Genomic DNA, 109,595 nt, shown 5'->3' with positions numbered 1-109,595 from the left:
GACGTCGATGATGATGTGCGTGCGGGCATGGAAGGCGCTGGCGATGCCAAGGAAGACCATCCAGGCGAAGAGCAGCAGGATGAGCTCCTCCGACCAGGTCAGCGGATCGCTCAGCACATAGCGGAAGACCACGGCGGCGCAGACCAGCGTCGCGATGGAGGCGTGGAGCACCACCAGGGCAGCGTCCTCGACGCGGCTCGACCAGTCGTCGAGCCGCCGGATCAAAGTGAGGCCGGTCATCGGGCCGGATTAGCGCTTGCGCTGCGTTTCGATCGCCGCGAGCACGCGGTCGAGATGCGCCTTGCCCCAGCGCCCTTCCATCGCGGTGGCGACGACCTTGGACTTGGCGGCGAAGGCATCGCGATCGACATCCTCGACGATCTTGGAGCGACCGGACTTGCGGATGTCCTCCAGCATCGAGGCCTCGCGCTTCTGCTGGAGATAGGTGTTCATCGCCGAGGCGCGGGCGGCCTCCGCGAACAGCACCTCGCGATGCTCGGGCTTGAGCTTGGCGAGGCTGTCCTTGTTGATGACGATCATGTTGTTCTGGAGCATGTGCTTGGTCATCGCGACATAGCCCTGCACTTCGTAGAACTTGCGCGAGAAGATCGTCGGGATCGGATTCTCCTGCCCGTCGACGGTCTTCTGCTGGAGCGCGGTGTAGACCTCGCCGAAGGGGACCGGCGTCGGCGCCGCGCCATAGGCCTTGATCATCTCGACCCAGACCGGACTCTCCGGCACGCGGATCTTCAGCCCTTGCAGGTCTTCAGGCTTCTTCACGGCGCGGTCGAGCGTCGTCATGTTGCGCCAGCCCCAGTACCAGATGCGGGTCACCGGCACGATGTTGTGCTTGTCGCGCAACTCGTCGAACACGGGATCGAAGGCGTCGGAGCGGATGATCGCTTCGGCCTCGCTCCAGTCCTTCCAGAGGAAGGGCCCGCTGGGGATTTCCAGCGCCGGCACCAGCGAGGAGGCTGCCGCCATCGACGGCGCGGACAGGTCGAGCGCGCCCTCCTTGACCTGCTTGAAGAGATCGACCTCCTTGCCGAGCTGTTCGGCCGGGAAGACCCGGATGGTGACGGCGCCGCCGGTACCCTTGTTCACCCGCTCGGCGAACTCCTGGAAGAGTTCGCCGGCGATCTCGGCGGTGGTGTTGGCGTGGCCGAAGCGCAGGGTCTGCGCCTGCGCCGCGCCGGCGATCAAGCTGCCGGCGATCAAGGCCGCGGCGGCGATGCGTCTCAGGATCATGCGTGTCCTCCCTGGTGTTGAACCGGGCCGTTTTCGGCCTCGGGGCGTTGCGGCTATTTGATCAATCGCTCGTAGGATCCTTCGAGATGCAGGCGCATGGCCTGCGCTGCCGCATCGGGATCGCCGGCTTCGAGCGCGTCGACGATGCGGAAGTGTTCCTGATGGGTCAGGCCGACATCCTGCTCGCGCGTCAGGTAAAGCCGCGAGATGTGCAGGTGAAAACGCAGGTCGTCATGGCTCTTGAGCGCGACCTGGTTGCCGGCGGCCTGCAGGATGATGCGGTGGAAGCGGTCGTCCGCCTCGGTGAAGCCGCGATGGCTGCGATATTCGCGCGACGGCTCGCCCGCCATCATGGCCGCGACCTCATCGCGCAGCGCCGCGATGACGTCCGGCCCAGGCCTGCTCCGCGCCGCCTGCGCTGCGGCCCAAGGCTCGATCACGCCGCGGAAGCTGTAGACGTCCTCGTAATAGCGGCGGTCAGGCAGCGGGGCCGTGGCAAAGCCGATGAAGGGCTCGGCCTTGACCAGCCCCTCCGCCACGAGCCGGGCCAGCGCCTCGCGGATCGGTGTCGAGGAGACCTGAAGCTCGCGTGCCAGCCCGTCGACATTGAGCTTTTCGCCCGGCGCATAGGCCTGGTCGAGGATGCGCTCCTTGATCGCCTCGTAGACCTGGTCGCCGAGCACGACCCGCTCGATCTTGCGTGCGCCGTTCAAAATTCTGCATCCTGCATCTTGGATCGTGCATGATTTTGAAATGAACTCTCAGGGGAGTCAATCCGTTCGGTGACGGACAGCACGGCGCCTGACCGATCGCTCGCCCGAGCCTCTGAGCTGACCTGGTCGCACGATTCGGGTCAGCTCAAGCCTCGCCGCTTATCCGTCGTCACGGATGCGCAGACACATGACAAAACGCAGCATTCACAGCAGCCATCAGCCTTTTCAGGCAGTGGAGGGCCGCACCGGTGCTCATGCGGCACGACGAGCCCCCACAACGCTCGCCCCGCCGCCCCCAGCTTCGCGCTCCCGCGCAGAAACCATGGTAATCCATTGATAATAAATGAATTTTTTGACTTCTCTCAGAATCTGGCGAGACGGTCCCTCAGGAAAGCGCCCCAAGGATTTACCTCTCGTTAACCATTCGATTCCTACATCTGGGGAACCGAAAATTTACCAAGATGACCGCCGTGTTAACCCAACCCCGGCCGATCCGCCTCAAGGGGCGCTCCTATCTCGCGTTGACGCTGACACCCGAGCTGCCTTTCGAGGACTGGCTGGTGCGGCTCGACGATCTCGCCGGCCGCTCCGCCGGCTTCTTCCTGCGGCGGCCGGTCGTGCTGGACGTCGAAGGGCTGGAGATCGACCGTGCCCAGCTGCGCGACCTCGTCGGCAAGCTCGGCACCCGCAATGTGCGGATCATGGGCATCGAGGGCGCACGTCCCTCGATGCTCGGGGCCGACCTGCCGCCGGCCATGTCGGGCGGCAAGGCGACCGGCGACATCGAGGAGCCTATTGCCGCGCCGGTCAAAGAACCCCCTGCTCCCGCTGCGGTCGAGAGCGTGGCGGAGATGCCCGCCGCGCCGCTGCCGACCACGGGCGCGCCCGCCTCGCTCGTCGTGACCCAGCCGGTGCGCTCGGGACAGTCACTCTTCTCCGAGGGCGACATCACCATCATCGGCTCGGTCGCTTCCGGCGCCGAGGTCATCGCCGGCGGCTCGATCCACATCTACGGCACGCTGCGCGGCCGGGCGATGGCCGGCACGCTCGGCAACGCCGCCGCGCGCATCTTCTGCCGCAAGCTGGAGGCCGAGATGGTCGCCATCGACGGTTTCTACAAGACGGCGGAGGACCTCGAGTCCACTCTGCGCGGCAAGCCCGTCCAGTTCTGGCTTGAAGGCGAGACCTTCACGGCCGGGTCACTGACCTGAAACGACAGCACGTCCACCGGAACTAGGAGAGGTCAATGGGCAAGGTCATCGTGGTCACATCGGGCAAGGGCGGCGTCGGCAAGACGACGTCCTCCGCCGCCCTGGGCGCAGCCTTGGCGCAGAACGGCGACAAGGTCGTGGTCGTCGACTTCGATGTCGGCCTGCGCAATCTCGACCTGATCATGGGTGCCGAACGGCGGGTGGTCTACGACCTCGTCAATGTGATCCAGGGCGAAGCCAAGCTGACGCAGGCGCTGATCCGCGACAAACGGGTCGAGACGCTCTATCTGCTGCCGGCCTCGCAGACGCGCGACAAGGACAACCTCACCACCGAAGGCGTCGAAAAGGTCATCGGAGCGCTCAGGACGCATTTCGACTGGGTGATCTGCGACAGCCCGGCCGGCATCGAACGCGGTGCCACCCTCGCCATGCGCCACGCCGACATCGCGATCGTCGTGACCAATCCGGAAGTCTCTTCGGTGCGCGATTCCGACCGGATCATCGGCCTGCTCGATTCGAAGACGGTGAAGGCCGAGAATGGCGAGCGCATGGAGAAGCACCTGCTGCTCACCCGCTACGACCCCGCCCGGGCCGAGCGCGGCGACATGCTGAAGGTCGACGACGTCCTCGAGATCCTGTCGATCCCGCTGCTCGGCATCATCCCAGAGAGCATGGACGTGCTGCGCGCCTCCAATATCGGCTCGCCCGTCACCCTGGCGGACGAGCGCAGCGCCCCGGCGCTGGCCTATTTCGACGCAGTGCGCCGGCTCAAGGGCGAGAGCCTCCCCGTCACCATCCCCGGCGAGAAGCGCGGCTTCTTCGGCAAGATCTTCGGAAGGAAAGCGGCATGAACCTGCGTCGTCTCTTCTTCCGCACCCAGTCGGCCCCGGCCGCGCGCGAGCGCCTTCAGGTCCTGCTGGCCCATGAGCGCCTCTCGGCAGATGGCGCCGACCTCGTGACCAAGCTGCGCGACGAGATCCTGCAGGTGATCGCCAAGCATGTGCAGCTCGACAGCGACAAGGTCAGCGTCCGCATGGAGCGCGGCGCCCAGGTCTCGACGCTGGCCGTCGACATCGAGATCCCGTTCGACGCGGGCAAGAAGGCGGCCTGAGGGCCGCCTTTTCCTTTGATATCGCAGGCCTTTGCCGGCCTCACATCACCGCCGGGCCACGGCCGTCATATTCGGCATCGGTGACCTTCTCCAGCCAGTCGACGACCTTGCCCTCCTTGGCCTCCTGCACGGCGATATGCGTCATCGCCGTCTCCGGCCCGGCGCCGTGCCAGTGCTTCTCGCCCGGCGGGAACCAGACGACATCGCCGGGCCTGACCTCCTCGACCGGCCCGCCCCAGCGCTGCACGCGGCCGAAGCCGGCGGTGACGACCAGTGTCTGGCCGAGCGGGTGGGTGTGCCAGGCCGTGCGCGCGCCGGGCTCGAAGGTGACGCTGGCGCCCTGCACGCGCTCGGGTGCATGCGGATTGAACAGCGGATCGATGCGGACGGTGCCGCTGAACCAGTCGCCAGGGCCTTTCGCCGATGGCCGGGTTCCGGCGCGGATGATGTCCATGGGCTGTCTCCTTGGGCCTGCGGTCGTCCTGAAAGCTGAAACGGTAATCTAGTCACGTCCGTGCCCGGATTGAATGGGCCGGCGCCTTCAATGGAAATCGCGGGATTTCGGCAGGATGCGGACATTGCGGGGATGGCGACCCCGCGGGATCTGCGGATGCTTGAACTCGTCGGCGCGGGTCAGCACGATCTCGGCGCGGTGCGTGTCGGAGAGGCCGAGCAGCTCGGCCGAGCGGTCGAAGACGCGCTTGGCCATCAGATGGGTCACGCCCTCCGGGCTCTTCTGTACCCTGCCCTCGACCAGGAGCAGCCGCGCCGCCATGACCTCACGGCGGAAGCGCTCGAAATCGCGGGCCCAGAGCACGACATTGGCGATGCCGGTCTCGTCCTCCAGCGTGATGAAGATGGCATTGCCCTTTCCGGGTCGCTGGCGCACCAGCACGACGCCGGCGACGCTGGCCCAGGCACCATCGCGCATTGCTGACATCTGCCCGCAACTCGCGATGCGCTCGCTGGCGAAGCGGGCGCGCAGAAGACCCATCGGATGGCCCTTCAGCGAGAGCCGCGCCGTCTGGTAATCGGCGACGACGTGCTCGGCGAGCGGCATCAGCGGCAGCGCCATGGTGCGTTCCGCTCCGAGCTCGCGCGCCTGCGCCGCCTCGAACAGCGGCAGGGCCTCGTCGTCCGGCAGGCGGCGCACTGCCCAGAGCGCCTCGCGCCGGTCGAGTCCTAGCGAGCGGAAGGCGTCGGCATCGGCGAGCAGGCGCATGGCACGGGCCGGCAGGTGCGCCCGGCGGGCGAGTTCCTCGACATCGCGATAGGGCTCGGTCCGGGCTTCGACGAGGCGCTCCGCCCAATCCTCCCTGAAGCCGTCGAGCTGGCGCAGGCCGAGGCGCAGCGCCCAGGGGCTTTTCCAGCCCGGCCCTCCCGGCTCCAGCAGATTGTCCCAGGCGCTGGAATTGACGTCGATCGGCCGCGGCTCGACACCGCCATTCTCCTGCGCCTCGCGGACGATCTGCGCCGGGGCGTAGAAGCCCATGGGCTGCGAATTCAGCAGCGCCGCGGCAAAGATCGCGGGATGATGGCGTTTCAGCCAGGACGAGACATAGACGAGCTTGGCGAAGGATGCGGCGTGGCTCTCGGGGAAACCGTAGCTGCCGAAGCCCTTGATCTGCTCGAAGCAGCGCTGGGCGAAATCGCGCTCATAGCCGCGTTCGACCATGCGCTCGACCATCAGCGCCTCGAAATGGCCGATGGTGCCGACATTGCGGAACGTCGCCATCGCCTTGCGCAAGCCGTTGGCTTCGGGGTCGGTGAACTTCGCCGCCGTCATCGCGAGCTGCATCGCCTGCTCCTGAAAGAGCGGCACGCCGAGGGTGCGCTTGAGAACCTGGCGGAGTTCGTCCGGATGATGGGGGGGCGCCGGCGAAGGGTAGTCGACCTGCTCGATGCCCGCCCGCCGCTTCAGATAAGGATGGACCATGTTGCCCTGGATTGGGCCGGGGCGGACGATCGCGACCTGGATGACGAGATCGTAGAGTTCGCGCGGCTTCAGGCGCGGCAGCATGTTCATCTGCGCCCGGCTCTCGACCTGGAAGACACCGAGCGACTTGCCTTCGCAGAGCATGTCGTATGTGGCCTCATCACCGCCTTTGATGTCGGCCAAGGCGTAGCTTTTGCCCTCCTTCTGCGCGATCAGTTCGAAGGCCTTTCGAATGCAGGTCAGCATGCCCAAGGCGAGCACATCGACCTTCATTAGCCCCAACGCGTCGATGTCGTCGCGATCCCATTCGATGAAGGTGCGGTCCGCCATCGCGGCCTTGCCGATCGGCACGGTCTCGTCGAGGCGGCCGCGCATCAGCACGAAGCCGCCGACATGCTGCGAGAGATGACGCGGGAAGCCGAGCAGGCGCACGGCGAAGTGCACCGCCCGCGCGATCACCGGATTGTCGGGGTCGAGCCCGGCCTGGCGGATCTGGGTGCGGGTGATGTCGGAGCCCCAGCTGCCCCATTGCGTCGAGGCGAGGCGGGCGGTGACGTCCTCGGTCAGCCCCAGCGCCTTGCCGGCCTCGCGCATGGCGCTGCGGGGCCGATAATGGATCACCGTCGCGGCGATGCCGGCGCGCTCGCGGCCATAGGTCTTGTAGATCCACTGGATCACCTCCTCGCGGCGCTCATGTTCGAAATCGACGTCGATATCGGGCGGCTCGCTTCTTTGCTCGGAGATGAAGCGGGCAAAGAGCAACTGGTATTCGTTCGGATCAACGGAGGTGATGCCGAGCGCGTAGCAGACTGCGGAATTCGCAGCCGAGCCTCGTCCCTGACAGAGAATGCCTTCGCTTTCGGCGAATTCGACGATCTGGCGGATGGTCAGGAAGTAGCGGGCGTAGTCGAGCTTGCCGATCAGGACGAGCTCGTCATCGACCTGGCTTTGCACCTTCTCCGGAATGCCGGCTGGATAGCGCATCGGCAGGCGCCGGCGCACCAGTTCCTCCAGCCAACCCTGCGGCGTCCAGCCGGGCGGGACCGGCTCGTCCGGATACTCGTATTTCAGCTCCTCAAGATCGAAGTCGATGCGGCCGAAGAGGTGCTGCGTCTCCTCGATCGCCTCCGGCGCCTCTTTGAAGAGCCTCGCCATCTCCTGTGGCGGCTTGAGATGGCGCTCCGCATTGACCTCGAGCAGGCGGCCGGCCTTGTCGATCGTCGTGCCCTCGCGGATGCAGGTCATGAGGTCCTGCAGGTCGCGCTGCTCGGGAGCGTCGTAGAGCACGTCATTGGTGGCGATCAGCGGGGTGCGGGTCGGGGCCGCGATGCTGCGGAGACGGGCGAGGCGGCGGCGGTCGTCGCCGCGGCGCGCCATGGTCGCGGCAAGCCAGACCGCCCCGGGGGCGGCTGCATCGAGCCGGGCGAGGACCTCCGCGAGCCCGTCCAGCCGGCGCTCCGGCATGACGATCAGCAGGAGGTCGCGGGCATCGTGCAGCAGGTCGTCGAGGGAAAGGATGCACTCGCCTTTGGCGCCGCGCAGATTGCCTGTAGTGAGCAGGCGGCAGAGCCTGCCCCAGCCGGCGCGGTTGGCGGGATAGACGACGATGTCCGGCGTGCCGTCGGCGAAGACGAGGCGGCTGCCGGTGGCGATCTTGAAGGCCTTCGCCATCGCCTGGAGCTGCGGCAAGGTGAAAGGCAGATCGTCGAAGGCCGGGTTCTCGACCCAGATATATTCGCCCGGGCTGCCGCCCTCGCGGATCTTCTCGGGGGCCAGCACGCCGTCCTCGCGCAGGTCGCGCAGCGCGGCCCAGGCCCGCACCACGCCGGCGACCGTATTGCGGTCGGCGATGCCGAGGCCCGCCTGTCCGAGCAAGAGCGCGGTCATCACCAGATTCGGCCCGGGCGAGGCGCCGCGCAGGAAGGAGAAGTTCGTCGCAGCGACGGGCTCAGCATAGATGGTCATGCGAACAGCCCGTGCAGATACCAGCGCGGCGCGGTCGTCTCGCGACCATAGAGGCCGGCGCGGTAGAGCCAGAAGCGACGCCCTTGCGCATCCTCGACGCGATAATAGTCGCGCGTGTGCTCACCCGGCCCATCGCGCCACCAGTCCGGCGCGATCCGCTCCGGCCCCTCGGCCCGGGCGATCTCATGCAGCACGCGCCGCCAGCGGAAACGCAAAGGCGGGCCATCGGGCACCTCGGCCAGGGTCTCGACCGGCTGGGGCGGCTCGAAGAGCTGGAGCGGGCGGGCCGGCGGCTCGTCTGGCTGGGCAACGGGCCAAGGCAGCGCCTCGTTCGACTTAGCTGCGGCTGGGACAAGCGCAGCCTCCTGCTCAGGCTGATGGCTGTCCCGCGCGACGAAGCGCAAGACGCGCTCGCGGCCGAAGCGAGTAACAAGACGATCGACGAGATCGGCGACCGCCTCCTCCTCGACGGCGCGCCCGTCGAGGCTCGCCTGCGGCGTGCCGAGGGGCTCGCAGACCGGCACAGCGAGCCTGATCGCGTCATAGCCGAAGCCGGGGTCGAGCGGGTCGGCCAGGCTGTCGATACGCTCGCGATAGAGCCGCAGGATCGCGGCGACGTCGCGCGAGGGCCGGCCGGTCTCCAGCTGAAGCCGGCGCACGGCGCCGTCGCTGCGGAAGAAACTGACCTCGAAGGCGCGGCCGCCCTCGCCGCGGGCCTCGAGCAGGCGACCGGCCTCGCCGAGCAGGTGGGCGACGATCTCCTCAAGCCCGTCGGTATCCTGCAAAGGATCGGGGAAATGGCGCTCGACCACGCAATCGGGCGGCGGACGCAGGGGCGTGATCCGGGCATCCTCATGGCCGAGAACGCGGCGCAGCTTCGTGACGAGCGCCTCGCCGAAGCGGGCGGCGAGCGTGTGCGAAGGGCGGCCGGCGAGATCTCCCAGCGTCTTCAGCCCGGCACGCGACAAGGCGATCACCGTCTCGGACGAAGCCTCCAACGCGGAGACCGATAGCGGCAGCGTGCGCTGCTCATCCTCGCCCGGCAGCGAGATGGCGCAGCGACCGAAGCGGGAGAGGGCGCGCGCCGCCTGCGGCGTGCCGGCGATGCTGGCGAAGACAGTGAGACCGAGCCAATCCATGCTGCGGCCGACGCGCTGGCGCAGCGCCGCCTCGCCGCCGAAGAGATGGGCGCAGCCAGTGATGTCGAGCACGAGCCCATGCGGCGGATCGAGCGCGACGAGCGGGGTGAAGCGATCGCATAGTGCGGCAAGCCATTCGATCAGGCGCCGGTCGGCAGCCGGATCAGCCTCGACCACTGTCAACTCGGGGATACGGGCGCGGGCATCGGCCAGGGTCAGGCCGCGGGTCAGGCCAAGCTTGAAGGCGCGCTGGTCGCAATCGGCGAGACGCAGCGCACCGCGATCCTTCTCGACCAGGACGAGCGGACGCTCATCCGGCCCGGCGGAGCCCCGGCGGCGCAGGCGCTCGCTCGCCAGATAGGGAAACCAGAGGGCGAGATAGCGGCGCTGCATATCCCGCTCCATTCTTGCTGCCTCCCTCGCTCCCGATCCTGTCCCGGAAACATCGCTCGTCACGGTTCCACTCCACACGCCACTCACGCTCACCCAGGCCGCCGCGATGGCGCAGCAGCCGCAATCCGAAGGCGGGATCGCCCGGCGCCTCCGCCTCCCGCGCCCGCGACGGCAAGGGGCGCACCTGCCAGCGCGTGCTGGCGGCGCTGGGCTGCGGCTCTGCCGCCACCCGCAGCAGCAAGGTCAGGACGCCGGACGCCTCCGCCGCCAGCGCGAGGCGCCGACTGGCGGTCAGGTCGAACTGGCGCGGCGCGCCCCAGGGCTCGATCAGGGTCGCCCCGAGCGCGGCGCAACGTGCCGCTTCCGCGCCGGCCCGCAGCGCGCCCTCGCCATCCCGGACCCGGACCAGCAGGATCTGCGCGGGATCGAGCCCGAGCTCGGCCAGGCCCGGCGGATGCAGCTGTCCGGCCTCGGCATCGAGGAAATCCTGCCGGACCCAGAGCACTGGCCGCGAGCCGGCAGCGCGCAAAGCCAGCGCCGCGGCGAAGCCCGTGGCGGCGGGCAGGTCGGCCCCGGCCGCGGCGTAGACCTCATGCAAGGCGGCGCGCGCGATCCCTCCCCCCAGCGGCTCGTCCAGCGAGGGCGATCCGAACGCGACCCGCTCCACCGGCGAAAGCTCGCGCGCCAGCCCCGCCAGAGCGAGGCTCTGCCGTAAGGCTGTCAGGGATCGGGTGGAGGCGTCTGCCATAGGGTCACATGTTCACTTTTTGTTCCAGTCATAAAGCGACTCCAAAACGCGCCGGAGTCAAGTCCGCATCCGCTTCCGCTTGCCTGCGAGCGGCTCGCTGCTGTCATATCGGGGCAAATCGGATCACCTATCCGCTGTGCGCCGCAAGCCCGCGGCCTCGCCTGGAGACCGCCATGAGTTCGGGACTGTTCGCCCTTCTCGACGACGTCGCAGCCCTGGCCAAGGTCGCCGCGGCCGCGCTCGACGATGCCGCCGCGCAAGCGACCAAGGCCGGCGCCAAGGCAGCCGGTATCGTCATCGACGACGCAGCGGTGACCCCGCGCTACGCGGTCGGCTTCGCGGCGGAGCGCGAATTGCCGATCATCGGCAAGATCGCGCTCGGCTCGCTGAAGAATAAGCTCATCTTCCTGCTGCCGGCGGCGCTGGTGCTCAGCCTCGTCGCGCCCTGGGCGATAACGCCGCTCTTGATGGCGGGCGGCGCCTATCTCTGCTTCGAAGGCTTCGAGAAGGTCTACGAGCTCGTCGTACCGCACGCGCATCACGACGAGGCCGCCGGCGAGGGCGGCACCGATATCCTCGACGCAAAGCAGCTCGAAGACCAGAAGATCGCTGGCGCGATCAAGACCGACTTCATCCTCTCGGCCGAGATCATGGCGATCACGCTCTCCGGCGTTACCGACTCGTCCTTCTGGATGCAGGCGCTGGTGCTGGCCGTGGTCGGCCTCGGCATGACCGTGCTGGTCTATGGCGTCGTCGCCCTGATCGTGAAGGCGGACGATGCCGGCGTCGCGCTGGCGCGCAGCAGTATCCTCCCGATCCGGCTCCTCGGGCGCGGCCTCGTCACCGGCATGCCGCCCTTCCTCAAGGTGCTGAGCGCGGTCGGCACGGCGGCGATGCTCTGGGTCGGCGGCGGCATCATCATCCATGGCCTCGCCGGCTATGGGCTCGCCGGGATCGAGCATGCCATCCATGCCGTCGCCGTCGCGGTCGGAGGCGCCTGGCCGGCGCTCAAGGGTGCGCTCGAATGGCTGACCACGGCGGCCGCCTCCGCGGTTTTCGGACTCGTCATCGGCGGGCTCTGCCTCGTCGGCATGCATTTCGTCGTCGAGCCGGTGCTGAAGGCGCGGCGTGGCAGCGGCACGAAGACTGCCGCCGCCGAGGCGAAGCGGCATTGAGCGCCGCCCAAGCGCAGGCCCCATGCGTCTGCGGCAGCCGCGCGCCTTGCTGAAATCTGCTAGCGCGATTGGACAAGCCCGTCGCGCGGGCAACCGGTCCGTTCATGCTGCAATTCCTCGCCACCAGTACGCCCTTCTTCGCGGTGATCGCGCTCGGCGCCTTCACCGCCTGGCGCAGCCTGTTCGCGGCCGACACAGTCAGGGTGTTCAACACATTCGCCTTCATGGTGGCGACGCCGGCGATGGTCCTGCGGGTGATGTCGCGCCAGCCGATCGCGGAATTGTGGAACGGCGTCTTCTTCGCCGCTCTCGCCCTGATCGGCGTCGCGGTGCTGGCGCTCGCGATCCTGCTGCAACGGCGCCTGCTCGGCCTGCCCTTCCCCAACGCGGTGTCACGCGGCCAGGCACTGGTCGGCGGCAATTTCGCCTTCCTCGGCATCCCGCTGATGCTCGCCTTCCTCGGCGACAGCGCCGCGGCGCCGATTGCGATCGGACTGATCTGCGACACCGCCCTGATCGTGCCGCTCTCGATCGGGCTGATCGAGGCCGGACGCGGCCAGGGCTCGCCACTTGCGATCGCGGCCAGGCTCGTCCGCGGTACGATCGTCAACCCGTTCATGCTCTCGATCATGGCCGGGATCGCACTGTCGCTGAGCGGGGCCGCGCTGCCTGAGCCGGTCGACCGGTTCCTGCTCTTCCTCGGCGCCTCGGCCGCGCCGGTCGGCGTCTTCGCGCTGGGGATCGCTGCCTTCCAGTGGAGCCGGCAGGGCAGGCTGCCCTTGCGCGGCGTGCTGCCGCTGGTCGCCGGCAAGCTCATCCTGCACCCCCTGCTGACCTGGGTCGTGCTGGCGCTGGTCCTGAAGCTCGATCCGTTCTGGGTCCAGGCCGGCGTGCTCTATGCGGCGCTGCCGATCGCGGCCAATGTCTTCGTCATTGCCGAACGCTTCGACACCGGCAGCCGCCCGATCGCGGCTGCGATCGTGATCTCGACCGCCGCAGCCGCCCTCACCTTCCCCCTCGCAATCTGGCTGATCTCGCCCTGAACGCCAGCCCGGAGACATCCATGCCAAGCCAGCTCTTCCAGCCCTTCGACCTCGGCGGCCTGCACCTGTCGAATCGGATCGTGATCGCGCCGATGTGCCAGTATTCGGCCGAGGAGGGCTCGGCGACCGACTGGCACCTGATCCATCTCGGCAACCTCGCCCTGTCGGGCGCCGGGCTGCTGATCATCGAGGCGACCGCGGTCGAGCCCGAGGGGCGGATCAGTCCGGACGATCTCGGCTTATGGAGCGATGCGAACGAGGCGGCGCTGGCGCGCGTGCTTGAGGGTATCCGGCGCCATTCCGAGATGCCGATCGGCATCCAGCTCGGCCATGCCGGCCGCAAGGCCTCGGTCCATTCGCCCTGGACCGGTGGCGGGCAACGCCCGCTCGAGGATCGCGGCTGGCAGACGCTCGCACCCTCGGCCTTGCCGATGCAGGCCAAGGACCGGCCGCCGCTGCCGCTCGACGCCGCCGGGCTGAAGCGGATCCGCGAAGCCTTCGTCGCGACGGCGCGCCGGGCCGTGCGGCTCGGCCTGCAGGCGATCGAACTGCATTGCGCCCATGGCTATCTCTTGCACCAGTTCCTGTCGCCGCTCGCCAACCAGCGTGACGATGCCTATGGCGGCTCGCTGGAGAACCGCATGCGTTTCCCGCTCGAGGTCTTCGATGCGGTGCGCGAGGCGGTGCCGGCCGCGATCCCGCTCGGCGTGCGCGTCTCCGGGACCGACTGGGTCGAGGGCGGCTGGGACATCGGCCAGACCGTCGCCTTCTCGGAGGCGCTGAAGGCGCGCGGCGTCAGCTTCATCCACGTCTCCAGCGGCGGCGTCTCGGCCGCGCAGACAATCGCGCTGTCGCCGGGCTATCAGGTGCCGCTGGCCCGGGCGGTGAAGGCGGCGACGGGCGTGCCGACCATCGCGGTCGGGTTGATCACCGATTACGAGCATGCCGAGGCAGTGGTCGCCGGCGGCGATGCCGACATGGTCGCACTCGCCCGCGGCATCCTCTACGATCCGCGCTGGCCCTGGCATGCCGCCGCCCATCTCGGCGCCAGCGTCAAGGCGCCGAAGCAGTATCTGCGCTCGCAGCCGAGCCGCTTCCGGACGCTGTTCGAGAGTTGAAACGTCGCCCTGCCAACACAAAGGCAGTCATCCCGGACAAGCGGCGAAGCCGCGCCGATCCGGGATCCTTCCGGAGCCTTTCCGATAGAGGTTCCGGAATGGGTCCCTGGCCTCCCTCCGGTCGCCCGGAACGACTAGAGGGTTTGAATGCGCGGACCGGACTCAATCGCCCGGCTGCGCGCCCTCATAGCCCTCGATGATGACGAGATCGACCGGGCCGACCTTGGCGAGATGCTGCACCGCCGCCTGGTATTCCGGCGAATCGTAGCAGGCGCGTGCCGTCTCGATGTCCTTGAACTCGATGACGACGTTGTGCTTGCGGCCCTCGCCGCGGGCGAGCTTGTACTCGCCGCCGCGGACGACGAACTTGCCGCCGTATTTGGCGAAGGCGATGGCGTTGAGCGAGCGGTAGGTGGCGTATTCCGACTCGTTCTGCACGTCGACGCGGGCGATCCAGTAGCCTTTCGCCATGGTCACGCCCCCTCGACCGCGATCAGGTCGATCTCGCCGGCGCCCTCGCGCAGCTTGCGCGCCTCGCCATATTCGACCGAAAACAGATAGGCCTTGGCCGCCGCGTAATCGGGAAATTCGAGGACGACGTTGCGAGCCCGGCCCTCGCCCTCGCCGACCGACATCTGGCCGCCGCGGACCAGAGGCGTGCCGCCATACTGCTTGATCACCTCGGAGGCTTTCGCGGCATAGACCGCCCATTGCGTCGCATTGGTCACCTTGGCGCGACCGATCACATATCCCTTGGGCATTGCCGTATCCGTATCCGATGGAAAGGAGGCGGGAGATTATGCGGCGCCGGCGATCTCGTCCATGACCGCAGCCGCCGCTGCACGCGGGTCTGCCGCGCGGATGATGGGACGCCCGACGACGAGGTGGTCGGCGCCGGCGCGGATCGCCTCGGCCGGGGTGAGCGTGCGCTTCTGGTCGCCGGCGGCGCTGCCGGCCGGCCGGATGCCGGGGGTGACGATCGCCATGTCGGGGCCGATGACGTCGCGGACGATCTCGGTCTCGGCGGCGGAGCAGACGATGCCGTCGACGCCGGCGGTGCGGGCCTGCTGGGCGCGCAGGCGCACGAGATCGCGCACCGCGAGCCCATAGCCGGCATCCCTGAGGTCGCCATCGTCATAGGAGGTCAAAGCGGTGACGGCGAGCAGCTTCAGCGCCGCCTCGCCGCGGCCCTCGACCGCGCCGCGCATGGTCTGCGGATAGGCGTGCACGGTCAGGAAGGTGACGCCGAGCTTGGTCAGCGATTCCACGCCCTCGGTCACCGTGTTGCCGATGTCGTGCAGCTTGAGATCGAGGAAGACCTTCTTGCCTTCGGTCACGAGCTGGCGGGCAAGGTCGAGCCCGCCAGCGAAGGCGAGCCGATAGCCGATCTTGTAGAAGCTCGCGCCGTCGCCGAGCGTCGAGACGATGCGATAGGCGTCCCAGACCGTCGGCACGTCGAGCGCGACGATCATGCGGTCCCGGAGATCGTTGATCTTCTGCGTCATCGCTCTGCCCTCCGCCTGCTACCGGGTGAAAGGCACGATTCGAGTGCTAGCGCAAGGATTTCTCATTTTTGAGACGGATCTTTTTTTCGACCCGGCGGCTAAGATCACTCCGGAACGCGTCAATCATCCTCGTCATGAGGCTTCGCCGCCAGCACCTGCGCAAACACCTGCGTCCAGACCTCCGGCGGCTGCGCGCCCGACACCGCGAGCTTGCCGTCAACAATGAAGAAGGGCACGCCGGTGACGCCGACCTTCTGGGCATGGGCTTCCAGCCCGATAATGGTCTCGCGCAATTCGTCATTGGCGAGCTCGTCGCGCGCCGCCTGCTCGTCGAAGCCCTGCTCGCCGGCGATCGCGACCAGCGTCTCGAGGTCGCCGATATCGCGCCCATCCTGCCAATAGGCCTTGAACAGCGCCGCGGTCATCTCGCCGCCGCGCTGCACGGTCGCTGCGGCGGCGACGAGCATATGCGCCATGCGGGTGTTGACGCTCTTCGTCACCTTGGCCCAGTTGAAGGTGACGCCGCTCTCCAGCGCCGCCTCGGACAGGCGCAGTTCGATCTCGCGGCGCTTGCCGGGGCCGAACTTGCCGTCGAGATAGGCGGTGCGGTCCATGCCACCAGCCGCCATCTCCGGATTGAGCTCATAGGGCAGCCAGGTGATGGCAACCCGCTCGGTCAGATTATGGTTGGCGAGCGCGGTCTCGAGCCGGGCCTTGCCGATGAAGCACCAGGGGCAGGCGATGTCGGAAACGATCGCGAGCGGCAGCTTGTCGGGCGCGGAGGGGGTCAGCATGGTCTTCGATCCTTCGCGGAGCGCCGCGGCGGGGCTTGCGTCAGACCGGCGGATAGGCATGGAGCTCGCCATGGCGATCCTCCGCGAAGCCGTGCGCGCCGGGCGTCTCGCAGCCCGAAAGGAAGGCGGGTCCGACCGGGATCTTGCCGGCCCCGCCTGGGATGTCGAGGATATAGGTCGGCTGGCACAGGCCGGAAAGGTTGCCGCGCAGGCTTTTGACGAGCGCCTGCCCTTCCGCCAGCGAGAGCCGGAAATGCGAGGTCCCCGGCGCGAGATCAGGATGGTGCAGGTAATACGGTTTGACCCGGTTCTCGACGAAGGCCCGCATCAGCGCCGACAGCGTCTCGATATCGGCGTTGACGCCCTTGAGCAGCACGCTCTGGCTGATCAGGACATGGCCGGCATCGGCGAGGCGCGCCAGCGCTGCCTTCGAGTCCGCGGTGAACTCGCGCGGGTGGTTGGCGTGGACGGCGATGTAGCTCGCCTTGCCGGAAATGCGCAGCGCGCGGGCATAATCCTCGGTGATGCGCTCGGGCTGGACCATCGGCACGCGCGTATGCCAGCGCGCCACCTTGATATGCGGGATCGCGGCAAGACGCCTGGCCACCTCGCGCACACGGCGGGCGGAGAGGATCAACGGGTCGCCGCCGGTCATGATCACCTCCCAGATCTCCGGACAGGAGGCGAGATAGGCGAGCGCGGCGTCGAGCTTGTCGCCGGTCAAGGCATCGCCGCCGGGGCCGACCATCTCGCGGCGGAAGCAGAAGCGGCAATAGACCGGGCAGGCATGGACCAGCTTGAGCAAAGCCCGGTCCGGATAACGATGGACCACGCCCTCGACCGGCGAATGCGCCTCGTCGCCGATCGGGTCGGCCCGTTCTTCCGGTAAGGTCGTCAGCTCGGCCGAAGCAGGGATGAACTGGCGGGCGATCGGATCGGCTTCGTCGGCCGGATCGATCAGCGCCGCGATCGCCGGCGTCACCGAGACGGCGTAGTGCTTGGCCACCTCGGCCAGGGCCGCGCGCCGCTCAGGCGCGACGAGGCCGCGCTCGACGAGGGCGTCGAGCGTCTTCAGCGGCTGGCCGGGCGGCTGATGGATCGTCATCGCCCTCCCCTGCCCGGTTCCGCGACCGGCGTCCAGAGCACATCCTCGATCCGGCGCGCGCCGGTGGCGAGCATGACCAGCCGGTCGAACCCAAGCGCGATGCCCGACGCCTGCGGCATCACCGCAAGCGCCGCAAGGAAGTCCTCGTCGACCGGATAGCGCTCGCCATAGATGCGCTGCTTCTCGTCCATATCAGCCTCGAAGCGCCGGCGCTGCTCGGCCGGGTCCGTCAGCTCGCCGAAGGCATTGGCAAGTTCGACCCCGCAGGCATAAAGCTCGAAGCGCTCGGCGACGCGCGGATCGCCGGGCTTCGGCCGGGCCAGCGCCGCTTCCGAGATCGGGTATTCGCACAGGATGGTGGCGCGGCCGCGACCGAGCTCGGGCTCGATCCTCTCGGAGAGGATGCGGCTGAAGATGTCGGACCAGTTGTCGTCCTCGGCAACCCGGATGCCGGCTTCAGCGGCATCGGCCGCCAGCGCCGGGCGGTCGAGATAAAGGTCGGCCGCGATCGTGCGCTTGAGATCGATGCCGGCATGACGGCGAAAGGCATCCTGCACGGTCAGCCGCTCCGGCGCCGCGAACGGGTCGACCTCGGCGCCGCGCCAGCGCAGCATGCTCGCCCCGGCCGCGCGGGCCGCCTCGGCCAGCAGCGCCGCGCAATCCTCCATCAACGTCTCGTAATCCTCCCCGGCGCGATACCACTCCAGCATGGTGAACTCCGGATGGTGGAGCGCCGAGCGCTCGCGATTGCGGAAGACGCGCGCGAAATCGAAGAGGCGCGGCTCGCCGGCCGCCAACAGCTTCTTGGCGGCGAATTCGGGCGAGGTGTGCAGGTAGTAGGGGTGGCCGGCGCCGGCATCGTCGATCAGCGAGGTCGAAAAGCCGTGCAGATGCGTCTCGTTGCCGGGCGAGAGCTGCAGGATCGCGGCCTCGACCTCGATGAAGTCGCGCGCCTCGAACCAGCGCCGCAGCGCAGCCTTGATCCGCCCGCGCGCCAGCAGCGCGGGGCGCCGGTCGGCATGGATGTCCGGCCGCCAGAAGGGCGGATAGCTCTGGCTCATCACATCTCTCTATAGCGAAAGCCATGCAAACCGGCCTGCGCGCTTCCGTTTGCGCCTCGAATGCGGTAGTGGCGCGGCACAGGACTTCGCATAGCGCGCGGATGAAGCCCGCGCCAGCCAAGGAAATCACACGTGGTCAAGGTCATCGCCTCCTCCGTCCGCAAGGGCAACGTCCTCGAGCTCGACGGACATCTCTGCACGGTCATCTCGGCCGAGAGCTTCTTCCCGGGCAAGGGTACGCCGACGACGCAGATCGACATGCGCCGCATCTCCGATGGCGTGAAGATGACCCAGCGCTACAAGACGACCGAGCAGGTCGAGCGCGCCTATGTCGAGGATCGCGACTTCACCTATCTCTATCAGGACGGCGAGCAGTACGTTTTTATGAACCCCGAGACCTACGACCAGATCCCGGTCGATGGCGATGTCGTGGGCGACATGGCTCCCTATCTCCAGGAAGGCATGAAGGTCTCGCTCTCGGTGTTCGAGGACCGGGCGGTGGCGATCGAGCTGCCGCAGCGCGTCACGGTCGAGGTCGCCGAGACCGAGCCGGTGACCAAGGGCCAGACGGCCTCCTCCTCCTACAAGCCGGCGATCCTGACCAATGGCGTGCGCACCGCCGTGCCGCCGCATATCGGAGCGGGCACCCGCATCGTGGTGATGACCGCCGACGGCTCCTATGTCGAGCGCGCCAAGGACTGACGCCGTACGCCGCTGACAGCGGCGGCGAAGCCTTATATCGGTGATGACAGCGGGCCCTTTCCGGGCCCGTTTTCGTTGGTGAGGACTTCTCGATGCCGCTTTCCGCCTATGACGCCGTCTTCCCCGGTTTCATCCAGACCCTGAAGGCGCTCGACGCCATCCTCGACAAGGCGACGGCGGAGGCCTCCCAACGCAAGATCCAGCCGGAGGTGCTGCTGTCGAGCCGGCTCGCCCCGGACATGCTGTCCTTCACCCGGCAGGTCCAGCTCATGTCCGATTTCGCCAAGAACGCGGCAGCGCGGGTGAGCGGGGCGGAGAACCCGCGCTTTCCCGACGAGGAGAAGAGCTTCGAGGAGCTGAAGGCGCGGATCGCGAAAACGCTCGACTTCATCGCCTCGGTCGACAAGGCGGCGCTCGATGCCGGGCTCGACAAGGATGTGACCTTCCCGCGCGGCCCCTCGGCGACCGTCACGATGAAGGGCGCCGACTATCTCACGCGCTTTGCCCTGCCGAACTTCTATTTCCACGCTACGACGGCCTACGACATCCTGCGCGAGAACGGCTTCCAGATCGGCAAGCAGGACTTCCTGAAGGGCGTGTTCGACGCCTGAGGCTTGGCGCCGTCAACATCCGGGATCCATGCCTGAACCCCTATCGGAAAGGTTCCGGAATGGGTCCCGGGTCTCCCTTCGGTCGCCCGGGACGACACGCGCTTTCTGACGAAGGCGACACCAGCCCTCACAAATAGGGCGAGCAGAGCCAGAGCATCCGGTCGAGCAGACGCAAGGGGAAGGGCCGCGCGCGCAGTTCCTTCAGCGTGACTGGATGCGCTCCTGAAATCGCGGCATCGATGCGCTGTTCGATCCCGCGGGCGAAGCCTTGGTCGAGCACTTCGAGATCGATCTCGAAATTCAGCCTGAGCGAGCGCGCATCGAGGTTGGACGAGCCGACATAGGCCCAGGTGCCGTCGATCGCGAGCAGCTTGGAATGGTCGAAGGAGCCGGTGGCGCGCCAGATCCGGCAACCATCCTTCAGCACTTGGTCGAACTGCGCCCGCATGGCGCGATCGACCAGGACGAGGTTGTTGACGTCAGGCACGACGATGTCGATGGCGACGCCGCGACGCGCCGCGGTCACCAGCGCGCTGATCAATTCCCGGTCCGGCAGGAAATAGGGCGACATGATCCGGATCGACTCGCGCGCCACCGAGAAGGCGCCGATCAGCAGCTTGTGATTGGTCTCTAGGCTGGCGTCGGGGCCGGAAGCCACCGCGCGCATCAGCACCGTCGGACCTTGCCGAGCCGCCTCCGGCGTGACCGTCCAGATATCGCCAGTCAGTTCCTCGCCCGAAGCGAAGCGCCAATCCTCGGCCGCGACGCCGAACAGGTCCTCGACGACCGGTCCCTCGATCCGGAAATGCGTATCGTGCCCGGCCGCCTCGCCGGCAAACTCGGTCGTGAAGCCCCGGCGGATGTTCATGCCGCCGGCGAAGGCGATCCGCCCATCGGCGATCAGCAGCTTGCGGTGCGTGCGCAGGTTCGCATAGGGCAATCTCAGGCCGATGATGATATTGCCGTTGAAGACGTCGACCGGCACGCCGCCCTTCTGCAGGTAGCCGACGATGCTCGGCACCGAATAGCGCGCGCCGACGGCGTCGATCAGCACACGCACCGCGACGCCGCGCTCATGGGCCGCGATCAGCGCGTCGGCGACGCGCAGGCCGAGCGGATCGCGGTCGAAGATGTAGGTTTCGAGAATGACCGAGCGCTCGGCCGCCGCAATCGCCGCGATCATCGCGGCATAGGCCTCGTCACCGGTCCGGAGCACCGCGATGGCGTTGCCGGTCTTGAGATGCCGGCGCGTCGCCTTGTCGCCGAGCGCCTTCAGCGCGGCGAAGCGGCGCCCGACATCGCCGGCGACCTCCGCGTCGGAGACTTCGAATGTCTGAGCCAGTGGATAAGCGAGCGTCTGCCGGCGCTGCGAGGCGATCGAGGCGCGGCGGATGCGGTTGATGCCGCCGACCGCATAGACCAGCGACCCGATGATCGGCGAGAGCACGATGACGCCGACCCAGCCGATGGCGGCGCGGACATCGTCCTTGGTCATCGCGGCATGGCTGGCGGCGACCACCGTCAGCGCCAGCGAGACGAAGCCAAGAATATGAGGCCAGTAGGCGGAGAGAATATCCCACATCGCCCGACTATCGCATGGGCAGCGAAACCGGCAACGCGGTCAGGCGCCTGAACGCGTGGCCCACTGTCATGGACCTGCCCCTTGCAATGATGGGATCACAGTCCCATATCGGGATCACGGCAATGTCGAGGGCGTTCCACCGCCCTCCGTTCCGTTGAAGACGGCCATGAACCCGAAGCCAGCGACGCCGGATGTACGCGCGCTCTTCCGGACATGGCCGTTAGCGTTTCTGGGTCATCACCTTTCCCATCATGGTCGGGCTTGTCCCGACTATCCACGTCTTTGCATCAATGATCGCGCGCAGTGTTCAAGACGTGGATGCTCGCCACAAGGGCGAGCATGACAGCGGTGGCCTACTGCGAATTCCCCTGCAGGAACGGATTGGTCTTGCGCTCCTCGCCGAGCGTGCTCGCCTGACCATGGCCTGGCAGGAACTGGACGTCGTCGCCGAGCGGCAGCAGCTTGCCCTTGATGCCACCGATCAGGTCCTTGTGGTTGCCGTAGGGGAAATCCGTACGGCCGACCGAGCCTGCGAAGATCGTGTCGCCGGCGAGCAGGAAGCGCAGATCCTTCTGGAACAGCGTGACATGGCCGGGTGTATGCCCCGGCACATGCAGCACGGAGAAATCGATATCGCCGACCGAGACGGTGTCGCCTTCGGCGAGCCAGCGCGTCGGCGTCACCGCCTGTACGCCGCGCATCTCGAACATCAGCCCCTGCTGCGGCAGGGCGTCGAGCAGGAACTTGTCGGCCTCGTGCGGGCCGATGATCGGCAGGTTCAAGACGCCGGCGAGCTCGGTCGCACCGCCGGCATGATCGATATGGCCATGGGTCAGCCAGATCGCGACCGGCGTGACGCCGAGCTCCGTCAGCGCGCCGCGGACGCGCTCGACATCGCCACCGGGATCGACGATCGCGGCCTCCTTGGTGCGTGTGCACCAGACGATCGAGCAGTTCTGCTGGAACGGCGTCACCGGCACGACGGCGATGCCGAGCGGGCTTTCTGTCTGGTCGGTCATCGCAGGCCTTTCGTCAGGGGAGCCGGAACTGTCTATCGGCGCCCGCAGCGGTTGGCGAGCAGCACGCGATAGTCGGCGAGCGACTGGTCCATCTGCGCGACGTTCTCCTCGCGCTGCCGGCCGGTCTGGCAGGTCGCGAAGACCGAACGCGCCTTCTGCATGAAGGTCACGTGGTCGCGCCAGGCGGCGCATTGCGTCGCCTGGTCGGCCGTGGCGACCTGCTGCATCTTGTACTGGCGCTGGCGCATCGCCGCCTCGTTCTGGAACAGGTCACGCGAGCACGTCGCCGGAACGGGACGCGGCTGCGCCGATGCGACAGCGGGAGCCAGGGCCAGCAGGACGGCGACGGCAGCGCGGGCGATCATCCGAGGTTCAGCTCCTTGAAGAAGTCGTTGCCCTTGTCGTCGATGACGATGAAGGCGGGGAAATCCTCGACCTCGATGCGCCAGACCGCCTCCATGCCGAGCTCGGGATATTCGAGCACCTCGACCTTGCGGATGCAGTCCTGGGCGAGCCGCGCCGCCGGGCCGCCGATCGAGCCGAGATAGAAACCACCGTGGGCCTTGCAGGCCTCGCGGACCTGGGCCGAGCGGTTGCCCTTGGCCAGCATCACCATCGAGCCGCCGAAGGACTGGAACTGGTCGACGAAGGAGTCCATCCGGCCGGCCGTGGTCGGGCCGAAGGAGCCGGAGGCGAAGCCCTCCGGCGTCTTGGCCGGGCCGGCATAGTAAACCGGGTGGTTCTTCAGATAGTCCGGCATGCCCTGGCCGTTCTCCAGGCGCTCGCGGATCTTGGCATGGGCCGAGTCGCGCGCGACGATGATCGTTCCGGTCAGCGAGAGCCGGGTCTTTACCGGGTATTGCGTCAATGTGGCGAGAATCTCAGCCATCGGCCGGTTAAGATCGACCTTGACGACGTCGCCGCCGAGCTTGGCCTCGTCGATCTCCGGCAGGTACTTCGACGGATCGGTCTCCAGCGCCTCCAGGAAGATGCCGTCCCTGGTTATCTTGCCCTTGGCCTGGCGGTCGGCCGAGCAGGAGACGCCGAGCCCGATCGGCAGCGAGGCGCCGTGGCGCGGCAGGCGGATGACGCGCACGTCATGGCAGAAATACTTGCCGCCGAACTGGGCGCCGACGCCGAGCGCCTGCGTCAGCTTGTGGACCTCCTCCTCCATCTCAAGGTCGCGGAAGGCATGGCCGGAGGGAGAGCCCTTGGTCGGCAGAGCGTCGAGGTACTTGGTCGAGGCCAGCTTGACCGTCTTCAGGTTCTGCTCGGCCGAAGTGCCGCCGATGACGATGGCGAGGTGATAGGGCGGGCAGGCGGCGGTGCCGAGCGTCAGGATCTTCTCCTTCAGGAACGCCATCATCCGGTCCCTGGTCAGGAGCGAGGGCGTCGCCTGGAAGAGGAAGGTCTTGTTGGCCGAGCCGCCGCCCTTGGCAACGAAGAGGAATTTGTAGGCATCCTCACCCTCGGCATAAATGTCGATCTGCGCCGGCAGGTTGGTCGCGGTGTTCTTCTCCTCGAACATGGAGAGCGGAGCGACCTGCGAATAGCGCAGATTGCGCTTGAGATAGGCGTCGTAGACGCCCTCGCCGAGCGCCGCCTCGTCGTCGCCGTCCGTCCAGACCTTGCGGCCCTTCTTGCCCATGATGATTGCGGTGCCGGTGTCCTGGCACATCGGCAGCACGCCGCCGGCAGCGATGCCCGCGTTCTTGAGCAGGTCATAGGCGACGAAGCGGTCGTTTCCAGTCGCCTCGGGATCGTCGAGGATCTTGGCGAGCTGGGCGAGATGGCCCGGGCGCAGCAGGTGGTTGATGTCGATGAAAGCCTGCTCGGAGAGCCGCTTGATCGCCTCGCGCGAGACGCTCAGGACCTCGCGGCCAGCGACCGTCTCGACCGTGACGCCGTCGCTGCCGAGCGAGCGATAGGGCGTCTTGTCCTCGCCGAGGGGGAAGAGATCGACATGGGTGTAGGCCATCGCGGCACTCCGGCGGTTCAATGGCGCCGCGCACGGCGCCTCACAGCTTCGGCCGCGTCATAGCCGCTCGGGGCAAGGCCTCCAAGCCCAGACTGTCATCATTCAAAGGAAGAAGCCGCCTCATGCGGCCTGCCGTCAGGCCGCCTTGGCGGCGGTCTCCGCAAGGATGGCGTAAATGGCGGCCGGGTCATGCGCGTGGCGCACCTGCTCCAGCACCGCCTGGTTGCGCAGCACGCGGGCGACGCGGGCCAGGGCCTTGAGATGATCGGCCCCCGCCCCTTCCGGCGCGATCAGCACGAAGATGATGTCGACCGGCTGGCCGTCCAGCGCCTCGAAATCGATCGCCTTCTCAGCGCGGGCGAACAGACCGACAAGACGGTCGATGCCGGCCATGCGCCCATGCGGGATCGCGATGCCGTCGCCGATGCCGGTCGAACCCAGACGCTCGCGCTGGAGCAGGGCCTCGAACAGCTCGCGCTCTGGCAGGCCGGTGAGCAGGGCGGCGTGCTGCGCCAGCTCCTGCAGGGCCTGCTTCTTGCTGTTGGCGCGCAACGGCGAGATCACCGCATCGGGCCGGAGAAGATCGGTCAGCGTCATAGGCCAATCCATGCATGTCCCGTGCCGGAACGCGGGCGCCACCGGCATCCCGGCCGGCACCCGAATTCCATCAGCGGCGGGACTTCAAGAAAGAGAAGCCGGCGGATCGATCCAGCCGATATTGCCGTCGCGGCGGCGGTATACGACGTTCATGCGCCCATTGCCAGCATGGCGGAAGATAACCACAGGCGCGCCGGTCAGATCGAGCTCGGCGACCGCGTCGCTTACCGTCATCTGGTGCAGGGACTTGGTCGATTCGGCCACGATCACCGGGTTCTCACCGGCGTAATCGGCCTCGTGTTCCTCGATATCCTCGTCGGGAGCGGCAATCACATAGCTGGGGATTTCCACGGCCGCCTCCCGCCCATTGGCGGCAGCGGCGCGATCCTTCAGCCGTCGCTTGTAGCGGCGCAGCCGCTTCTCGATGCGCTCGGCCATCTTGTCGAGGCTGGCATAAGGATCATGCGCAGTGGCCGACGCTTCGAGGGTGATGCCGGAAGACAGATGCAGAACACCGTCGGTCTTGAAGGCGGTGCCATCCTTGCCGACGGTGACGTGGCCCTGATAGCCGCCCTCATAGTATTTGCCCAACGCTGCGGCGACCCTGGCCTCGGCCTGGCCACGGAGGGCCTCGCCGACATCGAGATTCTTGCCGGAGATTCGCAAGCTCATGGAGTGCTTCCCCTTCTTGTCGCCATGGTCAGTAGCCGACCATCCTCAGGAGGTAAGGACGGCCTCATGGGGTTGTCAATGCGCGGTCTCGCGCAGTTGCTCTGGCGGCAGGGCAAGCCTGCGAGCATCTCATGGAACAGAAGACGATTTGTGCTGCGCCGCACGCCGGGCGTGGAAGAGTTCGCCCTTCAGCGTCCGGCCAGCGCCATCGCCGCCTTCTCGCGGCGGCGCTCCATGGAGGAGGGAATGCGCAGCGATTCCCGATACTTCGCCACGGTACGGCGAGCGATATCGATGCCGCTCTCCTTCAGCCTGGAGACGATGGCGTCATCTGAAAGCACGTCCCGCGGCGGCTCCTCGTCGATCATCTGCTTGATGCGGTGCCGTACGGCCTCGGCCGAATGCGCCTCGCCATAACCCGTCGCCGCGATCGCGGCGGAAAAGAAGTATTTCATCTCGAAGACCCCGCGCGGGCAGGCGAGGTACTTGTTCGAGGTGACGCGCGAGACCGTCGATTCGTGCATGCCGATCGCGTCGGCGACGGTCTTGAGGTTGAGCGGGCGCAGATGCTCGACGCCATGGGCGAAGAAGCCATCCTGCTGGCGCACGATCTCGCTGGCGACCTTCAGGATGGTGCGGGCGCGCTGCTCGAGCGAGCGGGTCAGCCAGTTCGCCGTCTGCAGGCATTCGGCGATGAAGGCCTTGTCCACATCGCTACGGGCCGCCTTCGTGACGCGGGCATGATAGGTCTGGTTGACCAGCACGCGCGGCAAGGTGTCTGGGTTGAGATCGACAAGCCAGGAACCGTCCGGCGCAGCACGGATGAAGACATCCGGCACCACCGTCTCCGCCGCCGAGCCGCCGAAGGCGCGCCCAGGCTTGGGGTCGAGCCGCCGGATCTCGGCGACCATGTCGGCGATGTCCTCGTCATCGACGCCGCAGATGCGCTTCAGGGTGGCAAAGTCGCGCTTGGCGAGGAGCGGCAGGTTGGCGATGAGGGCCTGCATGGCCGGGTCGTAGCGGTCGCGGTCACGCAGCTGGATCGCCAGGCACTCGCCGAGATCGCGGGCGGCGACACCGCTGGGATCGAAGCCCTGGACGATGGCGAGTACCCGCTCGACCCTGGCAAGATCGACGCCGAGGCGTTCGGCTATGTCGGCAAGCGGCTCGGTCAGATAGCCGGCATCATCAACGCCATCGATGATGTGGCGGCCGATCAGGCGCTCGGCCGGCGCAGTCAAGGCCAGGTCGAGCTGGGCGCTGAGATGCTCGTGCAGCGAAAGCTCGCTTGTCAGCCCGCTTTCGAAGCCCTCGGGCCGCTCCTCGAACGAGCCGCCGGAGCCGCCATAGGTGCCGCCGATGATCGGCAGGCTGTCGGCTCCTTGTGTCTCCAGCCGCGCCGCCTTGGGCTGCTCGTTCTGGAAGACATTGTCGAGCCCGGTGCCGAGGCGACCCTCGATGCCCTCCTGGGTGTTGAGGCTCTCGGCGCGGGCATAGGCTTCGGCATCGGCGGCGAGCGGGCTTTCGCCGGCGCCCTTGAGCGAGCCGGCATCGGGAGCCTCGTCGCCGCGCTCGAGCAGCGGATTGCGCTCGAGCTCGCCCTCGACGAAGCTCTGGAGTTCGAGATGGGAGAGCTGGAGCAGCTTGATCGCCTGCAATAGCTGCGGCGTCATCACCAGGGACTGGCCCTGGCGCAGCTCCATGCGTGGCATCATCGCCATCGCGATCCCGACTCCTTAGCCTGCGGCAATTCGGCACGGTTCTTGCCTGTGGAACAGACTAACCGCCGGCCGCGGCCACGTCAAAGCCTTGGACAGGCTTTTGCGTCGGGAAGTTAATGCACCGCAACATAGCCGGTGGGGCGACCGCGGGCCGGACGCCTCAGAGCCGGAAATCCTCGCCGAGATAGACACGCCGGACATCGGCATTGGCGATGATCTCGGCCGGTGAGCCCTCGGTCAGCACCCGGCCGGAATGGATGATGTAGGCGCGATCGACCAACCCGAGCGTCTCGCGGACATTGTGGTCGGTGATCAGCACGCCGATGCCGCGATCGGTCAATTGCCGGACCAGCTCCTGGATGTCGCCGACCGCGATCGGGTCGATGCCGGCGAAGGGCTCGTCGAGCAGGATGAAGGAGGGCCGCCCGGCGAGTGCGCGGGCGATCTCGCAGCGGCGGCGCTCGCCGCCCGAGAGCGCGATCGAAGGCGCCTTGCGCAGGCGGCTGATGTTGAATTCGTCGAGCAGCTTGTCGAGCTCACGCTCGCGCTTCTTGCGGTTCGGCTCAACCACCTCGAGCACGGCCCGGATATTGTCCTCGACCGAGAGGCCGCGGAAGATTGAGGCTTCCTGCGGCAGATAACCGATGCCGAGCCGGGCGCGCTGGTACATCGGCAGGTTGGTGATGTCGTTCCCTTCGAGCGAAATCACACCCATATCGGCGCTGACCAGACCGGTGATCATGTAGAAGATCGTGGTCTTGCCGGCGCCGTTCGGGCCGAGCAGGCCGACCGCCTCGCCATTGCGGACATAGAGCGAGGCCTCGCTCACGACATTGCGGGCGCCATAGGTCTTGCGCAGGCCGCTGACGGCGAGGATGCCGGCACCGCCGACCGGGCTCGCGACCGGGCCAGGCTGCTCGTCGTCTTCGACAGCCTGCTTGTCCTTGCCCCGGCCGAAGAGTCGCCCGAACAGCCCCGGCGTCGCCGGCGCCTTGGCCGGCCGCGCCGGGCTTGGCTGCGCCTGCTGGCCAGCATCGGAAGGCGGAGACGTGGATATCGTCACAGGAGGAAATTCAAGCTGCTGGCGTTCGACATGGGTCCGCTCTGGTATGCGAGGCGCGCCGAACTGGCAACGCCTTCCTGCAGCCGCCCCTGCCGCAAAGGAATATCAATTGGTTGGCTTGGCGCCGGCCTTGTTGTCCTTGCCGTCCTTGTTGTCACCCGAGTTCGGCACGAAGAAGCCCTGGACACGCCCGCTCGACGTCACGTTGGCGATGCCGGTCTGCGTATTATAGACCAGCTTGTCGCCGCGGGTGATGTTCGGGCCATCGTTCAGCGCGACATTGCCGGTCATGATCACCTGATTATTGGCGCGGTCGAAGACGGCATTGTCCGAGGTCGCGGCCTGGGTCTTCGAGACGACGGTGACCGGCCCGCTGCATTCGATGCGCTTGATCGCGCCGTCATTGGCGCCCTGGCCTTGCGCGGCAGGCTGTGCCGGCCTCGGCGTCCCACCCTGGCCCCGGCCCTCATAGAACACCGTCATCACCGAGCAGCGCACGGTCGTCTCGCCCTGCACGGCGACGACATTGCCCGAGAAGACCGCCTTGTTGTCCTTGTCGAGCACGTCGAGCTTGTTCGCGTCGATCTTGATCGGTTCCTTGCTGTCGCCGCCCATGCCGCCGAAAGGCGAGCCCGGAGCGCCACCGCGCGCCTTGGCCGGCTTGGCGGCCGGCTGCTGAGCGAATGCAGCTGTCGACAGCGCCGGAGCGACCAGAACAGCGAGAGCGAGAGCGAGAGCTTTCATCGGTGACCTGTAGCTGAACTGCATGGCTGGATGCGATGATCTCACGGCTTGCCGGCCGGGCGAAGAGCTTCGAGATTGGGCGTGCTGCCTTCGCGCTCCGGGCCGGCCAGGCTGCGGGCCGGCGCGTTCTCGATCAGCACATGCACGCGCCCCTCGAAGGTGATGAGCGCGCCATTGTCCTTCACGTCAAGCGTATCGGCGTCAACCGTCGTCGTGCCGAGATTGACCTTCACCGGCTCGCGCGAGTTGACGGTTCCGGCCTTGAAATCGACGTCGGCGGTGTGCATGCGGACATCATAGCCCGAATCGGTGCGGATCTTCACGTCGTCGATCAGCTTCAGCTTCTCTTTCGTCTGGTCGAAAAGGCCGCTGCGGGCATTGATGTTGATCCAGCCTTCGGACTTCATCAGCACCCGCGCGACCATCTGCACGAGCTCGATCTGCGTGGGATTGCGGACGTCCTGCAGAGCCGATTCCGCCGTGACCTCGTAAGGACTGTTGTCCTTGCGATAGCCGGCGAGCTTCGGCGTTTCCATCACCACCTTGCCGCCCGACAGGCTGATCCCACCCAGCGAGAAATTGCCGGCATGGCGCAGCGGGTTGAGGAAGGGAACGATGATCAACCCCACCACCGCGACGATCGCCCCGATCGGAATCAGGCGCCGGAGCAGGCGCACGAGCGCGGAATGCCGGCGCGCGGCCCGGAAGGCGCTCTGCCGCATCTGCGCCCGAATCGCCGCCGGGCTGCGTGTCTCAGGAGTTGTGATAGCCAAGCTCATGCCCGCCCATTGCCAGCCACCGGCGGCTTTTTCATGTCGAACCGGCGCACGCCGACAATCAGCAGCGCCCGGTCCGGCAACCGCCAGACGGATGACCCTAGCTCAGATACATCAACTTTACGTATGCGCGAAGATGTCGACCTCTGGCCAACCGGCGAGATCAAGCTCGGCGCGCGCCGGCAGGAAGCCGAAGCAGGCCTTGGCGAGATGGCCGCGGCTCTCGCGCTCCAGCATCACATCGAGCTTCGCCTTCAGGGCATGCAGATGCAGCACGTCCGAGGCGGCATAGCCGAGCTGCGCTTCGGTCAGCGTATCGGCGCCCCAGTCCGAGGATTGCTGCTGTTTCGACAATTCGACCCCGAGGAGCTCGCGGACGAGGTCCTTCAGCCCGTGCCGATCCGTATAGGTGCGCACCAGCTTGGAGGCGATCTTGGTGCAATAGACCGGCGTGGTGACGACGCCGAACGCCTTCTCCAGCGCGGCGATGTCGAAGCGGGCGAAGTGGAACAGCTTCAGCACGCCGGGATCGGCGAGGATGCGGCAGAGATTGGCCGGCGCCGGGGCGCCCTTCGGGATCTGGACGACGTCGGCAGTGCCGTCGCCACGCGAAAGCTGCACCACGCAGAGCCGGTCGCGCTGCGGATTGAGGCCGAGCGTCTCGGTGTCGATCGCCAGGATCGGGCCCGGCTCGAACTCATCGGGAAGATCGCCGCGGTGCAGACGAATGGTCATGCCCAAAACCTCGCTCGGCGGCGCCGCGCGCCGCTCAGTCAACCTGCCATTCGCCCATCCGGCCGAATGGTTCGCTCTAGAAATCCGGAGAACGTTTCGCAGCTAGCGGCGCGCCCGGCAGCATTCAAGCTTTTTCTCTGCAGGCATTTTCTCTGGCGGCACAACTGGTTCGGAGGCATTAACCTTTTATTCACCATGTGCTTCATTCGGGCGCCCCGGCGTGCGAGGGTATCGGATCGGAGCTTGACACATGTCCGCAATCCGCCTGTTCACCGACCTCGATGGCCGCATCGGCCTGCGCCAGTTCTGGCTCGGCAGCATCGCGCTCGCCCTCTGCCTGCTGGCGGTCCAGTGGGCTGCGCCGCAGGTCGCGGACAAATATGCCGCCGCCAAGATCGTGGCCTTCGCCAATGCCTTCGCTCTGTTCCCCTGGGCGGCGCTGGCAGCCAAGCGCGCCACCGACCGGGGCGGCTCGTCGCTGTTCGGCATCCTGCTGGTCTGCGCCATCGTGCTGCCGCGGGAAGTCCAGCCGCTGCTCGGCTATGCCTGGGCGCCCTCGCTGATCGCGATCTCGACGATGGCCTGGCTGGTCGCGCTGATCGACCTCGGCCTGATGCCGGGCGTCGGCCGCGACGCCCCGCTTGCGGAGCAAAGCGGGGCTGCCAGAGGCTAGCCAGGGTCACTGCTAGCCTCTAGACCGGCTCGATGAGCCAGCACACACCCACCTTACTCGAGTTTGACGCCACCGATCCGGTCGCCCTCACCCAGGCCCTGGTGCGCTGCGCCTCGGTGACACCGGCCGACGGCGGCGCGCTCGCGCTGCTCGATGCCGTGTTGAGCGCCGAAGGCTTCAGCGTCGAGCGACCGACTTTCTCGGAGCCTGGCATGCCGGACATCGAGAACCTCTATGCCCGCATCGGCAACGAGGGCCCGGTCTTCGTCATTGCCGGCCATACCGATGTCGTCCCGCCCGGCGACCTCGCCGCCTGGACGCATGATCCCTTTGCGGCGGACATCGAAGGCGGCGTGCTCTATGGCCGCGGCGCCTGCGACATGAAGGGCGGACTCGCCGCCATGACCTGCGCCGCGATCCGCTATCGCCGCCAGAACCCCGATGCGCCGGGCTCGATCGCCTTCCTCGTCACCGGCGACGAGGAAGGCCCCGCCGTCAACGGCACGGTCAAGCTGCTGGCCTGGGCCGACGCGCGCGGGGAGCGCTTCGACCATTGCCTCCTCGGCGAGCCGACCAATCCGGCGGCGATGAGCGATATGATCAAGATCGGCCGGCGCGGCTCACTGACCGGCAAGCTCGCCGTGCAGGGCGTGCAGGGCCATGTCGGCTATCCGCACCTCGCCCAGAATCCGATCCGCGGCATGGTCCGGCTGCTGGCGGCGCTGGACGCAAGCCCGCTCGATGCCGGCACCGAGCATTTCGACCCGAGCAATCTCGAGGTGACCACGCTCGATGTCGGCAATCCCGCGACCAACGTCATCCCGGCGCAAGCGCGGGCCGTGTTCAACATCCGCTTCAACGACCTCTGGACGCCGGAGACGCTGGCAGCCGAGATCGAGCGCCGCCTGCGCGAGGCAGCCGGCAACACCGTGCGTTACGAGGTCAGCTTCGAACCGACCAACGCAGTCGCCTTCCTGACCCAGCCGGGACCGTTCGTGGCGATGGCCGCCGAGGCCGTTGAAGCCGAGACCGGCAAGCGCCCGGCCCTGTCAACGACGGGGGGCACTTCCGACGCCCGCTTCATCAAGGACTACTGCCCCGTGGTCGAATACGGCGTCGTCGGCCAGACCATGCACCAGGTCGACGAGCGGGTCGCCATCGCCGACCTCGTCGCGCTGGAGCGGATCACGCACCGTTTACTGACGAGCTATTTCGCTGCAGCGCAGCAGGCTTGACGGAACCGACCCTGACGCCCACAGTTTAGACGAAAGTCTAATGCCGTGACGTCCGGAGGGTTGGGCCATGAGGCTTGCTGCCGACGATGTGACGCGATCGCTCGCTGCCTCCTGGCGCCTGCTGCGGGCCGACGCGAAAGCCCTGCCCGATCTCGACATGAGCCGCGACGGGTTCTGGCGCTCCTATCTCGCGCTGGTGCTGGTGGTGCCATCGATGATTCCGGCGCTGGCGGCCGAGCGCACGCTCGTCGGCCTCTCCAACAGCGGCGGGTTGTTCGATGCACCGGGCATGATCGCAGCCATCGTCACGGCGGAGATCCTGGCGATAATTGCGGTGCCGGCGCTGCTGGTCGGGCTCGCGCCCGGCCTCACCCGCAACCCCCGCTTCACCAGCTTCGTCATCGCCTGGAACTGGGCCGGCATCCTCTCCGCGGCGCTGATGGCGGTGCCGGCGACGGTGTTCGCGCTCGGCTGGTCAAACCCCGGCATCGCCGGCTTCCAGAGTCTCGCCTTCGCGGCGATCGTGCTGCGATTGCGCTATTGCGTCGCCAGGGCCACGTTCGGCGCGAAGAGCGGCGTTGCCGGCGCGATCGCCTGCGCCAGCGTGCTTGCCGACTACACGGTGTTGAAGATTTTCGGGTTGGCCGGGTTCTGAGCCGGCCTCAGTAATCCACGCCTGCCAGATAAAGCCCGCAGGGCGGCGCCAGCGCGGCGCACTGCGAGCGGTCGCGTGCCGCCAGCACCTTGCCGACCTTGTTCTCCGGCCAGCGCCCCATGCCGACCATCTTGAGGCAACCGACCATGGAGCGGATCTGGTGATGCAGGAAGGAACGGGCATGGACGTAAGCCACGATCTCGGCCCCCTCGCGCCGGCAATCGAACCGGTCGAGCGTGCGCATTGGGCCATTGGCCTGGCATTCGGCGGCGCGGAAGGTGGTGAAGTCGTGATGGCCGATCAGCGCCTTGGCGGCGCGGTCCATCGCCTCATGGTCGAGCTTGACGGGGACATGCCAGACCCGGTTCGCATCGAGGGCCGGCTGCGCCCGCCGATCGAGGATGCGGTAGATGTAGTAGCGCCGCGTCGCCGAGATGCGGGCATCGAAGGTTTCGGGCACCGCCTGCGCGCTCAGCACCGCCACCGGCAGGCGCTTCAGCCTGGCATTGCTGGCGTCACGCACGACGTCGGTGCGCCACTCCTTGTCGAGATCGACATGGGCAACCTGATGGGTGGCGTGGACGCCGGCATCGGTGCGCCCGGCGCAATGCAGGCGCACGGCATGACCGCAGAAGGCTTCGATCGCCTCCTCGACACTCTGTTGCACGGACGGCCCATTGAGCTGGCGCTGCCAGCCCGAGAAGGGCGTGCCGTCATATTCGATGACGAGCTTGTAACGGGGCATAGACTTATCCCAACGGCCAGTGACGCTGACGCGTCAGGCCGTTGATCCAATGTGAATTTCTCAAACGCAGCCTTCGGCTGTCGAAATCCACATACGGAATACCGGGAGCCATTTTCAATGCCTCCCGGTACTAGAGCTTCGCGCCCGCCGAGAGCCGCGCCCCGCGCAGGAACTCCTGGGCGCTCATCGGCCCCTTTCCGGCGCGCTGGACCTGGAGCAGCTTCACCGCCCCGACCGCGCAGGCGATGGTGCCCTCGTCGTCGAGCAGCGTGCCCGGCTCGGCCGCGCCGCCGGCGCGCGCGGTGCGCAAGAGCTTCAACCGCTCCGGTCCCTTGCCGAGATCGACCTCGACGAAGGCGCCGGGGAAGGGCGAGAGGCCGCGCACGACGTCGTGAACCTGCTGCGCCGGCCGGTTCCAGCTCAGCCTTGCCTCGTCATTGCCGATCTTGCTGGCATAGGTCACGCCCTCTTCCGCCTGCGACGTGAAGCGCAGGCCACCGCGGCTGAGCGCGGCCAGCGCCCGGACCATCAGGTCGGCGCCGAGGCCGGCGAGCCGGTCATGCATGTCGCCGGCCGTGGCGTTGCCGTCGATCGCAAGCCGCTCGACCATGGCGACCGGGCCGGTATCCAGCCCCTCCTCCATCTTCATGACGCAGACGCCGGTTTCGGCGTCGCCCGCCATGATGGCGCGCTGGATCGGCGCGGCGCCGCGCCAGCGCGGCAGCAGCGAAGCGTGCAGATTGAGGCAGCCGAGTTCCGGCGCCTCCAGGATCGCCCTGGGCAGGATCAGGCCATAGGCGACGACGACGGCGACGTCGGCCTCGTGCGAGGCCATGACCTCGGCCGCCTCGGCGGTCTTCAGCGTCATCGGCGAGAACACCGGGATGCCGAAGCGCTCAGCCGTGACCTGGACCGGCGAGGGCCGCAGTTCCATGCCGCGCCCGGCCGGCGCGGGGGCGCGGGTATAGACGGAGACGACCTCGTGGCCCTGGCCGATGATCTCGGTCAAGGTGGGCACGGCGAAATCCGGCGTGCCCATGAAGATGACGCGCAAGCTCATAATGTTTCGCCCCGGCCGGTCAGGCCGCGCTCTCCCGTTTCGCCGCCTTGGCGAAGCGCTTGTTGACCCGGTCGCGCTTCAGCCGTGACAGATAGTCGATGAAGAGCACGCCGTTGAGATGGTCGATCTCGTGCTGCAGGCAGGTGGCGAGCAGGCCGTCAGCCTCGATCTCCTGCGCCTTGCCGTCGAGATCGCGATAGCTGACCTTGACGCGCGCCGGCCGCTCGACCTCCTCGTAATATTCGGGAATCGAGAGACAGCCTTCCTCATAGGAGCTCAGCTCCTCCGAGCGCCAGGTCACCTCGGGATTGATGAAGACCAGCGGCTCGCGCTTCTGTTCCTCGCCTTCTTCCGCCTTCTTCGAAACGTCGATGGTGACCAGCCGGACCGGCTCGCCGATCTGGATCGCGGCAAGGCCGATTCCCGGCGCGTCGTACATCGTCTCCAGCATGTCGTCCGCCAGCTTGCGGATCTCCGGCTTGATGTCGTCGATCGGCGCGGAGACCTTGCGCAGCATCGAGTCGGGCAGGATGACGAGGGGGCGGATGGCCATAGGGCGCTCTGGGACGTTTTCAGGAGTTGCCGCGACATAAGCGCTTGTGACGAAACGGTCAAACTGTTCCGCTTATGTTCTAGATTTGCGGCCGGGATGGTGTAGGCTTGCGGCATGAACCAGATCGCCTTCGTCCTGCTGGAGCGTCCCGTGAGCTGGGCCGAAGCCGCCTTCGGCTTCGCCGGTCTGACGCTCCTCCTGCTTGTCCTGGCGCTGCTCTCGTCGTGGCGCGCGGCGCGCCGGCGCGAGATCGAGGCGGCGATGGCGGCCGAGCGCGCCCGTGAGATGGACGACAAGGTCGCCGAGATGAACCGGCAGCAGGCCGAACTCAGCGGCCGCATGCAGACCATGGCCGAGATCCTCTCGACCCGGCAGGGCGACCTTGCCCGGATCATGGCCGAACGGATGGACGGCCTGCGCCAGCAGGTGGGCGCCGGGCTGGAGCAGAATGTCCGTCAGACCAATGAGAGCCTCGGCAAGCTGCAGGAGCGCCTCGCCGTCATCGACAACGCTCAGAAGAACCTGACCGAGCTCACCGGCGAGGTGGTGACGCTGAAGGACGTGCTCGCCAACAAGCAGGCGCGCGGCGCCTATGGCCAGGGCCGGATGGAGGCGATCATCCGCGACGGGCTGCCGGCCGCCTTCTTCTCCTTCCAGCCGACGCTCTCGACCGGCAAGCGCCCGGACTGCCTGGTCACCCTGCCGGGCGACGGGCGCGGCCTCGTCATCGATGCCAAGTTTCCGCTGGAGAGCTTCACCATGCTGCGCGAGGCACGCGGCGAGGAGGCGAAGAAGCACGCGTCGGCACGGGTGCGCGCCGATGTCGGCCAGCACGTCAAGGACATCGCCGAGCGCTATTTCCTGCCGGGCGAGACGCAGGACATGGCGCTGCTCTTCGTGCCGTCGGAGGCGATTTACGCCGACCTGCACGAGCATTTCGACGACATCATCCAGAAGGCGCACCGGTCGCGGGTGATGATCGTCTCGCCCTCGCTGCTGGCGCTGGCGATCCAATTGATGCAGTCGCTGGTGCGCGATGCCCGCATGCGCGAGGAAGCGCAGGTGATCCAGGCCGAAGTCGGCAAGCTGCTCGACGATGTCCGCCGGCTCGGCGAACGCGTCGACAAGCTCGACAGCCATTTCCGCCAGGCGCAGGACGACGTCGCCCAGATCAGGACATCGGCCGGCAAGGTCACCGGCCGGGCCGAGCGGATTGGGGCGCTCGAATTCGACGACGCCAGCCCGAACGAGCCGCAGCTGCCCTTCGCCAAGGCGGTGAAGCTGAAGGCGGCGGAGTGACGCGGCGCGGCACCATTCGTCCCGGTCGCCATGGCGAGATCACATTCCGGCGTTGAGTTGCAGGCCTTCCCAGACTGCGCCGGAGGCCGTGACCCTTGCTCGTTCAGATCGGAACGCTCATCGCCGCGACGAGCCTCGTTCAGCTCGCCAACGGCTTCTTCAACACGTTCCTGTCGTTGCGGCTGACGAATGAGGGCTTCGGCCCAACACTCACCGGCATCGTGCTCAGCGCCTATTTCGTCGGCTTCACCATCGGCGCCGTCTGGTGCGGGCAGGTGATCCAGCGCATCGGCCATATCCGGGCTTATGCCGCCTTCGCCGGCATGGTCGTGGTCGGAACGTCGGCGATGCCGCTCTTCGTTTCGCCGGTGGGCTGGATCGCGGGCCGGATGGCGATCGGCCTGGGCTGCGTCGGCCTGTTCATCACCACCGAGAGCTGGCTCAACGCCAAGGCTCCGCCCGAGCAGCGCGGCCGCATCTTCTCGATCTATATGGTCGGCACCTTCCTGGCGCTGGCGGCGGGCCAATTGCTGATCGGCAAGCTCCCGGTCGAGACCGCCACCCCGTTCAACATCATCGTCGCGCTGTTCGCGCTGGCGCTGGTGATGGTCAGCACGACCCGCGCGGAGGCGCCGACGCTGCCAGCGGAGGCCTCGCTGCCTTATGGCGAGCTGACACGGCAGGCGCCGATCTCAGTGATCGGTTGCGTCATCGCCGGCATGATCAGCAGCGCCTTCTATGCGCTGTTCCCGGCCTGGATGGCGCGCAATGCCATCCCGCAGGAGACGATCGCGCTGTTCATGCTGGTCGCGGTGCTCGGCGGCTTCGCCTTCCAGGTCCCGGTCGGCCGCCTCTCCGATCGCGGCGACCGCCGCATCGTGCTGGCGGGACTGGCGCTCGGCTTCACAGTGGCTGCCGTGGCGCTCGATCTGGTTCCGCGCCATCTCGGCGCGGTGCTGCCGGTCGCCGCCCTGCTCGGGGGGTTCATGTCGACGCTCTATCCTGTCTGCGTCGCCCATGCGCTCGACCGCATGCCGCAGGACCGCGTCGTCGCCGTCAGCGGCCGGCTGATCCTGGTCAGCGGCATCGGCTCGGCGCTCGGCCCGCTGCTTGGCGCCCAGGTGATGGCGCGGCTCGACATCAACGGGCTACTCTATTTCATGGCGGCGATCAGCGCGCTGCTCGCAGCCCTGGCGGCGCTGCGCATCCGCCAGCGCGCCGCGCCCGAACAGATGTCGGAGCGCCCCTTCGCGATCATTGACCCGATGACGGCGCCGATTTCGCAGGAACCGGAAGCGACGGAGGCGGATGGATCGCCGCGCCCGCTGCCGGCCTGATCAGGCCCGCGCGAGATTCGCCGAGAGCTCCGGCTTCACATTGAGCGTCTGGAAGACGACGCAGTAGCGCTCGGTCAGCTTGAGCAGCGTGTCGAGCTTGTCCTGAGGCGCATCGGTTTCGACATCGAAGGACAGGCGGATCGCCTTGAAGCCGACCGCGGCGTCCTTGGCGACGCCGAGCGTGCCGCGGAAGTCGAGATCGCCCTCGGCCCGGACCGTGCCCTTCTTCAATTCGATCTCGAGCGCGGTCGCGACCGCCTTCAGCGTGACGCCGGCGCAGGCGACCAGCGCCTCGAGCAGCATGTCGCCGGAGCAGAGCTCGGCGCCGGAGCCGCCGGTGGCAGGATGGAGGCCGGCAAGCGCAATCGCCCGGCCGGTTTCGACCTTGCAGGCGATGTGCTGGTCGTCGAGTTCGCCTTTTGCTTTCAGCGTGATCACCGCCGCATCGGGCGCCTCACGATACTTGTCCTTGAGCGGAGCCTGCAGAGCGCGCAGCGCGGTGACGTCCATGATCGTGATCCCTGGCAGAAACGGTTCGCGGCCTGTCTAGCCGGTTCAGGCCGCTGCCTCCACCTCCGGCGCGGCATGCCGGACTTCCTTGTCGAGCGCCCGGCGCAATTCGCGGCGCAGGGCGACGAAGCCGACCGAACCCTCCTCGCGCGGGCGGGCGAGCAGGTTGTCGAGGCTGAAGGCGACCGGGCCCGGCTGCTGCGGCAGGACGAGGATGCGGTCGGCGAGGCGCAGGGCATCCTCGACCGAGCCGGTGGCGATGACGACGGCCGGACGCCCCTGCGTACAGAGTTCAGGCAGGAAGGCCGCGAGCCGGTTGCGCGCCTCGGTGTCGAGCGTTGCGAAGGGCTCGTCGATCAGCAGCAGGCGCGGCCTGACCAGCAGCAGGCGGGCGATGGCGAGTCGCAGCAGCTCTTCCGGCGAGAGCGTCCCGGGCCGTTGCGTCGCCTGCGCGGCAAGGCCGACGCGGACCAGCACATTGGCGATCAGGCCCTCGCGCTCGAACGGTGTGGCTTTGGGCAAGGCAAAGGCGAGGTTCTCGGCGAGATCGAGCCAGGGGAAGAAGCGCGGCCGGGCACAGAGCAGGCCGATCCCGGCAGTCGGCACCGTTCCTTCGTCAGCCCTCAGGCCGGCGAACCCACGCAGGGCCAGCGCGCGCACCTCGGGAGTGCCGAGCAGCGCGACGACCTCGCCCGCAGCGGGACGTGACAGGGCGTGATCGTGAGAACGGGGAAAATCGTGAAGATCGGCCGACACAACTGGCTCCATCCATAGACAAGGCGGAAGGAGCGCCGACGGCCTTGAGGCCGTCCCGTCGTCCCGCGCTTTAGCTGCATTTGTTTCGCGCCCGCAAGCTGAGGCTCAAATCGGCGCGTGTCCTTTCATAAGGTCTGAGCGTCCGTTTTGTCAAACGGTCGTTACCACCACATGCCGGCGCTCTCGGCCGCCTTGTGCTGGCGTGGCTCGCTGTCGGTAAGCGAGCGGTCGAGCGTGCGCAGCGCCTCGCGCTTGGTCGCCTCGAAGGCCGGCGAGAGCCGGTCGCGCGGGCGGGCCAGCGGATTGTCGAGCTCGTCGAAGATGCGGCCGGGCCTAGGCTGCATCACCACGATGCGGTCAGCCAGCGTTACGGCTTCTTCGACATCGTGGGTGACCATCACGACGGTCGGCCGGCTCTCCTCCCAGAGCGCGAGGAGATGGCCGTGCAGGCTGGCGCGCGTGGTGGCGTCAAGCGCGGAGAAGGGCTCGTCCATCAGGAGGAGCTTGGGCCGGGTGACGAGGGCGCGGGCGATGGCGACGCGCTGCTGCTGGCCGCCGGAAAGCTCGCGCGGCCAGCGTGCCTCATAGCCGGCGAGGCCGACGCGGGCGAGCGCCCCGGTGACGAGGCGGTCACGCTCCGCCGCAGGCAGATGGCTGAGGCCGAAGCCGGCATTGGCGGCGACCGAGAGCCAAGGCAGCAAGCGCGGCTCCTGGAAGATCACGCCGACATCGGCCCGCGGCTCGGTGATGGCGGCGCCGTCGAGCAGGATGCGGCCTTCGCTCGGCCGGTCGAGCCCGGCGACGAGGCGCAGCAGGGTGGTCTTGCCGCACCCTGAGCCGCCGACCAGCGCCAGGATCTCGCCGGCGGCAACGGAGATGTCGATCGCGGAGAGCGCGCGGGTGCCGTCGGCATAGGTCTTGGAGAGCTGATCGAAGGCCAGCATCGCGCCCTCAGAGCCTGTCCCTGGCAGTGTCCTGCCAGGCGAGGAAGGGCCGCGTCAGCGCGAGCAGGAGCCCATCGGCGAGCTTGCCGAGCACGGCGAAGGCGATGATGGCAGCGATGATCGTGTCGGGTCGGCCGAGCTGCTGGCCATCGACCAGGAGATAGCCGAGCCCCTCGCTCGCGCCCATGATCTCGGCGGCGACGACGAACATGAAGCCGAGGCCGAGACCGCCGCGCAACGCCGTGAACCAGTCGGGCAGGATCGCCGGCAGCAAGACACGCCGGACCATCGCGAGCCGGCCGAGGCGAAAGACGCGGCCGACCTCGACGATCTTGCGGTCGATCGAGAGAATGGCGGCGGCGACGCCGAGATAGACCGGGAAGAAGACGCCGACCGCGATCAGCGCCACCTTCGAGGCCTCGAAGATCCCGAACCACAGGATGAACAGCGGCACCCAGGCGATCGAGGGGATGGCGCGCAGGGCCTGCAAGGTCGGGTCGAGCAGGCCGCGGGCCAATGGCAGGGCACCTGTCAGCGCGCCGAGCGCGGTGCCGACGGCAGCGCCGATGCCGAAGCCGGCCGCGACGCGCCAGAGCGTCGCGGCGGCATGGGTCCAGAGCTCGCCGCTGACGGCAAGCTGCCAGAGCGTTTTGCCGACCACGCTGGGTGGCGGCATCAGCCGGCCATTGGCAAGGCCGGCCCGGACGAGGATTTCCCAGATGATCGCGAGGACGACCGGCAGCAGGAAGCCGGCGAGCCGCAGGCCAACGCGAGAAGCCGGCCGAGCAGGAGGCGCGGCCGGCTTCTCGTCGATGGCGTCTGCGATCTCGATCGAACTCATTGCGACGGGATCATGCCCGCTCAGTTGGTCGCGGCAAAGCGCTTGTCGATCAGCGCGTCGACTGTTGCCTTGACGTCGGCGGTCGCCGGCAGGACGCCAGCCTGCTGCAAAGCGAGGCCCGCGGCGAGAATGGTCTCGGCCTGCGCCGGACCGATCGTGCTGTGGGTCAATTCGGTCCGGGTGAGCTGGCGCTCGATCACCGCGTCGGAGAGCTTGGTCGCCTCGACCAGCGCCTTCCGGACCTCGGCCGGATTGACGAGTGCGATCGCGCGCGCCTCCTCATAGGCCTTGAGAACCTTGCGGACGAGCTCTGGATTCTTCTCGGCGAACTCCTCGCGGACGTTGAGCACGCCCCAGGTGTTGTCGGCAGCCTTGCGGTAGAACAGCTTGGCGCCGGCCTCGACCTCGGCGGCGGCCATCATCGGGTCGAGCCCGGCCCAGGCCTCGACATCGCCGCGCTCCAAAGCGAGCCGGCCGTCGGCATGCTGCAGCAGCACGAGCTTGACGTCCTTCTCGGTCAGGCCCGCCTCGGCGAGCGAGCGGACAAGGAAGATGTGCGGATCGGTGCCGCGGGTGACGGCGACCCGCTTGCCCTTGAGGTCGGCGACCTTGGTGATCTCGCTCTTGGCGCCGGTGACGAGCGCGGTCCATTCCGGCCGGGAATAGACATAGATCGACTTGATCGGATTGCCGTTGATCTTGCCGATCAGCGCGGCGGCGCCGGCGGTCGAGCCGAAATCGAGCGAGCCGGCATTGAGGAATTCGAGCGCCTTGTTCGAGCCGGCCGAGAGCACCCAGCGCACCTTGATGCCATCGGCCTCGAGTGCCTGCTCGAGGATGCCGCGATCCTTCAGCAGCAGGCTGACCGGGTTGTAGGTGGCGTAATCGACGCGGATCTCCTTCGGCGCCTGCGCCTGCGCACTGCCAAAGGCGAGCGAAGCAGCGGCAAGGCCGGCGAGCACGCCGCGGCGGGTCAGAGCTGAGATGGTCGACATGGCGTTTCCCTTCGGTCGATCTTGCGCGAAGGGGAGGAGGACATCAGCCTCCAGCGCCCCCGCTTTAGCTGCACTTGTTTCGCGCCCGCAAGCTGCTGGCTCAAATCGGCGCGTGTCCGATTGATAGGTTCGATCGTTCTCTATGTCAAACAAAACGTAGAATGGCGTGATATCGATAATTTCACATTATATACTTGTTTAATTATGTTTCCGCGCCCGCCCTCGTTCGTGCTAGGGATCGGCTGCCGCCGCGTTGCCGAAAGTCTCGAAGAGCCTCGTTCAGTGCCGCCCTCCCCCGACAAGCCAGCACCCCGCCTCGCCGAATTCATCGACAATCCCCTGGCTGCGGTCGGCAAGCTGGCGCGACAGTTCAACGAGGGCGATCGCGATAGCCTGCGCGGTGCGCTGGTCGATGCACTGCGCGACAATCTCGAGGAAGGTCGCCAGTCAGCCCGCGAGATTCTAGCCAAATCCCGCAACGGTCTCTCTTGTGCCAAGCGGCTCTCCAGCGTGATGGACAGCATCGTCGCCAGCCTGCATGTCGCGGCGACACGGCATTTCTACCCGGTCGAGAACCCGTCCGCCGGAGAGCGCATCGCCGTCGTCGCGGTCGGCGGCTATGGCCGCGGCACGCTGGCGCCGGGCTCGGATGTCGATCTGCTCTTCCTTTTCCCCGACAAGCAGACCGCCTGGGGCGAGAGCGTTGTCGAGGCGATGCTCTACCCGCTCTGGGACCTGAAGCTGAAGGTCGGCCATTCCGTGCGCTCGGTCGACGACTGCATCCGCGAGGGCCGGGCCGACATGACGATCCGCACCGCGCTGCTGGAGGCTCGCCTGATCTGCGGCGATGCGGCGCTGTTCGCCGATCTGCAGCGGCGCTACGGCGCCGAGATCGCCGAGGGCACGGCGCCAGCCTTCACCGAGGCCAAGCTCGCCGAGCGCGAGACCCGCGTCGCGCGCGCCGGCTCGTCGCGCTACCTGGTCGAGCCCAACGTCAAGGACGGCAAGGGCGGCCTGCGCGACCTCAACACGCTGTTCTGGATCGCCAAATATTCCTATCGCGTCGACGATCCGGCCGAGCTGGTCGAGGCCGGGCTGTTCGATGCGCGCGAATTCGCGATGTTCCAGCGCTCGGAGGAGTTCCTCTGGCGGGTGCGCTGCTGGATGCATTTCATCACCGGGCGAGCAGAGGAGCGGCTCTCCTTCGACCTGCAGCGCCAGGTCGCAGCCGCGATCGGCTATGCCGGCCGCAGCGGCCAGGCCCCGGTCGAGCGCTTCATGAAGGCCTATTTTCTTGTCGCCAAGGATGTCGGCGACCTCACCGCGATCGTCTGCGCCGCGCTGGAGGCGCGCCAGCAGAAGCCGCGCGCCAGCCTGACCAGCCTGATCGGCTCCTTCACCAAGCGCCGGCGCGTGCGCGCGCTCGGCCATCCCGACTTCACCCTGCGGGGCCAACGCCTCGCCGTGATCGACGACGACGCCTTCAAGCGCGATCCCGTCAATCTTCTGCGGCTCTACGAGATCGCCAGCCGTGACGACCTCGCCATCCATCCCGACACCAGCCGGCTGGTGACGCAGTCGCTGCGCCTCGTCACGCCGCAATTGCGGCAGGACCGCGAGGCGAACCGCATCTTCCTGGAGATCCTGACGGCGCGGCGCTCGCCCGAGCCGGTGCTGCGGCGGATGAACGAGTCCGGCCTGCTCGGCCGCTTCATCCCGGATTTCGGCCGCGTCGTCGCGATGATGCAGTTCAACATGTATCATCACTATACGGTCGACGAGCACCTGCTCCGCTCGATCGGCATCCTCGCCGAGATCGACGGCGGCAAGCTCGAAGCCGAGCACCCCCTGGCCAACTCGATCTTCGCGACGATCACCAACCGGCGCGCCCTCTACGTCGCGCTGTTCCTGCACGACATCGCCAAGGGCCGGCCGGAAGACCATTCGGTCGCCGGCGCACGCATCGCCCGCAAGCTCTGCCCGCGGCTCGGCCTGACCGATGCCCAGACCGAGACGGTGGTCTGGCTGATCGAGAACCATCTGGTGATGTCCACGATCGCCCAGAGCCGCGACCTCGGCGACCCCAAGACGATCGAGAGCTTTGCGGGAATCGTGCAGACGCTGGAGCGGCTGAAGCTGCTGCTGGTGCTGACCGTCGCCGACATCAAGGCGGTCGGCCCCGGCGTCTGGAACGGCTGGAAGGGCCAGCTCTTGCGCACGCTCTACTACGAGACCGAGGTCGTGCTCGCCGGCGGCCATTCCGGCATCGAGCGCAAGGCCAGGGTCGAGCGCAAGCAGCAGGCGCTGGAGGCGCGCCTCGCCGATTGGACCGAAGAGGAGCGGGCCGCCTATCTCGCCCGGCATTATCCGGCCTACTGGCTCAAGGTCGAGCCCGAGCGGCAGGAGCAGCATGCCCGCTTCCTGCGCGAGGCGGAGGTTGCCGGCCGCACCACGGCGACGCGGGTCGAGACCGACCAGTTCCGCGGCGTGACCGAGCTCACCGTGCTGGCGCCCGACCATCCGCGCCTGCTTGCCATCGTCACCGGGGCCTGCGCTGCGGCGGGCGGCAACATCGTCGACGCACAGATCTTCACCACCACCGACGGGCTGGTGCTCGACACCATCTTCGTCTCGCGCGCCTTCGAGCGCGACGACGACGAGCTGCGCCGGGCCGAGCGGATCGCGGCGGCAATCGAGCGCGCGCTCAAGGGCGAGATCAAGATCGCCGACCTCGTCGCCCAGCGCCGCGCACCCCCGCCACGCGGCGGCACCTTCCAGGTCGCGCCCGAGGTCATCATCGACAACGTCCTGTCGTCGCGGCACACGGTGCTGGAGGTCTCCGGCCTCGACCGGCCCGGCCTGCTCTACGACCTCACCACCGCGATCGGGAAGCTCAACCTCAACATCGCCTCGGCCCATATCGCGACCTTCGGCGAGAAGGCGGTCGACGTGTTCTACGTCACCGACCTGACCGGGGCGAAGATCACTTCGACCGGCCGGCAGCTGGTGATCCGCCAGGCGTTGCTCGCGGTGTTCACTCTGGAGCTCGACAAGCAGGCCTCCGGCAAGGCCAAGGCCATGGCTCGTGCTTGATTTCGCCCGGCCGAAGCCCGATATCGGCGACGAAGCCAGTGCGGCTCACAGCCGGCGCTGCAACGATACATGACGCTCAACGATTGGGATGATAGAATGACGCAGAACCCTGCGAAGGACGATCCGAAGCCGGAAACCGAGAATCAGGACGCAACCGAGGCCAAGGTGAACGAGGCCCAGACGCCCGACCCGGCAGCCCTGATCGAAGCCGAGCGCGACGACCTCAAGGACAAGCTGCTGCGCACCCTGGCCGAAATGGAGAATCTGCGCCGTCGCACCGAGCGCGAGATCTCCGACGCCAAGGCCTATGCGGTGACGAGCTTCGCCCGCGACCTGCTCGGCTCGGCCGACAATCTGCGCCGCGCGCTTGAGAGCGTGCCGGAGACGAGCCAGGCCGCGACCGACAATGGCCTGAAAGCCTTGGTCGAGGGCGTCGAGCTGACCGAGCGCGAACTCCTGAAGACGCTCGAGCGTCACGGCGTGCGCAAGATCGATCCGCAAGGCGAGAAGTTCGACCCGAACCTGCACCAGGCGATGTTCGAGGCGCCCGACGCCGGCATCGCCAAGGGTTTGGTGTCGAAGGTTGTGCAGACCGGCTACAAGATCGGCGAGCGGGTGCTGCGCCCGGCGCTGGTCGGCGTCTCCGCCGGCGCGCCGAAGCCTGCCGTCAACGGTTCGGAGAACCCGGCTGCCGATGCCGGCGACAAGCCGGCGAACTGACAGGTGCTCGAATCTGCGGGTGTCGTCGTCTTCGCCCTGACCGGGGCGCTGGTCGCCGCCCGCAAGCGGATGGACCCGTTCGGATTCATCCTGCTCGCCACCGTCACCGGCGTCGGTGGCGGCACCTTGCGCGACCTCCTGCTCGACCGGCGCGTCTTTTGGATCGAGGCGCCGTCCGACGTTCTGCTCTGCTCAGCCGTCGCCCTGGCGGCCTGGGCGATCGCGTATTTCAAGCCCGGGACACTCGATGGCTGGGGCGCCAAGCGCCTGCTGATCTGGGCGGACGCGGCCGGCCTTGCGCTCTTCGCCGTGATCGGCGCGCAGAAGGGCCTGGCCGCCGGCGTCCCGATCCCCTCCGCAATCGCTTTCGGCGCGATGACCGCGACCTTCGGCGGCATCATCCGCGACATCCTCGCCGGTGACCGGCCGATGGTGCTGTGGAGTCGCGACTTCTACGTCACTGCTGCCGCCGCCGGCGCCGGCGCGACGGTTGGCCTGGCGCAAATGGGCTTTGCTCCGCTGCTCGTCATGCTGGGCGGGCTCGCTGCCGGCTTCGGCCTGCGGGCCGGCTCGCTGCTGTTCGGCTGGTCCTTCCCGAAACTGCCGGGCGACGATGCGCCCAAGCCTTCAGACTGAGGGCTTCGTCACACGCCGCAGGGTCAGGTTGATCCGCCCCGGCTGCGGCAGCAGGCTCGACGAGCCCGCAAGGATGCGGTCGATGCCGTGAAAGGCGAGCCGCGCCGCGCCGCCGAAGGCGAGCGCATCGCCCGAGGCCAGCTTCAGCGAGACCGTCCTGCCACCACGGCTGGTGCCACCGATGCGGAAGACGGCGGTGTCGCCGAGCGAGAGCGACAGCACCGGCGCGTCGAACTCCTGTTCATCACGGTCCTGATGCAGGCCCATCTTCGCGGTCAGCTCGTAGAAATTGACGAGACAGGCCTCGGGCTCGTGCGGATAGCCCGCGAGCTCCTGCCAGGCGCGCAGCAACCGGGCCGGGATCGGGGGCCAGGGCGCGTCGGTCTCGGGATGCAACGGCTGGTAGCGATAGCCGCGCTCATCCGAGACCCAGCCGAGCGAACCGCAGTTCGTCATCTTGACGGAGAACGGCTTTCCGGTCTTCGGCATGCGCGGCACATAGAATGGCGCCTGCCGCGCCGCCTCGCGCAGTTCGGCGACCAGCGCCGCCTGCTCGGCCGGATCGAGATAACCCGGCCAATGTGTCACGCCAGGCGCGACGGCGAGCGCGGTCATCAGAATTTGTCGAGGCCGAGCACATCGGCCATCGAATAGAGCCCGGGCTTGCGGCCGCGGCCCCAGAGCGCCGCCTTGACCGCGCCCTGCGCGAACAGGCTGCGATCCTCGGCGACATGGGCGAGCTCGAGCCGCTCGCCGGCACCGGCGAAGATCACCTTGTGGTCGCCGACCACGGTGCCGCCGCGCAGCGCGGCAAAGCCGATCGTGCCCGGCTGGCGGGCGCCGACCTGGCCGTCGCGCACCGCGACGCGGGATTCGGCGAGTTCGACGGCGCGGCCCTCCGCCGCCGCCTCGCCGAGCAGGACGGCCGTGCCCGAGGGCGCATCGACCTTCATGCGATGGTGCATCTCGACGATCTCGATGTCCCAGTCGGTGCCGAGCGTCGCCGCGACCTTGCGCACCAGCGCCGCCAACAGGTTGACGCCGAGGCTCATATTGCCGGAGCGGATGATCGCGGCATGGCGCGAGGCAGCCTCCAGCTTAGCCAGATGCTGCGGCTCCATGCCGGTGGTGCCGGCGACATGGACGATGCGGGCCTGGGCAGCGAGGCCGGCGAAGGCGACGGTCGCCTCAGGCATGGTGAAGTCGAGCACGCCCTCGGCCGCGACGAAGGCGGCGAGCGCGTCGTCGCCGACCAGGACACCGCTGGCGGGCAGGCCGGCCAGCACCGCCGCATCCTGGCCGAGCGCGGGCGAGCCCGGCCGCTCGATCGCGGCGGAGAGCATGCAGCCAGGCGTATCGTGGATCGCTTTCACCAGCGTACGGCCCATCCGCCCGGCGGCGCCGACGACGACGAGACGCATGTCGCTCATGGTTAAACGCTCCAGATAGCCAAGGCACGCCGACTACCGGCGCTAGACTTGCCTATAGTGCGCTTCGCCCGTCGCCGAAACGAAAAACGGCCGGGCAAAGCCCGGCCGTCCAGAATTCGGGTGTCGCCGCCGGCTTACTCGACCGGCTGGATCGCCGCGACCTTCCACTCGCCGCCGCGCGAGCGCACGAAGGTCCAGTGCTCGGTGACCTCGCGCGGGATCGTGGCATGGCCCTCGACCACCTTGCCGCCATTGCGCTCGACCATGGCGGTGAGCAGGCTGAAGCGCATCGCGACGGTGGCGTACTCATAGCCGTCCTCGCGCCAGGATTCAGCGAGGTCGCCCTGCAGCAGCTTGACCTCGGCGGCCTTCTCGATGAGGCCCTTGCGGGCGTTCTCGGCGAATTCTTCCTCGAGAGCGCCGGAGATCTCGGGCGTCGTGATCTGGCGCAGGCGCGCGATGCTCTCATCGGAGATCGCAGCCTGGACCTCGGCGAGCAGGCGCTCGAAGGTGCCGTAGTCGGCGCCCTGCAGCTCGAACTCGACCGGCTTGGCGGCAGGCGCCGCCGCAGCGCCACCGCCGAGACCGCCCATGGCTGGCGCGGCCGGCTGCGGCTGATAGGCCTCGCGACTCAGCGGCCCACCGGCGCTGGCGAGCTGCGGCTCGCTGCGGCGACGGAACAGGCGCAGCGCCAGCCAGATCAGTCCGCCGATCAGCGCAACCTGGAAGAGCAGGCCAAGGAAGCCGGCGATGCCGCCGAAACCGGCGCCCGAGAGCAGGCCGAACAGGCCGGCACCCAGCAAGCCGCCGGCAACGCCCATCATCAGGCTGCGCGCCATGGACGGGCGGGCCGCCTGCGCGGCGGCACCCGCCGCAGCGCCAGCGGCCGGAGCGGCAGCCGACGGGCCGGGGGCCTGCGTCGGGCTGCGCGGGAACGACGAGCCAGGCGCGGTCGGCGTCGGCGCGACCTGCGATTGGCTGCGCGAGCCGCGACTGCCCATGCTGCGGCCGCCCGGAGCGGCCTCGGCGATGATCGGCACCAGCAGAAGAGCGCCAGCGATGAGGGCGACTGCACGTCCACGACGGGCGAGCGAAATCAGTGACATGGTTCCTCCCGGAGCCGGGATCGGCTCACTGGACCCGAAATATGGTCGGGTCGTACGACTTTCGCAAGGTGGGCCTGAGCTGAACCTTCGACGGACAAGCCCCGATCATATTGGGTTGCCGGCTTCACTATGCTACCGTTACCGCACCGTCACGCTGATCCAGCGAACGACAGGAGCGAGCCATGGTCCGATCCCCTCGGAGGCTACCGCGCTCTGGTGCAGCAACGCTGCTGTTGTCGGCGTTTTCTGCGACGATCCTGTTACTGTCGGCTTCCCCTGTCCTGGCGCAGGAGAAAGCCGTCGCGCTCGACAGGCCGCGCCTGGCACAGGCGCCCGAGCCTTACTGCTATTGCTGGAACGACGGCAAGAAGATCGCGGAAGGCAGCATGTCCTGCATCCGCACCACCATGGGGCGCCGCCTCGCCACCTGCGGACGCGTCACGAATCTGATGTCCTGGCAAGTGACGGAAAATTCCTGCCCGGAAAGCTGAGCGGCTTCATCGCCCGCCGCCGATCTGACGAGCCCCAAAGGAAAAGCGCCGCGGGGCCTCTCCCGCGACGCTCTCCAATTGGCTTATCGGTCTTTTCGACTCGAGACTGACTTCCTCGTCAGAACGCTCCGATCACGATCGCCAGAACCAGCGCGAAAGCTGCTCCCATGGCCAACCGGTCGAGACTTAGCGCGAGGTTCATGTGAACCCTCCTTGTCATTGACCTGACATGGAAGCTAGCAGAAACGGCGGCCGCCGCAAGTGGCTGCGTCGCCGCAGCGAGCGCCGCACCAGAGCAGCGTTCTTAATCAGTGGTTAAATCATTGAACTGCTTTGTGGATAGTCCCGGACAAGACCTTCCAGGCAGAAGCTTTTAGTATTGTGGAGTGCAGCATAAATCCTTTCCGCCACAATCAAGCCGAAGTTGTTGCAGTGCAATATTGTCCCATGCGGGACCAGGGCCCAGATCTCGCCTAGACATCGTCATGCCGGCATCAGGATCAGGCGCTCGAGCGCCCGCGCCACGGCGATGACGCGAGCATCGTCGCCGAAACGGCCGACGAGCTGGAAGGAGACCGGCAGGCCACGCGGGCCTCGCATCAGCGGCACGGTCAGGCAGGGCGTGCCGAGCAGCGTCCAGAGCCGGTTGAACTTGGAATCGCCGGTCGAAGCGCGCGTCTCCGGCGCCTCGCCCGGCGCGGCATAGGTTAGGACAAGATCGACCTCACCGAACCAGCGCTCAGCCGCATGCCGGCCGCGCCGGGCAGTGCCGCGGGCGACGTCATATTCGCCGGGCGTTGTGGCGCGGGCTTCGTCGAGATAGGCGCGCAGCTTCGGCGGCAGGTCTTCGCGATGATTGGCGTATTCCCAGGCGAGCGCCTGTGTCGCCTCCCAATTCTGCAGCGGGCCATGGGCATGGAAGGTCTCGGCGAGCTCGGCCGGCGTCGCGATGTCCAGCACAGTCGCACCGCCCTTGCGGGCGAAATCGGCGATCCGCTGCAGCGCCCCCTCGCAAGCCGGTTCAGGCCTGTCGATGAATTCCTGCCGGCAGAGGCCGAGCCTCAGCCCATCGAGCGTGGTTTCGGGCGCGTCGAGATCGGGCCTGCCGGTCAGCACAGCCAGCGCGAAACCGAGATCGTCGGCGCTGGCGGCCATCAGGCCGAGCGTGTCGAGCGACCAGGAGAAGGGCTTCACGCCGACCGTCGGCAGCAGCCCGTAGGACGGCTTGATCGCCGCGACCCCACAATAGGCGGCCGGGCGGATCACCGAGCCGCCGGTCTGGGTACCGATCGCAAGCGGGATCAGGCTGGCGGCGACTGCCGCGGCCGAACCGGCCGAGGAGCCGCCGGGGCTGGCCGAGGGATCATGCGGATTGCGGGTCGGGGCGGGATCGAGGAAGGCGAAGGCCGTGGTCTGCGTCTTGCCGGCCACGGTCGCCCCGGCTGCCTTGAGCGCCATCACGATCGGCGCATCGGCCCTGGGCTGGTTGCCGTCATAGATCGCAGCGCCCATGCCGGTCGGCAGATCGGCGGTGTCGATGATGTCCTTGACCCCGACGGCGATGCCGGCCAGCGGCCCCTCGCCGACCTTCAGGCTTTCGGGGCGGGCCGCAAAGGCGCGCAGGTCGCCGTCGCGCTCGTCGATTCGCCGCTCGCTGTCGGCAAGGGCAGCCTGGGCGGAAATGGCGCCATTGGCGACGCGGCGAGCGATATCGCGAACCGAAAGCATGGATCTGTTCCTGGAATTCCGCGGCGGGGCCGCCGATGCGGCCATGCTGGCACAGGCCAAGCGCCGAATGGAAGCCGGGAACGCCCCCCCGCAGACGGGGTATGCAGCCGGTGCGCCGCCGAAAGGCGCGGCTCAGTAGGTCGCGCGGCCGCCAGAGAGATCGAAGATGCCGCCGGTCGAGAAGGAGCAGTCGTCGCTGGAGAGCCAGAGCACCAGCCGCGCCACCTCCGCCACCTCGACGAAGCGCCCCATCGGGATGCGCGACATGATGTCGGCGCGCCGCTCGGCCGAAATCTCCTTCGCCATGGCGGTCTCTGCGGCCGCAGGCGTCACCGCCGTGACGATGATGCCCTCCTTGGCCGTCTCCTTGGCGACGCTCTTGGTGAGCGCGATCAAACCCGCCTTCGAGGCGGAATAGGCGGCGGCCATCGCCATGCCCTCCTTGCCCTGGATCGAGGCGATGTTGACGACATGACCGCGCAGCGGATGGCCATCCGGCGAGCGCCGGGGCTCCTGTCTCAGCATCCGGCCGACGATGGCCCGCGTCACCAGATAGGCACCGAACAGATTGACCTGCAGCACGCGCTGGAAGTTGTCTGGCGTCGTCTCCCAGATCGGCCTGACCTCGCCGAGCACGCCCGCGTTGTTGACCAGGATGTCGATGCGGCCACGGGTGGAGACAGCAGCATCGGCCGCTGCCTCGACCGCGTTGACGTCGCGGATATCGAGCTGACGCTGGCTCGCCCGGCGCCCCAGTTCGGAGACGGCCTGTGACAGGCTGTCCGCATCCTGGTCCCAGAGGGTGACGCTGGCGCCGGCCTCGATCAGCGCGTGAGCGATGCCGCGGCCGAGCCCGCCTGCACCGCCGGTGACGACCGCATGACGCCCGGAAAGATCGTAGCGCGCGCTCATCAGCCGGCGCTCCAGGCGGTCTTTGCCCGGGTGATCTGATGGCGGTAGAGGCCGAGCGAGAACGGCCCCTCGCCGCCGAGCGCCTGCAACTCCTCAGCCGACAGCGACTCGCGCGCCAGCGCGATGAATTCGGCCTCGTCGCCCCAACCCTCGAGCAGCAGCACCGAGCGCGGCACGGCATTGGCGACGCCGCGAGCCTTCTGCTCCGCGGTGGCAACGCCGCTCGCCTGGGCGTCCGCGGTCAGCAGATGGACACCGGCCACCCCACGCGTCGCAAGCAGATCCGGCACCAGCCCGCGCAGCAGGGCCGCCTTGTGAGCCGAGGCGATGTTGTCAGGCACGTCATAGCGCAAGGTCGCGATCAGCCCGCCCTGGGCCGGACCGCTGGTGTGGGACACCCGGCAGATCGCGCGCGCCACCGAGCGGAAATGCTTCACCGCCGAAAAGGTCCACGGCGTCGGCGCGTTGACCCTGGCCGTATAGTCCTGCCCCTTCAGCACCTCGACGGTCTGCGTCTCGTACAGATTAAAGAACTCGAGGTCGGCGTCGATCGCGACATAGCGGCGCCCGCGCAGGAAGCCGGGGATGCCGACCCGCTCCGGCATATGCTCCTCGCCATGCCAGGCATAGAACTCCGCCCTGCCCTCCGGCGCGATGTCGTGCCAAATCGCGACTGCTCCCTCACCTGCCAGGCTCATCGTCCCCTCCACCGGGCTCGTCCTGCGGGCGCGTTGACTCGGCCTCGCCTCGTCTCTATACGAAAATGAAATCCAAATTGGAAATGATTTCCAATTTATACAGAACGGGGCGGGAACGGGTGACGATCGCGGCGGTCGAGCGTGCATTCAAGCTGCTGGAGGCGCTGGCCGACGAAGCCGACGGCGCCGACCTGACCGTGCTTGCCGAGCGGCTCGACCTGCCGGTCAGCGCCACGCACCGATTGCTCGCCACCCTCGCCGAGCGCGGATTCGTCACGCAGGACCCCCAATCGGGCGCCTATGGGTTGACCCTGAAACTGTCGCAGCTCGCCTTCCGCAATCTCGACCTGCGCGGCCTGCCCGATGCCGGCCAGATCGTGCTCGACGGGCTTGCCCGCTCCACCCGCGAATATTGCCGCCTCGCCGTGGTCGAGGGCGAGAGCCTGACCTGGATCGCCCGCGCGCAGGGCGCGACCGCCGGCCTGCGCTACGAGCCGCCGATGGGCATGGGCATCGTCCTGCACGCCACCGCGACCGGCAAGGCCTGGCTCGCTTCCCTGCCGGAAGCGGAGGCATTGCGCATCGTCTGCGCGCGCGGCTTCGGCGGCGAGGGGCGCACCGGCCCGAACGCGCTCGGCGATGTCGATGCCTTGAGGCAGCATCTCGGCGAGACCCGCAGCCGCGGCTACGCACTGGCGGTCGAAGAGGGTGAGATCGGCACCGTCGCGATGGCGACGACCTTCCGCGCCGGGCCCGATGCCGGCGCTCCGGTCGCCGGCACGCTTAGCGTCGCCGGCCCCTTGCCACGCATGCAGGAGGCGCGCCGAAGCGAGATCGCAGCGGCGCTCGCCACAGCCGCGCGGGAGATGGCAGCGATCTGGCCACTCCGGCGGCGACAGATCGGCGCCCTCCCCGCGGTTTCGACAGAGACAGCCATACGGTTGGCGCCGACAGAGACATCAGCATGAGCAGCGACAGCGCAACCAGCCCGGCCAAGCAACTGGCCCCCAGCAAGGTCGCCGCCTGGGCCTCGGCGATCGCCTGGCCGCTGGCGAGCTTCGCCGTGCTGCTGGTCGCCTGGCAGCTCCTGGTGCCGATGGCCGGCATCCCCGAATACATCCTGCCGGTGCCGAGCGCCTTTTTCGAGCGGCTCTGGATCGACCGCGCCGACATCTTCCGCCACACGCTGGTGACGGCCAACGAGATCGTGCTCGGCTTCCTCATGGCGGCGGTGATCTCGATCCCGCTCGGCTATGTCATCGTCTCGGTAAAGCTGCTGGAGAAGGCGGTCTATCCGGTGATCGTCTTCTTCCAGCTCGTGCCGAAAATCGCGATCGCACCGCTCTTCGTGGTCTGGTTCGGCTTCGGCCTGTTCCCGAAGGTGCTGCTGACCTTCCTGCTCTGCTTCTTCCCGACGCTGGTCGCGAGCATGACGGGCTTCCGGGCGCTGGACGAACGCGTGCTCTATCTGACCCGTTCGATGGGCGCCTCCGCCTGGCAGACCTTCCGCTATGTCCGGGTGCCGGCGGCGCTGGCCTATATCTTTTCCGGTCTCAAGGTCTCGGCCGTGTTCGCGGCGACGGGCGCAATCGTCGGCGAGTTCGTCGGCGCCAATGCCGGCCTCGGCTATCTCCTGCTGCGCGGCACGAGCTTCCTCGACATGCCGCTGATTTTCGCCTGCCTGGTTGCGCTGTCGGCCGTCGGCATCCTGTTCAGCTACCTCGTCGACTGGCTCGAAGTGCTGCTGATGCCCTGGCAGCGCAAGAGCTGAGCCTACGACATCGACCATCAATCCGGGCCAACCGGAACCACAGGGAGAACGACCATGCTGAGACGGACATTGCTCACTGCCGCCGCCATGCTGGCGCTCGGCACATCAGGCGCGCTCGCCCAAGCCGGCGGCAAGCCGATGAAGATCACGCTGAACTTCCTCGCCGCCGCGCCCAATGCCGGCTTCATGATGGCCAAGCAAATGGGCCTCTATGAGAAGGCCGGGATCAACCTGACGATCGAGGAAGGCAAGGGCTCGGGCACCACCGCGCAGATGGTCGCGACGGGCCAGACCGATGTCGGCTTCGCAGATGCACCGGCCGCCATGCAATTGCGGACCAAGGGCGCGCCGGTGAAGATCGTCGCGCCCGTGCTCCAGACCAACGGCTTCGCCATCATCGCGCTGGAGGACAGCGGCATCGCCTCGCCCAAGGACCTCGTCGGCAAGAAGCTCGCGGTCCAGCCCGGCACGGCGCAGACGACGCTGCTCGACGCCATCCTTGCCAGCAACGGCATCGACAAGGGCAAGGTCGACGTCATCAACATCGACCCCGGTGCCTTCGTCGGCGCGCTGCTGGAAAAGAAGGTCGACGCCATCCTTGGCGGCGCAGACTTCCACTCGGTCCAGATCCGCGAGCGCGGCTTCAAGGTCCGCGACATCTTCTATCGCGATGTCGGCGTGCCGACCGTGGGCTTGTCGATCATCGCCCGCGACGACAAGATCAAGGCCGATGCCGAGCTCTACAAGAAATTCATCGAGGCGAGCCTGCAGGGCTGGGACGCGGCCCGGAAGAATCCGGATGCCGCCGCCGACGCGGTGGTCGCACAGTTCCCCTCGGTCAAGAAGGCGCAGGTGCTGGCGCAGTTCGACGTGGTCAACAAGCTGCTCTGCGCCCCCGGCGCGACCTCGCTCGGCAAGGTGCCGGAGAAGAACTGGAGCGTGAGCTTCGACCTGCTGACGCAGTATCTCGGCCTGCCCAAGGACAAGCCGATCAGCGACTACTACACGACCGAGCTGCTGCCGGCCTCGGCGCCGGCCTGCTCGTGAGCGCCACGGCCGCCACCTCCGCCGCCTCGATCCAGGGGCGCGGCATCGTCAAGACCTTCGGCGGCTTCACCGCCGTCGACGGTCTGACACTCGACATCAGGAGCGGCGAGTTCGTCAGCCTGATCGGCCCCTCCGGCTGCGGCAAGAGCACCTTCATGCTGATGGCGGCCGGGCTGATCCCGACCAGTGGCGGCGAGCTTCTGGTCAACGGCAAACCGCTGACGGAGCCGCTCACCGATATCGGCATCGTCTTCCAGGACCATCTGCTGCTGGAATTCCGGACGGCACTCGAAAACGTCATGCTGCAGGCGGAGATTCGCGGCCTGCCGCTGGCGCCGGCCAAGGAACGGGCGCTTGAGCTCTTCGGCAAGCTCGGCATCAGCCATGCCGCCGACCGCTATCCCAAGCAGCTCTCCGGCGGCATGCGCCAGCGCGTTTCGATCGCCCGCGCGCTGATCCACAACCCCTCCGTGCTCATGATGGACGAGCCCTTCGGCGCGCTCGACGCGATCACGCGCACGCAGATCCGGCACGATCTCGAAATGCTCTGGCTGGAGACGGCCAAGACGGTCGTCTTCATCACTCATTCGATCGAAGAGGCGATCGGCCTCTCCGACCGGGTGCTGGTGATGTCGCCGACGCCTGGCCGGGTCGTCGACGAGATCAGGATCGAGTTGCCGCGGCCGCGACCGGCCCATCTCGGCGACTATCCGAGCTTCAACACCTATGCCGACCGCATCCACGACGCGTTCCGGCGGTTCGGGGTGATCAAGTATTGAAGGGCGTCATTCTCGGGTGAAGCGCAGCGCAGACCCGAGAATCTCGTGACGAGAAGATTCTATCGGAGCCCCTTCCGGCCTGAGATGCTCGGGACAAGCCCGACCATGACGGCGCGACACTTCAGCCCGGACGCTTCGGGATCTCCAGCCCGCGCTGCACGGCCGGACGCGCGAGGCCGCGTTCCAGCCATTTCGGCACCAGCTTGAGCTTGTCGTATTCGACCAACTCGCCGGCGCCATAGAAACCAACGAGATTGCGGACCCAGCCGAGCGTTGCGATGTCGGCGATCGTGTACTCGTCGCCCATCAGCCAGTCGCCCCCGGCCAACCGCGTTTCCAAGACGCCGAGCAGACGCTTGCTCTCAGCGGCGTAGCGGTCGCGCGGGCGCTTGTCCTCGTATTCACGGCCGGCGAACTTATGGAAGAAGCCGAGCTGGCCGAACATCGGGCCGATCGCCGCCATCTGGAAGAAGACCCATTGCAGGGTCTCGTAGCGGCGGGCCGGATCGGTGGCCAGGAACTTGCCGGCCTTGTCGGCGAGATAGACCAGGATCGCGCCGGACTCGAACAGGCCGAAAGGCTTTCCGCCGGGGCCGTTTGGATCGATGATCGCCGGAATCTTGCCGTTCGGGTTGAGCGCGAGATATTCCGGGATCCAGGTCTCGTTCTTGCCGATGTCGATTAAGTGCGGCTCATAGGGGATGCCGGTCTCCTCCAGCATGATCGAGACCTTCACGCCGTTGGGCGTCGGCAACGAGTAGAGCTGCAGCCGGTCGGGATGCTGGGCCGGCCAGCGTTGCGTGATCGCGAAAGCGGAGAGATCGGACATCGAGAAACTTCCTCGGATGGCGGGCGAGGCGCCGGCCTTGCCTGGCGCGCCCTGTCGGCGGGACGCCGATGGCGCGAGGCCATGACGTTGCGGCGTAAGTTGGCGTGCGACTCTCATCGGCGCAACCGCGCGGACCTTGCGGAAACGCCAACTGGCTTACGCAGGATTCACATCTCGCTGCGATGCTCGGAACCGTTGTCCCCCGCGAGGATGTCGCGATGACGCTCGCTCCCTTGCTTGCCGCACCGGCCGTCATGCAGCTGCATGCCCTGGCGGCGCTGATCTCGTTGACGTCAGGACTCACCGTCCTCGTCATGCGCAAGGGCACGGCGCGCCATCGCCTCGTCGGCTGGGTCTTCGTGGTGGCGATGGCGGTGACGGCGCTCAGCTCGGCCTTCATCACCAGCAACGGGCACTTCAGCGCGATCCATCTGCTCAGCATCCTGACGATCGCGAGCCTGCCCCGCGCCATCATCCTGCGCCGGCGCGGCGACATCGCCGGCCATCGCGCTACGATGCTCTGGCTCTTCGCCGGGCTCGTGGTGGCTGGCGCCTTCACCCTGATGCCGGGCCGCCTGATGAACAAAGTCGCCTTCGGCCAGACCGCGGCGGCCATCCGTTAACGCCCGTCATGGCGCTTTAACTGCCGCTTAACGCCATCGGCAAAGTTAATCCGCCCGTGACTTCCAGGACGCAGCCGGTCAACAAACCGTTCACCCAACGCCTCGCATTTGATCTGTCATGCGTCGCGTTCACCTCACTCTCCTCGCGCTCGGCGTCATCGGCGCCGGCCTTGCCGGCTGCGGCAAGTTCCAGAAGCCGCAGCGCGCGCCCTGGCGTGACCAGGCCGAAGCCCAGTGCCTCGCCTCGGGCCAGGTGCAGCTCTCGGCCTATGTCAGCCTGCGCGGCAAGGCGATCGACGGGCCCGGCACCTGCGGCATGGAGAAGCCGCTCAAGGTCGCGGCCTTCGCCAATGGCAGCGTGGCACTGACCAGCAATGCGACCCTGGCCTGCCCGGTGGTTGCAACGACGGACAAATGGTTCACCGAGGTGGTGCAGCCGGCAGCGATGAACGTGCTCGGCGCGCAGGTGATCGAGATCCGCGCCGGCTCCTATTCCTGCCGTGCGATGAACAACGGCACCGGCACGAGCCGCACCTCCGAGCATGCCTTCGGCAATGCCGTCGACGTGTTTTCCTTCCGCCTGAACGACAACCGCGTCGTCACCGTCAAGGATGGCTGGCGCGGCGCGCCAGAGGAGCAGGCCTTCCTGCGCGAGATCTTCGTCGGCGCCTGCGAGCATTTCTCGACCGTGCTCGGCCCCGGCGCAGACGCCTTCCACTACGACCATTTCCACATCGACCTGGCGCGCCATTCCAAGGGCCGGCACATCTGCAAGCCGGTGATCAAATACGAGCCCAACTACAACCTGCCGCCGCCGGACCCGGCGCGGCCGGACCGGATGGCGCTGCAACAGCAGCAGCAGGATACGCGTCAGAGCCTGCCGCCGCCGATGGTGGCGAGCGGTTCAGGCGGCCTGCTGCGCCAGCCGAGCGGCGGCTTGCGTCCGCCCGGCGCGGTCAGCGGCGGCTATCCGGTCGCACATCAGCAGCATGGCGGGCTCGACGGCCAGCGGCGCTATATCGAGGAGGCGCCGCAGATGAGCCAGCGCTACCAGCCACAGCCGGCGCCGAGCGAGATGCGCGGGCCACTGCAGCTGCCGGGCTCGACGCCGCCGACCGAGGAGCTGATCGTGGGCGACGAGGAAGGCAACGGCATCGTCGACAGCGCCCAGCCGGGCGAAGAGCCGCCGATCAACCCGCGCAACGACCCCTTCGCCTATCGGCCGCAGGGGCAGCAGACAGGATCGTTGCGGCGGTAGCACGCGTCATTCTCGGGCGAAGCGAAGCGAAGCGCAGACCCGAGAATCTCGTGACGAGGAAGCGCCATCAGCAGCCCTCTCCGGCCTGGGATGCTCGGGCCAAGCCCGAGCATGACGAGCCCCTTCACCGCGCCAGCAGCACCTGCCGGCACTCGGCCGGGAGTGCGTCGAGCGACATCGGCGGCTTGGGCTTTGGCTTCGGCCCCGGTTTCGGTTTGGGCGGGTTGAAGATCGCCTGATGCTGTTTCTCGACCCAGCCCTCGAGCTCTTCGCCGCAGCCGTCGCCGAAATTGGGCGGCTCCTGCCCCTGGCAGCCCTCCATGCCGGGCGGGCAGCTCAGGCGGATATGAAAATGGTAGTTGTGCCCCCAGATCGGCCGGACCTTGTTCAGCCAGGTCTTGTCCGAGCCGGCCTCGCGGCAGAGCGCGACCTTGAGCGCGGGATTGACGAAGATGCGCTCGACCTTGGGCTCGCTCGCCGCCGCCTTGATCAGCCGGGTGTGCGCCGGCGTCCAGTTCTTCGGATTGATGTCGCGCCAGTCGGAGCGGGCCATGTTGACCGCGGACATGTTCTCGCGGTCGTCGCTGTCGAGCCGTTTCCTCGGCATCGGCGTCAGCCAGATGTCGGCATCGAGCCCGATCTGGTGCGAGGCGTGGCCGGTCAGCATCGGCCCGCCGCGCGGCTGCGAGATGTCGCCGACCAGGAGGCCGGGCCAGCCGGTGATCTTCGGCACCTCGCTGGCGAAACGCTCCAGGAAGGAGATCAGCTCGGGATGGCCCCAGTTGCGGTTGCGGGCGAGGCGCATGACCTGCCAGTTCTCGCCGTCGACCGGCAGCGCGGTTGCCCCCGCCAGGCAGCCGCGGGCATAGGAGCCGATCGCACGCGCCCTCAGGGCGGCCGGAGTGGTCTTCTGGCCGAACAAGGCACGGGCTGCATCCGGGTACGCCGCGATATTGGCAGCGCGGGTCTTCGCCTCCGCCTCGCCGGTGGACTGGGCACGCGCAGCTCCCACTGTCATGAGCAAGGGCAGGAGAATCAGGGGGGCGAAGCGACGAGGCGTTTGCATGGTGGCAGAATCGCAGGCCGCTCACGCCAAGGTCAAGCTACTGCCCGCTCAATGGGCTGGACAGGGCGCTTGCGAGCCGGCAGCGTCTTCACTGCCGAAGAACGGGCGGCAAGCCCACCGGTGACCATTCCTGGAGGAGACATCCGACGATGAGCCGCTTTTCTCTCGACCGCCGCGCCTTGCTGGGCGGCCTCGGCGCCGCGCTCGCCTTGCCGGCCGCCGGCCGCGCGCAGGGCGCCTGGCCGCAGGGACGTACGCCCAAGCTGGTCGTGCCGTTCACGCCCGGCGGCGCCACCGATATCCTCGGACGGCTGGTCGCCGACAAGGTCGGCCAGACACTCGGGGCGACCTTCGTGGTCGAGAACCGCGCCGGCGCCGGCGGCAATATCGGCGTCGAGGCGGTGGCGCGCTCCGAGCCGAACGGCGACACGCTGCTGATCGTCTCGGTCGGCCTCGTCGCCAATCCCGCGCTCTACACCAAGGTCAACTACGACCCGCTGACCGATTTCGCCCCGATCACCATGATCGCGCTGGTGCCCAACCTGCTCGTCGTTAGCCCGACGCTGAAGGTCAAGGACACCGCCGAACTGATCGCCTATGGCAAGGCCAATCCGGGCAAGCTGACCTATGCCTCCTCCGGTGTCGGCACCTCGATCCACCTTGCCGGCGAACTCTTCCAGAGGCTGACCGGCATCAAGATGGTGCATGTGCCCTATCGCGGCTCGGCGCAGGCGATGCAGGACCTGATCGGCGGGCGCGTCGACCTGATGTTCGACAACATCACCGCCGCCCTGCCCCAGGTCCGCGCCGGCACGGTGCGCGGCTTCGGCGTCACCACCGCGCAGCGCGCGCCGACCGCTTCCGAATTCGCGCCGATCAACGATCTCGTACCGGGCTTCGACGTCTCGTCCTGGTTCGCCCTGTTCGCGCCGGCGAAGACGCCGCAGACGATCATCGACCGGATGCAGGCCGAGACCAAGGCCGCGATCGCCGACCCCGTGGTGCGCGGCAAGATGGACCAGCTCGCTGCCCAACCGGTCGGCAACACGCCGGCCGAGCTCGCGGCCTTCGTCCGCGCCGAGCAGACGAAATGGGTCGGCCTGATCCGTGAAGTCGGCATCAAGGCGGAGTAGGACTGGAACCTACGGTTCGCGCCCGACGTTCTTCCAGCGCTCGCTCGCCGACGACTGACGAGGCGGGCGGACGGAAGAAGGGGCGCGAACCATGTCCACACTGCTCATCATCATTCTGCTCATCGTCCTGCTCGGCGGCGGCGGGTATTACGGCCATCGCAGCTATGGCGGAGCCGGCCTCGGCGGCGTGGTCGGCCTCGTCCTCGTCATCGTGATCGTGCTGTGGCTGCTTGGAGCGCTTGGCGGCCCGGCCGTCAGGGTCTGAGGCTGCACCGGGCTACATCCTCTGCCGACTTGTTAGACGAAGCTCCACCGCTACACTGGTCGCGGTGGAGCTTCGTTTTTGGGAAAGGTCATGCGCAGGATCGTCTTTGCGGTATCGGCGCTGGTGGGGTCGGCCTGCGGGGACGCCGCCCAGGCACAGCTCGCCGAAAGGCTGCGTGGGTACTCGCTCGATATCGAAGTCAATGCGCGACATGTGTTCGACAGAAACGCCGGCGCAATGGGCGAGACCGTCAACACCCGAACGATCAAGGTTTATGTCAGCGAAAAAGGCCGCCTGTTCGATTTTTCGGGGGCGTCCGGTACGAGCGTGCGCACGGGGCGGACCCGGATCTTGGCTGGCGGGTCCGACGTCGTCGATTGGGGGCAGGTCTGGTCGCATGGCCGGATCGGCCAAAGATGGACGACCTCGGGAGCGACGTTGGTCAGAGAGCGAATCTATCCCTGGGGATTTCAGTACATCAATATCAAGCTCAACCGAGACTTCAGTTCCTGCACGGCCTCGACCGAGCTGAAATCCACTCGCGAAGACAAGCAGTTCTTCTTCTACGGCATTCCTGACAGCAAGCTGATCCCGGTCGTCGACTACCGCCTTATTTCCCAACGCTGCACGATCATGCGCGGAAACATTTTCGCATCGACCAGTACCTAGAATGAGCCCCGTGCAGGAACAACTGCCGCGTCGAGCGTGCTCTAACCCGCCAGCTTCCAGACCAGCATGGCGGCGGCGAGGTCCTCGAGCGCGGTGCCGACTGACTTGAACAGGGTGACGTCGTCGCGCTCGGCGGCGGCGTCGTATTCGCCGCGGCAGAGGCCGGCCAGCGTGCCTGAGACCTGCTCCGCCGTATAGGCGCCCGCCTTGATCGCGACGGCAACGTCACCGCCCTCGTGCAGCGCTGCTTCCGTATCGACGAAGACATGGGCGCGCTGCAGCGCCTCATCGTCGGCCTCGCGCATCGACAGGTTGAAGGCGCCGACCAGATCAAGATGGGCGGTTCGCTTCAGCCAGCGGCCATGGATCAAGGGCTCGCGGGACAGGGTGGCGCAGGAAATCAGATCGGCCTGGCGCGCCTCGGCTTCCAGATTGTCCGCGACGCGCGCTTCGATGCCGTCTCGTGCCAGCTCGGCCACGACCTCGGCGGCGGCGTCCCGCCGGCGCGCCCAGATCGCGATGTCCTCGAAATGGCGCACGCTGCGATGCGCCTTGACCAGGAAGCTCGAAAGCGCACCGGCCCCGACCATCAGCATGCGCTTGCAATCCGGGCGCTCCAGCGCGCGCGAGGCAAGCGCCGAAGCCGCCGCGGTGCGCCACAGCGTCAGGCGCGCGCCATCCAGCGCTGCGAGCGGCGCTCCGGTCGCGCCGTCCATCAGCAGATAGGTGCCCATCACGCTCGGCAGGCTCACTGCGGCATTGCCGGGAAACACCGTGACGACCTTGGTGCCGAGGAAGGCAGGGCTCGCCTGCGGCGCCGTCCAGGCCGGCATCAGCAGGAGGGTCGCGGCCGCATCCGGACGCTCGATCTCGTGGTGATGACGCACCGGCGTGACGATGCCGCCGCGGAAGGCCTCGGCGAGCGCATCGACCAGAGCGGGGAAGTTGAGCAGGCCGTCGATCTCGGCGGCGGAAAAGAAGCGCATGATGCCTGCTTCAGACGCGGCTGGTCAGCGCAGGCAGCGCCGAATCCGGCACGGCGGCGCGCAGCGACTGCGCCTCGCCACGCAGCTTGTCGGCCTCTCGGCGATTGACCCTCGCGGCCTTGCGATGCTTGCCCTGCGCCAGCCAGGAGGCGAAGCCACCGATCAGGATGCCGACGGCAATGGCGGCGAGGACCACCGCAAAGAGCGGCAGGTCGAGGGCGAGCGCCGGCGCGTCGCGGCTGATCGGATCGAGCGAGACCCGGACCGGGGCACGGTTCGCCACCGAGAACAGCACCACGATCAGCGCTACCGGAACGAGCACCAGCGCCTTGAAGAAAGCCTTCATCCCGCTCTCCCCCGCCTGTCTCAGGCCTTGCCGTTCAGCCGCATGCGCAGCTCTTTGCCGGTCTTGAAGACCGGCACGAACTTCTGGTCGACCTTGACGGAATCGCCGGTGCGCGGGTTGCGGCCGACCCGGGCGGCACGCTCCTTGGTCGAGAAAGCCCCGAAGCCGCGCAACTCGACACGATCGCCGCGCGCGAGCGCCTTGACGACCTCGTCGAGGATCGAGCCGACGATGTTCTCGATATCGCGCTGATAGAGATGGGTGTTGCGCTCGGCGATGCGCTGGACGAGTTCTGATTTTATCATGGGTGCAATATAACCGCTTGTAACATCGTCACTTTTCGACGGCAGGCTGCCAGAGCGCCAAGGGCGCGTCAAGCCGCAGTCCAACCGGAGTTTCGGCAGCACGCGCGAGCAGGGCCGCCAGCTCCTCCAGGCCCGCGGCGCGCGCTATCGCCTCGCTTGCGCTCCAGAGCCCGTAGGAGGAGGATTCGCTGCGGCGGCGCCAGTCGCGCACGGGCAGATCCTTGCCGACGCCCTTCTCGCGCTCGAGCCAGGCGATCGCTTCCTGCTCGCTGCCGACCTCATCGATGAGCTTGAGCCTGATCGCCTGGCGCCCGGAATGGACGCGGCCGTCGGACACTGCTGCGATCTCGGGGTCGGCGAGCTTGCGGCGCTCGCCGACCAGCCGCTTGAACCAGTCGTAATTGTCGGCGATCACGCGGGCGGTCTCGGCGGCCGCCTCCGGCGACGTCGGCTCGAGGCCGCTCGGCGCGGCCTTGAGCGGGCTCGACCGCGTGATCTCGAACTTGACGCCGATGGTGTCGAGAAGCCGGGCGACATTGGGGATCTGCGCGATCACGCCGATCGAGCCGACCATCGAGGTCTGGCGTGCGACGATGCGCTCGCTGCCGAGCGCGACGATGTAGCCGCCGGAGGCGGCCATGCCATCGACCACCGCGATCACGGGCTTCTTGGCGGCAAGGCGGCGGACCGCATCGTAGACGGCCTCGGAGCCGGTCACAGTGCCGCCGGGGCTGTCGATGCTGAGCAGCACGGCGCTGGCGCGGCTATCCTCCAGCGACTTGATCAGGTCGAGCGTGCGGCGATCGCCGGAGATGAAGCCGGAAATGGTGACGCGGGCGATGTGCGCCTGGGCGGTGCTGCCCGGCAGGCGCCCGCTCGAGACGAGCGCGGCGGCGACGACCATCACGACGACGCCGGCGAGCGCGAGCAACCGCCAGAGCGAGAGCTTGCGCCGCAGGCTGCGACGATCGGCGAGCAGATCGGCATCGGACGACATGTCGGCGGCTCCGGTTGACTGGGCCTGTGATGTAGCCTCGCGGTACGGGGCGGGCAAGGCGGCAGTTGTCGCGCCGACAGTCGCGGCGGGCGCTGCACGATCGTTCAAGACATGACGACGGCAGGCACCGACCATGCCGATAACTTGATCGGAGCCCTGTCGAAATGCCTGAAAACACCTATCGCGCCATCAACTTCGCCGAGAAGCTCGGCCACATTCACGAGCAATGGCAGCCGCGGGTCATGGCCGAGCTCAACGACTATCAAATCAAGATCGTCAGGATCGAAGGCGACTTCATCTGGCACGACCATCCCGAGACCGACGAAGCCTTCCTCGTGATCGAAGGCTTGCTGCGGATCGACTTCCGCGACGGTTCGGTCACCGTCGGGCCCGGCGAGATGTTCGTGGTGCCCAAGGGCAAGGAGCACAAGCCTTTCGCCGAAAAGGAGGTCTGCATGCTGCTGATCGAGCCGCGCGGCACGCTCAACACGGGCCATGAGGGTGGCGCGCGGACGGCGCAGAACGATCTTTGGGTCTAAGCGATCTTTAGGCCGCGGCGAGGGCCCGCTGCCGGTCGAGCGCGAGCAGGGCAAGGCCGCTCGCGACGGAGCGGAAAGCGTCGCCGATATGGATGCGCTGCGGGCTGAAGCGCCGGTCGAACAAGGCGCGCACCGCCGGCACATAGGAGGTGCCGCCGGTCATGAACACCGCCTCGATCTTGTCGCCGTCGACCCCGGCGGTGGCCAGCGCCTCGTCGAGCGCGCCTTCGATCGCCGCGACATCCTCGGCGATCCAGCGATCGAACATGGTCCGCGTCACCGTCCGGTCGATGCGCACGCCCATCTGATCGAAGCTGAGCTGCGCCTCCTCCTGCGAGGAGAGCGCGATCTTGGTCGCCGAGACGGCACGGTAGAGCTCGTAGCCGAGATCGTATTCGATCACCGTCAGCAAGTCCTCGAGCCTGCCGGGCTCGACCGCGTCGCGGATCAGCGCCTTAAGCTCGGTCATCGTCTCCCTGCTCTTCATCAGCGAGAGCCGGTGCCATTGCGCGAAGGCGGCGTGGTAATGCGCCGGGATCGGCAGGCGCTTGCCGAAGGAGAGATAGTCCGAGCCCTTGCCGAGCAGAGGCGAGACCGCATGCTCGATGATGCGGTAGTCGAAAGTGTCGCCGGCGACGCCGACACCGGCATGGGATAGCGGGACGGCCTGCAAGGTGCCGCTGTCGCCGGGCTCGAAGCGCATCACCGAGAAGTCGCTGGTGCCGCCGCCGAAGTCGGCGACCAGCATGGTCTGCGGCGCCTTGAGGTCGCGCGCGTACCAATAGGCGGCGCCGAGCGGCTCATAGGCGAAGTCGACCTTAGTCATGCCGGCCTTGCCATAGGCGGCAGCCAGACGCGTCAGGGCGAGCTCCTCATCGGGCCGGTCGCCGGCGAAGACGACCGGGCGGCCGGAGAGGACGCTTCGTTCGCCGAGATCATCCAGCCCGGCGGAGAGGTCGCTCAGGAAGACTGCGATCAGGTCCTCCAGCCGGAAGAGCTTGCCGAACAGACGCGTCTCCTGGAAGGCGCGGCTCGACAGATGCGTCTTCAGCGATTGCAGGAAGCGGTGCTCGGTGGTCATGCCGAGCGCCATGTCGAGCGCATCGGGGCCACTGACATGGGTGACATGGGCGTGGGGCGGGCGGCCCTCGCGCCAGAACATCAGGGCCGAACGATAGGCGTCGACGGCGCCCTGGCGGGTGGCGAAGCTGCGGGTCGTCACCGAACCGTCCGGACGTGCGAGCGCGACCACGCTGTTCGTGGTGCCGAAATCGATCCCGATCGCTGCGTCGTTCATGCTCGCCTCCTTCAGCCGAAACAAAAGCCCGCGCGGATTTCTCCGCGCGGGCCGATGGATTGGTCAGACCGCAAGACGCGGCCTGGTGATCACTTCTTGTCGGTCGTCGCCTTCTTGAGCGCGGCGCCGAGGATGTCGCCGAGCGAAGCACCCGAGTCGGCCGAGCCGTAGGTGGCCATCGCCTCGCGCTCCTCGGCCACTTCCAGGGCCTTGATCGAGACCTGGATCTTGCGGGCCTTCTTGTCGAAGAGGATGACGCGGGCGTCGACCTTCTCGCCGGCCGCGAAGCGCTCGGGGCGCTGCTCGGCACGATCACGCGCGATTTCGGCGCGCTTGATGAAGGTCGTCATGTCCGTGCCGGAGATCTTGACGTCGAGACCACCGTCCTTGACGTCGATGATCTCGCAGGTCACGACCTGGCCCTTCTTGAACTCGCCGGCATCCACGAAGGGATCGCCGCCAAGCTGCTTCAGGCCGAGCGAGATGCGCTCCTTCTCGACGTCGACATCGAGCACGACCGCCTGGAGCATGTCGCCCTTCTTGTACTCCTCGATCACCTGCTCGCCCGGACGGTTCCAGTCCAGGTCCGACAGATGGATCATGCCGTCGATGTCGCCCTCGAGGCCGAGGAACAGACCGAACTCGGTCTTGTTCTTGACCTCGCCCTCGACGACCGAACCAGCCGGATGCTGCTCGGCGAAGACTTCCCACGGGTTGCGCAGGGTCTGCTTGAGGCCGAGCGAGATGCGGCGCTTGACCTGATCGACCTCGAGGATCGCGACGTCGACTTCCTGCGAGGTCGAGACGATCTTGCCGGGGTGAACGTTCTTCTTGGTCCAGGACATCTCGGAGACGTGGATCAGGCCTTCGATGCCCGGTTCCACCTCGACGAACGCGCCGTAGTCCGTGATGTTGGTGACGCGACCCTTCAGGCGGGTGCCGACCGGGTAGCGGGCGGCGATGCCATCCCACGGATCGGCCAGCAGCTGCTTGATGCCCAGCGAGATGCGGTGCGTCTCCTGGTTGATCTTGATGATCTTGACCTTGACCGTCTGGCCGATGGTCACGACCTCGGACGGATGGTTGACGCGGCGCCAGGCCATGTCGGTCACGTGCAGCAGGCCGTCAATGCCGCCGAGATCGACGAACGCGCCGTACTCGGTGATGTTCTTGACGACGCCGTCGATGACCTGGCCCTCTTCGAGCGAGGCGACGAGCTCGGAACGAGCCTCGGCGCGGGTCTCTTCGAGCACGGTGCGGCGCGAGACGACGATGTTGCCGCGGCGACGATCCATCTTGAGGATCTCGAAGGGCTGCGGCTGGCCCATCAGCGGGCCGACGTCGCGGATCGGGCGGATGTCCACCTGCGAACGCGGCAGGAAGGCGACGGCGCCGTCGAGATCGACGGTATAGCCACCCTTGACCGTGTTGAAGATGTTGCCCATGACCTTCTCGCGGGCCTCGAACGCCTTCTCGAGCTTGACCCAGCTCTCCTCGCGGCGAGCCTTGTCGCGCGAGATGACGGCTTCGCCGAGCGCGTTCTCGATCCGGTCGAGATAGACCTCGACCTCGTCGCCGACCTTGAGCTCCTCGTCCCGGCCCGGGCCGGTGAATTCCTTGAGGGCGACGCGACCTTCGGTCTTCAGACCGACGTCGATGATCGCCATGTCCTTCTCAATGGCAACGACCTTGCCCTTGATGACGGTCCCTTCGAGGGCCTCGTTCCGGGTGAACGATTCCTCGAGCAGGGCGGCGAAATCCTCGCGGCCCGCGCTATAGCTTTCGACAGCTGACATAAATGCTCCTGAACGCCGGCCGCGTATCCCGCGGATGTCCGGCATGGCGCCGATTGGGTTGGTGCTGCACGCCGGATCGATCCGCACGGTGCTCCGGTGTCCGGAGCGTGCCATCCCTTGGGACGGCGGCGCCTGGCCGCAGGGGCCGATCCGCATCAAAAGGCCCGTTCTCCTAACACAAAACGGGAGCCGGCCATTTCGACCGCCCCCGGCTGTGATCGATCACGGCCCTTCGGACGAGGCTGACCTAGCGATTTTCGCGTCGTTCCGCAAGCGGATTGCGGCGCGAAATGCCGGTCGCGCATGCGCCGAGCGACCTTGTGACTCGCCCAGGCGACCCCGATCTTTCATGGCGAAGCCCGGCGCCAAGCCGGAGCGATGCAAGGGAAAAGCCCAATGTTCCCGCTTTCCATCCTAGACCTCGCCTTCATCGCCGAAGGTGCGACCGCGGCGGACGCCCTCCACAACAGCCGCGACCTCGCCCGCCATGCCGAAAAGCTCGGCTACACCCGGTTCTGGCTGGCCGAGCACCACAACATGACCGGCATCGCCAGCGCCGCGACCGCCGTCGCGATCGGCTACGTCGCCGAAGGCACCGAGACGATCCGCGTCGGCGCCGGCGGGATCATGCTGCCGAACCATTCGCCTTTGGTGATCGCCGAGCAGTTCGGCACGCTGGAGACGCTTTATCCCGGCCGCATCGACCTCGGGCTCGGCCGCGCGCCCGGCACCGACCAGCGGACCTGGCGAGCGATGCGGCGCGAGGCCGACGCGTCCGAGCGCTTCCCGCAGGACGTGCTGGAATTGCAGGCGCTGCTCGGGCCGTTGCAGCCGGACCAGGTGATCCAGGCGGTGCCCGGCACCAACACCAATGTCCCGCTCTGGATCCTCGGCTCCAGCCTGTTCGGCTCGCAGCTCGCCGCCGTGCTCGGGCTACCCTATGCCTTCGCCTCGCATTTCTCCCCGGATGCGCTGATGGACGCGCTCGCCGTCTATCGCGAGCGCTTCCAGCCCTCGGCGCAGCTCGACAGGCCCTACGCCATGGTCGGCTGCAACGTCATCGCGGCCGACACCGATGCCGAGGCGCGATACCTCTTCACCTCGTTGCAGCAGCGCTTCGCCGACATGCTGCGCGGCCGGCGCGGCCTCCTGCCGAAGCCGATCGACGATATCGAGGATTACTGGTCCGGCCCGGAAAAGGCGCAGGCGCAACGCATGCTGGCCTGCTCCTTCGTCGGCTCGCGCGAGAGCGTGCGGGCGCAGCTGCAGGCCTTCATCGAGAAGACCGACGCCGACGAGCTGATCGTCGCCTCGGCGATTTTCGACCACACGGCCCGCAAGCGCTCCTACGAGATCCTGGCCGAAATCCAGCCGACACTGGGATTGGCGGCGGTCGCGGCCTGACCGAGTCGCCGCTCAGGAGCGGCGTTCATGTTCGGCTGTGTTGAGGTTTCCCCGCAGCCGAACCATGGCCTCGCGCAGATGACGCTGCTCCTCGGGAGCGAGGCCCGTCGCGCGCTGCATGCTGACCCTGACCGCCCTGCCCCGCTCGCGCAATGCGCGGCCCTGCGGTGTCAGGTTGATGCGGACCTGGCGCTCGTCCTGCGGGTCGCGCTGGCGCGTTACCACGCCCATCGCCTCCAGCCGCTTCAGCAATGGCGTCAGCGTACTCGAATCGAGGAAAAGCTTTTCGCCGAGCTGGCCGACGGTCTGGTCAGGCACCTCGTAGAGGGCGACCAGCGCAATGTACTGCGGATAGGTCAGCCCGAGCTCGTCGAGCAGCGGCTTGTAGACGCGATTGAAGGCGAGATTGGTCGAATAGACCGCAAAGCACAGGAACTCGTCGAGCCCCGGCAGCCGGTCGGCGCCGGTCTGCTCAGCCGCCTGTCCTAAATCGCTCATCGCGAACGCCTCCCGGCAAAGGATCGCTCACAGATATTTGACGCACGATTTATTTTCAAGCGATTGATTGACGTCTCGCGCTCGTTTATTTATCGAGCGATCTAATCGCTCGAAAGTAAACTGAGGGAGCAGGCCATGACCCGCACCGGCTTATCCACCGCCAAGGCACTCGCGCAGGTTCAGCCCGAGACGATTCCGGCCCCGCGCCGCCTGCTTCTGGCGGCGATGCTGGCGGCGACGACGAGCTTCGCCATGGCGTGCAGCGCCTTCACCGGCCCGCGCGCCTACGGCTCCGCCCCGGTCCTGTCTCGAACCCGCCGCCACGGCGCGGCTCAGCGCGCTCCTGACGCCCCGAGGACATGACACGATGAACTTCGCCCTCGCCTATCTCGCCGGCGTCCTGACCATCGCGAGCCCCTGCATCCTGCCGGTCCTGCCCTTCGTGCTGACGCGCGCCGGCCAGCCTTTCCGGACCAGCACCTTGCCGATGCTGTTCGGCATGGCCTTGGCGTTCGCGGGGGTCGCCAGCCTCGCCGCCGTCGCGGGCAGCTGGGCGATTGCGCTCAACAGCCATGGCCGCAATATCGCGCTCGGCTTCGTCGCGCTGTTCGGGCTCGCGCTGCTGTTCCCGGCCCTGGCCGAACGCCTCGCCGCGCCGCTGACCGCGCTCGGCGAGAGGTTGGCGCGTGTTGCGGGCACCGAAGGCCGTAACGATCTGCGGCCGGCCTCCTCCGCTTTGCTCGGCGTCGCCACAGGCCTCCTCTGGACGCCCTGCGCCGGGCCGGTGCTCGGTCTGATCCTCGCCGGCGCCGCTCTTGGCGGGCCGAGCCTCACCACCGCGCTCCTGCTCTTCGCCTATGCCGCCGGCGCCGCGACGGCGCTGGCCGCAGTGCTGCTGCTCGGCAAGCGACTGCTGGCCTGGACGCGGCGGCCTGCCGCCTCGATCGAGCCATTGCGACGCGGCCTCGGTGTCGCGGTGGTCGCGAGCAGTCTCGCGATCGCCTTCGGCTTCGACACCAGCGTCCTCACCCGCCTCTCGGCGCCGACCACCGCCGCCATCGAGCAACGCCTCCTTGATATCGCCATGCCAGCCGCTCCGAGCCTCGTCACAACCGCGCTGGCACAACCGGCATCCAAGCCGCTGTTCGGCGCGAGGCAATGGCTCGACCGCGAGCCGATCACCGCCGAGAGTGTCCGCGGCAAGGTCGTGCTGGTGAACTTCTGGACCTATTCCTGCATCAACTGCCTGCGCACGCTGCCTTATGTCCGAGCCTGGGCCGAGAAGTATCGGGATCAGGGCCTCGTCGTGGTCGGCGTGCACACGCCGGAATTCGCCTTCGAGAAGGACCCCGCCAATGTGCGCAAGGCGGTCGCCGCGCTCGGCGTGAGCTATCCGGTCGCGATCGATAACGACTATGCGGTCTGGCGCGCCTTCAGCAACCAGGCCTGGCCCGCCCGCTACTTCGTCGACGCGCAGGGCCGCATCCGCCATCACGAGTTCGGCGAGGGCGACTACGCCGCCTCCGAAAAGGTGATCCAGTCGCTGCTCGCCGAGGCCGGCAACGCGGTCGGGCACGGCGTCGTCAAGGTCTCGGGCGAAGGCGCTCAGGGAGCGCCGGACTTCGCCAATCTGCGCTCGCCCGAGACCTATCTCGGCCATGCCCGCACCAACGGCTTCGCCTCGCCGGGTGGAATCAAGGCCGATGCGCCCGCCACCTATGAAGCCGCCACCTCCCCGCGCCTCAACCAGTGGAGTCTCTCCGGCAGCTGGACCGTCGCCGGCGAGTGCGCGGTCTCGCAGCAGGCGGGCGGGCGGATCAACCATCGCTTCCATGCCCGCGACCTGCATCTGGTGATGGGCCGCCAGCCTGGCAGCCCGCCGGTCCGCTTCCGCGTCACCATCGACGGCGCGGCGCCCGGCAGTGCCCATGGCGCCGACATCGACGCCGAGGGCTACGGCACGATCAGCGATGAACGGCTCTACCAGCTGGTCCGCCAGGACGGGCCGGTGAAGCCTCGCGACTTCAGCATCGAATTCCTCGATCCGGGTGCCCGCGCCTACGCCTTCACATTCGGCTGACGCACGCGTCAGCCCGCCCTGACCTGCGAGGGCGAGCGGCCGAAGCGCTTGCGAAAACTTCGGTTGAAGTATGACAGGTCGCCGAAGCCGACCTCGAAGGCGACGCTGCTGATGGTGACAGCGGCGTCCTCGGCCGACATCAGCTTGAGCCAGGCGCGTTCGAGCCGGCGCTCCAGCACATAGTCGGAGAAGGTGCGCCCCTCGGCACCGAAGGCCTTCTGGATGGCGCGCGGCGTCACGCCGTAGAGCCCGGCGATCATGTCGATCGAGAGTTCGCGCCGCTCCAGCCTGGTCTCGATATCGGCCTTGATCGCGGCGAGCCGACCGCCGCGGCGCGGCGTCGCGGTCACCGGCGGGGCGCTGCGATCGGCCAGCATCACGCCGATCAGGTCATGGACATGACCGATGGCGAGATCGCGCAGCGGAGCCGAGTTGAGCGGGAACAGGCCGCGCAGCAATAGCGCGCCGTAATGCGCCAGCACCTGCAGACCGCGATTGCCGCGGGGGATCGCCTGCATCAGTTCATCGGGAGCGAGTTGCGCCAGCGCCGGCAAACGCGCCGGATCGAGCGCGATCAGGTCGATGCGGCCGAGCTCGACCAGAGTGAAGCGCGTCTCCCTTGCGAGATCGACGACCGCGGCATCGCGGGCCCGCAGCGAGATGCGGCGCCCCGCTTGGTCGATCACGCAGCGGCCGTCCGACGGGCGGACGAGAATATAGCGCAGCTCCTGCCCGCCCTGGCGCGCTGGCCAGACCCAGGGCGTCGCCGGCGAGAAGCAGGACATCAGCCCGATATCGGGCCGCGTCGTCAGCATGCTGTGAGCGGCGAAAGGCAAGGCGGCCTCGGCGCGGATGTCATCGCCATCAGGCACATGCCCGAAGACCCTGCGCGCCATCGCCTGGACTTCCTCGGGCGCCGCCTCGCCCGACACCAGCCAGAACGGCGCGAAGGTCTCGCCCTCGGCGGCCTTCGCCCCGGCAGACCGTTGCAGCGCTGCCACAGCCACCTCGTCGCGCATCGGAGTTCGCTTTTGTCCCATGGCGCGTTCGCGCACGTCCAAGATGATGACTTCAATATAACTTTAGAGATCGCAAGAACTCAACGCATCAAGAGAATTTTGCCGCCAAGATCTATGAATATGGCTAGTTTATTCTAGTTCTAAACTAAGATCGAAGCGGCGCCACAACTTCAGATCGAAAGACCCGAGCCGATACGCCCTCGCTCGGGAGACCGATCCGACCCGACGATGACAGGTATCTTCATGAGCAAGCGTGCTTCCCTCGCCATCAGCCTGCCGGCTCTGCTTTGCGCCTCGGCGGCGGTGGCGCAGTCGTCCCAGGCCCCATCCAATGTGATCGACCTCGACACGATCACCGTGACTGCGGCGCGCACCGAGCGCAGCACGGCCGAGACGCCGCAATCGGTCCAGGTGCTCGACCGGGCGCAGATCGAGGAACAGCTGAAATTCAGCCCGAACGTCGCGGCCGCACTCGGCAAGCTGGTGCCGGGCTATTCGATGGCGACGCAGACGGTATCGAGCGCCTCGGAGAACTATCGCGGCCGCGACCTCTTGGTGCTGATCGACGGCGTGCCGATGAACACGCCGCTGCGCGACGTCTCGCGCATCCTTTCGCTGATCGACCTCAACACGGTCGAGCGCATCGAGCTGGTCGCCGGCGCGTCCAGCCTATACGGCGCCGGCGCGACCGGCGGCACCGTCAACTTCATCACCAAGAAGGCGGCCGACGGCAGCAAGCCGCGGGTGACGGTCAATACCGCCGTGCGCGGCTTCACCCAGGCGCTCGGCCGCTCGCTGGCACCCGAAGCCTCGGTCACCGTCTCCGGCAAGATCCCTGATGGCATCGACTACCTGATCTCCGGCAGCGCCCGCGGCGCCGGCCGCACCTATGACGGCAAGGGGCGCGAGCTCCCCTCCGATGGCCTGCTCGGCCAGGGCGGTGGCGACCGTTACAAGGCCGGCAACCTGCTCGCCAAGCTCGGCTATGATTTCGACGCCAGCAAGCGCATCGAAATACAGGGTTCGCTGATCGCCTTCGACCAGGACCCGAAATACCTGACCAACTACGCCGCGCCCTTCGCCCGGCCGGACCGGACAAAGCTCTATACAGGGCAGAACGTCGTCGAGGACACCAAGTCGGTCTCACTGCGCTACAGCGACAGCGACTTCGCCCTCGGCAAGCTCAGCCTGCTGGGCTACTACAACGACATCAAGAAGCGCTTCAATTACTCGGCCTTCTCATACCCCTACAACAGCCAGGTCTACTACTCCTTCAACCCGGCCTCGCCGACGAGCCGGACAACCAGACCACACTCTATTCGCAGCGCGGCGGCGTGAACCTGACGATCGACACGCCGCTCGACCGCATCCTGCCCGGCGCCAAATTCACCTGGGGCGGCGATCTCAGCCAGGAGAAGACCTGGCAAACGCTGACCAGTGGTCAGGACGTGTTCACGCCGCTGAAGCAGACGACGAGCGCCGCCTTCGGCCAGCTTCAAATCCCGATCGGCGAGCGGATCACCCTGCGCGGCGGCCTGCGCTACGAGTATTTCTCACTGGACGTCAGCGACTATACCCGCCCGGCCGCCTATGCGGCGGTCGCCGCCAACAACGCCCAGGGCTATCAGAGCTTCGTGCTGCCGGCGCTCAACGTCACCGGCGGCAAGTTCGACTACAAGGCCTGGACCGGCAATCTCGGTGCCACGGTCAAGCTTTCCGAGAGCAGCGAAATCTTCGGCGGCTTCTCGCAGGGCTTCGCGTTGCCGGATGTCGGCGCCTTCACGAGACGGGCCGGCATCTCCACCGCCTATGCCTGCCCGGTCACCAATCCGAACTGCCTGCCGACCAACCGGCGCAGCATCAGCTATGCCTCGATCGCGCCGGAAGCGCAGATCGTCAACAATTACGAACTCGGCATCCGCGGCAGCCATGGCATCTTCAAGGGCTCGCTGACCGGCTTCATCAGCACCTCCAGCAAGGGCGTGACCTTCGACCAGGCGAGCAACACGATCTCGCAGCAGCGGGAGCGGATCTGGGGCATCGAGGCGACCGGCGACGTCGCCGTCACCGAGCAGCTCACCATCGGCACCGTGCTGGCCTATCGCGAGGGCCGCTACGACACCAATGGCGACCGCAAGCTCGACAGCGCCCTGCCGAACAACCGCATCGGCTCGCCCTATCGCAGCATGCTCTATGGCAGCTACCGCTTCACCAACGGCATGCAGCTTCGCCTCGAGGGCGAGGCCTCCTCCGACCGCGACGTCGCGACCGACCTGCGTGGTACCCGCAACCGGCTGAAGGGCGCGGCGACCATGAATGTCGCCTTCACCGCCCCGGTGCTCGAGGGAGAGGCCTATGTCGCGGTCAACAACCTGTTCGACCGCAACTACCAGAACCCGACCGCGACCTCGGTGCGCAACCTCGCCAACTATGCCTGGGGTCGCACCGTGACGCTCGGCTTCCGCAAGACCTTCTGACCATGGTCAGCCTCGACAGCGACGCCGACGGCATCGTCACCCTGCGCTTCGCGCCGCCCTATGCCGACAATGACGAGCGCGCCTATCTCGACGCGCTCGCCGAGCTCGGCCGGCGCGAGGAACCTTTCCTGCTGCTCACCATCTTCGGCGGCGGCCGCAAGCTGTCGCAGGCCGGCGAGCGCGAACAGGCGATCTGGTTCAAGCGGACGCGGGCCCAGTTCGGCGCGCTCTGCGGCGCCTGCGCCATCGTGCGCCCGGGCGCGACCGAGGCGATGGCGGACGTCTTCCGCCGGCTCTGGCCCTTCCCGATCAGCCTGGAGACCGACGAGGCGGCGGCGCGAGCCTTCCTGCTGAAGCACCGGAGAGCGGCATGAGCGCGAGCGAAGCGGCCATCGGCACTGCACCGGCCAGCAATGCCGCGCGCTACCGGCTCTTTGCCGTGCTCGGGGGCTTGTATCTCGCGCAGGCGATCCCGTCCTATCTCTTCGTCGCGGCGCTGCCGCCGATCATGCGCGAAGCCGGCGTTTCGCGCACCGCCATCGGCTATATGAGCATCCTGCTGCTGCCGCTGGTCATCAAATTCGTCTGGGCGCCGTGGATCGACCGGATCAGGCCGTTCGCGCGGGCGCACCGGGCCGGCTGGGTCTTCATCACCCAGACCGGCACGATCCTCTGCATTCTCGCGCTGATCGCGGTAGGGCCGCTCGATGTCGGCAAGATCATCGCGATCGGCTTCGTCGCCTCCCTGCTGATCTCGACGCAGGACATCGCCACCGACGGTTATGCCGCGAAATACCTGCCGGAGGCCGATCGCGCCATCGGCAACGCGATCCAGGGCGGCTCGATCGCTTTCGGCGTGGTGATCGGCGGCACGCTCGGCCTCGTTCTGCATCATCACATCGGCTGGACCGGCATGCTCCTCACCATCGCCGCGATCTCGCTCCTGCCGCTTATCGCGGCGGCGATGATGCGCGAGGGCGACCCGACCCCGGCCGAGGCCGCCAAGCGCCCCTCGATCCGCGCCTTCCTGCGCCGGCCGGAAGCGCGTCAGATCCTCTGGATCGCGCTGATCTACCGGGCAAGCGAGGGGCTGGTGAAGGCCATGGAGGGCTCCTACCTCGTCGATGCCGGCGTGCCGCTCAACCAGATCGGCTATCTCTCCGGGATATCGGCGACGACGGCGGGCCTTGCCGGCTCGGCGATCGCCGCCTGGCTGGTCAAGCGCCGGGGCATTGCCTTCGTGCTCGCGCTGCTCGGTGCGGCGCGCACGCTCTGCTTCCTGCTCTTCGCCTGCCATGCGCTCGGAGCCGTCGTCGGTGCCTGGCCGTTATTCGGCGCCGCCGGCTTCCAGACGCTGATCCGCTATATGGAGATCGTCGCGCTCTATTCGCTGTTCATGGCAGTGACGACCTCTGACCAGCCGGGCACCGACTTCACCATCCTCGCCTGCGCGCAACTACTCGTCTATCTCGCCGGCTCGATGCTGGCGGGCAAGCTCGCCGACACGCTGGGCTATGGCGCGCTGTTCTCTCTGGCGACCGCGATCTCGGCGGTCGCGGTGATCGCGACGGTCAGGATGATCGCACGCAGCAGCGTCGGAAAGCCGGCCTGACCGGCGCAAAGTGCTCGCGGCAAGGGGCGGCGCCTTCCCTAGCGTCGTCCTTCATGCAAGGTTGCCGGCGAGATCGCCTGTGCCGCAAGATCGCCTGTGCCGAAGGAGAACACCATGGGTTGGGTCGTCCTTGGACTGATCGTCGTCGTCGTGGTCTGGCTGATCATGACCTATAACGGCCTCGTCGCGATGCGCCAGCGCGTCAACCAGGCCTTCGCCGACATCGATGTGCAGCTGAAGCAGCGCCACGACCTGATCCCGAACCTGGTCGAGACCGTGAAGGGCTATGCCACTCACGAGAAGGAGACGTTCGATGCGGTGATCAAGGCGCGCAACCAGGCGCAGGCCGCGACCGGCCCGCACGATCAGGCCGTGGCGGAGCAGCAGCTCACCGGCGCCGTCGGCCGCCTGCTGGCGCTGGGCGAGGCCTATCCCGACCTGAAGGCGAGCGCGAACTTCCAGCAGCTGCAGCAGGACCTCGGCAATGTCGAGGACAAGCTGGCGGCGGCACGGCGCTTCTTCAACAATGCGGTCAGCGAGTTCAACGCGGCGATCCAGGCCTTTCCGGCGGTGTTCTTCGCGCCGCAGATGGGCTTCAGCCCACGCGAATTCTTCGATGTCGGCGAAGAGACGCGCAAGCAGATCGAAGTCGCGCCGACCGTGAAGTTCTGAGCGCTTCGACAGGCCTCACAGCGGAGCTGCGGCGATGCCGGGGGAAGCCTTCGGGCTCTACACCCATCAGCGCAACAACCGGACCCGGTCGATCGCCCTGATCATCGGGCTGTTCCTGATGGTTTACCTGACGGTCTGGGGCATCATGCTGGTCGGCTACGGCTATGCCGGCGTGCCGCGCGGGCGCACGGTGCTGAGCTTCGTCAACCAGCGCTTCTGGTCCTGGCTGCCCTTCATCACGCTTGCGACCGGCGCCTGGGTGTTCATCGGCTTCAGGATCAATGTCAGACTGATCGAGGCGGTCTCGGGCGCCGAAGGCGTGACGCGGGAGGCCCAGCCCAAGCTCTACCGGATGCTCGAGAACCTCTGCATCTCGCGCGGCATGGTGACGCCGAAGCTCGCCATCATCCAAAGCGACGCGCTCAACGCCTTCGCCAGCGGCGTCAACGACAAGCAGTTCACGGTGACGCTGACCACCGGGCTGATCGAGCAGCTCAACGACGCCGAGATCGAAGCGGTGATCGCCCATGAGCTGACCCATATCCGCAATGGCGACGTGCGGCTGATGGTGATCGCCGTGGTGATCGCCGGCATCATCTCCTTCGTCGGCGAAGTCGTGTTCCGCAATCTCGGGCGAGTCCGCATCTCCTCGGACGGCGACAAGAAGGGCAGCGGCTTTGCGATCATCCTCGGCTTCGCGGTGATCGCCGTCGCCTGGCTGCTCGCCGTGCTGATCCGGCTGTCGCTGTCGCGGGCGCGCGAATACCTCGCCGATGCCGGGGCGGTGGAGCTGACCAAGAACCCGGACGCGATGATCTCGGCGCTGCTGAAGATCTCCGGGCGCGCCGACATCGACAATGTTCCGTCGGGCGTGATGGACATGTGCTTCGAGAACGATCCCGACGATTTCGCCGACCTGTTCTCGACCCATCCGTCCGTCACCAAACGGGTACAGGCGCTCGTGCAGACAGCCGGCGGGCGCCTGCCGCCGCAAGCTCCGCCGGGTCCGCCGAAGGTCAGCGAAAGGCAGCCTTTGCCCGAGATCGCCCAGACCTCGGCGACGCACGGACCGTGGTCGCGCCCGGCGCCGCCACCTGCAGGCGGTTAGCGCCCGTCCTTCGCCCAGCTCAGCGCTTCCTCGAGCCGGTCGTCGCCCCAGAACAGTTCACCGTCGCCGGTGACGAAGGTCGGTGCGCCGAAGATCCCGAGCGATTTGGCGAGCTCGGTCTCGGCCTTGAGCCGGCCCTTGACCTCCTCGCTGCGCGAGGCGGGAAAGGCCGAGGCGGGATCGGCCCCGGCTTCGCGCAGCGCTGCGTTCAACACCGCTTCCTCGGCGATATTGCGCCCTTCGCAGAACTGGGCACGGAACAGCGCCGTGGAGAAGGCCGGCAGCCAACCGGCCTCGCGCCCGGCCAGCGCCAGCCGCGCGGCAACGAGAGAGTTCTGCGGGAAGACCTCGGGACGGACGATAGCGAGGCCGTTGCGGCCGGCACGGCGCGCCACGTCGCGCCACATGTAGCGACCCTTGTTCGGATAGAGATTGAACGGGGAGCTGGTCCAGCCCTGGGCAGCGAAGATCGGGCCGAGCAGGAACGGGCGCCAGCGCACCGCCACTCCGGCCGCCTCCGCCAGTTCCTCGATCCGCAGGGCGCTCAGGCAGGAATAAGTCGACGCGAACTCGTACCAGAAATCCAGAACAGGACGATTCGGCATCTGACCCCCAACCAGCAACGCAGCGCTCCGCCCGCATTGCGGGCGGCAACCCATCAGCAGATGACGCCAGATCGATCAGAAGGTTCCGATTGCGTCGCCCCGAACCCTGCGATAGTGCCCGGTTACGTCCGAAATGCGGCCGGCCGGGTCGCATTCTCTACTCCAGGCACAAGCCCCCGTGCCGCCACTGCAGGAAGACCAGTCCATGGCCGACAAGCGCGTGAACAAGGTCGTGCTCGCCTACTCCGGCGGGCTCGACACCTCGATCATCCTGAAATGGCTGCAGACCACCTATAATTGCGAGGTCGTGACCTTCACCGCCGATCTCGGCCAGGGCGAAGAGCTGGAACCGGCCCGTCAGAAGGCGCTGTTGCTCGGCATCAAGCCCGAGAACATCCATATCGAGGACCTGCGGGAAGAGTTCGTCCGCGACTATGTCTTCCCGATGTTCCGGGCCAATGCCGCCTATGAGGGCGTCTATCTTCTGGGAACCTCGATCGCCCGCCCGCTGATCGGCAAGAAGCTCATCGAGATCGCCGACCGCGTCGGCGCCGACGCGATTTCCCATGGCGCCACCGGCAAGGGCAACGACCAGGTCCGTTTCGAGCTGACCGCCTATGCGCTGAAGCCCGACGTCCAGGTGATCGCGCCCTGGCGCGAATGGGATCTGCGCTCGCGCGAGCAGCTGATCGCCTTCGCCGAGCAGCACCAGATCCCGATCGCCAAGGACAAGCGCGGCGAAGCGCCGTTCTCGGTCGACGCCAACCTGCTGCATGCCTCTTCCGAGGGGAAGGTGCTGGAGGACCCGGCGCAGGAAGTGCCGGACTATGTCTATTCGCGCACGATCTCGCCCGAGGAGGCGCCGGACAAGCCGACGATCATCAGCATCGACTTCGCCAAGGGCGATGCGGTGGCGATCGACGGCGTCCAGCTCTCGCCGGCCAAGCTGCTGGCCAAGCTCAACGAACTCGGCCGCGACAACGGCATCGGCCGGCTCGACCTGGTCGAGAACCGCTTCGTCGGCATGAAGAGCCGCGGCATGTACGAGACACCCGGCGGCACGATCCTGACCGTCGCGCATCGCGCCATCGAGTCGATCACGCTCGATCGCGGCGCCGCGCATCTCAAGGACCAGCTCATGCCGCAATATGCCGAGCTGATCTATAACGGCTTCTGGTTCTCGCCGGAGCGCGAGATGCTGCAGGCGCTGATCGACAAGAGCCAGGAGTTCGTCGCCGGCCAGGTGCGGCTCAAGCTCTACAAGGGCGGCGTCCACGTCATCGGCCGCTCCAGCCCGTACTCGCTGTACGATCAGGACCTCGTCACCTTCGAAGAGGGCGCCGTCGCCTACGACCACCGCGACGCGGCCGGCTTCATCAAGCTCAACGCGCTGCGCCTGCGCACGCTCGGCCAGCGCAAGCGCAAGCTGGGGCTCTGAGAGACCGGCTCTTCGACACCTCGCCGTCATTGCGAGGAACGTAGCGACGAAGCAATCCAGGGGGGCAGTACTCTACGCCCTCTGGATCGCTTCGCTACGCTCGCAATGACGAAATGGTCCTCCACCGCGGTGATCAGAGGTTCCAGACTCAACCCTGAGAGCTGCCCTGGAATGACGCGGTGACCTGATCGCGAAGATCAGATCTCGATCTCGACCCCGACCTCTACGACCTGCTTGGCCGGGATATGGAAATGCGCGGCGGAACGCTCGGCGTTCCGCTGCATGAAGGCGAAGAGCGCCTCGCGCCACATCGCCATGCCCGCGATCTCCTCGCGCGGAATGACCGTCTCGCGGCCGATGTAATACGACATCTCAGCGAGATCGACACCCCGCAGCAGGCCGCGCTCGACACCGCAGCGCAATCCGCTCGGGATGTGCGGCGTTTCCATGAAGCCGAAATGCAGGATCACACGGGTGACGCTGGGTGCGAGCTCGATCAGCTCGATCCGGTTCTCGTCGGAGACGCGCGGAATTTCCTGCAGCTTACCCGTCACCAGCAGGATGCGCTCGTGCAGGGCATGGTTGTGGCGGACGAAATGCGTGAGCGAGAGCGGCAGCCCCCGCGCGGCCGAGGCCAGGAACGCGGCCGTCCCGGGCAGGCGCAGCGGCGGGTTCGTCGCCAACATGTCCAGGAACGCCTTCTCCGGCTCGCGCTGGCGGGCGCGCGCCGCCTCCACCAGGACAAGGCCGCGTCGCCACGTCAGCATGATCATCGTCAGCACCATGGCCAGCAGCAGCGGGTACCAGCCGCCCTCGTGCAGCTTCGGCAGGTTCGCCGAGAAGAAAGCGAGATCGATCAGCAGGAAGAAGCCGTTGACCGCCACGACGAGGATCGGGTTGTAGCCCCATTTCAGCGCGATCAACGCCGCGAGCCCGGTGGTGATCGCCATCAGCAGGGAAACGGCGATGCCGTAGGCGCCGGCCAGCGCATCGGATGAGCGGAACATGAAGACCGAGGTCAGGGTCGCCAGGCAGATCAGCCAGTTGACGATCGGGATGTAGATCTGCCCCTTCTGGTCATCCGCCGTGTGCTTGATGCGGATCGCCGGGAAGAGGCCGAGCTGCACGGCCTGGCGGGTCAGCGAGAAGGCGCCGGTGATAACCGCCTGCGAGGCGATGACGGCAGCGGCCGTGGCGAAGACCACCATCGGATAATGCGCCCAGTCCGGGGCGAGCTGGTAGAACGGGTTTTCGAGCGCCTCGGGATGGCTCAGCAGCAGCCCGCCCTGGCCGAAATAGTTGAGCATCAGCGCCGGGAGCACCACCGTCAGCCAGGCGATGCGGATCGGCAGCGGGCCGAAATGGCCCATGTCCGCATACATCGCCTCACCGCCGGTCACGGCCAGGAAGGTCGCGCCGAGAACGGCGAAGCCGACGAGCGGCGCGGTGTGGGTGATGAAGTAGAGCGCGTTGAACGGGTTGATGGCGGAGAGGATCCCCGGCGCCATCAGGATGCCCCGAATGCCGAGCAGCGCGAGGGCAATGAACCAGAGCAGCATGATCGGCCCGAACAGCTTGCCGATGAAGCCCGTGCCCTTGCTTTGCACAAGGAACACGCCGATCAGGATCGCCGCGGTCAGCGGCACGATCGCCGGCGCCAGAAACGGCGCATCGACCTTCAGGCCCTCGATCGCGCTGAGCACCGAGATCGCCGGCGTGATCGCCCCATCGCCATAGAGCAGTGCGGCGCCGACGAGGCCCACTACCAGTACATAGGCCCGGGCCGTACCCGGCTTGGCGTGACGTGCCTTGAGCAGCGCCAGCATCGCCATGATGCCGCCTTCGCCGCGATTGTCAGCACGCATGATCAGCAGCGAGTATTTGAGCGAGATGATCAGGATCAACGCCCACAGGATCATCGAGACGCAGCCGACGACCGCTCCCGGCTGCAAGGTCCCGCCGGCGCTCGCGGCGCGGGCGGCCTCCTTCAGCGCATAGAGCGGGCTGGTGCCGATGTCGCCGTAGACGACTCCGAGGGCGCCGAGCGTGAGGGCAGGAACGGAGCCGTGGTGCTCGCCATGCGAGGGCGCGCTGCTCTGTGACAGAACCCCTTGGGTCATTCGCTGCCCCCCTTTCGCAGAAGTAGGGCACGCAGCGGCAGCGACAGCAAGGCTGGCGCGGCTGAATTACGCTGCGGAGCAGGAAACGCCCCGAAGATATCGGCCGGCCGGCGAGAAGAACTCGCCGGCCTCCTACCGTGGCGTCTTACTTCGAGAGCTTGCCGAAGGCGAAGAACTGGGTCTCGCCGGAGGAATCGTCGACGCCGTCATTGTCGGTGATGACGAAGAGATCGCCGGCCTTGTCGACCGCCATGCCCTCGACCTTGTCGAGCCCATAGCCGCCGAGCTTCATCAGGTTCGGCGTCAGGTCGCGCAGCAGCGTCTTCTCGACCGTCGGGATCTCCGAGGAGCCGAAAGGCGCCGGCTTCAGGCCCTTGACCGAGAAGGTCGCCAGCGTCTTCACGGCCTTGGCGCCAAACTGGTTGTCGCGCTCGATCACCGCGAAGGTCTCGTCGCCGAGATAGGTGAGTTCGGAGAGGCCCATCCAGGCGCCGGCGGCCGGAGCGGTCAGCGGGTAGTAGAGAATACCCCAGCTCTTGCTGAAGGGCTTGTAGGTCAGAATCTTGACCTTGCCCTTGGGGTCGTCCTTCCACTCGCGCTGGACCGCGATCCAGACCGTTTCGTCCTGGCCCGCGCCGGTGACGGCGACGCCCTCATAGCCCTGGTTGACCGCCTTGGCGGCAAAGTCCTCCGGCAGGGCGATCTCCTCCTCGATCTCGCCCCTGGCCGAAGCGCGCAGCAGCAGGTTCTGGGTTGGCTTCTCCTTGCGCTCCGGCGCGCCTTCCGAGACCAGCCAGAAGCCGCCGCCGGCGCGCGTCGCGATCCCCTCGAGATCATAGGAGGCCGGCTTGCCGTCCTTCGTCACGGTGACGGCGCCGGTGATCGTCGCCGGTTTCTTCGTCGCGTCGATCTCGAGGATGCGAGAGGGCGTATAGGCGTTGTCGGCGACGCTGAAGAGACGGCCCGGCAGCTCGGGATGGGCGGCGAGGCCCGAGAGCGCGCCCCAGCCGAGCGGCACGCCATCGACATCGGCCGAGACGATCGTCGGGTAGGCGGTTGGTGCCTCGCTGCGCTGATAGATGGTCACGGCCGAACGCGGCCCGTCCTTCTCGCCGAGATCGGCCTCGGAGGCGGAAACGAAGAGATTGCGCTGCGGGATCGCCAGCAGCCCTTCCGGCGCGATGCCGCCCGGCAGGGCCTGCAGATAGCGCGGAGCCTTGCCCGGCCCCTCGTCCTTGAAGACGAGCACCAGCGAGGCGCGTTCCAGCCCGACGAAGAACAGGCGCTCGCCATCATAGGTGCCGACCTCGATACCCTCCGGCTCGCTGCCCTTAGCGGCTGAGCGGCGCTCCGGATAATGGCCGAGGCGGATGGCAATGTGGTCGACCATGTTGCCGGCATCGAACTCGACCGTGCCGTCCTTGCGGAAGATGGTGAAGCCGCGCGAGCCGCCCTTCCAGTCGCCCTCATTGGCGGTGACGAAGCGGTCGTTGTCGAGCCAGCGCACCGCATCGGGCTCGCGGCGCACGCCCTTCAGCTCCTCAACCGGCTTGATCTCACCGTCTCGGGTCTTGTCGATGTTCTTGAGATCGACGGTGCCGGCCGGGAAATGCGTAACGAGCTTGCCGGTCCTGGTGTCGACCACGGCGATGTGGTTGTTCTCCTGCAGCGTGACCACGGCAAGACCGTCCTGGTTGACGTCGACGAATTCCGGCTCCGGATCGGTCGGCTCGACCGCGGCGATGCCGGTGAGGTCGACGATCTGCCTGGAGGCGCAATCGGCCTCGCCGCCCGTGATGCCGATCAAAGTGAGATTGCCGGCGGGAAGCTGCGGCAGGTCGCCCTTGTTCAGCTTCTCGTCGCGCTCGTTCTCGATGACGATGGCGAGCTTGCCCTTGTCTTTGGTCAGGGCGATCGAATCGGGCTGGCCGCCTAGCTCGCATTTGGCTGTGACCTGCTTCGTTCTCAGGTCGATGGTGGCGAGATGGCCGGCCGGCTCCTTGAAGTTGTCGCCGGAGCTGACGACGACGGCGAAGGCTCGCTCGCCGAGGATCACGACCGAGGTCGGCTCGCCGCCGACCGGGATGAAGCCGGCGGGCTTGGGCGCATCGGCCGTGGTGATGTCGATCAGACCGACCGCCTTCTGCTCGGCGTCGGTATAGGCGAGCAGGGTGCCGGCCTCGTTGGCCGAAATGATCTCCGCAACCGTCTTCTTCTTCGCGTCGCGATCGGCCGGGAGGTTCAGCGGCACCTGGAAGGTGGCGATACGGTTGAAGGTCGGCTCGGCAAGTGCCGTTGCGCCAGAGAGGAGCGTCGCGAGGGCCGCAAGGACGAGGGGTTTGCGCATTGGGACGGTCCTGTTCCGCAGGGTGGGGAGGCAGGCCTTCCGGCTAGTGAGCACAGACGACGGTTTCGTGACAAGCCGTCGCAAGCCACGGCCGCCGCGGCGCGAGCCACGGCGGCTTCGGCTAACGGGCCGTTTGGTCAGTGCAAAGCGGCTTCGGTTCCAACCGTTTCCGTGACCGACTTCTTCAGGCCGATCACCTCGAGCTCGGTGACGACCGCGACCGCCGCGGCCTGGGCCAGGACGAAGGCGATGCCGAGCGTGGTCGGCGCGAACCAGCCGGCGACGAGGATCAGCACGCTGTCGGCGATCCAGAGGACATTGACGCCGATCACGGCATAGATCGCGAGGCGCGGCAGGCGAAGCCGGCTGGCGAATAACGCAAGCAGGGCAGCACAAGGCAGCAACACCAGGCCGGCGCTGCGAAGAAACTCCGCCGGAAAGCCGAGGAGGCCGGAGAGCGAACCGGCGCCGACGCTGAGCAGCAGGCCGGTCGCGGCGCAGGCGGCGGCATCGAGGGCAAGGGCGTTGCGCAGGAAACGCGAGGACTGGATGAAGGCCATGGTCGTTCTCCGGTTCAGGCCCCGTCTCATCCGGGGCGGTTGCTGATGGAGGCCATGCTGACGAAAGCCCGGCGGCCGGTCGATTAAGCCAGAGGTAATTGGATGGCGGCGCGGCTGCGGCTAGCTTGCCCATCATGAACAAGCACCAGCAGCCCACGATCGGGCATCTCATCCGCGACTGGCGCCAGCTGCGCCGTCTCAGCCAGCTCGACCTCGCGCTCGAAGCCGAGATCTCGCAGAAGCATCTCAGCTTCGTCGAGAGCGGCCGCTCGGTCCCGAGTCGAGACATGGTCCTGCTGCTCGCCGAGCATCTCGGCGTGCCGCTGCGCGAGCGCAACGCGCTCCTGCTCTCGGCCGGCTATGCACCGGTCTATCTCGAACGTTCGCTGGAGGATCCGAGCCTGCAGGCGGCGCGCAGCGCGATCGACCTGCTGCTCAAGGGGCACGAGCCCTACCCGGCCGTGGCCATCGACCGGCACTGGACCCTGCTCGCGGCGAACAAGATGATCGCGCCGATGCTCGCGGTCGTCGAAGACGCCGACCTGCTGCGCCCGCCGGTCAACGTGCTGCGGCTCAGCCTGCATCCACGCGGGCTCGCCCCGGCGATCGTCAACCTGACGGAATGGCGCGGCCATCTGATCGCAAGGCTGCGCCAACAGATCCGCGCCACGGCCGACCCGCTGCTGGCCGAACTCCTGACCGAATTGCTGAGCTATCCCGTCCCGGCCGTGCCAGTCATCAAAGGCAAGGCGCAGGACGAGGCCGAGCCGCCGATCGTGCTGCCGCTGCACCTGCGGCTCGGCGAGACCGAGCTGTCGCTGATCTCGACCACGACGGTGTTCGGCACGCCGGTCGACGTGACCTTGTCGGAGCTGGCGCTGGAGACCTTCTTCCCGGCCGACGAGGCAACGGGCGGGGCGCTGCGGGCGATCGCAGAGACCATCACGTCCGCTTGAGCGCGGGAACCAAAGCCCGGCCGTGACGTTCTCCCATCCGAACCGGCGCCGAGGCGCCGGGCTCGACTCATTTCGGAAAGGAACACGTCCATGGGCAGCACCGCCGACAAGATCAAGGGCATGGCCAACGAGGCCGCCGGCAACATCAAGCAGGCAGCCGGCAAGGCGCTGAACAAGCCCGAGCTTCAGGCCGAGGGTATCGCGCAGGAGCGCAAGGGCGAAGCCCAGCAGGCGGTCGGCAAGACCAAGGACGCCGTCAAGAAGGTGATCGACAAGGCCTGACCATCAGGCCGGCTCCGACCACAGAAGAACGGGCGCCGCAAGGCGCCCGTTTTTTCGTCTCAGGCAGAGCCGCCGAGGCCGCCGAGGAAATCCTTGACCCGGCCGAAGAAGCCGGCTGTCTCGGGATGGGTTGCGCCCGAGCTCTCGCGCTCGAACTCCATCAGCAATTCGCGCTGGCGGGCAGTGAGCTTCTGCGGCGTCTCGACGAGAACCTGGATGTAGAGATCGCCCATCTCGCGCGAGCGCAGAACGCTCATGCCCTTGGCCTTGAGCCGGAACTGCTTGCCGGTCTGAGTCCCCTCGGGGATTTTCACCCGGGCCTTTTCACCATTCAGCGTCGGCACCTCGATCTCGCCGCCGAGCGCGGCCGAAGTCAGGCCGATCGGCACCCGGCAGAACAGGTCGGCGCCGTCGCGCTGGAAGATGGCGTGCGGCTTGATCGATAGGAAGATGTAGAGATCACCAGCCGGTCCGCCGCGCAAGCCAGCCTCACCCTCGCCTGCAAGGCGGATGCGGGTACCGTCCTCGACACCGGCCGGGATGTTGACCGAGAGCGTGCGTTCGCGAGTGACGCGGCCGGCGCCCTGGCAGCCGGTGCAGGGATCGTCGATGATCTCGCCGCGGCCGTTGCAGGTCGGGCATGTCCGCTCGACCGAGAAGAAGCCCTGGCTGGCGCGGACGCGGCCATGGCCGCCGCAGGTCGGGCACTGGCGCGACTTCGAGCCGGCCTTGGCGCCGGTGCCGGAGCAGACCTCGCAGGTCACCGAAGTCGGGACGCGGATGGTCTCGTTCTTGCCGGAATAGGCCTCTTCGAGGCCGATCTCGAGATTATAGCGCAGATCGGCGCCGCGCTCGCGGGAATTGGCGCCGCGCGGGCCGCCACGGCCGCGGCCCTCGCCGAAGAAGGATTCGAAGATATCGGACATGAAGTCCGACATGTCGGCAGGGCCGCCACCGCCCCCGCCGCCGTTCTCGAAGGCCTGATGGCCATAGCGGTCATAGGCCGCGCGCTTCTGGCCATCTGAGAGGATCTGATAGGCCTCGTTGATCTCCTTGAACTTGAGCTCAGCCTGCTTGTCGCCCGGGTTCTTGTCCGGGTGATGCTGCATGGCGAGCTTGCGGAAGGAGCTCTTGAGCTCGACCTCCGTCACGGTTCGGGAGACCCCGAGGATTTCGTAGTAGTCGCGCTTCGACATTCAACCAGCTGCCCCTGCGCCGCCCCGCGCTCCTTGCGCAGGCCGGCGAGTCATGTCCTGCCGACGCCATCGCCTCAACGGAATGGCCGGGTCAAGCCCGGCCATCCCGTCACGGTCGATGGATGACCAAGTAGCGCGATCAGGCGCTCTTCTTCTTGTCGCCCTTGTCGTCGCTGACGTCCTTGAAGTCGGCGTCGATGACGTCGTCCTTCTTCGGCTCCTCGGCAGCGGCGCCCTCGGGAGCGTTCGCTTCGGCCTGGCTGGCGGCATACATCGCCTCGCCGAGCTTCATCGACGCCTGCATCAACTCGTTGGTGCGGGCCTGGATCGCCTCGACATCCTCACCGGTCAGCGCAGTCCTGAGGGCTTCGAGCGCCGTCTCGATCGCGCCCTTGTCGGCCGCCGAAACCTTGTCGCCATAGTCCTTCAGCGACTTCTCGGTCGAGTGCACGAGGCTCTCGCCCTGGTTCTTGGCTTCGACCACCTCGCGACGCTTCTTGTCATCGGCGGCGTTGGCCTCGGCATCCTTGACCATCTTCTGGATCTCGGCCTCGGAGAGGCCGCCGGACGCCTGGATGCGGATCTGCTGCTCCTTGTTGGTGGCCTTGTCCTTCGCCGTCACCGAGACGATGCCGTTGGCGTCGATGTCGAAGGTCACCTCGATCTGCGGCATGCCGCGCGGGGCCGGCGGGATGCCCATCAGGTCGAACTGGCCGAGCATCTTGTTGTCGGCCGCCATCTCGCGCTCGCCCTGGAAGACCCGGATCGTCACCGCGCCCTGGTTGTCCTCGGCGGTGGAGAAGACCTGGCTCTTCTTGGTCGGGATCGTAGTGTTGCGGTCGATCAGGCGCGTGAACACGCCGCCCAGCGTCTCGATGCCGAGCGAGAGCGGGGTCACGTCAAGCAGCAGGACGTCCTTGACGTCGCCCTGCAGGACGCCGGCCTGGATCGCGGCGCCGATGGCGACGACCTCGTCGGGGTTGACGCCCTTGTGCGGCTCCTTGCCGAAGAACTGCTTCACGACCTCCTGGACCTTCGGCATGCGGGTCATGCCGCCGACCAGGACGACCTCGTCGATCTGGCCCGCGGACAGGCCGGCATCCTTGAGCGCCTTGCGGCAGGGCTCGATGGTGCGCTGGATCAGATCGTCGACCAGGCTCTCGAACTTGGCGCGCGAGAGCTTGATGGCGAGGTGCTTCGGACCCGAGGCATCCGCCGTGATGTAGGGCAGGTTGATCTCGGTCTGCGCGGTCGTGGAGAGCTCGATCTTCGCCTTCTCGGCCGCCTCCTTCAGGCGCTGCAGGGCGAGCTTGTCCTTCTTCAGGTCAATGCCCTGCTCGCGCTTGAACTCGTCCGCCAGGTATTCGACCAGGCGCATGTCGAAGTCCTCGCCGCCGAGGAAGGTGTCGCCATTGGTCGACTTCACCTCGAACACGCCGTCGCCGATCTCGAGGACCGAGACGTCGAACGTGCCGCCGCCGAGGTCATAGACCGCGATGGTGCCGGCCGACTTCTTGTCGAGGCCATAGGCGAGCGCGGCCGCGGTCGGCTCGTTGATGATGCGCAGCACCTCGAGGCCGGCGATACGGCCGGCATCCTTGGTGGCCTGACGCTGGGCGTCGTTGAAATAGGCGGGAACGGTGATGACGGCCTGCGTCACCGGCTGGCCGAGATAGGCCTCCGCGGTCTCCTTCATCTTGGTCAGCGTGAAGGCGGAGATCTGCGAGGGCGAGTAATCCTTGCCGTCGGCCTCGACCCAGGCGTCACCCGACGGGGCCTTCTTGATCTTGTAGGGAACGAGATCGATGTCCTTCTTGGTCATCGGATCGTCGAAAGTGCGCCCGATCAGGCGCTTGATGGCGAAGAAGGTCCGCTCCGGATTGGTGACCGCCTGGCGCTTGGCCGGCTGGCCGACCAGACGCTCGCCGTCATCCGTGATGGCGACGATCGAAGGCGTGGTGCGGGCGCCCTCGGAATTCTCGATGACCTTGGGCGTCGACCCTTCCATCACTGCAACGCAGGAGTTGGTGGTTCCGAGGTCGATACCGATGACTTTACCCATGGATGGGATCCCTTTCGATTTAGCAGATCGCCGGAAGAGCGCGCGTAAGACGCCGCTCCCCGGCCCATGGCCCCGGATCGCCCCCACCTTCCGCGGCGAACGAACCCGGGATACCCACGTCTGGCGGCTGAAGCGACGGAACGGGACTTCAAGCCCCGGCCCGGCCTCACCCGCCGGTTACAACAAAGATCGACCGGCCCTGCGTTGCAGCGTTCGCATGCGAGTGCTGGCGCCTGGCGCAATCCGGCCCCGATGGCCCGTAAAAACCACCGCTTCGCGGCGTATATAGGGAGGGTGACGGCCTGCTTGCAAGGCGCGGAGCCGGATTAAGAATCGGCTTTGTGCAGTATCCCTCACAGAATTCGCAGGGCTGACCATTCCGGGTAAGTGTTGCGCGCATGCTCTTGCGCAACAGGCGTAGCCATTCCATTCAGAATGGACCTTCGCCACCAGGAAACAGCCGTGACGACGCTCCGCCGCCCGACTGCCCATCGCCTCGCTGCCGGTGCAGCCCTGGCCTGGCTCGGCCTTGCAGGCGCAGCCCTGGCTCAGCCGATGCAGCTTCCCGGTGCGCAGCCTTTCAACCAGCCCGGCGCCCAGCAATCGGCGCCGGCCTCCGTCGGCGGCCAGTCGTCGGCGCCGCGCCCGCGCACCATGCCGGCCATCAAGATCCCGGGAGAAGACTCGCTTCTCGGCAAGAGCTTGCGACGCAATGGCGGCTTCGGCGAAGCAACGCTGGAGAAGACCGGCAGCGGCTATGGCCTGAAGCTGCGCGCCGAAGGCTTCCAGTCCAGCAACCTCGTCGAACCCTGCGCCATCTCCTTCGGCGATACGCCCGTGCCGGTGACCTCGCTCGGCAAGCCGGCCGGGTTGCCGCGCTACAAGCTGGAAGCCGCGGCCTGCCCGATCGTCTTCGACGTGCTCGAAGGCGCCTTCCTCGTGATCGAGCCGGAGCAGCCCTGCGTGATCGAGGCCGCCGCCTGCCGCATCGATCCCCGCGGCGTCTGGGGGCCGGACGTGCGCACCCTGCCGGCCCGCGCCAAGGAGACCGAAGCCGAGCGCAGCAAGGCGGAGACCGCCGTTCGGGAAGGCTACCGAGCGCTCTCGGCCAAGGCCAACCTGACCGAGCAGCGCACGATCGCCCGCGAGCAGGCAGGGTTCTCGTCGGAGCGCGAGCAGATCTGCCGCGACTTCCAGCGCGAGGGCTCGCACGGCTTCTGCGGCGCCCGCATCACCGAGGCGCGCGCCGCCTCGATCCGCGCCCGCCTCGGCCTGCCCGAGCCGAAGCCCGAGACGTCGAAGCCGCGCCCGGCCACGGCAAGGCGGACGCCCCCGCCTGCGGCAGCGCCCGCTCCGACCATCCAGTAAGTTCTGGACTCAGGCGGCCTCGCCGCCTGCGACCTGCCCGGCCTCCCAGCCGAGGATGGCGCGCTTGCGCGTCAGCCCCCAATGGTAGCCGGTGAGCGCGCCGGACTTGCCGATGACGCGGTGGCAGGGGACGACGAAGGAGATCGGGTTCTTGCCCACCGCCGCACCGACCGCGCGAGCCGCCGAAGGCTTGCCGATATGGCCGGCGACGTCGCCATAGGTGGTGGCGCAGCCGACCGGGATGCGCAGCAGCGTCTCCCAGACACGGACCTCGAAATCGGTGCCGATCAGCACGACGCGCAGCGGCGTCTGCGGCGACCAGCTGCCCGGCTCGAAGATGCGCGTCGCATAGGGCGCCGTGCTCTGCGGATCGAAGTGGTAGTCCGCATGCGGCCAGCGCCGCATCATGTCGGCCAGCGCCTCGGCCCGGCCGCCGATCACCTTGCCGCCGTCGAGGCTGTTCGAGACCCAGCCGAGACCGGCGAGCCCGCGCTCGGTCACCACGACCAGCGCTTCGCCGAAGGGCGACTGGTGGAAGCCATAGGACATGCGCAATCCCTCGCCGCCGGTCTTCCACTCGCCCGGCGACATCGCCTCATGGGTGACGAAGAGGTCGTGCAGGCGGCCGGGACCGGAGAGTCCGACCTCGAAGCTGGTGTCGAGGATGCTGGCGGAGGCGGCCAGCAGACCCTTGGCGTTGTCGAGCGTGATCGCCTGCAGGAACGCCTTCGGCGTCAGCCCGCACCAGCGCCGGAACAGGTGATGCACGTCGGTCGGGGTCGCACCGGCCGCGTCGGCGATCGCCTCGATCGTCGGCTGCTGGCGCCAGTTATTGGTGATGTAGGCCAGGATGCGGCGCACGGTGTCGTAATCCGAGCCGGGCACAACCGCCGGAAAATCGGCTTCCGAGGGGATGGCTTCGGTGGCGCGGGCGAGCACGGCATTGGAGACGACTATCGGTTTCATCGCCGTCCTGAAACTGGAATGGGCGTTCATCTTTCTGTCCTCGCGATCTCAAATCTCATGCTCGCGACGCTAATGCTGTCAGCATGCGTCTCCCACCCGAAAGCTGACAAGCTCGTCTTCGCCTCAAAGGCCGCGTAGACATCCAAAGATGACCGATTCCGCCGACGCCGTCGTCTCGCTCTACCTGCGCCACGCCGCTGCCTATGACCAGCAACGCGGCCGGAAGCTGATGGAGGCGCACTGGCTCGACCGCTTCCTGTCACGGCTGCCGGCGACTCCTTCGGTCCTCGACATCGGCTGCGGCATGGGCGAGCCGATCGCCAGGCATCTGATCGAACGGGGCTGTGCGGTCACCGGCATCGATTCGGCGGCGCCGCTGATCGCGCTCTGCCGGAAACGCTTCCCGCAGCAGGACTGGCAGGTCGGCGATATGCGCGAGCTCGCACTTGGCCGGCGCTTCGACGGGCTCATCGCCTGGGACAGCTTCTTCCATCTGAAGCCCGACGATCAACGGCGAATGTTCCCGCTCTTCCGTGCGCATGCGGCGGATGGAGCTGCGCTGCTCTTCACCAGCGGGCCCGGCCATGGCGAGGCGATCGGCAGCTTCGAGGGCGAACCGCTCTACCATGGCAGCCTCGATCCGTCCGAGTATCGCGCGCTGCTCGATGCGACCGGTTTTGCCGTCGTCGAGCATATCATCGAGGACCCGAACTGCGGCGGCCATACGGTCTGGCTGGCGCAACGGACAACCTGAGGCCTCCCTCAAGCGAAGCGCTGCAGCTTCTCCCGCGTCAGGCGCTGGTTGTTGCGATGCCATTCGTCGTCGGTGAAGAAAACCGGCGAAGCCTCGTCCCAGCCGCTGCAACTATAGTCCGACTGCTCGGCGAAGAAGGCGACGAAGGACTCGCGCGAACGCCATTCGGCAATGGCCTCGCCGGGACGATGACCGTCCAGGATGTCGCAGAGCTTGGCGCCGTCTCGCGTGCGGATCAGGCCGTGACCGCAGTAATCGCGGTGGAATTCGTGAATCAGCCCCTCGCCGACCGGGCGAACCATCATGCGATCCCAGACCTGCCCTGCCAGCACCGGGCCGAACAGGGCGCGATCGAGCTTGTCGCGCAGGATCAGTGCATAAGCACGGACAGCTTCCTCGCCACCGGTCTCAGCAGGCAGGGGGCCGCGCCGAGCGCGATTGGCCCGCACCGCCGCGATGACGACGACGATGATCGCCGCCCATGCGATCAGCGGGATGATCGTTGCGGTCATGCTCGGGCGGGTTCGAAATCCGGGCCGCGCTTGGCCTTGGCGAGCGCCGCTCCGAGCGCCTGTGCGAAGCCTTCGCGCTCCTGCGGCGAAAGTGCGGAAGCGACCACGGTGCGCTGCCCTCGCGCGACCAGCGAAAGCTCGAGCAGGCCGTAATCCTCATCGTCCGCGCGCTCGAGCTTGGTCCAGGCCGGATTGGAGCGCCAGATCCTCTCGCGGCCGTGATGCGAGACCTTGCGCAACAGCACCTCGAGCGGCGTCACGACGATGCGCTCGAAGGCGCGGGCCGCATTGAAGTTGACCTTGAAGGCGATGAACAGCGCGAGGACGTCGAGGCCGAAGAAGCCTGCGACCGGCCAGGCACCGAGCACCATGAAAGGAATGGAGGCCGCGACGCTGGTCAGGCAGACCAGCGTCATCACGGTCCGGAATCCGTTCTGGCCGAGCGAGCGATGCGGCGTGATCGTCGCGTCGAAGACCGGCTTTTCGGCCGCTTCGACTGCAAGGTCGGATTCGGGCTTGCCCAAGGTCATGTGCCAACTATAACGCCGCGATGCCCGTGCCGAACAGTGCGAAACGCCGCAGCCCTCCACCGAAGCGGATCACGAATCCGAAGCCGCGCAGCGCTGCCGAGGTCTACGAGATCTTCAGCCGCTTCCGGCAGCAAAGGCCCGAGCCGAAGGGCGAGCTCGACTACGTCAACGCCTTCACGTTGCTGGTCGCCGTGGTGCTCTCGGCACAGGCGACCGATGCCGGCGTCAACAAGGCGACGAAGCGGCTGTTCGAGCTCGCTGACACGCCTGAAAAGATGCTAGCCCTCGGCGAAGACCAGGTGCGCGAGCTGATCAAGACGATCGGGCTCTACCGCAACAAGGCGAAGAACGTCATCGCACTCTCGGAAAAGCTGATCTTGGAGTTCGGCAGCGAGGTGCCGATCGCGCGCGAGGCGCTGGAGAGCCTGCCCGGCGTCGGCCGCAAGACCGCGAACGTGGTGCTCAACATCGCTTTTGGCGAGATCACCCACGCCGTCGACACCCATGTCTTCCGCGTCGCGAACCGCCTGCGCATCGCGCCCGGCAAGAATGTGCTGCAGGTCGAACTCGGCCTGGAAAAGGCGGTGCCGGCCGAGTTCGGCCGGCACGCGCATCACTGGCTGATCCTGCACGGACGCTACACCTGCAAGGCTCTGCGGCCGGCCTGCGAGAGCTGCGTCGTCGCCGATCTCTGCGATTCCGCCGACAAGCGGATCGCCTGAGCCTCAGTTGATGGCGAGGCGGGCCTGCTTGATGATGCCGGCCCAGCGCCGCGACTCCGCTTCCATCATCGCTGCGAACTCCTCCGGCTTGTTGCCGATCGGCTCGGCACCCTCGTTCTGTAGACGCTCGCGGATGATCGGGCTGTTGATGGTCTCGACCGTCGCCTGGCGCAGCTTGGCCGCGACGTCCTTGGGCGTGCCCTTGGGCACGACAAAGCCGTACCAGGCCGTTGCCTCGTAGTCCGGCCAGCCGCTCTCGGCGACCGAGGGAACCTCGGGGAAAAGCTTGGCGCGCGCCTTGCCGGTCACCGCCAGCGCCCTGACCTTGCCGCCTTCGATCAGGCCGAGCACGGACGGCACGGTGGTGATCATGAAGTCGCTGTTGCCGGCGAGCAGATCGGTCAGCGCCGGGCCGGCGCCGCGATAAGGCACATGCACCGCCTCGAACTGCGCGGTCTGCGCCAGCAGGATCGTCGCCAGATGGCTGGCCGAGCCGTTACCGGCCGAGCCATAGGTCAGCTTGCCCGGGTTCTTCTGGCCCTGGCCGACGAGCTCGGCCAGCGTCTTGTGTGGCGAATTCGGCGCGACGACCACGACGAGCGGCGCCGCCGAGATCAGCGTCAGCGGGTCGAATGCAGTCAGCGGATCGACCCGGACGTTCTTGAAGAGATGCGGGTTGACCACCATCGGGCCCTGATTGGCCATCAGCACGGTATAGCCGTCCGGCGAAGCCGCAGCCGCCTGCGCTGTCGCGAGATTGCCACCGGCCGAGCCGTTGTTCTCGACCACCAGCGACTGGCCGAGCCGCTCGCCGACGCCCTGCGCGACGAGACGCGCGATCGCGTCCGTGCCGCCGCCGGCGGCGTAAGGCACCAGGAGCTTCATCGGCTTGTCCGGGAAGGCAGCCTGGGCGCGGGCGAAATCAGGCAGGCAGGTGCTGGCCAGAGCGGCCGTGATCAGGCTGCAGAGATGGCGGCGCGTGATCGTCATGGGTCAGTTCTCCTCCCGTTTCCGCCCTCTCTGCAAGCGCGAGGATCGCACTGGCGGGGACGATGACGTTTCCTTCGAAGATGCGGCGCGCCGTGCGGACCAGGCTGGCGCGGGCCACCTGACCGGCGGCATCGAGCGCAAGGTCGACCTGGATGGCGCCGCTCGGATGCTCGACCGCGACCAGCGAGCCGATCCCGGGGGACAGCATCTCGGCGGCGACGCTGCCGGCGATACGGCTTGCCGCGGCGACGCAGAGCGCTCCGGTGACGGCATGGCTGCGGTGGCAGCGATCCGGCGTGAAATAGCGTGAGGTCAGGCTGCCGCCGCGACGCGCCGGCGAAAGCACCCCGACCTTTGGAATGACGCGCCCGGCGACATCCCCGAGACCCATGCGGCGGCCGGCCTCGCGGCGCAGCCCCTCCAGGCGCGCCAGCAGGGCGGCATTCGCATCGAGCTCGGCCGGCGTCTCATCGCCGGCAAGGCCGAGATCGCTTGCCCGCAGCAGCAGCATCGGCGTGGCATAGTCGACCAGCGTCACCGGGACGCCGTCGATCTCCTCGCGAGCGCAGCCGGTCGGCAGCAATGCGCCGGTTTTCGAGCCGACGGCTTCGAGGAAGCCGAGCTTGATCGGGGCGGCCGTGCCGGCGACGCCGTCGATCGCGGTCGCTCCGTCATAGGCGACGACACCGCCAGGCGTCTGCACGGCTGCCTCGATCAGCGCGCCGGTGTTGCGGTTGTGAATGCGCACGATGGTTTCGCCGTCGGCGGCCGGCACCAGGCCGGCCTCGATCGCGAAGGGGCCGACGGCGGAGAGCATGTTGCCGCAGTTCGGGCTCAAATCGACATGAGCGCGCTCGACCGCGACCTGGGCGAAGAGATAGTCGACATCGGCATCGGGCCGGCTGGAACGGCTGACGATCGCAACCTTGCTGGTCAGCGAATTGCCGCCACCGAGCCCGTCGAGCTGCAGCATATGCGGCGAGCCCATCGCGGCGAGCAGGACGCGATCGCGCGCCGCCGGATCGCTCGGCAGGTCGCGTTCCAGGAAGAACGGGCCGCGCGAGGTGCCGCCGCGCATCAGCACGCAGGGGATGCGCAGGGCCTGAGGATGCGGGAGCTGGAAGGGAGCGGACAAGGGCGTCACCCGGCGATTGGCGATGCCCTCTCTTCTCAAATCAGATAACTGCTGTGAAATGCAGAGATCGGCGTTATTGATACGTCATGAGCATCAATTTCGAAGCCCTCGATCTGCGCGCCTTCATCTCGGTCGTCGAGCTCGGCGGCTTCCACCGCGCCGCCGAGGCGCTCAACATGTCACAGCCGGCGCTGAGCCGGCGCATCCAGCGCCTTGAAAGCGCGGTCGGGGCGGCGCTGCTGGAGCGGACGACGCGCCGGGTCGCGCTGACTATGGTCGGGCGCGAGATGCTGCCGCTGGTCCGGCGCATGCTCGACGAGTTCGACAGCTCGATCTTCGCGATGCGGGATCTCGGCAGCCGCCGCGCCGGACTGATCGCGCTCGCCTGCGTACCCACGGCCGCCTTCTACTTCCTGCCCTCGGTGATCGCGCGCTTCCAGGCGCAGTACCCGAACATCCGCTTCCGAATCCTCGACCTCTCGGCCAATGACGGCTTGGAAGCGGTGGCGCGCGGCGAGGTCGAGTTCGGCATCAACCTGATCGGCGGCTCCGATGGCGAGCTCAGTTTCGAGCCGTTGATCGACGATCCCTTCGTGCTCGCCTGCCGGCACGACCATGCGCTGGCGCAGAAATCATCCCTGGGCTGGGCCGATCTCGAAGGCCATCCGCTGGTCACCGTCAGCCGCAGCAGCGGCAACCGTGCCATCCTCGATGCGGCGCTGGTCAAGGTCGGCGTCAGGCTCGACTGGTCGTTCGAGGTGACGCATCTGTCGACCTCGCTCGGGCTGGTCGAGGCGGGCCTCGGCATATCCGTGCTGCCGAAGCTGGCGACGCCGGGCGAGAACCACCCGATCATCGTGACGCGGCCGATCCGCGACCCGGAAGTTTCGCGCACGATCGGTGTGGTCCGGCGCCGCGGGGTCAAGCTGGCGCCAGCGGCGGAACGCTTCCTGGAGATGCTGCTCGGAACCTGGCGCGGGCCCTTACCCGCTTCAGGCTGAGCTCAGCCGAAGACCCAGAGCCCGGCGAGGCCGGCCGAGCCGACGATGATCCGCCACCAGGCGAAGGGCGTGAAGCCGCGCTTCGAGACGAAATCGAGGAAGCTGCGGACGACAATCAGCGCCGAGATGAAGGCGGTGACGAAGCCGATCGTGATCAACGTGAGATCGTTGGTCGTCAGCTCCTTGTAGTTCTTCAGCAGGTCATAGGCGAAGGCGCCGGCCATCGTCGGCATCGCCAGGAAGAAGGAGAACTCGGCCGCGGCCCGCTTGTCGGCGCCGAGCAGCATCGCGCCAACGATGGTCGATCCGGAGCGAGAGACACCGGGCACCATCGCAAGACACTGGATGAAGCCGATCTTGAGATACATCGGCAGCGGGAAATTGGTGGCGTCGTGATGTTTCACCTCGAGCTCCAGCTCGTCGACGACGAGGAGGACGAGGCCGCCGGCGATCAGCGTGCAGCAGACCAGGAAGGGGTTGAACAGCACGCCCTTGATGAAGCCGTGCGCCAGCGCGCCGATCACCGCAGCCGGCAGGAAGGCGATGAGCACGCCGATGACGAAGCGACGCGCAGACGGATCGGTGCGCAAGCGCAGGGCGATATCGAGCAGGCGGCGGAAATAGACCAGCAGGATCGCCAGGATCGCGCCGAGCTGGACCAGGATCTCGAAGGATTTGCCCTTGGATTCGAAGCCTAGAAAATGCCCGAGCAGCAGCAGGTGGCCGGTCGAGGACACCGGCAGGAATTCGGTCAGCCCCTCGACCACGCCGAGCACGGCGGCGACAAGAAGGTCATGCATGGGAGGGTCCTTCCGAGCCTTGCTGGTGCGGCGCAACAAAGCTGAGCCGAACGCGTTAAAGCTATGGCGCAGGGTCTTTGCAAATTGGTTACCAGACCGGGAAGGATTTCTGCGCAATCCGCCACTTCACCCCGTCCCGGGTTGTTAGGCTTAGCCGGCAGGCCTATACGGGGGCGCTCTATTGCGCTGCATCAGCGCCGGCCTACCTCACCCGAACCGTCCTCAGTTCCAGCAATCGATGGCCACGCTTCACCATTATGCGCTTTGCCCGCATTCGCGCTTCATCCGGCTCGCACTGGGCGAGTTCGGCCTCGACGCCACGTTGGTCGAAGAGCGCGTCTGGGAACGGCGGCGCGAGTTCCTCGAGCTCAATCCCGCCGGGACGACGCCGGTGCTGCGCGAGGATAGCGGGCTCGTCGTGCCCGGCCCCGGACCGATCGCCGAATATCTCGACGAGACCCGCGGGCTCGCGCTGGCCGAACGGCGCCTGCTGCCGGAAGGCCCGGGCGGGCGGATCGAGGTGCGCCGGCTGCTCGACTGGTTCAACATCAAGTTCAACGAGGAAATCACCGCTCCGCTAGTGCTGGAGAAGGTGATGAAGCGCTTCATGAGCCGGGACGAGGGCGGCGGCCCGCCGGAAATGAGCGCGATCCGCGCGGCGCGCGGCAATGTGCGCTATCATCTGCGCTACATCGCCTGGCTGACGGCGAAACGGAACTGGCTCGCCGGCGACATTCTGAGCTATGCCGATCTTGCCGCGGCGGCGCATCTCTCCTGCGTCGACTATCTCGGCGACGTGCCCTGGGACGAGGATGAGGCCGCCCGCGCATGGTATGCGAGGATCAAGTCCAGACCGAGCTTCCGGCCGCTGCTGAGCGACCGGATTCCCGGCATGGCCCCCTCCGCCCATTACGACGACCTGGACTTCTGAGCCCCGACAAGCTCAAGGCTGCGATCGCCGCGCGCGCCAAGGCCGAGGGGTTCTCGGTGCTGCGCGTCGCCTCGGTCGACGCCATTCCCGAAGCGCCCGCCCGCCTCGCCGGCTGGCTGGAGGCCGGCCATCACGGCGACATGACCTGGCTGACCGAGCGCACGGCGGAGCGCGCCGATCCGGCGACCCTGTGGCCGGCGGCGCGTTCGATCGTCATGCTCGGCATGAGCTATGCGGGCGAAGGCGACCCGCTCGCCGTCCTGGCGCAGCGCGACCGCGGCGCCATCTCGCTCTACGCCCGCCGGCGCGACTATCACGATGTGATCAAGGGCAAGCTGAAGAGCATCGCCGGCGTGCTGGCGGCGCGAGGCGACGCCGAGGTCAAGGTCTTCGTCGACACCGCCCCAGTGATGGAAAAGCCGCTGGCCCAGGCAGCGGGCCTCGGCTGGCAGGGCAAGCAGACGGTGCTGGTCTCGCGCCAGCACGGCGCCTGGCTCTTCCTGGGCGCGATCTACACGAGCGCGGACTTGCCTCCGGACGAGCCGGAGCGCGACCGTTGCGGCTCCTGCACGCGCTGCCTCGACATCTGCCCGACCAAGGCCTTCCCGGCGCCCTATCAGCTCGATTCGCGCCGGTGCATCGCCTATCTCACCATCGAGCATCAGGGCCATATCGACGCAGAATTCCGTGAAGGCATCGGCAACCGCGTCTTCGGCTGCGACGACTGCCTCGCCGTCTGCCCCTGGAACAAGTTCGCGGACGCCTCGCATGAGACGCGCCTGGCGCTCAAGGGCGAGCTCGACGCGTTGCCGCTGGCCGATCTCGCCGGGCTCGATGACGCCGCCTTCCGCGCGCTCTTCGCCGGCACGCCGGTCAAGCGCACCGGCCGCGACCGGTTCATCCGCAATGTCCTGATTGCGATCGGCAACAGCGGCGATCCGGCACTGGCCGCAAATGCCGAAGCCCTGCTCGACGATCCCTCGTCTTTGGTGAGGGCGATGGCGGCCTGGGCGCTTTGGCAGCTCGTGCCCAGCCGCGCCGCGGAACTCGCGCCGGCCCGCCTCGCGCGGGAAACCGACCCCAAGGTCAGGACCGAATGGGCTCAGCCTTTTCCGAACCAACTGGAACCCGCATGAAGCTCGTCATCTTCGGCCTCGGCTATTCCGCCGGGTTCTTCGCGCGCGCCGCCTTGGCGAAGGGCTGGGAGGTCACCGGAACGGTGCGCTCGGCCGAAAAGGCCGGCGAACTCAGCAGGAAAGGCCTGCACACTCTGGTCTTCGGCGGTTTTGCGGTCTCGACACCCCTGGCAAAGCTCGTTGCGGATGCAGACGCGGTGCTGGTCTCGGCCCAGCCTGACGAGAGCGGCGATCCGGTGCTCGGCGCGCTCGCCGACAAGCTGGCCGCGGCCGAGAAGCTGCGCTGGATCGGCTATCTCTCGACCATCGGGGTCTATGGCGACCATGGCGGCGCCTGGATCGACGAGACGGCCGAATGCCGACCCACCAGCCGGCGCTCACGCCAGCGGCTGGAGATCGAGCAGGACTGGCTCACCTTCGGCGAGCGCAGCGGCAAGCCGGTGCAGATTTTCCGCCTGTCTGGCATTTACGGCCCGGGCCGCAGCCCGATCACCAAATTGCGGGCCGGCACCGCCAACCGCCTGGTCAAGCCCGGTCAGGTCTTCAACCGCATCCATGTCGACGACATTGCCGGCATACTGATGGCCTCGATCGAGGCGCCGCGCGCCGGAGCGATCTACAACGTCACCGATGACGAGCCGGCACCGCCGCAGGATGTCGTCAGCTTCGCTGCCGAGGTCGCCGGGCTCGCTCCGCCGCCGGAAACTCCGTTCGACCCCGCGAAGCTGTCGCCGATGGCCGCGAGTTTCTACGGCGAGAACAAGCGCGTCTCGAACGCGCTGGTGAAGCGCGAACTCGGCTATGCCTTCCGCTATCCGGAGTTCCGGCAGGCGCTGCGCGACCTCGCCGCATCCGGCGAGTGATCGCGCTCAGGCGGCGTAGCGCCCGGCGTCGCCGTCGAGATACTCGATATAGCGCCGGTCGATCGCAGAAACCGGCAGGATGACCAGCACGTCGGTGGTGCCGAATTGCTTGTCGACTACAGCACCCGCGCCGAAGCGGGCACCGAGGCGCAGATAGCCCTTCACCAGCGGCGGCAAGCATTTCAGCGCGAGCTTGGCGTCGATCATGCCGGCCGGGAGGCGATCCATCGCCACATGCCGATCGGGCTGGGCCACGACGCGCCAGTCGCCCTGGGCGGTGGCGTGATGGTGGATGAAGCTCAGCGGCAGCGCCAGCATGTCGGGGTCGGTGCCGTCCAGGCTGGCGCAGCCGAACATCGCGTCGATGCGGTGATGCCGGCAATAGGCCCAGATGCCATGCCAGAGCAGCTCGACCGTCTTCTTGGTGCGATAGGGCTTCAGCACGCAGGAGCGGCCGAGCTCCAGGAAGCGCATCTCGGGATGGCGCGCCAGCAGCGGCGCGATGTCGAATTCGGACTGGGTGTAGAAACCGCCGAGCCTGGCCACGGCCTGCTCGCGCATCAGCCGGTAGGTGCCGACGACCTTGGGCCTGATCCCGCCGAAGCGACCACGCGCGGCATGGTCGATGACGAGGAGATGATCGCAGACGGCGTCGAATCGATCGGCGTCGCGGCGGAACATGCGCGAGACGACATCGGGCTTGGCCGACATCTCCTGATAGAACACACGGTAGCGCAGGCGCTGGGCCCGCCAGATCTCGCGCGGGCCACGCGCCAACCGGACCTCGAGCGCGCCGGAGCGGCCGAGCGTGCCGGACAGAGCGTCAGCGCCGGGGAAGGCGAAGCCGCCGAGCTGCTTGCCGGCAGCCAGCAGGCTCGAGGGGGAGAAACGCTGCAACAGGGCCTGGCCGGCCAGCTTCTGCTTTGCCGGCTGACGGGCACCCTGAAAAACGTCGTGCGTCATAGACGGTCTGGCCCCTGCGATCTCGGATCGGCGCATGACAGCTCTGCGCCGACCGTCTTACGGGATCGCGACAAAACTACGTCACTGTGATGACGAAGCCAACCGCCCGGAGAGCAAACCGAGGCTCAGGCCGACAGCATCTCGCCCGTTCGCAGCTGCGAAAGCCGCTCGATCCAGCCACGCAGCTGATCGCGTGACAGGGGCTTAGCCAGACAATCATCCATGCCGGCGGCGAGCGCCTCACGCCTGTCATCCTCCGCCGTGTTGGCGCTGACGGCGACGATCGGCAGCCGGGCGAGGCCCTGCGCCTTCTCGGCCGCACGGATGTTCCGGGCGACGGCGAGCCCGTCCAGCACCGGCATGCGGACATCGAGCAAGGCGAGATCGAACCCTGGCGACCGGCCGGCGCGGGCCTCTTCGGCCAGGCGGACAGCCTCGCCGCCATCACGCGCCCAGACCGCAATGCAGCCGAGCCGCTCCAACGTGCGAGTCAACAGAAGCGCGTTGATCTCGTTGTCCTCGGCGACGAGGACCCGCAAGCCGGCGACAGGCTGCTCCGCCGACGCGTCGCCGGCCGGCGCCGTCGCGACTGCGTGCTGCAGCCGCTCGACCGGGTCGAGCCGCGCCTGCAGCGAGCGCGCCCGAACCGGCTTGACGAGGAAGCCGCTGAAGCCGGCGGCATAGGGGGAGCCGAAGCTGCGGCGCTCGGCCGGCGCCAAGATGATCACGATATCGGCTACGCCGGCGCGTCGCGCCGCGGCCGCCACCGCCTCGACCTCGCCGCCCGGAAGATTGCGATCGATCAGCACCGCGGACAGGGCCGAATCGCCGGCAAGCGCCGCGAGGGCCCGAGCATGATCGCCGGCCCGCAGAACCTGCGCGCCCGTCCGTTCGAGGCAGGCGGCGATATGGGCCGCGCTGAACGGCGCCGAGGATGCGACCAGGATGCGCCGACCCTGCCAGTTCGGGGAGGCCGGAGACGCGATTTGGGCTGTGCCGGCTCGTAACGGCAGAACCAGCCGGAACAATGCGCCGCCCTCCGCGCGATTCCCGGCTTCGATCTCACCGCCCATGGCGCGGGCGAGCCGGCGGGCGATGGCGAGGCCGAGACCGGTACCGGCCTGGTCGCGATGGCCGGTCATGCCGCCCTGCTCGAACTCCTCGAAGATCGTGGCGAGGCGCTCGGCCGGAATCCCCGGCCCCGTATCGGCGATGGCGACGACGAACTGACCGGCGACGGCATCCGCCTCGATGCCGACGCCGCCCGCTTGCGTGAACTTCACGGCATTGCCGACGAGATTGAGCAGAATCTGGCGCAGGCGCTCCGCGTCGCCGACGAGTTGTCCCGACAGGGCGGGCCCGAGCAAAGTGGAGATCTCGATGCCCTTGGCCTGGGCGCGCGGCGCCATCAGCTCGGTGACGTCCTCGATCAGCGCGGCTGGATCGAACGGCGCATCGGCAAGTTCGAGCTTTCCGGCCTCGACCTTGGCGAAGTCGAGGATGTCGTCGACGAGCCCGAGCAGCGCCTCGCCCGAGCTTCTGAGCGCCTTGACATAGGTCGCCTGTTCCGGGTCGAGCCTGGTGTCGCCGAGCAGGTCGGCCATCCCGAGGATGCCGTTGAGCGGAGTGCGGAATTCATGGCTCACGGTCGCCAGGAAGCGCGACTTGGCGGCGCTCGCCTCCTCGGCCCGGCTGCGCGCTTCCTCAAGCGCCGTTTCAGCTGCGATGCGCCCGCTGATCTCGCGGCCGACCCGCTGCAGCACGGTCTGGCCGGCTGCGACCGGGACGACCGTCTCGACCCAGGAGAGCCAGCGTTCGCCTTCTTGCGTCTCGATGCATTCGTCGACGACGCGGGCTCCGCCCGGCAGCATCTGCGCCGGCCGAGCGCTGCGCACGCGCGGCTGTTCGACGCTGCCGACGGCCTCGGTTTCGCTCTTGCCGATCAGCGCCGCATAGGCGGCGTTGGCGTAGATGATCCGGCCCTCGCTGCGGCGCACGATCAGATCGCCTTGTGCCTCGATCAGGCTGCGATAGCGTTCCTCGCTGTCGGCAAGCACCCAGAGCCGGTCGCTCAGCTTCTCGACATCGGCCGTCAGCGCCCTCGCCTGCCGGGTCACCTGGCGGCGCTCCCGCAGCAGCCTGATCGCCACGATGGCACAGGCGATCGCCAAGGCAATGGCGGCGCCGGTCAACAGAATGAGGAGAGACGGCAGCTCGATCATGCCCGACCATCTATCACGGCCCCTCTTGAGAAAGGGTTCGCCCTATCCGCGAGGATGCCCGGTTGGTTTGAACGGCTTCATTAACCTTTCATCAGGCGGCAATCCCTGATCAGGCGGCCTGTGCCGCCTGGTCGATGCGCGAGCGATAGGACAGCGCCTCGGCGAGATGGATGCGCCCGACCCCGCTATCCCCGTCGAGATCGGCGAGCGTCCGCGCGACCCTGAGCACGCGGTGGTAGCCGCGCGCCGTAAGCCGCATCGCATCGGCGGCGCTGCGCAGCAGCGCGAGCCCGGCCGCATCCGGTCGTGCCACCTCGTCCAGCAGCGCGGCCGGACAGCGGGCATTGGTCGTACCGCCCGCCAGCCCCAGCGCAGCGTAGCGAACCGACTGGCGGGCCCGGGCGGCCGACACGCGGCCCGCGACCTCGGCCGAACCTTCGGACGCAGCCGGCAGGATGAGGTCGGCCGCCGTCAGCGCCGGCACCTCGATGGTGATGTCGATCCGGTCGAGCATCGGGCCAGAAATCTTCGCCTGATAACTCGCCATGCATCGCTCATTGGGCCGGGTGTGGCAGGCATAGCCGGGCTCGGTCGCCTTGCCGCAGCGGCAGGGATTCATCGCGGCGATCAGCTGGAAATTCGCGGGGTATACGGTGCGGTGGTTGGCACGCGAGATCAGCACCTCGCCGGTCTCCATCGGCTGGCGCAGCGCATCGAGCGCGTGCGCCTGGAACTCCGGTAATTCGTCGAGGAAGAGCACGCCGTGATGGGCGAGCGAGATTTCGCCGGGCCGGGCCTGCTGGCCTCCACCGACGAGCGCGGCCATCGAGGCCGAATGATGCGGGGCGCGGAAGGGGCGCCGGTCCGTCAACTCGCCATCGGCGAGATGGCCGGCGACCGAAAGCACCATCGAGACCTCCAGCAACTCGCGCGGATCGAGCGGCGGCAGGATCGAGGGCAGGCGGCTCGCCAGCATCGACTTGCCGGCGCCGGGCGGCCCGTTCATCAGGAGATTGTGGCCGCCGGCGGCTGCGATCTCGAGGACGCGCTTGGCGCTCTCCTGGCCTTTGATGTCGCGCAGGTCGGGCAGCGGCCCGCCCTGGCGGGCGACGGCGGGCTGCGGCCGCGCCATCACCTGCGTGCCCTTGAAATGGTTGGCGAGCTGGATCAGCGAACGCGGCGCGAGGATATCCAGATCGCGGGCCGCCCAGGCCGCTTCCGGCCCGCTGGCGGCGGGGCAGATCAGCCCCTGCCCTCGGCCATAGGCTGCGATCGCGGCCGGCAGCACCCCGGCAACCGGGGTGATCGAGCCGTCGAGGGCGAGTTCGCCAAGTACGGTGTAGCCGGCGAGCGCGTCAGCCGGGATCGCGCCGATCGCCGCCATGACCCCCAGCGCGATCGGCAGATCGTAATGGCTGCCTTCCTTCGGCAGGTCGGCCGGGGCGAGGTTGACCGTGATGCGCTTGGCCGGCAGCGCCAGCCCCGACGCGATCAGCGCGGCACGGACGCGCTCCTTGCTCTCGCCGACCGCCTTGTCCGGCAGGCCCACGAGGATGAAGGCGACGCCACCCGGCGTGACCTGGACCTGCACATCGACGGCGCGCGCCTCGATGCCTTCGAACGCTACCGTCGCGACCCGCGTCACCATTCCAAGCCCACCCCAGCTCCGCGCAGTGACGCTAGCGGAAGCGCGCCAGGGTTGCAAGAACATATGGGGAACTTACAAGCCCCATCGCACGTTCGATGCGAACGATCGACTGCCGCACGAGGACGGGCCCACGGCGACACGGCTCATCAGGATGCTCACCGTCGCGTGACGATGCCGATCACGGATTTGGGCGCCGCACCGAGCCAGAGCAGGAGGAAGCCGAGCAGCAATCCGGCCGCTGCGGTCGGCACCTGCAGCAGATGGACCAGCACCGGGTCCCAGAGCATGGGATGGAGATTGCGCTCGACCGCGGGCTGCAGCTGACGGAAGCGCTCGCCGAGAAACGTCAGCGCGGTCTCGCCGAGCGGCGTGAAGCGCAGGGCCGAATTGGCGATCGAGCGCGCGCCATCGGTGAGCAGCGCGACGAAGCCGCCGGCGACGAGAAGGTAGCCCAGCATCCTGACGAGAACCCGCAAGCCTTCCCCCATTCCCGCCACAGCCGGCGCCGCGAGAGCCTCGATCGGCCGCACCGGCGCATCTGCATGTGTCTCCTCGCCCGCGATCATGCAACGGCAAAGGACAATTGCACGCAACCCTGTGCGGCCTGCGGCTTTAGGCCTTGAAAGTCGCGCGCGTGGACGCCATAAGCAGCGCGCCGGACAGGTGGCCGAGTGGTTGAAGGCGCACGCCTGGAAAGTGTGTATACGGGAAACCGTATCGCGGGTTCGAATCCCGCCCTGTCCGCCATATTTTCATGTAAATTTTTGATCTTGCTCATAAATTTTGATGCCCCCCGCATTCGACTCACAAAATCACCTACAAAAGCCCAATCTTTGAGAAAATGCCTGCGCCTAACGGCGTAGGTTCTGTTTGATTTTGCCGTTTGAGCAGTGGTTTTCGCGCGCAGTCCTTAAGCGGGCTATGACGAGGGGGGTGGCTCGCATTGAGAGCCCTAGGCTCAAAAAACTAAAGTCCCGCACGAACTCTCCAAAAGCGTAGTTATTTCAAAGTATTACCGGACTTGCGCGGAGCGAATCCATTGTGAGAATCGACTAAGCGCGCTAGGATATGAAGACGTGTCGAAGGCGCATCGCGGCAGCGAATTTCCGATTCGGTGAGACTTTCGGGCCTGGTCCGGCCGGCACGATTTGTAGTGGTAGCTCGATGTGTCGAACTCCAGGACCGCACAGGCCCGCCGGATCGACACTTGCCACTCGCCACACATCGCACCGACAAGCGCGCGCTTGCGACCAGGCCTTAGAGCTTTCGGCGGATGACGTCCTGCAGCATCTCACGGTCCAGCGCGAGGTCGGCAACGAGCTTGCGCACCTTCGCGTTCTCGTCCGCGAGCTGCTTCAGCCGCCGCATCTCGGCCGGCAGCAACCCCTCGTACTTCTTCTTCCAATTGAAATAGGTCGCCTGGCTGATTCCAGCCCGCCGGCAGATCTCCGCCACCGGAATGCCGTCCGCGCCATGCTTCAGGATGAACGCCTTCTGGGTGTCCGAGAACTTCGAATCCGTCATCGTCTTCCGCTCCTCCCATTCCAAGGGAAACGACGCGGAAAACTCTAGCTCAAAGCGGTCCAGTTCTAAGGGCTCAGATCACCTCCAGCCGGCCGGCAACACGAGCTTCGCTGACCAATCGCTTGCAATCGTTAGAGCTGACCGCTTCCGGCATTTTACCTCCCGACGACTGGCGCTCCAACCTACTGACGGTGGCGCTACCTGTAGATCCGTAGGACTCTTCGGCAAGTCTCGCTGATCGACATGGCCTGACTGCCGCTCGCGCTGCGTGTCAGCGTGATAGAGGTTGAAGCCGACGAATATCGCCAGGATCATGGCGCCGAGCGTGGCGACCGCCAATAGCGCAGCGATACCGGCCTTTTTAGGCGGCGGAGGATCGTGGTCCATCAGGCTCGCTCCGAATAATGACACCCCCTCTTGGCAAACTGTGCAAGCTTCAAAAGGGCCGCATTCTTGTCGGCTTGTTCCAGCTCACGCCGGCATGCGCCCATCGGGAGTATATTTGT

Annotated in this window: 110 protein-coding genes, 1 tRNA gene and 1 pseudogene (1 of these 112 running past the window's edge); 47 read left to right on the top strand and 65 right to left on the bottom strand. The window is 67.3% G+C overall.

Annotated elements, in window-relative coordinates:
- The 3 genes in view from V7S63_RS21345 to V7S63_RS21335 are tightly spaced (at most 53 nt apart) and all read right to left on the bottom strand, a layout consistent with a single transcriptional unit that may run on beyond the window.
- Positions 1-240, bottom strand: partial view of a TRAP transporter small permease gene (locus V7S63_RS21345; RefSeq protein ID WP_091833701.1) — the beginning only. The gene continues 273 nt to the left of window position 1, outside the view; the window shows 240 of its 513 coding nt (coding positions 1-240); it begins with the start codon at positions 238-240; the stop codon falls past the left edge of the window.
- 9 nt (positions 241-249) lie between these two features.
- On the bottom strand, positions 250-1,248 hold the full coding sequence (locus V7S63_RS21340; protein WP_336531684.1) for a TRAP transporter substrate-binding protein: 999 nt from the start codon (positions 1,246-1,248) through the stop codon (positions 250-252).
- A gap of 53 nt (positions 1,249-1,301) precedes the next feature.
- The gene (locus V7S63_RS21335) at positions 1,302-1,961 is read right to left on the bottom strand and encodes a GntR family transcriptional regulator (RefSeq protein WP_100960879.1); all 660 of its coding nucleotides are present in this window, start codon (positions 1,959-1,961) and stop codon (positions 1,302-1,304) included.
- A gap of 461 nt (positions 1,962-2,422) precedes the next feature.
- Here V7S63_RS21335 and minC point away from each other — a divergent pair, with 461 nt between their 5' ends.
- The 3 genes from minC to minE are packed head-to-tail and all read left to right on the top strand — an operon-like array spanning position 2,423 to position 4,283.
- On the top strand, positions 2,423-3,172 hold the full coding sequence (minC, locus tag V7S63_RS21330) for a septum site-determining protein MinC (protein WP_100960877.1): 750 nt from the start codon (positions 2,423-2,425) through the stop codon (positions 3,170-3,172).
- 35 nt (positions 3,173-3,207) lie between these two features.
- A complete protein-coding gene (gene minD / locus V7S63_RS21325) occupies positions 3,208-4,023 on the top strand; it encodes a septum site-determining protein MinD (protein ID WP_091833692.1) in 816 nt (271 codons plus the stop codon).
- Positions 4,020-4,283: a cell division topological specificity factor MinE gene (minE, locus tag V7S63_RS21320; protein ID WP_091833689.1), complete on the top strand. Its 264-nt coding sequence runs from the start codon at positions 4,020-4,022 to the stop codon at positions 4,281-4,283. Before minD ends, minE begins: the two co-directional genes overlap by 4 nt.
- 40 nt (positions 4,284-4,323) lie before the next feature.
- On the opposite strand, the gene V7S63_RS21315 is transcribed toward minE, so the two are convergent.
- The 4 genes from V7S63_RS21315 to V7S63_RS21300 form a co-directional block, all read right to left on the bottom strand.
- Positions 4,324-4,737, bottom strand: coding sequence for a (R)-mandelonitrile lyase (locus tag V7S63_RS21315; RefSeq protein WP_100960875.1), 414 nt, complete (start codon positions 4,735-4,737; stop codon positions 4,324-4,326).
- 87 nt (positions 4,738-4,824) lie between these two features.
- Entirely contained in the window at positions 4,825-8,184 is a 3,360-nt protein-coding gene (locus V7S63_RS21310; RefSeq protein ID WP_100960873.1) for an error-prone DNA polymerase, read from the bottom strand.
- Positions 8,181-9,716 (bottom strand): Y-family DNA polymerase, encoded by a 1,536-nt coding sequence (locus V7S63_RS21305; RefSeq protein WP_336531683.1) that lies wholly within the window; start codon positions 9,714-9,716, stop codon positions 8,181-8,183. Before V7S63_RS21305 ends, V7S63_RS21310 begins: the two co-directional genes overlap by 4 nt.
- A complete protein-coding gene (locus V7S63_RS21300) occupies positions 9,634-10,464 on the bottom strand; it encodes an ImuA family protein (RefSeq protein ID WP_091833677.1) in 831 nt (276 codons plus the stop codon). Before V7S63_RS21300 ends, V7S63_RS21305 begins: the two co-directional genes overlap by 83 nt.
- A 173-nt stretch (positions 10,465-10,637) precedes the next feature.
- On the opposite strand from V7S63_RS21300, the gene V7S63_RS21295 reads away from it, so the two are divergent.
- From V7S63_RS21295 to V7S63_RS21285, 3 genes are all read left to right on the top strand, one after another.
- Entirely contained in the window at positions 10,638-11,639 is a 1,002-nt protein-coding gene (locus V7S63_RS21295; protein WP_336531682.1) for a DUF808 domain-containing protein, read from the top strand.
- Between the two features lie 68 nt (positions 11,640-11,707).
- On the top strand, positions 11,708-12,682 hold the full coding sequence (locus tag V7S63_RS21290; RefSeq protein WP_336531681.1) for an AEC family transporter: 975 nt from the start codon (positions 11,708-11,710) through the stop codon (positions 12,680-12,682).
- Positions 12,683-12,702: 20 nt separating this feature from the next.
- Positions 12,703-13,800 carry an NADH:flavin oxidoreductase/NADH oxidase gene (locus V7S63_RS21285; protein ID WP_336531680.1) on the top strand — a complete coding sequence of 366 codons (1,098 nt, stop codon included), beginning with the start codon at positions 12,703-12,705 and terminating at the stop codon, positions 13,798-13,800.
- A 162-nt stretch (positions 13,801-13,962) separates the two neighbouring features.
- Here the strand turns inward: V7S63_RS21285 and V7S63_RS21280 are convergent, their stop codons facing one another.
- The 6 genes from V7S63_RS21280 to epmA all read right to left on the bottom strand — a co-directional run bounded on the left by V7S63_RS21280 (position 13,963) and on the right by epmA (position 18,265).
- Positions 13,963-14,271, bottom strand: coding sequence for a DUF1330 domain-containing protein (locus V7S63_RS21280; protein WP_091833665.1), 309 nt, complete (start codon positions 14,269-14,271; stop codon positions 13,963-13,965).
- Between the two features lie 2 nt (positions 14,272-14,273).
- On the bottom strand, positions 14,274-14,561 hold the full coding sequence (locus V7S63_RS21275; RefSeq protein WP_100962854.1) for a DUF1330 domain-containing protein: 288 nt from the start codon (positions 14,559-14,561) through the stop codon (positions 14,274-14,276).
- Between the two features lie 36 nt (positions 14,562-14,597).
- Positions 14,598-15,305, bottom strand: coding sequence for an orotidine-5'-phosphate decarboxylase (pyrF, locus tag V7S63_RS21270; protein ID WP_336531679.1), 708 nt, complete (start codon positions 15,303-15,305; stop codon positions 14,598-14,600).
- Between the two features lie 119 nt (positions 15,306-15,424).
- Positions 15,425-16,099: a DsbA family oxidoreductase gene (locus V7S63_RS21265; protein WP_336531678.1), complete on the bottom strand. Its 675-nt coding sequence runs from the start codon at positions 16,097-16,099 to the stop codon at positions 15,425-15,427.
- Positions 16,100-16,139: 40 nt separating this feature from the next.
- A complete protein-coding gene (locus tag V7S63_RS21260) occupies positions 16,140-17,204 on the bottom strand; it encodes a lysine-2,3-aminomutase-like protein (RefSeq protein ID WP_336531677.1) in 1,065 nt (354 codons plus the stop codon).
- Positions 17,201-18,265 carry an EF-P lysine aminoacylase EpmA gene (epmA, locus tag V7S63_RS21255; RefSeq protein ID WP_336531676.1) on the bottom strand — a complete coding sequence of 355 codons (1,065 nt, stop codon included), beginning with the start codon at positions 18,263-18,265 and terminating at the stop codon, positions 17,201-17,203. The genes V7S63_RS21260 and epmA overlap by 4 nt, the downstream gene beginning before the upstream one ends.
- A gap of 132 nt (positions 18,266-18,397) precedes the next feature.
- Between epmA and efp the strand changes: the two genes are divergently transcribed.
- Together efp and V7S63_RS21245 are read left to right on the top strand one after the other, a co-directional pair.
- Positions 18,398-18,967, top strand: a complete 570-nt coding sequence (gene efp, locus V7S63_RS21250) for an elongation factor P (protein WP_091833646.1) — start codon at positions 18,398-18,400, stop codon at positions 18,965-18,967.
- A 92-nt stretch (positions 18,968-19,059) separates the two neighbouring features.
- Positions 19,060-19,578 carry a DUF1993 domain-containing protein gene (locus V7S63_RS21245; protein WP_091833642.1) on the top strand — a complete coding sequence of 173 codons (519 nt, stop codon included), beginning with the start codon at positions 19,060-19,062 and terminating at the stop codon, positions 19,576-19,578.
- Positions 19,579-19,705: 127 nt separating this feature from the next.
- Here the strand turns inward: V7S63_RS21245 and V7S63_RS21240 are convergent, their stop codons facing one another.
- The 11 genes from V7S63_RS21240 to V7S63_RS21190 all read right to left on the bottom strand — a co-directional run bounded on the left by V7S63_RS21240 (position 19,706) and on the right by V7S63_RS21190 (position 30,465).
- Positions 19,706-21,160, bottom strand: a complete 1,455-nt coding sequence (locus V7S63_RS21240) for a phospholipase D-like domain-containing protein (RefSeq protein ID WP_336531675.1) — start codon at positions 21,158-21,160, stop codon at positions 19,706-19,708.
- Between the two features lie 353 nt (positions 21,161-21,513).
- Positions 21,514-22,179, bottom strand: coding sequence for an MBL fold metallo-hydrolase (locus tag V7S63_RS21235; protein WP_336531674.1), 666 nt, complete (start codon positions 22,177-22,179; stop codon positions 21,514-21,516).
- A 32-nt stretch (positions 22,180-22,211) separates the two neighbouring features.
- A complete protein-coding gene (locus V7S63_RS21230) occupies positions 22,212-22,544 on the bottom strand; it encodes a hypothetical protein (RefSeq protein WP_091833633.1) in 333 nt (110 codons plus the stop codon).
- Positions 22,541-24,157 carry a fumarate hydratase gene (locus V7S63_RS21225; protein ID WP_336531673.1) on the bottom strand — a complete coding sequence of 539 codons (1,617 nt, stop codon included), beginning with the start codon at positions 24,155-24,157 and terminating at the stop codon, positions 22,541-22,543. The genes V7S63_RS21230 and V7S63_RS21225 overlap by 4 nt, the downstream gene beginning before the upstream one ends.
- 135 nt (positions 24,158-24,292) lie before the next feature.
- Positions 24,293-24,754, bottom strand: a complete 462-nt coding sequence (gene ptsN / locus V7S63_RS21220; RefSeq protein WP_091833628.1) for a PTS IIA-like nitrogen regulatory protein PtsN — start codon at positions 24,752-24,754, stop codon at positions 24,293-24,295.
- An 84-nt stretch (positions 24,755-24,838) separates the two neighbouring features.
- A complete protein-coding gene (gene hpf, locus V7S63_RS21215) occupies positions 24,839-25,426 on the bottom strand; it encodes a ribosome hibernation-promoting factor, HPF/YfiA family (RefSeq protein ID WP_091833624.1) in 588 nt (195 codons plus the stop codon).
- A 188-nt stretch (positions 25,427-25,614) separates the two neighbouring features.
- Complete coding sequence (gene rpoN, locus V7S63_RS21210) at positions 25,615-27,147, bottom strand: RNA polymerase factor sigma-54 (protein ID WP_336531672.1); 1,533 nt, start codon at positions 27,145-27,147, stop codon at positions 25,615-25,617.
- 160 nt (positions 27,148-27,307) lie between these two features.
- A complete protein-coding gene (gene lptB, locus V7S63_RS21205; protein WP_442896497.1) occupies positions 27,308-28,204 on the bottom strand; it encodes an LPS export ABC transporter ATP-binding protein in 897 nt (298 codons plus the stop codon).
- Between the two features lie 111 nt (positions 28,205-28,315).
- Positions 28,316-28,954, bottom strand: coding sequence for an LptA/OstA family protein (locus tag V7S63_RS21200; protein WP_091833618.1), 639 nt, complete (start codon positions 28,952-28,954; stop codon positions 28,316-28,318).
- Between the two features lie 41 nt (positions 28,955-28,995).
- On the bottom strand, positions 28,996-29,676 hold the full coding sequence (gene lptC, locus V7S63_RS21195; RefSeq protein WP_336531671.1) for an LPS export ABC transporter periplasmic protein LptC: 681 nt from the start codon (positions 29,674-29,676) through the stop codon (positions 28,996-28,998).
- A gap of 174 nt (positions 29,677-29,850) precedes the next feature.
- Positions 29,851-30,465, bottom strand: coding sequence for a ribonuclease D (locus V7S63_RS21190; RefSeq protein ID WP_336531670.1), 615 nt, complete (start codon positions 30,463-30,465; stop codon positions 29,851-29,853).
- A 250-nt stretch (positions 30,466-30,715) separates the two neighbouring features.
- On the opposite strand from V7S63_RS21190, the gene V7S63_RS21185 reads away from it, so the two are divergent.
- The 3 genes from V7S63_RS21185 (at position 30,716) to V7S63_RS21175 (ending at position 33,028) form a co-directional block, all read left to right on the top strand.
- Positions 30,716-31,138: a DUF805 domain-containing protein gene (locus V7S63_RS21185; RefSeq protein ID WP_091833609.1), complete on the top strand. Its 423-nt coding sequence runs from the start codon at positions 30,716-30,718 to the stop codon at positions 31,136-31,138.
- A 32-nt stretch (positions 31,139-31,170) separates the two neighbouring features.
- Positions 31,171-32,373 (top strand): succinyl-diaminopimelate desuccinylase, encoded by a 1,203-nt coding sequence (gene dapE / locus V7S63_RS21180; RefSeq protein WP_336531669.1) that lies wholly within the window; start codon positions 31,171-31,173, stop codon positions 32,371-32,373.
- A gap of 67 nt (positions 32,374-32,440) precedes the next feature.
- Positions 32,441-33,028, top strand: a complete 588-nt coding sequence (locus tag V7S63_RS21175) for a hypothetical protein (RefSeq protein WP_336531668.1) — start codon at positions 32,441-32,443, stop codon at positions 33,026-33,028.
- A 7-nt stretch (positions 33,029-33,035) separates the two neighbouring features.
- Here the strand turns inward: V7S63_RS21175 and truA are convergent, their stop codons facing one another.
- The 3 genes from truA to def all read right to left on the bottom strand — a co-directional run bounded on the left by truA (position 33,036) and on the right by def (position 35,386).
- Positions 33,036-33,773 (bottom strand): tRNA pseudouridine(38-40) synthase TruA, encoded by a 738-nt coding sequence (gene truA, locus V7S63_RS21170; protein WP_336531667.1) that lies wholly within the window; start codon positions 33,771-33,773, stop codon positions 33,036-33,038.
- Between the two features lie 130 nt (positions 33,774-33,903).
- Positions 33,904-34,833: a methionyl-tRNA formyltransferase gene (fmt, locus tag V7S63_RS21165; RefSeq protein WP_336531666.1), complete on the bottom strand. Its 930-nt coding sequence runs from the start codon at positions 34,831-34,833 to the stop codon at positions 33,904-33,906.
- Positions 34,834-34,852: 19 nt separating this feature from the next.
- On the bottom strand, positions 34,853-35,386 hold the full coding sequence (gene def, locus V7S63_RS21160; protein ID WP_336531665.1) for a peptide deformylase: 534 nt from the start codon (positions 35,384-35,386) through the stop codon (positions 34,853-34,855).
- A 114-nt stretch (positions 35,387-35,500) separates the two neighbouring features.
- Here def and V7S63_RS21155 point away from each other — a divergent pair, with 114 nt between their 5' ends.
- Positions 35,501-36,685 (top strand): DNA recombination protein RmuC, encoded by a 1,185-nt coding sequence (locus V7S63_RS21155; RefSeq protein WP_336531664.1) that lies wholly within the window; start codon positions 35,501-35,503, stop codon positions 36,683-36,685.
- A gap of 95 nt (positions 36,686-36,780) precedes the next feature.
- Positions 36,781-38,022: an MFS transporter gene (locus tag V7S63_RS21150; RefSeq protein ID WP_336531663.1), complete on the top strand. Its 1,242-nt coding sequence runs from the start codon at positions 36,781-36,783 to the stop codon at positions 38,020-38,022.
- Here the strand turns inward: V7S63_RS21150 and V7S63_RS21145 are convergent, their stop codons facing one another.
- The 5 genes from V7S63_RS21145 to V7S63_RS21125 form a co-directional block, all read right to left on the bottom strand.
- The gene (locus V7S63_RS21145; RefSeq protein ID WP_091833586.1) at positions 38,023-38,532 is read right to left on the bottom strand and encodes an OsmC family protein; all 510 of its coding nucleotides are present in this window, start codon (positions 38,530-38,532) and stop codon (positions 38,023-38,025) included.
- A 45-nt stretch (positions 38,533-38,577) separates the two neighbouring features.
- Entirely contained in the window at positions 38,578-39,288 is a 711-nt protein-coding gene (locus V7S63_RS21140) for an ATP-binding cassette domain-containing protein (RefSeq protein WP_336531662.1), read from the bottom strand.
- 161 nt (positions 39,289-39,449) lie between these two features.
- Positions 39,450-40,232, bottom strand: coding sequence for an ABC transporter ATP-binding protein (locus tag V7S63_RS21135; protein ID WP_336531661.1), 783 nt, complete (start codon positions 40,230-40,232; stop codon positions 39,450-39,452).
- 7 nt (positions 40,233-40,239) lie between these two features.
- Positions 40,240-41,073, bottom strand: a complete 834-nt coding sequence (locus V7S63_RS21130; protein ID WP_100962834.1) for an ABC transporter permease — start codon at positions 41,071-41,073, stop codon at positions 40,240-40,242.
- A 20-nt stretch (positions 41,074-41,093) separates the two neighbouring features.
- Positions 41,094-42,059, bottom strand: coding sequence for an aliphatic sulfonate ABC transporter substrate-binding protein (locus V7S63_RS21125; RefSeq protein ID WP_442896496.1), 966 nt, complete (start codon positions 42,057-42,059; stop codon positions 41,094-41,096).
- 336 nt (positions 42,060-42,395) lie between these two features.
- On the opposite strand from V7S63_RS21125, the gene V7S63_RS21120 reads away from it, so the two are divergent.
- The 3 genes from V7S63_RS21120 (at position 42,396) to V7S63_RS21110 (ending at position 46,517) form a co-directional block, all read left to right on the top strand.
- Positions 42,396-45,161, top strand: coding sequence for a [protein-PII] uridylyltransferase (locus V7S63_RS21120; protein WP_425285436.1), 2,766 nt, complete (start codon positions 42,396-42,398; stop codon positions 45,159-45,161).
- Between the two features lie 96 nt (positions 45,162-45,257).
- On the top strand, positions 45,258-45,881 hold the full coding sequence (grpE, locus tag V7S63_RS21115) for a nucleotide exchange factor GrpE (RefSeq protein ID WP_336531659.1): 624 nt from the start codon (positions 45,258-45,260) through the stop codon (positions 45,879-45,881).
- 3 nt (positions 45,882-45,884) lie between these two features.
- Entirely contained in the window at positions 45,885-46,517 is a 633-nt protein-coding gene (locus V7S63_RS21110) for a trimeric intracellular cation channel family protein (RefSeq protein ID WP_091833568.1), read from the top strand.
- Here the strand turns inward: V7S63_RS21110 and V7S63_RS21105 are convergent.
- From V7S63_RS21105 to V7S63_RS21095, 3 genes are all read right to left on the bottom strand, one after another.
- Entirely contained in the window at positions 46,509-47,132 is a 624-nt protein-coding gene (locus V7S63_RS21105) for an alpha-ketoglutarate-dependent dioxygenase AlkB family protein (protein WP_336531658.1), read from the bottom strand. The two genes, V7S63_RS21110 and V7S63_RS21105, sit on opposite strands and share 9 nt — an antisense overlap.
- The gene (gene dapB / locus V7S63_RS21100) at positions 47,132-47,938 is read right to left on the bottom strand and encodes a 4-hydroxy-tetrahydrodipicolinate reductase (protein WP_336531800.1); all 807 of its coding nucleotides are present in this window, start codon (positions 47,936-47,938) and stop codon (positions 47,132-47,134) included. Before dapB ends, V7S63_RS21105 begins: the two co-directional genes overlap by 1 nt.
- A 143-nt stretch (positions 47,939-48,081) precedes the next feature.
- Positions 48,082-49,053, bottom strand: a complete 972-nt coding sequence (locus V7S63_RS21095) for a TIM44-like domain-containing protein (protein ID WP_336531657.1) — start codon at positions 49,051-49,053, stop codon at positions 48,082-48,084.
- A 233-nt stretch (positions 49,054-49,286) separates the two neighbouring features.
- Here V7S63_RS21095 and V7S63_RS21090 point away from each other — a divergent pair, with 233 nt between their 5' ends.
- Entirely contained in the window at positions 49,287-49,544 is a 258-nt protein-coding gene (locus V7S63_RS21090; protein ID WP_336531656.1) for a hypothetical protein, read from the top strand.
- 483 nt (positions 49,545-50,027) lie between these two features.
- On the opposite strand, the gene V7S63_RS21085 is transcribed toward V7S63_RS21090, so the two are convergent.
- From V7S63_RS21085 to V7S63_RS21075, 3 genes are all read right to left on the bottom strand, one after another.
- Positions 50,028-51,272, bottom strand: a complete 1,245-nt coding sequence (locus tag V7S63_RS21085; protein ID WP_336531655.1) for an amidase — start codon at positions 51,270-51,272, stop codon at positions 50,028-50,030.
- Between the two features lie 132 nt (positions 51,273-51,404).
- Positions 51,405-52,184 carry an SDR family NAD(P)-dependent oxidoreductase gene (locus V7S63_RS21080; RefSeq protein WP_336531654.1) on the bottom strand — a complete coding sequence of 260 codons (780 nt, stop codon included), beginning with the start codon at positions 52,182-52,184 and terminating at the stop codon, positions 51,405-51,407.
- Positions 52,184-52,882, bottom strand: a complete 699-nt coding sequence (locus V7S63_RS21075) for a hypothetical protein (RefSeq protein WP_336531653.1) — start codon at positions 52,880-52,882, stop codon at positions 52,184-52,186. Before V7S63_RS21075 ends, V7S63_RS21080 begins: the two co-directional genes overlap by 1 nt.
- Before the next feature lie 119 nt (positions 52,883-53,001).
- On the opposite strand from V7S63_RS21075, the gene V7S63_RS21070 reads away from it, so the two are divergent.
- The 4 genes from V7S63_RS21070 to V7S63_RS21055 are packed head-to-tail and all read left to right on the top strand — an operon-like array spanning position 53,002 to position 56,479.
- A complete protein-coding gene (locus V7S63_RS21070; RefSeq protein WP_336531652.1) occupies positions 53,002-53,850 on the top strand; it encodes an IclR family transcriptional regulator in 849 nt (282 codons plus the stop codon).
- Positions 53,847-54,653 (top strand): ABC transporter permease, encoded by an 807-nt coding sequence (locus V7S63_RS21065; protein ID WP_336531651.1) that lies wholly within the window; start codon positions 53,847-53,849, stop codon positions 54,651-54,653. Before V7S63_RS21070 ends, V7S63_RS21065 begins: the two co-directional genes overlap by 4 nt.
- 54 nt (positions 54,654-54,707) lie before the next feature.
- A complete protein-coding gene (locus V7S63_RS21060; RefSeq protein ID WP_091833541.1) occupies positions 54,708-55,700 on the top strand; it encodes an ABC transporter substrate-binding protein in 993 nt (330 codons plus the stop codon).
- Positions 55,697-56,479, top strand: a complete 783-nt coding sequence (locus V7S63_RS21055; RefSeq protein ID WP_336531650.1) for an ABC transporter ATP-binding protein — start codon at positions 55,697-55,699, stop codon at positions 56,477-56,479. Before V7S63_RS21060 ends, V7S63_RS21055 begins: the two co-directional genes overlap by 4 nt.
- A gap of 121 nt (positions 56,480-56,600) precedes the next feature.
- Here V7S63_RS21055 and V7S63_RS21050 read toward each other — a convergent pair whose 3' ends face one another.
- Positions 56,601-57,308: a glutathione S-transferase N-terminal domain-containing protein gene (locus V7S63_RS21050; RefSeq protein WP_336531649.1), complete on the bottom strand. Its 708-nt coding sequence runs from the start codon at positions 57,306-57,308 to the stop codon at positions 56,601-56,603.
- A gap of 218 nt (positions 57,309-57,526) precedes the next feature.
- On the opposite strand from V7S63_RS21050, the gene V7S63_RS21045 reads away from it, so the two are divergent.
- Complete coding sequence (locus V7S63_RS21045; protein ID WP_336531648.1) at positions 57,527-57,931, top strand: DUF2306 domain-containing protein; 405 nt, start codon at positions 57,527-57,529, stop codon at positions 57,929-57,931.
- A 118-nt stretch (positions 57,932-58,049) separates the two neighbouring features.
- Complete coding sequence (locus tag V7S63_RS21040) at positions 58,050-59,189, top strand: extensin-like domain-containing protein (protein ID WP_336531647.1); 1,140 nt, start codon at positions 58,050-58,052, stop codon at positions 59,187-59,189.
- A gap of 124 nt (positions 59,190-59,313) precedes the next feature.
- Here the strand turns inward: V7S63_RS21040 and mepA are convergent, their stop codons facing one another.
- Positions 59,314-60,255 carry a penicillin-insensitive murein endopeptidase gene (mepA, locus tag V7S63_RS21035; protein WP_336531646.1) on the bottom strand — a complete coding sequence of 314 codons (942 nt, stop codon included), beginning with the start codon at positions 60,253-60,255 and terminating at the stop codon, positions 59,314-59,316.
- Positions 60,256-60,404: 149 nt separating this feature from the next.
- On the opposite strand from mepA, the gene V7S63_RS21030 reads away from it, so the two are divergent.
- The 3 genes from V7S63_RS21030 to V7S63_RS21020 all read left to right on the top strand — a co-directional run bounded on the left by V7S63_RS21030 (position 60,405) and on the right by V7S63_RS21020 (position 62,322).
- Positions 60,405-61,388: a tripartite tricarboxylate transporter substrate binding protein gene (locus tag V7S63_RS21030; protein ID WP_336531645.1), complete on the top strand. Its 984-nt coding sequence runs from the start codon at positions 60,405-60,407 to the stop codon at positions 61,386-61,388.
- Between the two features lie 91 nt (positions 61,389-61,479).
- Positions 61,480-61,653, top strand: a complete 174-nt coding sequence (locus V7S63_RS21025) for a DUF3309 family protein (protein WP_091833522.1) — start codon at positions 61,480-61,482, stop codon at positions 61,651-61,653.
- A gap of 90 nt (positions 61,654-61,743) precedes the next feature.
- On the top strand, positions 61,744-62,322 hold the full coding sequence (locus V7S63_RS21020; RefSeq protein WP_336531644.1) for a hypothetical protein: 579 nt from the start codon (positions 61,744-61,746) through the stop codon (positions 62,320-62,322).
- 41 nt (positions 62,323-62,363) lie between these two features.
- Here V7S63_RS21020 and lhpI read toward each other — a convergent pair whose 3' ends face one another.
- Genes lhpI through sppA form a run of 4 tightly spaced genes read right to left on the bottom strand, consistent with a single transcriptional unit; the run spans position 62,364 to position 64,956 of the window.
- Entirely contained in the window at positions 62,364-63,308 is a 945-nt protein-coding gene (gene lhpI, locus V7S63_RS21015) for a bifunctional Delta(1)-pyrroline-2-carboxylate/Delta(1)-piperideine-2-carboxylate reductase (RefSeq protein ID WP_336531643.1), read from the bottom strand.
- Between the two features lie 10 nt (positions 63,309-63,318).
- Positions 63,319-63,654 (bottom strand): LapA family protein, encoded by a 336-nt coding sequence (locus tag V7S63_RS21010; RefSeq protein WP_091833515.1) that lies wholly within the window; start codon positions 63,652-63,654, stop codon positions 63,319-63,321.
- A gap of 20 nt (positions 63,655-63,674) precedes the next feature.
- A complete protein-coding gene (gene ihfB / locus V7S63_RS21005) occupies positions 63,675-63,959 on the bottom strand; it encodes an integration host factor subunit beta (protein WP_091833512.1) in 285 nt (94 codons plus the stop codon).
- A 28-nt stretch (positions 63,960-63,987) separates the two neighbouring features.
- The gene (sppA, locus tag V7S63_RS21000) at positions 63,988-64,956 is read right to left on the bottom strand and encodes a signal peptide peptidase SppA (RefSeq protein WP_336531642.1); all 969 of its coding nucleotides are present in this window, start codon (positions 64,954-64,956) and stop codon (positions 63,988-63,990) included.
- A 164-nt stretch (positions 64,957-65,120) separates the two neighbouring features.
- Between sppA and V7S63_RS20995 the strand changes: the two genes are divergently transcribed.
- Positions 65,121-65,495, top strand: coding sequence for a cupin domain-containing protein (locus V7S63_RS20995; protein WP_336531641.1), 375 nt, complete (start codon positions 65,121-65,123; stop codon positions 65,493-65,495).
- Between the two features lie 7 nt (positions 65,496-65,502).
- Here V7S63_RS20995 and V7S63_RS20990 read toward each other — a convergent pair whose 3' ends face one another.
- Both V7S63_RS20990 and rpsA read right to left on the bottom strand, forming a co-directional pair.
- Positions 65,503-66,792: an Hsp70 family protein gene (locus tag V7S63_RS20990; RefSeq protein ID WP_336531640.1), complete on the bottom strand. Its 1,290-nt coding sequence runs from the start codon at positions 66,790-66,792 to the stop codon at positions 65,503-65,505.
- A gap of 89 nt (positions 66,793-66,881) precedes the next feature.
- Positions 66,882-68,588 carry a 30S ribosomal protein S1 gene (rpsA, locus tag V7S63_RS20985; RefSeq protein WP_091833499.1) on the bottom strand — a complete coding sequence of 569 codons (1,707 nt, stop codon included), beginning with the start codon at positions 68,586-68,588 and terminating at the stop codon, positions 66,882-66,884.
- Between the two features lie 396 nt (positions 68,589-68,984).
- Here rpsA and V7S63_RS20980 point away from each other — a divergent pair, with 396 nt between their 5' ends.
- Positions 68,985-69,992: an LLM class flavin-dependent oxidoreductase gene (locus V7S63_RS20980; protein WP_336531639.1), complete on the top strand. Its 1,008-nt coding sequence runs from the start codon at positions 68,985-68,987 to the stop codon at positions 69,990-69,992.
- 12 nt (positions 69,993-70,004) lie between these two features.
- Here the strand turns inward: V7S63_RS20980 and V7S63_RS20975 are convergent, their stop codons facing one another.
- On the bottom strand, positions 70,005-70,490 hold the full coding sequence (locus V7S63_RS20975; RefSeq protein WP_336531638.1) for a MarR family winged helix-turn-helix transcriptional regulator: 486 nt from the start codon (positions 70,488-70,490) through the stop codon (positions 70,005-70,007).
- Positions 70,491-70,625: 135 nt separating this feature from the next.
- On the opposite strand from V7S63_RS20975, the gene V7S63_RS20970 reads away from it, so the two are divergent.
- Positions 70,626-70,853: a hypothetical protein gene (locus V7S63_RS20970; RefSeq protein WP_336531637.1), complete on the top strand. Its 228-nt coding sequence runs from the start codon at positions 70,626-70,628 to the stop codon at positions 70,851-70,853.
- Positions 70,854-70,857: 4 nt separating this feature from the next.
- The gene (locus V7S63_RS20965; protein ID WP_336531636.1) at positions 70,858-72,570 is read left to right on the top strand and encodes a cytochrome c biogenesis protein DipZ; all 1,713 of its coding nucleotides are present in this window, start codon (positions 70,858-70,860) and stop codon (positions 72,568-72,570) included.
- Positions 72,571-72,578: 8 nt separating this feature from the next.
- Here V7S63_RS20965 and V7S63_RS20960 read toward each other — a convergent pair whose 3' ends face one another.
- Positions 72,579-73,589, bottom strand: a complete 1,011-nt coding sequence (locus tag V7S63_RS20960; protein WP_336531635.1) for a helix-turn-helix transcriptional regulator — start codon at positions 73,587-73,589, stop codon at positions 72,579-72,581.
- Between the two features lie 243 nt (positions 73,590-73,832).
- Here V7S63_RS20960 and V7S63_RS20955 point away from each other — a divergent pair, with 243 nt between their 5' ends.
- The 6 genes from V7S63_RS20955 (at position 73,833) to V7S63_RS20930 (ending at position 79,458) form a co-directional block, all read left to right on the top strand.
- The gene (locus tag V7S63_RS20955; RefSeq protein WP_336531634.1) at positions 73,833-74,927 is read left to right on the top strand and encodes a TonB-dependent receptor plug domain-containing protein; all 1,095 of its coding nucleotides are present in this window, start codon (positions 73,833-73,835) and stop codon (positions 74,925-74,927) included.
- Positions 74,924-76,066, top strand: coding sequence for a TonB-dependent receptor domain-containing protein (locus V7S63_RS20950; RefSeq protein ID WP_336531633.1), 1,143 nt, complete (start codon positions 74,924-74,926; stop codon positions 76,064-76,066). Before V7S63_RS20955 ends, V7S63_RS20950 begins: the two co-directional genes overlap by 4 nt.
- A 2-nt stretch (positions 76,067-76,068) precedes the next feature.
- Positions 76,069-76,440: a hypothetical protein gene (locus V7S63_RS20945; protein ID WP_100963278.1), complete on the top strand. Its 372-nt coding sequence runs from the start codon at positions 76,069-76,071 to the stop codon at positions 76,438-76,440.
- Entirely contained in the window at positions 76,437-77,678 is a 1,242-nt protein-coding gene (locus V7S63_RS20940; protein WP_336531632.1) for an MFS transporter, read from the top strand. Before V7S63_RS20945 ends, V7S63_RS20940 begins: the two co-directional genes overlap by 4 nt.
- A 114-nt stretch (positions 77,679-77,792) precedes the next feature.
- Positions 77,793-78,350, top strand: a complete 558-nt coding sequence (locus V7S63_RS20935) for a LemA family protein (protein ID WP_091833473.1) — start codon at positions 77,793-77,795, stop codon at positions 78,348-78,350.
- A gap of 34 nt (positions 78,351-78,384) precedes the next feature.
- Complete coding sequence (locus V7S63_RS20930) at positions 78,385-79,458, top strand: M48 family metallopeptidase (protein WP_336531631.1); 1,074 nt, start codon at positions 78,385-78,387, stop codon at positions 79,456-79,458.
- On the opposite strand, the gene V7S63_RS20925 is transcribed toward V7S63_RS20930, so the two are convergent.
- Positions 79,455-80,063, bottom strand: a complete 609-nt coding sequence (locus V7S63_RS20925; protein ID WP_091833467.1) for a 2-hydroxychromene-2-carboxylate isomerase — start codon at positions 80,061-80,063, stop codon at positions 79,455-79,457. The two genes, V7S63_RS20930 and V7S63_RS20925, sit on opposite strands and share 4 nt — an antisense overlap.
- A 205-nt stretch (positions 80,064-80,268) precedes the next feature.
- Here V7S63_RS20925 and V7S63_RS20920 point away from each other — a divergent pair, with 205 nt between their 5' ends.
- On the top strand, positions 80,269-81,501 hold the full coding sequence (locus V7S63_RS20920; protein WP_336531630.1) for an argininosuccinate synthase: 1,233 nt from the start codon (positions 80,269-80,271) through the stop codon (positions 81,499-81,501).
- Positions 81,502-81,698: 197 nt separating this feature from the next.
- Here the strand turns inward: V7S63_RS20920 and V7S63_RS20915 are convergent, their stop codons facing one another.
- From V7S63_RS20915 to V7S63_RS20905, 3 genes are all read right to left on the bottom strand, one after another.
- The gene (locus tag V7S63_RS20915) at positions 81,699-83,621 is read right to left on the bottom strand and encodes a potassium transporter Kup (RefSeq protein WP_336531629.1); all 1,923 of its coding nucleotides are present in this window, start codon (positions 83,619-83,621) and stop codon (positions 81,699-81,701) included.
- 145 nt (positions 83,622-83,766) lie between these two features.
- Positions 83,767-85,968, bottom strand: coding sequence for an esterase-like activity of phytase family protein (locus tag V7S63_RS20910; RefSeq protein WP_336531628.1), 2,202 nt, complete (start codon positions 85,966-85,968; stop codon positions 83,767-83,769).
- 137 nt (positions 85,969-86,105) lie between these two features.
- On the bottom strand, positions 86,106-86,528 hold the full coding sequence (locus V7S63_RS20905; protein ID WP_336531627.1) for a hypothetical protein: 423 nt from the start codon (positions 86,526-86,528) through the stop codon (positions 86,106-86,108).
- 134 nt (positions 86,529-86,662) lie between these two features.
- On the opposite strand from V7S63_RS20905, the gene V7S63_RS20900 reads away from it, so the two are divergent.
- Both V7S63_RS20900 and V7S63_RS20895 read left to right on the top strand, forming a co-directional pair.
- Positions 86,663-87,484, top strand: a complete 822-nt coding sequence (locus tag V7S63_RS20900; RefSeq protein ID WP_336531626.1) for a helix-turn-helix domain-containing protein — start codon at positions 86,663-86,665, stop codon at positions 87,482-87,484.
- Between the two features lie 90 nt (positions 87,485-87,574).
- Positions 87,575-87,766 carry a CsbD family protein gene (locus V7S63_RS20895; protein WP_091833448.1) on the top strand — a complete coding sequence of 64 codons (192 nt, stop codon included), beginning with the start codon at positions 87,575-87,577 and terminating at the stop codon, positions 87,764-87,766.
- A 59-nt stretch (positions 87,767-87,825) separates the two neighbouring features.
- Here the strand turns inward: V7S63_RS20895 and dnaJ are convergent, their stop codons facing one another.
- A complete protein-coding gene (dnaJ, locus tag V7S63_RS20890) occupies positions 87,826-88,962 on the bottom strand; it encodes a molecular chaperone DnaJ (protein WP_100963266.1) in 1,137 nt (378 codons plus the stop codon).
- A 139-nt stretch (positions 88,963-89,101) separates the two neighbouring features.
- Entirely contained in the window at positions 89,102-91,024 is a 1,923-nt protein-coding gene (dnaK, locus tag V7S63_RS20885; RefSeq protein ID WP_091833442.1) for a molecular chaperone DnaK, read from the bottom strand.
- Between the two features lie 462 nt (positions 91,025-91,486).
- Between dnaK and V7S63_RS20880 the strand changes: the two genes are divergently transcribed.
- On the top strand, positions 91,487-92,392 hold the full coding sequence (locus tag V7S63_RS20880; RefSeq protein ID WP_091833438.1) for a hypothetical protein: 906 nt from the start codon (positions 91,487-91,489) through the stop codon (positions 92,390-92,392).
- A gap of 9 nt (positions 92,393-92,401) precedes the next feature.
- Here the strand turns inward: V7S63_RS20880 and V7S63_RS20875 are convergent, their stop codons facing one another.
- Complete coding sequence (locus V7S63_RS20875; RefSeq protein ID WP_336531625.1) at positions 92,402-93,388, bottom strand: methylated-DNA--[protein]-cysteine S-methyltransferase; 987 nt, start codon at positions 93,386-93,388, stop codon at positions 92,402-92,404.
- 118 nt (positions 93,389-93,506) lie between these two features.
- Between V7S63_RS20875 and V7S63_RS20870 the strand changes: the two genes are divergently transcribed.
- Entirely contained in the window at positions 93,507-94,112 is a 606-nt protein-coding gene (locus tag V7S63_RS20870; protein WP_336531624.1) for a class I SAM-dependent DNA methyltransferase, read from the top strand.
- A gap of 8 nt (positions 94,113-94,120) precedes the next feature.
- Here V7S63_RS20870 and V7S63_RS20865 read toward each other — a convergent pair whose 3' ends face one another.
- Positions 94,121-94,624, bottom strand: a complete 504-nt coding sequence (locus tag V7S63_RS20865) for a hypothetical protein (protein ID WP_336531623.1) — start codon at positions 94,622-94,624, stop codon at positions 94,121-94,123.
- Positions 94,621-95,154: a DUF2244 domain-containing protein gene (locus V7S63_RS20860; protein WP_091833429.1), complete on the bottom strand. Its 534-nt coding sequence runs from the start codon at positions 95,152-95,154 to the stop codon at positions 94,621-94,623. The genes V7S63_RS20865 and V7S63_RS20860 overlap by 4 nt, the downstream gene beginning before the upstream one ends.
- A 20-nt stretch (positions 95,155-95,174) precedes the next feature.
- Here V7S63_RS20860 and nth point away from each other — a divergent pair, with 20 nt between their 5' ends.
- Positions 95,175-95,876, top strand: coding sequence for an endonuclease III (nth, locus tag V7S63_RS20855; protein ID WP_091833426.1), 702 nt, complete (start codon positions 95,175-95,177; stop codon positions 95,874-95,876).
- A 3-nt stretch (positions 95,877-95,879) separates the two neighbouring features.
- On the opposite strand, the gene V7S63_RS20850 is transcribed toward nth, so the two are convergent.
- Together V7S63_RS20850 and V7S63_RS20845 are read right to left on the bottom strand one after the other, a co-directional pair.
- On the bottom strand, positions 95,880-96,866 hold the full coding sequence (locus tag V7S63_RS20850) for a Bug family tripartite tricarboxylate transporter substrate binding protein (RefSeq protein WP_100963259.1): 987 nt from the start codon (positions 96,864-96,866) through the stop codon (positions 95,880-95,882).
- Positions 96,799-98,001 carry a 4-oxalomesaconate tautomerase gene (locus V7S63_RS20845; RefSeq protein ID WP_336531621.1) on the bottom strand — a complete coding sequence of 401 codons (1,203 nt, stop codon included), beginning with the start codon at positions 97,999-98,001 and terminating at the stop codon, positions 96,799-96,801. The genes V7S63_RS20850 and V7S63_RS20845 overlap by 68 nt, the downstream gene beginning before the upstream one ends.
- Positions 98,002-98,087: 86 nt before the next feature.
- On the opposite strand from V7S63_RS20845, the gene V7S63_RS20840 reads away from it, so the two are divergent.
- Positions 98,088-99,002, top strand: coding sequence for a LysR family transcriptional regulator (locus V7S63_RS20840; RefSeq protein ID WP_100963257.1), 915 nt, complete (start codon positions 98,088-98,090; stop codon positions 99,000-99,002).
- Between the two features lie 2 nt (positions 99,003-99,004).
- Here V7S63_RS20840 and V7S63_RS20835 read toward each other — a convergent pair whose 3' ends face one another.
- On the bottom strand, positions 99,005-99,802 hold the full coding sequence (locus V7S63_RS20835; RefSeq protein WP_100963255.1) for an undecaprenyl-diphosphate phosphatase: 798 nt from the start codon (positions 99,800-99,802) through the stop codon (positions 99,005-99,007).
- A gap of 238 nt (positions 99,803-100,040) precedes the next feature.
- Between V7S63_RS20835 and V7S63_RS20830 the strand changes: the two genes are divergently transcribed.
- From V7S63_RS20830 to V7S63_RS20820, 3 genes are read left to right on the top strand one after another with little or no spacing between them, the layout of a single operon-like run.
- Positions 100,041-100,733 (top strand): glutathione S-transferase family protein, encoded by a 693-nt coding sequence (locus V7S63_RS20830; protein ID WP_336531620.1) that lies wholly within the window; start codon positions 100,041-100,043, stop codon positions 100,731-100,733.
- Positions 100,631-101,869 (top strand): tRNA epoxyqueuosine(34) reductase QueG, encoded by a 1,239-nt coding sequence (queG, locus tag V7S63_RS20825; RefSeq protein ID WP_442896491.1) that lies wholly within the window; start codon positions 100,631-100,633, stop codon positions 101,867-101,869. The genes V7S63_RS20830 and queG overlap by 103 nt, the downstream gene beginning before the upstream one ends.
- Positions 101,866-102,732: an SDR family oxidoreductase gene (locus V7S63_RS20820; protein WP_336531619.1), complete on the top strand. Its 867-nt coding sequence runs from the start codon at positions 101,866-101,868 to the stop codon at positions 102,730-102,732. The genes queG and V7S63_RS20820 overlap by 4 nt, the downstream gene beginning before the upstream one ends.
- Positions 102,733-102,738: 6 nt before the next feature.
- Here the strand turns inward: V7S63_RS20820 and olsB are convergent, their stop codons facing one another.
- The 4 genes from olsB to V7S63_RS20800 all read right to left on the bottom strand — a co-directional run bounded on the left by olsB (position 102,739) and on the right by V7S63_RS20800 (position 108,023).
- A complete protein-coding gene (gene olsB / locus V7S63_RS20815; RefSeq protein ID WP_336531618.1) occupies positions 102,739-103,695 on the bottom strand; it encodes a l-ornithine N(alpha)-acyltransferase in 957 nt (318 codons plus the stop codon).
- Positions 103,696-103,820: 125 nt separating this feature from the next.
- A complete protein-coding gene (locus V7S63_RS20810; RefSeq protein ID WP_336531617.1) occupies positions 103,821-105,917 on the bottom strand; it encodes a response regulator in 2,097 nt (698 codons plus the stop codon).
- A gap of 109 nt (positions 105,918-106,026) precedes the next feature.
- Positions 106,027-107,565 (bottom strand): YifB family Mg chelatase-like AAA ATPase, encoded by a 1,539-nt coding sequence (locus V7S63_RS20805; protein WP_336531616.1) that lies wholly within the window; start codon positions 107,563-107,565, stop codon positions 106,027-106,029.
- A gap of 155 nt (positions 107,566-107,720) precedes the next feature.
- On the bottom strand, positions 107,721-108,023 hold the full coding sequence (locus tag V7S63_RS20800; protein WP_100963244.1) for a hypothetical protein: 303 nt from the start codon (positions 108,021-108,023) through the stop codon (positions 107,721-107,723).
- Between the two features lie 199 nt (positions 108,024-108,222).
- Here V7S63_RS20800 and V7S63_RS20795 point away from each other — a divergent pair.
- A tRNA-Ser gene (locus tag V7S63_RS20795) sits at positions 108,223-108,312 on the top strand.
- Between the two features lie 361 nt (positions 108,313-108,673).
- Here V7S63_RS20795 and V7S63_RS20790 read toward each other — a convergent pair.
- Positions 108,674-109,089: pseudogene (locus tag V7S63_RS20790) on the bottom strand (transposase); the annotation flags it as partial.
- Positions 109,090-109,595: the final 506 nt, after the last annotated feature.

The organism is Allobosea sp. CCNWLY174 (assembly GCF_037120455.1).
GTDB classification, from domain to species: Bacteria; Pseudomonadota; Alphaproteobacteria; order Rhizobiales; family Beijerinckiaceae; genus Allobosea; species Allobosea lupini.
The sequence above is the reverse complement of the archived record's forward strand: the minus strand, read 5'-3'. Positions and strand labels throughout refer to the sequence as shown.

Excerpts from the sequence above, each read along its gene's own strand:
- V7S63_RS21340 (WP_336531684.1), bottom strand. The coding sequence starts at position 1,248 with ATGATCCTGAGACGCATCGCCGCCGCGGCCTTGATCGCCGGCAGCTTG.
- minC (WP_100960877.1), top strand. The coding sequence starts at position 2,423 with ATGACCGCCGTGTTAACCCAACCCCGGCCGATCCGCCTCAAGGGGCGC.
- minD (WP_091833692.1), top strand. The coding sequence starts at position 3,208 with ATGGGCAAGGTCATCGTGGTCACATCGGGCAAGGGCGGCGTCGGCAAG.
- minE (WP_091833689.1), top strand. The coding sequence starts at position 4,020 with ATGAACCTGCGTCGTCTCTTCTTCCGCACCCAGTCGGCCCCGGCCGCG.
- V7S63_RS21315 (WP_100960875.1), bottom strand. The coding sequence starts at position 4,737 with ATGGACATCATCCGCGCCGGAACCCGGCCATCGGCGAAAGGCCCTGGC.
- V7S63_RS21310 (WP_100960873.1), bottom strand. The coding sequence starts at position 8,184 with ATGACCATCTATGCTGAGCCCGTCGCTGCGACGAACTTCTCCTTCCTG.
- V7S63_RS21305 (WP_336531683.1), bottom strand. The coding sequence starts at position 9,716 with ATGCAGCGCCGCTATCTCGCCCTCTGGTTTCCCTATCTGGCGAGCGAG.
- V7S63_RS21300 (WP_091833677.1), bottom strand. The coding sequence starts at position 10,464 with ATGGCAGACGCCTCCACCCGATCCCTGACAGCCTTACGGCAGAGCCTC.
- V7S63_RS21295 (WP_336531682.1), top strand. The coding sequence starts at position 10,638 with ATGAGTTCGGGACTGTTCGCCCTTCTCGACGACGTCGCAGCCCTGGCC.
- V7S63_RS21285 (WP_336531680.1), top strand. The coding sequence starts at position 12,703 with ATGCCAAGCCAGCTCTTCCAGCCCTTCGACCTCGGCGGCCTGCACCTG.
- V7S63_RS21280 (WP_091833665.1), bottom strand. The coding sequence starts at position 14,271 with ATGGCGAAAGGCTACTGGATCGCCCGCGTCGACGTGCAGAACGAGTCG.
- V7S63_RS21275 (WP_100962854.1), bottom strand. The coding sequence starts at position 14,561 with ATGCCCAAGGGATATGTGATCGGTCGCGCCAAGGTGACCAATGCGACG.
- pyrF (WP_336531679.1), bottom strand. The coding sequence starts at position 15,305 with ATGACGCAGAAGATCAACGATCTCCGGGACCGCATGATCGTCGCGCTC.
- V7S63_RS21265 (WP_336531678.1), bottom strand. The coding sequence starts at position 16,099 with ATGCTGACCCCCTCCGCGCCCGACAAGCTGCCGCTCGCGATCGTTTCC.
- V7S63_RS21260 (WP_336531677.1), bottom strand. The coding sequence starts at position 17,204 with ATGACGATCCATCAGCCGCCCGGCCAGCCGCTGAAGACGCTCGACGCC.
- epmA (WP_336531676.1), bottom strand. The coding sequence starts at position 18,265 with ATGAGCCAGAGCTATCCGCCCTTCTGGCGGCCGGACATCCATGCCGAC.
- V7S63_RS21245 (WP_091833642.1), top strand. The coding sequence starts at position 19,060 with ATGCCGCTTTCCGCCTATGACGCCGTCTTCCCCGGTTTCATCCAGACC.
- V7S63_RS21240 (WP_336531675.1), bottom strand. The coding sequence starts at position 21,160 with ATGTGGGATATTCTCTCCGCCTACTGGCCTCATATTCTTGGCTTCGTC.
- V7S63_RS21235 (WP_336531674.1), bottom strand. The coding sequence starts at position 22,179 with ATGACCGACCAGACAGAAAGCCCGCTCGGCATCGCCGTCGTGCCGGTG.
- V7S63_RS21230 (WP_091833633.1), bottom strand. The coding sequence starts at position 22,544 with ATGATCGCCCGCGCTGCCGTCGCCGTCCTGCTGGCCCTGGCTCCCGCT.
- V7S63_RS21225 (WP_336531673.1), bottom strand. The coding sequence starts at position 24,157 with ATGGCCTACACCCATGTCGATCTCTTCCCCCTCGGCGAGGACAAGACG.
- ptsN (WP_091833628.1), bottom strand. The coding sequence starts at position 24,754 with ATGACGCTGACCGATCTTCTCCGGCCCGATGCGGTGATCTCGCCGTTG.
- hpf (WP_091833624.1), bottom strand. The coding sequence starts at position 25,426 with ATGAGCTTGCGAATCTCCGGCAAGAATCTCGATGTCGGCGAGGCCCTC.
- rpoN (WP_336531672.1), bottom strand. The coding sequence starts at position 27,147 with ATGGCGATGATGCCACGCATGGAGCTGCGCCAGGGCCAGTCCCTGGTG.
- V7S63_RS21200 (WP_091833618.1), bottom strand. The coding sequence starts at position 28,954 with ATGAAAGCTCTCGCTCTCGCTCTCGCTGTTCTGGTCGCTCCGGCGCTG.
- lptC (WP_336531671.1), bottom strand. The coding sequence starts at position 29,676 with ATGCGGCAGAGCGCCTTCCGGGCCGCGCGCCGGCATTCCGCGCTCGTG.
- V7S63_RS21190 (WP_336531670.1), bottom strand. The coding sequence starts at position 30,465 with ATGACCATTCGTCTGCACCGCGGCGATCTTCCCGATGAGTTCGAGCCG.
- V7S63_RS21185 (WP_091833609.1), top strand. The coding sequence starts at position 30,716 with ATGTCCGCAATCCGCCTGTTCACCGACCTCGATGGCCGCATCGGCCTG.
- dapE (WP_336531669.1), top strand. The coding sequence starts at position 31,171 with ATGAGCCAGCACACACCCACCTTACTCGAGTTTGACGCCACCGATCCG.
- V7S63_RS21175 (WP_336531668.1), top strand. The coding sequence starts at position 32,441 with ATGAGGCTTGCTGCCGACGATGTGACGCGATCGCTCGCTGCCTCCTGG.
- truA (WP_336531667.1), bottom strand. The coding sequence starts at position 33,773 with ATGCCCCGTTACAAGCTCGTCATCGAATATGACGGCACGCCCTTCTCG.
- fmt (WP_336531666.1), bottom strand. The coding sequence starts at position 34,833 with ATGAGCTTGCGCGTCATCTTCATGGGCACGCCGGATTTCGCCGTGCCC.
- def (WP_336531665.1), bottom strand. The coding sequence starts at position 35,386 with ATGGCCATCCGCCCCCTCGTCATCCTGCCCGACTCGATGCTGCGCAAG.
- V7S63_RS21155 (WP_336531664.1), top strand. The coding sequence starts at position 35,501 with ATGAACCAGATCGCCTTCGTCCTGCTGGAGCGTCCCGTGAGCTGGGCC.
- V7S63_RS21145 (WP_091833586.1), bottom strand. The coding sequence starts at position 38,532 with ATGGACGTCACCGCGCTGCGCGCTCTGCAGGCTCCGCTCAAGGACAAG.
- V7S63_RS21135 (WP_336531661.1), bottom strand. The coding sequence starts at position 40,232 with ATGCTGGCCTTCGATCAGCTCTCCAAGACCTATGCCGACGGCACCCGC.
- V7S63_RS21130 (WP_100962834.1), bottom strand. The coding sequence starts at position 41,073 with ATGAGTTCGATCGAGATCGCAGACGCCATCGACGAGAAGCCGGCCGCG.
- grpE (WP_336531659.1), top strand. The coding sequence starts at position 45,258 with ATGACGCAGAACCCTGCGAAGGACGATCCGAAGCCGGAAACCGAGAAT.
- V7S63_RS21105 (WP_336531658.1), bottom strand. The coding sequence starts at position 47,132 with ATGACCGCGCTCGCCGTCGCGCCTGGCGTGACACATTGGCCGGGTTAT.
- dapB (WP_336531800.1), bottom strand. The coding sequence starts at position 47,938 with ATGCGTCTCGTCGTCGTCGGCGCCGCCGGGCGGATGGGCCGTACGCTG.
- V7S63_RS21095 (WP_336531657.1), bottom strand. The coding sequence starts at position 49,053 with ATGTCACTGATTTCGCTCGCCCGTCGTGGACGTGCAGTCGCCCTCATC.
- V7S63_RS21085 (WP_336531655.1), bottom strand. The coding sequence starts at position 51,272 with ATGCTTTCGGTTCGCGATATCGCTCGCCGCGTCGCCAATGGCGCCATT.
- V7S63_RS21080 (WP_336531654.1), bottom strand. The coding sequence starts at position 52,184 with ATGAGCGCGCGCTACGATCTTTCCGGGCGTCATGCGGTCGTCACCGGC.
- V7S63_RS21075 (WP_336531653.1), bottom strand. The coding sequence starts at position 52,882 with ATGAGCCTGGCAGGTGAGGGAGCAGTCGCGATTTGGCACGACATCGCG.
- V7S63_RS21065 (WP_336531651.1), top strand. The coding sequence starts at position 53,847 with ATGAGCAGCGACAGCGCAACCAGCCCGGCCAAGCAACTGGCCCCCAGC.
- V7S63_RS21060 (WP_091833541.1), top strand. The coding sequence starts at position 54,708 with ATGCTGAGACGGACATTGCTCACTGCCGCCGCCATGCTGGCGCTCGGC.
- V7S63_RS21050 (WP_336531649.1), bottom strand. The coding sequence starts at position 57,308 with ATGTCCGATCTCTCCGCTTTCGCGATCACGCAACGCTGGCCGGCCCAG.
- V7S63_RS21045 (WP_336531648.1), top strand. The coding sequence starts at position 57,527 with ATGACGCTCGCTCCCTTGCTTGCCGCACCGGCCGTCATGCAGCTGCAT.
- V7S63_RS21040 (WP_336531647.1), top strand. The coding sequence starts at position 58,050 with ATGCGTCGCGTTCACCTCACTCTCCTCGCGCTCGGCGTCATCGGCGCC.
- mepA (WP_336531646.1), bottom strand. The coding sequence starts at position 60,255 with ATGCAAACGCCTCGTCGCTTCGCCCCCCTGATTCTCCTGCCCTTGCTC.
- V7S63_RS21030 (WP_336531645.1), top strand. The coding sequence starts at position 60,405 with ATGAGCCGCTTTTCTCTCGACCGCCGCGCCTTGCTGGGCGGCCTCGGC.
- V7S63_RS21025 (WP_091833522.1), top strand. The coding sequence starts at position 61,480 with ATGTCCACACTGCTCATCATCATTCTGCTCATCGTCCTGCTCGGCGGC.
- V7S63_RS21020 (WP_336531644.1), top strand. The coding sequence starts at position 61,744 with ATGCGCAGGATCGTCTTTGCGGTATCGGCGCTGGTGGGGTCGGCCTGC.
- lhpI (WP_336531643.1), bottom strand. The coding sequence starts at position 63,308 with ATGCGCTTCTTTTCCGCCGCCGAGATCGACGGCCTGCTCAACTTCCCC.
- V7S63_RS21010 (WP_091833515.1), bottom strand. The coding sequence starts at position 63,654 with ATGAAGGCTTTCTTCAAGGCGCTGGTGCTCGTTCCGGTAGCGCTGATC.
- ihfB (WP_091833512.1), bottom strand. The coding sequence starts at position 63,959 with ATGATAAAATCAGAACTCGTCCAGCGCATCGCCGAGCGCAACACCCAT.
- sppA (WP_336531642.1), bottom strand. The coding sequence starts at position 64,956 with ATGTCGTCCGATGCCGATCTGCTCGCCGATCGTCGCAGCCTGCGGCGC.
- V7S63_RS20995 (WP_336531641.1), top strand. The coding sequence starts at position 65,121 with ATGCCTGAAAACACCTATCGCGCCATCAACTTCGCCGAGAAGCTCGGC.
- V7S63_RS20990 (WP_336531640.1), bottom strand. The coding sequence starts at position 66,792 with ATGAACGACGCAGCGATCGGGATCGATTTCGGCACCACGAACAGCGTG.
- rpsA (WP_091833499.1), bottom strand. The coding sequence starts at position 68,588 with ATGTCAGCTGTCGAAAGCTATAGCGCGGGCCGCGAGGATTTCGCCGCC.
- V7S63_RS20980 (WP_336531639.1), top strand. The coding sequence starts at position 68,985 with ATGTTCCCGCTTTCCATCCTAGACCTCGCCTTCATCGCCGAAGGTGCG.
- V7S63_RS20975 (WP_336531638.1), bottom strand. The coding sequence starts at position 70,490 with ATGAGCGATTTAGGACAGGCGGCTGAGCAGACCGGCGCCGACCGGCTG.
- V7S63_RS20970 (WP_336531637.1), top strand. The coding sequence starts at position 70,626 with ATGACCCGCACCGGCTTATCCACCGCCAAGGCACTCGCGCAGGTTCAG.
- V7S63_RS20965 (WP_336531636.1), top strand. The coding sequence starts at position 70,858 with ATGAACTTCGCCCTCGCCTATCTCGCCGGCGTCCTGACCATCGCGAGC.
- V7S63_RS20960 (WP_336531635.1), bottom strand. The coding sequence starts at position 73,589 with ATGCGCGACGAGGTGGCTGTGGCAGCGCTGCAACGGTCTGCCGGGGCG.
- V7S63_RS20955 (WP_336531634.1), top strand. The coding sequence starts at position 73,833 with ATGAGCAAGCGTGCTTCCCTCGCCATCAGCCTGCCGGCTCTGCTTTGC.
- V7S63_RS20945 (WP_100963278.1), top strand. The coding sequence starts at position 76,069 with ATGGTCAGCCTCGACAGCGACGCCGACGGCATCGTCACCCTGCGCTTC.
- V7S63_RS20940 (WP_336531632.1), top strand. The coding sequence starts at position 76,437 with ATGAGCGCGAGCGAAGCGGCCATCGGCACTGCACCGGCCAGCAATGCC.
- V7S63_RS20935 (WP_091833473.1), top strand. The coding sequence starts at position 77,793 with ATGGGTTGGGTCGTCCTTGGACTGATCGTCGTCGTCGTGGTCTGGCTG.
- V7S63_RS20930 (WP_336531631.1), top strand. The coding sequence starts at position 78,385 with ATGCCGGGGGAAGCCTTCGGGCTCTACACCCATCAGCGCAACAACCGG.
- V7S63_RS20925 (WP_091833467.1), bottom strand. The coding sequence starts at position 80,063 with ATGCCGAATCGTCCTGTTCTGGATTTCTGGTACGAGTTCGCGTCGACT.
- V7S63_RS20920 (WP_336531630.1), top strand. The coding sequence starts at position 80,269 with ATGGCCGACAAGCGCGTGAACAAGGTCGTGCTCGCCTACTCCGGCGGG.
- V7S63_RS20915 (WP_336531629.1), bottom strand. The coding sequence starts at position 83,621 with ATGACCCAAGGGGTTCTGTCACAGAGCAGCGCGCCCTCGCATGGCGAG.
- V7S63_RS20910 (WP_336531628.1), bottom strand. The coding sequence starts at position 85,968 with ATGCGCAAACCCCTCGTCCTTGCGGCCCTCGCGACGCTCCTCTCTGGC.
- V7S63_RS20905 (WP_336531627.1), bottom strand. The coding sequence starts at position 86,528 with ATGGCCTTCATCCAGTCCTCGCGTTTCCTGCGCAACGCCCTTGCCCTC.
- V7S63_RS20900 (WP_336531626.1), top strand. The coding sequence starts at position 86,663 with ATGAACAAGCACCAGCAGCCCACGATCGGGCATCTCATCCGCGACTGG.
- V7S63_RS20895 (WP_091833448.1), top strand. The coding sequence starts at position 87,575 with ATGGGCAGCACCGCCGACAAGATCAAGGGCATGGCCAACGAGGCCGCC.
- dnaJ (WP_100963266.1), bottom strand. The coding sequence starts at position 88,962 with ATGTCGAAGCGCGACTACTACGAAATCCTCGGGGTCTCCCGAACCGTG.
- dnaK (WP_091833442.1), bottom strand. The coding sequence starts at position 91,024 with ATGGGTAAAGTCATCGGTATCGACCTCGGAACCACCAACTCCTGCGTT.
- V7S63_RS20875 (WP_336531625.1), bottom strand. The coding sequence starts at position 93,388 with ATGAACGCCCATTCCAGTTTCAGGACGGCGATGAAACCGATAGTCGTC.
- V7S63_RS20870 (WP_336531624.1), top strand. The coding sequence starts at position 93,507 with ATGACCGATTCCGCCGACGCCGTCGTCTCGCTCTACCTGCGCCACGCC.
- V7S63_RS20865 (WP_336531623.1), bottom strand. The coding sequence starts at position 94,624 with ATGACCGCAACGATCATCCCGCTGATCGCATGGGCGGCGATCATCGTC.
- V7S63_RS20860 (WP_091833429.1), bottom strand. The coding sequence starts at position 95,154 with ATGACCTTGGGCAAGCCCGAATCCGACCTTGCAGTCGAAGCGGCCGAA.
- nth (WP_091833426.1), top strand. The coding sequence starts at position 95,175 with ATGCCCGTGCCGAACAGTGCGAAACGCCGCAGCCCTCCACCGAAGCGG.
- V7S63_RS20850 (WP_100963259.1), bottom strand. The coding sequence starts at position 96,866 with ATGACGATCACGCGCCGCCATCTCTGCAGCCTGATCACGGCCGCTCTG.
- V7S63_RS20840 (WP_100963257.1), top strand. The coding sequence starts at position 98,088 with ATGAGCATCAATTTCGAAGCCCTCGATCTGCGCGCCTTCATCTCGGTC.
- V7S63_RS20835 (WP_100963255.1), bottom strand. The coding sequence starts at position 99,802 with ATGCATGACCTTCTTGTCGCCGCCGTGCTCGGCGTGGTCGAGGGGCTG.
- V7S63_RS20830 (WP_336531620.1), top strand. The coding sequence starts at position 100,041 with ATGGCCACGCTTCACCATTATGCGCTTTGCCCGCATTCGCGCTTCATC.
- queG (WP_442896491.1), top strand. The coding sequence starts at position 100,631 with ATGGTATGCGAGGATCAAGTCCAGACCGAGCTTCCGGCCGCTGCTGAG.
- V7S63_RS20820 (WP_336531619.1), top strand. The coding sequence starts at position 101,866 with ATGAAGCTCGTCATCTTCGGCCTCGGCTATTCCGCCGGGTTCTTCGCG.
- olsB (WP_336531618.1), bottom strand. The coding sequence starts at position 103,695 with ATGACGCACGACGTTTTTCAGGGTGCCCGTCAGCCGGCAAAGCAGAAG.
- V7S63_RS20810 (WP_336531617.1), bottom strand. The coding sequence starts at position 105,917 with ATGATCGAGCTGCCGTCTCTCCTCATTCTGTTGACCGGCGCCGCCATT.
- V7S63_RS20805 (WP_336531616.1), bottom strand. The coding sequence starts at position 107,565 with ATGGTGACGCGGGTCGCGACGGTAGCGTTCGAAGGCATCGAGGCGCGC.
- V7S63_RS20800 (WP_100963244.1), bottom strand. The coding sequence starts at position 108,023 with ATGCTGGGCTACCTTCTCGTCGCCGGCGGCTTCGTCGCGCTGCTCACC.